This is a genomic window from Pseudomonas sp. PvP089 (assembly GCF_017875165.1).
Lineage (GTDB): Bacteria > Pseudomonadota > Gammaproteobacteria > Pseudomonadales > Pseudomonadaceae > Aquipseudomonas > Aquipseudomonas fortuita.
Map to the genome: position 1 here is coordinate 3,640,769 of NZ_JAGGME010000001.1, position 115,343 is coordinate 3,756,111.

Annotated in this window: 101 protein-coding genes and 1 pseudogene (1 of these 102 cut by a window edge); 58 read left to right on the forward strand and 44 right to left on the reverse strand. The window is 62.1% G+C overall.

The window, feature by feature from the left end:
• On the reverse strand, positions 1-442 hold the 5' portion of the coding sequence (locus J3A71_RS16650) for a lytic transglycosylase domain-containing protein (RefSeq protein ID WP_016486714.1). Its footprint begins 137 nt before the window's first position; the window shows 442 of its 579 coding nt (coding positions 1-442); its start codon is at positions 440-442; its stop codon lies beyond the left edge, outside the window.
• Positions 443-626: 184 nt separating this feature from the next.
• On the opposite strand from J3A71_RS16650, the gene gspG reads away from it, so the two are divergent.
• Both gspG and J3A71_RS16660 read left to right on the forward strand, forming a co-directional pair.
• Positions 627-1,052 (forward strand): type II secretion system major pseudopilin GspG, encoded by a 426-nt coding sequence (gspG, locus tag J3A71_RS16655; protein WP_024717645.1) that lies wholly within the window; start codon positions 627-629, stop codon positions 1,050-1,052.
• A gap of 11 nt (positions 1,053-1,063) precedes the next feature.
• The gene (locus J3A71_RS16660; protein ID WP_096426022.1) at positions 1,064-2,254 is read left to right on the forward strand and encodes a type II secretion system F family protein; all 1,191 of its coding nucleotides are present in this window, start codon (positions 1,064-1,066) and stop codon (positions 2,252-2,254) included.
• Here J3A71_RS16660 and J3A71_RS16665 read toward each other — a convergent pair.
• Together J3A71_RS16665 and J3A71_RS16670 are read right to left on the reverse strand one after the other, a co-directional pair.
• Positions 2,248-3,555: an LLM class flavin-dependent oxidoreductase gene (locus J3A71_RS16665; RefSeq protein ID WP_096426021.1), complete on the reverse strand. Its 1,308-nt coding sequence runs from the start codon at positions 3,553-3,555 to the stop codon at positions 2,248-2,250. The two genes, J3A71_RS16660 and J3A71_RS16665, sit on opposite strands and share 7 nt — an antisense overlap.
• A 139-nt stretch (positions 3,556-3,694) precedes the next feature.
• Positions 3,695-4,630, reverse strand: a complete 936-nt coding sequence (locus tag J3A71_RS16670; RefSeq protein ID WP_096426020.1) for an ABC transporter substrate-binding protein — start codon at positions 4,628-4,630, stop codon at positions 3,695-3,697.
• A 303-nt stretch (positions 4,631-4,933) separates the two neighbouring features.
• On the opposite strand from J3A71_RS16670, the gene J3A71_RS16675 reads away from it, so the two are divergent.
• The 10 genes from J3A71_RS16675 (at position 4,934) to J3A71_RS16720 (ending at position 20,326) form a co-directional block, all read left to right on the forward strand.
• Positions 4,934-5,542, forward strand: coding sequence for a cysteine dioxygenase (locus J3A71_RS16675; protein WP_016486709.1), 609 nt, complete (start codon positions 4,934-4,936; stop codon positions 5,540-5,542).
• The gene (locus tag J3A71_RS16680) at positions 5,539-7,125 is read left to right on the forward strand and encodes a rhodanese-related sulfurtransferase (RefSeq protein ID WP_060516437.1); all 1,587 of its coding nucleotides are present in this window, start codon (positions 5,539-5,541) and stop codon (positions 7,123-7,125) included. Before J3A71_RS16675 ends, J3A71_RS16680 begins: the two co-directional genes overlap by 4 nt.
• A 158-nt stretch (positions 7,126-7,283) precedes the next feature.
• A complete protein-coding gene (locus J3A71_RS16685) occupies positions 7,284-7,814 on the forward strand; it encodes a sigma-70 family RNA polymerase sigma factor (RefSeq protein ID WP_023048544.1) in 531 nt (176 codons plus the stop codon).
• Positions 7,811-8,773, forward strand: a complete 963-nt coding sequence (locus J3A71_RS16690) for a FecR domain-containing protein (RefSeq protein WP_016486706.1) — start codon at positions 7,811-7,813, stop codon at positions 8,771-8,773. The genes J3A71_RS16685 and J3A71_RS16690 overlap by 4 nt, the downstream gene beginning before the upstream one ends.
• 86 nt (positions 8,774-8,859) lie before the next feature.
• Positions 8,860-11,286, forward strand: coding sequence for a TonB-dependent receptor (locus tag J3A71_RS16695; protein ID WP_095117134.1), 2,427 nt, complete (start codon positions 8,860-8,862; stop codon positions 11,284-11,286).
• Positions 11,287-11,453: 167 nt separating this feature from the next.
• Positions 11,454-12,695 (forward strand): multidrug efflux RND transporter periplasmic adaptor subunit MexE, encoded by a 1,242-nt coding sequence (gene mexE / locus J3A71_RS16700; protein ID WP_096426019.1) that lies wholly within the window; start codon positions 11,454-11,456, stop codon positions 12,693-12,695.
• Positions 12,696-12,707: 12 nt separating this feature from the next.
• Positions 12,708-15,887 carry an efflux RND transporter permease subunit gene (locus J3A71_RS16705; protein WP_102667584.1) on the forward strand — a complete coding sequence of 1,060 codons (3,180 nt, stop codon included), beginning with the start codon at positions 12,708-12,710 and terminating at the stop codon, positions 15,885-15,887.
• Positions 15,884-17,299 (forward strand): TolC family protein, encoded by a 1,416-nt coding sequence (locus J3A71_RS16710; protein WP_016486702.1) that lies wholly within the window; start codon positions 15,884-15,886, stop codon positions 17,297-17,299. The genes J3A71_RS16705 and J3A71_RS16710 overlap by 4 nt, the downstream gene beginning before the upstream one ends.
• A 277-nt stretch (positions 17,300-17,576) precedes the next feature.
• Positions 17,577-18,632, forward strand: coding sequence for a HEAT repeat domain-containing protein (locus J3A71_RS16715; protein WP_016486701.1), 1,056 nt, complete (start codon positions 17,577-17,579; stop codon positions 18,630-18,632).
• Positions 18,633-18,712: 80 nt separating this feature from the next.
• Entirely contained in the window at positions 18,713-20,326 is a 1,614-nt protein-coding gene (locus tag J3A71_RS16720; protein ID WP_096426017.1) for a response regulator, read from the forward strand.
• 6 nt (positions 20,327-20,332) lie between these two features.
• Here the strand turns inward: J3A71_RS16720 and J3A71_RS16725 are convergent, their stop codons facing one another.
• Positions 20,333-22,396 carry an ATP-binding protein gene (locus J3A71_RS16725; RefSeq protein WP_016486699.1) on the reverse strand — a complete coding sequence of 688 codons (2,064 nt, stop codon included), beginning with the start codon at positions 22,394-22,396 and terminating at the stop codon, positions 20,333-20,335.
• 182 nt (positions 22,397-22,578) lie between these two features.
• On the opposite strand from J3A71_RS16725, the gene J3A71_RS16730 reads away from it, so the two are divergent.
• Both J3A71_RS16730 and J3A71_RS16735 read left to right on the forward strand, forming a co-directional pair.
• Positions 22,579-23,265, forward strand: a complete 687-nt coding sequence (locus tag J3A71_RS16730) for a type 1 glutamine amidotransferase domain-containing protein (RefSeq protein WP_096426016.1) — start codon at positions 22,579-22,581, stop codon at positions 23,263-23,265.
• A gap of 132 nt (positions 23,266-23,397) precedes the next feature.
• Entirely contained in the window at positions 23,398-24,204 is an 807-nt protein-coding gene (locus J3A71_RS16735; RefSeq protein ID WP_016486697.1) for a CSS-motif domain-containing protein, read from the forward strand.
• A gap of 22 nt (positions 24,205-24,226) precedes the next feature.
• On the opposite strand, the gene hppD is transcribed toward J3A71_RS16735, so the two are convergent.
• Entirely contained in the window at positions 24,227-25,303 is a 1,077-nt protein-coding gene (gene hppD, locus J3A71_RS16740) for a 4-hydroxyphenylpyruvate dioxygenase (RefSeq protein ID WP_016486696.1), read from the reverse strand.
• Between the two features lie 299 nt (positions 25,304-25,602).
• Here hppD and J3A71_RS16745 point away from each other — a divergent pair, with 299 nt between their 5' ends.
• Positions 25,603-27,189 carry an EAL domain-containing protein gene (locus J3A71_RS16745; RefSeq protein WP_016486695.1) on the forward strand — a complete coding sequence of 529 codons (1,587 nt, stop codon included), beginning with the start codon at positions 25,603-25,605 and terminating at the stop codon, positions 27,187-27,189.
• Positions 27,190-27,222: 33 nt separating this feature from the next.
• Positions 27,223-28,110 (forward strand): EamA family transporter RarD, encoded by an 888-nt coding sequence (gene rarD / locus J3A71_RS16750; protein ID WP_024717647.1) that lies wholly within the window; start codon positions 27,223-27,225, stop codon positions 28,108-28,110.
• On the opposite strand, the gene J3A71_RS16755 is transcribed toward rarD, so the two are convergent.
• On the reverse strand, positions 28,073-29,644 hold the full coding sequence (locus J3A71_RS16755) for a TerC family protein (protein ID WP_096426015.1): 1,572 nt from the start codon (positions 29,642-29,644) through the stop codon (positions 28,073-28,075). The two genes, rarD and J3A71_RS16755, sit on opposite strands and share 38 nt — an antisense overlap.
• Before the next feature lie 271 nt (positions 29,645-29,915).
• Between J3A71_RS16755 and J3A71_RS16760 the strand changes: the two genes are divergently transcribed.
• Positions 29,916-30,497, forward strand: a complete 582-nt coding sequence (locus J3A71_RS16760) for a LysE family translocator (protein ID WP_016486692.1) — start codon at positions 29,916-29,918, stop codon at positions 30,495-30,497.
• On the opposite strand, the gene J3A71_RS16765 is transcribed toward J3A71_RS16760, so the two are convergent.
• From J3A71_RS16765 to J3A71_RS16775, 3 genes are all read right to left on the reverse strand, one after another.
• Complete coding sequence (locus tag J3A71_RS16765) at positions 30,490-31,278, reverse strand: AraC family transcriptional regulator (protein ID WP_095117148.1); 789 nt, start codon at positions 31,276-31,278, stop codon at positions 30,490-30,492. The two genes, J3A71_RS16760 and J3A71_RS16765, sit on opposite strands and share 8 nt — an antisense overlap.
• Before the next feature lie 42 nt (positions 31,279-31,320).
• Positions 31,321-32,439, reverse strand: coding sequence for a glycosyltransferase family 61 protein (locus J3A71_RS16770; RefSeq protein WP_016486690.1), 1,119 nt, complete (start codon positions 32,437-32,439; stop codon positions 31,321-31,323).
• Positions 32,440-32,512: 73 nt separating this feature from the next.
• Complete coding sequence (locus J3A71_RS16775) at positions 32,513-33,667, reverse strand: hypothetical protein (RefSeq protein WP_023048164.1); 1,155 nt, start codon at positions 33,665-33,667, stop codon at positions 32,513-32,515.
• A gap of 479 nt (positions 33,668-34,146) precedes the next feature.
• On the opposite strand from J3A71_RS16775, the gene J3A71_RS16780 reads away from it, so the two are divergent.
• The 3 genes from J3A71_RS16780 (at position 34,147) to J3A71_RS16790 (ending at position 37,590) form a co-directional block, all read left to right on the forward strand.
• The gene (locus J3A71_RS16780) at positions 34,147-35,766 is read left to right on the forward strand and encodes an NADP-dependent glyceraldehyde-3-phosphate dehydrogenase (protein WP_023048165.1); all 1,620 of its coding nucleotides are present in this window, start codon (positions 34,147-34,149) and stop codon (positions 35,764-35,766) included.
• 111 nt (positions 35,767-35,877) lie between these two features.
• A complete protein-coding gene (locus J3A71_RS16785) occupies positions 35,878-36,357 on the forward strand; it encodes a VOC family protein (protein WP_016486687.1) in 480 nt (159 codons plus the stop codon).
• A 51-nt stretch (positions 36,358-36,408) separates the two neighbouring features.
• The gene (locus tag J3A71_RS16790; protein ID WP_096426014.1) at positions 36,409-37,590 is read left to right on the forward strand and encodes a hypothetical protein; all 1,182 of its coding nucleotides are present in this window, start codon (positions 36,409-36,411) and stop codon (positions 37,588-37,590) included.
• An 85-nt stretch (positions 37,591-37,675) separates the two neighbouring features.
• Here the strand turns inward: J3A71_RS16790 and J3A71_RS16795 are convergent, their stop codons facing one another.
• On the reverse strand, positions 37,676-38,035 hold the full coding sequence (locus J3A71_RS16795) for a hypothetical protein (protein WP_016486685.1): 360 nt from the start codon (positions 38,033-38,035) through the stop codon (positions 37,676-37,678).
• Positions 38,036-38,266: 231 nt separating this feature from the next.
• Between J3A71_RS16795 and J3A71_RS16800 the strand changes: the two genes are divergently transcribed.
• The 3 genes from J3A71_RS16800 to J3A71_RS16810 all read left to right on the forward strand — a co-directional run bounded on the left by J3A71_RS16800 (position 38,267) and on the right by J3A71_RS16810 (position 39,285).
• Complete coding sequence (locus tag J3A71_RS16800; protein WP_016486684.1) at positions 38,267-38,581, forward strand: hypothetical protein; 315 nt, start codon at positions 38,267-38,269, stop codon at positions 38,579-38,581.
• A gap of 114 nt (positions 38,582-38,695) precedes the next feature.
• Positions 38,696-38,896 carry a hypothetical protein gene (locus tag J3A71_RS16805; RefSeq protein WP_023048166.1) on the forward strand — a complete coding sequence of 67 codons (201 nt, stop codon included), beginning with the start codon at positions 38,696-38,698 and terminating at the stop codon, positions 38,894-38,896.
• Positions 38,897-39,054: 158 nt separating this feature from the next.
• Complete coding sequence (locus J3A71_RS16810) at positions 39,055-39,285, forward strand: hypothetical protein (RefSeq protein ID WP_096426955.1); 231 nt, start codon at positions 39,055-39,057, stop codon at positions 39,283-39,285.
• Here J3A71_RS16810 and J3A71_RS16815 read toward each other — a convergent pair.
• The 3 genes from J3A71_RS16815 to J3A71_RS16825 all read right to left on the reverse strand — a co-directional run bounded on the left by J3A71_RS16815 (position 39,272) and on the right by J3A71_RS16825 (position 40,953).
• The gene (locus J3A71_RS16815) at positions 39,272-39,580 is read right to left on the reverse strand and encodes a hypothetical protein (protein ID WP_096426013.1); all 309 of its coding nucleotides are present in this window, start codon (positions 39,578-39,580) and stop codon (positions 39,272-39,274) included. The genes J3A71_RS16810 and J3A71_RS16815 overlap by 14 nt on opposite strands.
• Before the next feature lie 194 nt (positions 39,581-39,774).
• Entirely contained in the window at positions 39,775-40,143 is a 369-nt protein-coding gene (locus J3A71_RS16820; protein ID WP_031312022.1) for a hypothetical protein, read from the reverse strand.
• A 519-nt stretch (positions 40,144-40,662) separates the two neighbouring features.
• Complete coding sequence (locus J3A71_RS16825; protein ID WP_016486678.1) at positions 40,663-40,953, reverse strand: hypothetical protein; 291 nt, start codon at positions 40,951-40,953, stop codon at positions 40,663-40,665.
• Between the two features lie 122 nt (positions 40,954-41,075).
• Between J3A71_RS16825 and J3A71_RS16830 the strand changes: the two genes are divergently transcribed.
• Complete coding sequence (locus J3A71_RS16830) at positions 41,076-41,642, forward strand: DUF1003 domain-containing protein (RefSeq protein ID WP_016486677.1); 567 nt, start codon at positions 41,076-41,078, stop codon at positions 41,640-41,642.
• A 40-nt stretch (positions 41,643-41,682) separates the two neighbouring features.
• Here the strand turns inward: J3A71_RS16830 and J3A71_RS16835 are convergent, their stop codons facing one another.
• The 3 genes from J3A71_RS16835 to trbK all read right to left on the reverse strand — a co-directional run bounded on the left by J3A71_RS16835 (position 41,683) and on the right by trbK (position 44,162).
• The gene (locus tag J3A71_RS16835; protein ID WP_023048168.1) at positions 41,683-42,996 is read right to left on the reverse strand and encodes a PAS domain-containing methyl-accepting chemotaxis protein; all 1,314 of its coding nucleotides are present in this window, start codon (positions 42,994-42,996) and stop codon (positions 41,683-41,685) included.
• A gap of 612 nt (positions 42,997-43,608) precedes the next feature.
• Positions 43,609-43,737, reverse strand: coding sequence for a hypothetical protein (locus tag J3A71_RS31695; RefSeq protein ID WP_256550102.1), 129 nt, complete (start codon positions 43,735-43,737; stop codon positions 43,609-43,611).
• Positions 43,738-43,937: 200 nt separating this feature from the next.
• Positions 43,938-44,162: an entry exclusion lipoprotein TrbK gene (gene trbK, locus J3A71_RS16845; protein ID WP_016486673.1), complete on the reverse strand. Its 225-nt coding sequence runs from the start codon at positions 44,160-44,162 to the stop codon at positions 43,938-43,940.
• Positions 44,163-44,263: 101 nt separating this feature from the next.
• Between trbK and J3A71_RS31475 the strand changes: the two are divergent.
• The 3 genes and pseudogenes from J3A71_RS31475 (at position 44,264) to J3A71_RS16855 (ending at position 47,699) form a co-directional block, all read left to right on the forward strand.
• Positions 44,264-44,613, forward strand: a pseudogene (locus tag J3A71_RS31475) (integrase).
• A 32-nt stretch (positions 44,614-44,645) separates the two neighbouring features.
• Positions 44,646-46,232 (forward strand): ABC-F family ATPase, encoded by a 1,587-nt coding sequence (locus tag J3A71_RS16850; RefSeq protein ID WP_016486587.1) that lies wholly within the window; start codon positions 44,646-44,648, stop codon positions 46,230-46,232.
• 273 nt (positions 46,233-46,505) lie between these two features.
• Positions 46,506-47,699, forward strand: coding sequence for an MFS transporter (locus J3A71_RS16855; protein WP_209953052.1), 1,194 nt, complete (start codon positions 46,506-46,508; stop codon positions 47,697-47,699).
• Here the strand turns inward: J3A71_RS16855 and J3A71_RS16860 are convergent.
• The gene (locus J3A71_RS16860) at positions 47,673-48,707 is read right to left on the reverse strand and encodes a dienelactone hydrolase (protein ID WP_016486585.1); all 1,035 of its coding nucleotides are present in this window, start codon (positions 48,705-48,707) and stop codon (positions 47,673-47,675) included. The genes J3A71_RS16855 and J3A71_RS16860 overlap by 27 nt on opposite strands.
• A gap of 200 nt (positions 48,708-48,907) precedes the next feature.
• Here J3A71_RS16860 and yghU point away from each other — a divergent pair, with 200 nt between their 5' ends.
• The 6 genes from yghU to J3A71_RS16890 all read left to right on the forward strand — a co-directional run bounded on the left by yghU (position 48,908) and on the right by J3A71_RS16890 (position 55,928).
• Complete coding sequence (gene yghU / locus J3A71_RS16865; RefSeq protein WP_209953054.1) at positions 48,908-49,747, forward strand: glutathione-dependent disulfide-bond oxidoreductase; 840 nt, start codon at positions 48,908-48,910, stop codon at positions 49,745-49,747.
• Positions 49,748-49,886: 139 nt separating this feature from the next.
• Positions 49,887-51,590, forward strand: a complete 1,704-nt coding sequence (locus J3A71_RS16870; protein ID WP_016486583.1) for an amidase — start codon at positions 49,887-49,889, stop codon at positions 51,588-51,590.
• Positions 51,591-51,776: 186 nt separating this feature from the next.
• Positions 51,777-52,451 (forward strand): PAS domain-containing protein, encoded by a 675-nt coding sequence (locus tag J3A71_RS16875; RefSeq protein ID WP_096426012.1) that lies wholly within the window; start codon positions 51,777-51,779, stop codon positions 52,449-52,451.
• On the forward strand, positions 52,448-53,365 hold the full coding sequence (locus tag J3A71_RS16880; protein ID WP_060516581.1) for a pyridoxal-phosphate dependent enzyme: 918 nt from the start codon (positions 52,448-52,450) through the stop codon (positions 53,363-53,365). Before J3A71_RS16875 ends, J3A71_RS16880 begins: the two co-directional genes overlap by 4 nt.
• 187 nt (positions 53,366-53,552) lie before the next feature.
• Complete coding sequence (locus J3A71_RS16885; RefSeq protein WP_016486580.1) at positions 53,553-54,650, forward strand: carboxynorspermidine decarboxylase; 1,098 nt, start codon at positions 53,553-53,555, stop codon at positions 54,648-54,650.
• Positions 54,651-54,683: 33 nt separating this feature from the next.
• On the forward strand, positions 54,684-55,928 hold the full coding sequence (locus J3A71_RS16890) for a saccharopine dehydrogenase family protein (RefSeq protein WP_003248123.1): 1,245 nt from the start codon (positions 54,684-54,686) through the stop codon (positions 55,926-55,928).
• A 108-nt stretch (positions 55,929-56,036) separates the two neighbouring features.
• On the opposite strand, the gene J3A71_RS16895 is transcribed toward J3A71_RS16890, so the two are convergent.
• Positions 56,037-57,083 carry a class I SAM-dependent methyltransferase gene (locus J3A71_RS16895; RefSeq protein WP_096426011.1) on the reverse strand — a complete coding sequence of 349 codons (1,047 nt, stop codon included), beginning with the start codon at positions 57,081-57,083 and terminating at the stop codon, positions 56,037-56,039.
• Positions 57,084-57,327: 244 nt separating this feature from the next.
• On the opposite strand from J3A71_RS16895, the gene J3A71_RS16900 reads away from it, so the two are divergent.
• From J3A71_RS16900 to J3A71_RS16920, 5 genes are read left to right on the forward strand one after another with little or no spacing between them, the layout of a single operon-like run.
• Complete coding sequence (locus J3A71_RS16900; RefSeq protein ID WP_209953056.1) at positions 57,328-58,662, forward strand: UDP-glucose/GDP-mannose dehydrogenase family protein; 1,335 nt, start codon at positions 57,328-57,330, stop codon at positions 58,660-58,662.
• Positions 58,650-59,624 carry an NAD-dependent epimerase/dehydratase family protein gene (locus J3A71_RS16905; protein ID WP_023048172.1) on the forward strand — a complete coding sequence of 325 codons (975 nt, stop codon included), beginning with the start codon at positions 58,650-58,652 and terminating at the stop codon, positions 59,622-59,624. The genes J3A71_RS16900 and J3A71_RS16905 overlap by 13 nt, the downstream gene beginning before the upstream one ends.
• Before the next feature lie 34 nt (positions 59,625-59,658).
• The gene (locus J3A71_RS16910) at positions 59,659-60,402 is read left to right on the forward strand and encodes a glycosyltransferase family 2 protein (RefSeq protein ID WP_016486576.1); all 744 of its coding nucleotides are present in this window, start codon (positions 59,659-59,661) and stop codon (positions 60,400-60,402) included.
• A complete protein-coding gene (locus J3A71_RS16915; protein ID WP_016486575.1) occupies positions 60,399-60,671 on the forward strand; it encodes a lipid-A-disaccharide synthase N-terminal domain-containing protein in 273 nt (90 codons plus the stop codon). Before J3A71_RS16910 ends, J3A71_RS16915 begins: the two co-directional genes overlap by 4 nt.
• Positions 60,672-60,674: 3 nt before the next feature.
• A complete protein-coding gene (locus J3A71_RS16920; RefSeq protein ID WP_096426010.1) occupies positions 60,675-62,204 on the forward strand; it encodes a glycosyltransferase family 39 protein in 1,530 nt (509 codons plus the stop codon).
• A gap of 18 nt (positions 62,205-62,222) precedes the next feature.
• Here J3A71_RS16920 and mqo read toward each other — a convergent pair whose 3' ends face one another.
• Positions 62,223-63,800, reverse strand: a complete 1,578-nt coding sequence (mqo, locus tag J3A71_RS16925) for a malate dehydrogenase (quinone) (RefSeq protein WP_023048175.1) — start codon at positions 63,798-63,800, stop codon at positions 62,223-62,225.
• 145 nt (positions 63,801-63,945) lie between these two features.
• Here mqo and J3A71_RS16930 point away from each other — a divergent pair, with 145 nt between their 5' ends.
• Together J3A71_RS16930 and J3A71_RS16935 are read left to right on the forward strand one after the other, a co-directional pair.
• A complete protein-coding gene (locus J3A71_RS16930) occupies positions 63,946-65,166 on the forward strand; it encodes a putative DNA modification/repair radical SAM protein (RefSeq protein WP_096426009.1) in 1,221 nt (406 codons plus the stop codon).
• A complete protein-coding gene (locus J3A71_RS16935) occupies positions 65,157-66,002 on the forward strand; it encodes a TIGR03915 family putative DNA repair protein (protein WP_095117170.1) in 846 nt (281 codons plus the stop codon). Before J3A71_RS16930 ends, J3A71_RS16935 begins: the two co-directional genes overlap by 10 nt.
• Before the next feature lie 206 nt (positions 66,003-66,208).
• Here J3A71_RS16935 and J3A71_RS16940 read toward each other — a convergent pair whose 3' ends face one another.
• The 9 genes from J3A71_RS16940 to J3A71_RS16980 form a co-directional block, all read right to left on the reverse strand.
• On the reverse strand, positions 66,209-66,463 hold the full coding sequence (locus tag J3A71_RS16940; protein WP_016499958.1) for a PAAR domain-containing protein: 255 nt from the start codon (positions 66,461-66,463) through the stop codon (positions 66,209-66,211).
• Positions 66,460-67,275 (reverse strand): DUF6708 domain-containing protein, encoded by an 816-nt coding sequence (locus J3A71_RS31480; RefSeq protein WP_231995329.1) that lies wholly within the window; start codon positions 67,273-67,275, stop codon positions 66,460-66,462. Before J3A71_RS31480 ends, J3A71_RS16940 begins: the two co-directional genes overlap by 4 nt.
• Positions 67,272-70,466 carry a T6SS effector BTH_I2691 family protein gene (locus tag J3A71_RS16950; protein WP_096426008.1) on the reverse strand — a complete coding sequence of 1,065 codons (3,195 nt, stop codon included), beginning with the start codon at positions 70,464-70,466 and terminating at the stop codon, positions 67,272-67,274. Before J3A71_RS16950 ends, J3A71_RS31480 begins: the two co-directional genes overlap by 4 nt.
• Complete coding sequence (locus tag J3A71_RS16955) at positions 70,463-71,386, reverse strand: hypothetical protein (protein WP_096426007.1); 924 nt, start codon at positions 71,384-71,386, stop codon at positions 70,463-70,465. The genes J3A71_RS16950 and J3A71_RS16955 overlap by 4 nt, the downstream gene beginning before the upstream one ends.
• On the reverse strand, positions 71,386-73,470 hold the full coding sequence (gene tssI, locus J3A71_RS16960; protein ID WP_209953058.1) for a type VI secretion system tip protein TssI/VgrG: 2,085 nt from the start codon (positions 73,468-73,470) through the stop codon (positions 71,386-71,388). Before tssI ends, J3A71_RS16955 begins: the two co-directional genes overlap by 1 nt.
• 13 nt (positions 73,471-73,483) lie before the next feature.
• Entirely contained in the window at positions 73,484-74,365 is an 882-nt protein-coding gene (gene icmH / locus J3A71_RS16965) for a type IVB secretion system protein IcmH/DotU (RefSeq protein WP_096426005.1), read from the reverse strand.
• Positions 74,366-74,582: 217 nt separating this feature from the next.
• Positions 74,583-75,554: a biotin-dependent carboxyltransferase family protein gene (locus J3A71_RS16970; RefSeq protein ID WP_024717963.1), complete on the reverse strand. Its 972-nt coding sequence runs from the start codon at positions 75,552-75,554 to the stop codon at positions 74,583-74,585.
• Positions 75,551-76,438, reverse strand: a complete 888-nt coding sequence (locus J3A71_RS16975; protein ID WP_023049312.1) for an allophanate hydrolase subunit 1 — start codon at positions 76,436-76,438, stop codon at positions 75,551-75,553. The genes J3A71_RS16970 and J3A71_RS16975 overlap by 4 nt, the downstream gene beginning before the upstream one ends.
• Before the next feature lie 90 nt (positions 76,439-76,528).
• The gene (locus J3A71_RS16980; RefSeq protein WP_096426004.1) at positions 76,529-77,287 is read right to left on the reverse strand and encodes a 5-oxoprolinase subunit PxpA; all 759 of its coding nucleotides are present in this window, start codon (positions 77,285-77,287) and stop codon (positions 76,529-76,531) included.
• A gap of 120 nt (positions 77,288-77,407) precedes the next feature.
• On the opposite strand from J3A71_RS16980, the gene J3A71_RS16985 reads away from it, so the two are divergent.
• From J3A71_RS16985 to J3A71_RS17000, 4 genes are all read left to right on the forward strand, one after another.
• Positions 77,408-78,325, forward strand: a complete 918-nt coding sequence (locus J3A71_RS16985) for a LysR family transcriptional regulator (protein ID WP_023049313.1) — start codon at positions 77,408-77,410, stop codon at positions 78,323-78,325.
• Positions 78,326-78,550: 225 nt separating this feature from the next.
• Positions 78,551-80,617 carry a maltose alpha-D-glucosyltransferase gene (gene treS / locus J3A71_RS16990; protein ID WP_096426003.1) on the forward strand — a complete coding sequence of 689 codons (2,067 nt, stop codon included), beginning with the start codon at positions 78,551-78,553 and terminating at the stop codon, positions 80,615-80,617.
• Between the two features lie 108 nt (positions 80,618-80,725).
• The gene (locus J3A71_RS16995) at positions 80,726-81,355 is read left to right on the forward strand and encodes a riboflavin synthase subunit alpha (protein WP_095115087.1); all 630 of its coding nucleotides are present in this window, start codon (positions 80,726-80,728) and stop codon (positions 81,353-81,355) included.
• A gap of 9 nt (positions 81,356-81,364) precedes the next feature.
• Entirely contained in the window at positions 81,365-82,066 is a 702-nt protein-coding gene (locus J3A71_RS17000; RefSeq protein ID WP_016486560.1) for a YoaK family protein, read from the forward strand.
• Here the strand turns inward: J3A71_RS17000 and proP are convergent, their stop codons facing one another.
• The 6 genes from proP to glaH form a co-directional block, all read right to left on the reverse strand.
• Positions 82,067-83,569, reverse strand: a complete 1,503-nt coding sequence (proP, locus tag J3A71_RS17005; protein ID WP_023047996.1) for a glycine betaine/L-proline transporter ProP — start codon at positions 83,567-83,569, stop codon at positions 82,067-82,069.
• 161 nt (positions 83,570-83,730) lie between these two features.
• Positions 83,731-84,705: a porphobilinogen synthase gene (gene hemB / locus J3A71_RS17010; protein ID WP_023047995.1), complete on the reverse strand. Its 975-nt coding sequence runs from the start codon at positions 84,703-84,705 to the stop codon at positions 83,731-83,733.
• 302 nt (positions 84,706-85,007) lie between these two features.
• Entirely contained in the window at positions 85,008-85,901 is an 894-nt protein-coding gene (locus tag J3A71_RS17015; RefSeq protein ID WP_023047994.1) for a PA4780 family RIO1-like protein kinase, read from the reverse strand.
• A gap of 87 nt (positions 85,902-85,988) precedes the next feature.
• Positions 85,989-87,380: a GABA permease gene (gabP, locus tag J3A71_RS17020; RefSeq protein WP_016486556.1), complete on the reverse strand. Its 1,392-nt coding sequence runs from the start codon at positions 87,378-87,380 to the stop codon at positions 85,989-85,991.
• Positions 87,381-87,526: 146 nt separating this feature from the next.
• Positions 87,527-88,777, reverse strand: coding sequence for an L-2-hydroxyglutarate oxidase (lhgO, locus tag J3A71_RS17025; protein WP_096426002.1), 1,251 nt, complete (start codon positions 88,775-88,777; stop codon positions 87,527-87,529).
• Between the two features lie 114 nt (positions 88,778-88,891).
• Positions 88,892-89,869 (reverse strand): glutarate dioxygenase GlaH, encoded by a 978-nt coding sequence (gene glaH, locus J3A71_RS17030; protein WP_023047992.1) that lies wholly within the window; start codon positions 89,867-89,869, stop codon positions 88,892-88,894.
• A 194-nt stretch (positions 89,870-90,063) separates the two neighbouring features.
• Here glaH and csiR point away from each other — a divergent pair, with 194 nt between their 5' ends.
• The 3 genes from csiR (at position 90,064) to J3A71_RS17045 (ending at position 92,947) form a co-directional block, all read left to right on the forward strand.
• Positions 90,064-90,759 carry a DNA-binding transcriptional regulator CsiR gene (gene csiR / locus J3A71_RS17035; RefSeq protein WP_016486553.1) on the forward strand — a complete coding sequence of 232 codons (696 nt, stop codon included), beginning with the start codon at positions 90,064-90,066 and terminating at the stop codon, positions 90,757-90,759.
• 138 nt (positions 90,760-90,897) lie between these two features.
• Positions 90,898-91,578, forward strand: a complete 681-nt coding sequence (locus J3A71_RS17040) for a response regulator transcription factor (RefSeq protein ID WP_016486552.1) — start codon at positions 90,898-90,900, stop codon at positions 91,576-91,578.
• Complete coding sequence (locus J3A71_RS17045) at positions 91,556-92,947, forward strand: HAMP domain-containing sensor histidine kinase (RefSeq protein ID WP_060516606.1); 1,392 nt, start codon at positions 91,556-91,558, stop codon at positions 92,945-92,947. The genes J3A71_RS17040 and J3A71_RS17045 overlap by 23 nt, the downstream gene beginning before the upstream one ends.
• On the opposite strand, the gene J3A71_RS17050 is transcribed toward J3A71_RS17045, so the two are convergent.
• Positions 92,860-93,705: a helix-turn-helix transcriptional regulator gene (locus J3A71_RS17050; protein WP_209953060.1), complete on the reverse strand. Its 846-nt coding sequence runs from the start codon at positions 93,703-93,705 to the stop codon at positions 92,860-92,862. The two genes, J3A71_RS17045 and J3A71_RS17050, sit on opposite strands and share 88 nt — an antisense overlap.
• A 112-nt stretch (positions 93,706-93,817) precedes the next feature.
• On the opposite strand from J3A71_RS17050, the gene J3A71_RS17055 reads away from it, so the two are divergent.
• Positions 93,818-94,708: an EamA family transporter gene (locus tag J3A71_RS17055; protein ID WP_096426001.1), complete on the forward strand. Its 891-nt coding sequence runs from the start codon at positions 93,818-93,820 to the stop codon at positions 94,706-94,708.
• A 44-nt stretch (positions 94,709-94,752) separates the two neighbouring features.
• Here J3A71_RS17055 and cysS read toward each other — a convergent pair whose 3' ends face one another.
• Together cysS and J3A71_RS17065 are read right to left on the reverse strand one after the other, a co-directional pair.
• A complete protein-coding gene (gene cysS / locus J3A71_RS17060; RefSeq protein ID WP_096426000.1) occupies positions 94,753-96,135 on the reverse strand; it encodes a cysteine--tRNA ligase in 1,383 nt (460 codons plus the stop codon).
• A gap of 9 nt (positions 96,136-96,144) precedes the next feature.
• Positions 96,145-97,848, reverse strand: coding sequence for a glutamine--tRNA ligase/YqeY domain fusion protein (locus J3A71_RS17065; protein ID WP_016486547.1), 1,704 nt, complete (start codon positions 97,846-97,848; stop codon positions 96,145-96,147).
• A gap of 248 nt (positions 97,849-98,096) precedes the next feature.
• Between J3A71_RS17065 and J3A71_RS17070 the strand changes: the two genes are divergently transcribed.
• Together J3A71_RS17070 and J3A71_RS17075 are read left to right on the forward strand one after the other, a co-directional pair.
• Positions 98,097-98,600, forward strand: coding sequence for a peptidylprolyl isomerase (locus J3A71_RS17070; protein ID WP_031311992.1), 504 nt, complete (start codon positions 98,097-98,099; stop codon positions 98,598-98,600).
• Complete coding sequence (locus J3A71_RS17075; protein WP_016486545.1) at positions 98,597-99,319, forward strand: UDP-2,3-diacylglucosamine diphosphatase; 723 nt, start codon at positions 98,597-98,599, stop codon at positions 99,317-99,319. Before J3A71_RS17070 ends, J3A71_RS17075 begins: the two co-directional genes overlap by 4 nt.
• Positions 99,320-99,442: 123 nt before the next feature.
• Here J3A71_RS17075 and J3A71_RS17080 read toward each other — a convergent pair whose 3' ends face one another.
• The gene (locus tag J3A71_RS17080) at positions 99,443-101,749 is read right to left on the reverse strand and encodes an acylase (protein WP_096425999.1); all 2,307 of its coding nucleotides are present in this window, start codon (positions 101,747-101,749) and stop codon (positions 99,443-99,445) included.
• 195 nt (positions 101,750-101,944) lie between these two features.
• Here J3A71_RS17080 and J3A71_RS17085 point away from each other — a divergent pair, with 195 nt between their 5' ends.
• The gene (locus J3A71_RS17085) at positions 101,945-102,319 is read left to right on the forward strand and encodes a fe2+ zn2+ uptake regulation protein (RefSeq protein WP_016486543.1); all 375 of its coding nucleotides are present in this window, start codon (positions 101,945-101,947) and stop codon (positions 102,317-102,319) included.
• Positions 102,320-102,355: 36 nt separating this feature from the next.
• Here the strand turns inward: J3A71_RS17085 and J3A71_RS17090 are convergent, their stop codons facing one another.
• Positions 102,356-102,544 (reverse strand): hypothetical protein, encoded by a 189-nt coding sequence (locus J3A71_RS17090; protein ID WP_003248064.1) that lies wholly within the window; start codon positions 102,542-102,544, stop codon positions 102,356-102,358.
• Between the two features lie 150 nt (positions 102,545-102,694).
• Here J3A71_RS17090 and J3A71_RS17095 point away from each other — a divergent pair, with 150 nt between their 5' ends.
• The 4 genes from J3A71_RS17095 to J3A71_RS17110 all read left to right on the forward strand — a co-directional run bounded on the left by J3A71_RS17095 (position 102,695) and on the right by J3A71_RS17110 (position 105,123).
• Positions 102,695-103,153, forward strand: a complete 459-nt coding sequence (locus J3A71_RS17095) for a hypothetical protein (protein WP_016486542.1) — start codon at positions 102,695-102,697, stop codon at positions 103,151-103,153.
• 250 nt (positions 103,154-103,403) lie between these two features.
• Positions 103,404-103,784 carry a Mor transcription activator family protein gene (locus J3A71_RS17100; protein WP_016486541.1) on the forward strand — a complete coding sequence of 127 codons (381 nt, stop codon included), beginning with the start codon at positions 103,404-103,406 and terminating at the stop codon, positions 103,782-103,784.
• A 63-nt stretch (positions 103,785-103,847) separates the two neighbouring features.
• Positions 103,848-104,495 (forward strand): DUF2589 domain-containing protein, encoded by a 648-nt coding sequence (locus J3A71_RS17105; protein ID WP_016486540.1) that lies wholly within the window; start codon positions 103,848-103,850, stop codon positions 104,493-104,495.
• 73 nt (positions 104,496-104,568) lie between these two features.
• A complete protein-coding gene (locus J3A71_RS17110; protein WP_016486539.1) occupies positions 104,569-105,123 on the forward strand; it encodes a DUF2589 domain-containing protein in 555 nt (184 codons plus the stop codon).
• 19 nt (positions 105,124-105,142) lie between these two features.
• On the opposite strand, the gene J3A71_RS17115 is transcribed toward J3A71_RS17110, so the two are convergent.
• The 3 genes from J3A71_RS17115 to J3A71_RS17125 are packed head-to-tail and all read right to left on the reverse strand — an operon-like array spanning position 105,143 to position 111,259.
• Positions 105,143-108,817 carry a translocation/assembly module TamB domain-containing protein gene (locus tag J3A71_RS17115; protein ID WP_096425998.1) on the reverse strand — a complete coding sequence of 1,225 codons (3,675 nt, stop codon included), beginning with the start codon at positions 108,815-108,817 and terminating at the stop codon, positions 105,143-105,145.
• Positions 108,814-110,556, reverse strand: a complete 1,743-nt coding sequence (locus J3A71_RS17120; RefSeq protein ID WP_016486537.1) for an autotransporter assembly complex family protein — start codon at positions 110,554-110,556, stop codon at positions 108,814-108,816. The genes J3A71_RS17115 and J3A71_RS17120 overlap by 4 nt, the downstream gene beginning before the upstream one ends.
• A 52-nt stretch (positions 110,557-110,608) precedes the next feature.
• Positions 110,609-111,259: a GNAT family N-acetyltransferase gene (locus J3A71_RS17125; protein ID WP_016486536.1), complete on the reverse strand. Its 651-nt coding sequence runs from the start codon at positions 111,257-111,259 to the stop codon at positions 110,609-110,611.
• Between the two features lie 162 nt (positions 111,260-111,421).
• Here J3A71_RS17125 and xthA point away from each other — a divergent pair, with 162 nt between their 5' ends.
• The gene (gene xthA, locus J3A71_RS17130) at positions 111,422-112,234 is read left to right on the forward strand and encodes an exodeoxyribonuclease III (RefSeq protein WP_095115079.1); all 813 of its coding nucleotides are present in this window, start codon (positions 111,422-111,424) and stop codon (positions 112,232-112,234) included.
• 110 nt (positions 112,235-112,344) lie between these two features.
• On the opposite strand, the gene J3A71_RS17135 is transcribed toward xthA, so the two are convergent.
• Both J3A71_RS17135 and J3A71_RS17140 read right to left on the reverse strand, forming a co-directional pair.
• A complete protein-coding gene (locus J3A71_RS17135) occupies positions 112,345-113,097 on the reverse strand; it encodes an anti-sigma factor (RefSeq protein WP_096425997.1) in 753 nt (250 codons plus the stop codon).
• Positions 113,094-113,615, reverse strand: coding sequence for a sigma-70 family RNA polymerase sigma factor (locus tag J3A71_RS17140; RefSeq protein ID WP_024717967.1), 522 nt, complete (start codon positions 113,613-113,615; stop codon positions 113,094-113,096). The genes J3A71_RS17135 and J3A71_RS17140 overlap by 4 nt, the downstream gene beginning before the upstream one ends.
• A gap of 123 nt (positions 113,616-113,738) precedes the next feature.
• Between J3A71_RS17140 and J3A71_RS17145 the strand changes: the two genes are divergently transcribed.
• The gene (locus J3A71_RS17145) at positions 113,739-114,791 is read left to right on the forward strand and encodes a catalase family peroxidase (protein WP_209953062.1); all 1,053 of its coding nucleotides are present in this window, start codon (positions 113,739-113,741) and stop codon (positions 114,789-114,791) included.
• On the forward strand, positions 114,788-115,321 hold the full coding sequence (locus J3A71_RS17150) for a cytochrome b (protein ID WP_016486531.1): 534 nt from the start codon (positions 114,788-114,790) through the stop codon (positions 115,319-115,321). Before J3A71_RS17145 ends, J3A71_RS17150 begins: the two co-directional genes overlap by 4 nt.
• Positions 115,322-115,343: the final 22 nt, after the last annotated feature.

Below are 115,343 nucleotides of genomic sequence, written 5' to 3' on the forward strand. Positions count from 1 at the left end.
TGTCGTTGTCAAACAAGGTAAGCATCTGCTTGAGGTAGCGTGCCCCGCCCTGCACGTTGTCTTCGGGGTCCAGGCGATCTTCCACACCCATTTCACGTGCTGTATCCGGCATCAACTGCATCAGCCCTACCGCGCCCGCAGACGACCGGGCCTTGGGGTTGTAGCCAGATTCGGCCTTGATCAGCGCATGCAACAGCGCTGGAGGGACGTTGTGGGCCCGCGCGGCGGCAGCGACCAGTTCAGCGTAGGGTCGGCCGGTGATCATCTGCGCATTGGCCGGGCCGGCCTGTGCCAACGGCTCGTTGATCACCTTTTCATAATGGCGCCCAGGCCGATGGACGTTGGTCAGTACGTAGCCGCCCTTGGCATCGATGGAGATGTACACATCAGCCTGGGCGACACCTGCCGCCAGCCATATCAAACCGAGGATGAGTCCACGCATGACGGTCGCCTCTTCGTCGTGGCCCCCGAAGTGGGGGAAATGCCCCGGAAACCCGAGGTCGATGACCACGACGCAAGCACTGTGCCGCTTCCGGCACCGCATGGCGCAAGGCCCCGAGGCAGACGTGCACGGCTGTTGCATGGTGCCTGTCAACCTGTGTCCCCATGCAGTGGAGGGCTTCACCATGCAGCGCAGAACCAAACCGCAACGTGGCTTCACCCTGCTCGAACTCCTGGTGGTGCTGGTGGTGCTCGGCCTGCTGGCCGGCATCGTCGCGCCCAAGTACTTCAGCCAGCTCGGTCGCTCCGAAGCCAAAGTGGCGCGGGCGCAGATTGAAGGGCTGAGCAAGGCGCTGGATTTGTATCGCCTGGAAGTCGGCCACTACCCCAACAGTGAGCAAGGCCTGCAGGCCCTGGTCATCGCCCCCAATGGTGAAGCGCGCTGGACCGGCCCGTACCTGCAGAAGGCCGTGCCGCAGGACCCCTGGGGCCGCCCATACATCTACCGGCAACCTGGCGAAAACGGCGGTGAATACGACCTGTTGTCGATGGGCAAGGACGGCCAGCCCGGGGGTGACGGGGAAAACGCCGAAATCACCAGCTGGCAGTAAGGAGAGTGGCCATGCGCTATAGCCTCAAGGCCCTGGGCAGACAGGGCGTGGTGCAGTTGCAGATCGACGCCGAGGACGCAGACCAGGCCCGCCGCCAGGCCGCGGATCAGGGCCTGCGTGTGCTCAGCCTGCGCAGCAACGGCGGTGCCCTGCGCGGCATGGCCTGGCGACGCCAAGCGGCCTTTGACCTGGTGCTGTTCAGCCAGGAATTGTCAACCCTGCTAAATGCCGGGCTGCCGCTGATCGACGCACTGGAGAGCCTGGCGGAAAAGGCGCCTGCAGCCACCACCCGCAAGGTGCTGGCCGAGCTGGTACGCCAGTTGTACGAAGGCCGATCGCTGTCCCAGGCCCTGGGCCAGCAGCCGCGGATATTTCCGCCGCTGTATGTGGCGCTGGTGCAGTCCAGCGAACGCACCGGGGCGCTGGGCGATGCCCTCACGCGCTACATCAGCTACCGCCAGCGCCTGGACCTGGTTCGGCAAAAGCTGGTGGGGGCCTCGGTCTATCCGTTGCTGCTGTTGCTGGTGGGGGGCGGCGTGGTGCTGTTCCTGCTCGGCTATGTGGTGCCGCGTTTCAGCCAGGTGTTCGAGGGCATGGGCACCGAATTGCCCTGGCTGTCACGGGTATTGATGCAGATCGGGCTGTTCCTGCACGCCCAGCAACTGCCGCTGGCGCTGGGCACGCTCAGTGGGATCACGGCACTGTGGCTGCTGCGCCGCCACCCACGGGTACGGCGCTGGGCCTCCTGCCAGTTGCGCCGCCTGCCGGCGCTGCATCAACGCTTGATGATGTACGAGCTGGCGCGCTTCTACCGCTCGTTGGGCATCCTGCTGCAAGGCGGCATTCCCATCCTGACCGCCATGGGCATGGCCCGCGGCCTGCTCGGTAGCGCAGCAGCCCAGGGCCTGGGCCAGGCCAGCCAGCGGGTGGGCGAAGGGCTGCCACTGTCCGATGCGCTGGAAGCCGGCCACCTGGTTACCCCGGTGTCGCTGCGCCTGCTGCGGGCCGGGGAGCAGTCCGGCAACCTGGGGGAAATGCTGGAACGCTGCGCCGACTTCCATGACCAGGAAATCGGCCGCTGGGTGGAATGGTTCGTGAAACTGTTCGAACCGCTGCTGATGACGTTCATCGGCCTGCTGATCGGCCTGATCGTGATCCTGATGTACATGCCGATCTTCGAACTGGCCTCGAGCATTCACTGAATGGCCAGGCCCAGGCTCTCGCGCAGTGTGCTGCCCTCGTAAGCCGTGCGGTACACCCCGCGCTCCTGCAGCAGCGGCACCACCTCCTGGGTAAACCGGCGAAACTGCCCGGGGTGGCCGATGTAGATGTTGAAGCCATCCAGCGCCCGCGCCTCGAACCACTCGGTCATTTTTGCCGCGACCGTTTCGGCCGAGCCAACGAAGGCACCTGGGCGCAGCTTACGCCCGAACTCCACCGCCTGGCGCAGGCTGAACCCCTGCTCCCGGGCCTGGTCGGCGATGCGCTTGGCATTGGTGAAAAAGCTGCTGCGCGCATGCTCCAGGCTATCCTGGGGGAACGGTGCATCGAGGTCGTACTGGCTGAAGTCGTGCCAGCCGAAGTTGCGCCCGAACTCTTTGAGCGCCAGCTCGAAGCTATGGTCCTGCTGGTGGTAGTGGCGTTCGATCTCGCGGGCGTGTTCGTCGGTGTCACCCACATAGATCTCGGCACCGGGCAATACCAGCAGTTGCTCCGGGTCACGCCCCAGCCGCGCAGCGCGGCCTTTCACATCGCGGTAGAACGCCTGGCCCTGCTCGATACTGGCAGCATGGGTGAAGATGACATCTGCCGTGGCGGCCCCAAGCTCGCGCCCTTGCTGCGAATCGCCGGCCTGGAAAATGACCGGCTGGCCCTGGGGGGAACGCTGAATATTCAATGGCCCTACGACCGAGAAGTGTTCGCCCTTGTGGTGAAGGGCATGCATCCGGCCCGGATCGAGGAATTGACCGGTAGCGCGGTTGCGCGGGAACGCCCCGTCTTCATAGGACTGCCATAGGCCCTGAACCACCGCCACGTGCTCCTGGGCACGGGCATAACGGGTGTCATAGTCGTAGTGCTCGTCACGGCCATAGTTGCCGGCGGTACCGGCGTCACCGCTGGTGACCACGTTCCAGCCAGCGCGGCCCTTGCTGATCAGGTCCAGCGAGGCCATGCGGCGGGCGACGTTGAAGGGTTCGTTGTAGGACGTGGTCAGGGTGCCGACCAGGCCGATGTTACGGGTAGTCACTGCCAGCGCCGAGAGTAGGGTCAACGGCTCCAGGCGGTTGAGATAATGCGACGGTGAGCCGGGGGTGATGTACTGGCTGTCGACGATGAAGATGAGGTCGAACAGCGCCGCTTCAGCCTGGCGGGCGATGTCGATGTACCAGTCGATGTTGACGCTGGCATCGGCGGGCAGCTCCGGGTCGAGCCACAGGTTGTGCCGGCCTGGGCCGCCGCAGCCCATGGTCAGGGCACCAAGCTTGATTTTGCGGGTGGTCATGTACAGCTCCTCATAACAGTTGTTGCCTGTACCGGCCCAATCGCCGGCAAGCCAGCTCCCACAGGTTTTCCACTGAACCCACGGCTGTGGTGATCCTGTAGCCGCTGGCTTGCGGGCGATTGGGCCACGGCAGGAAAACTCAGTGGTCGAACGTAGCCGCGAACGAGGTATCGAACAGGCTCGACGCCGGGTAGTTCTTGATCAGCCCCAGCCCGGCAAAAAAGTCTACGGTCTTCTGCGCATCCACGATCACCTGCGGGTTCAGCGGTGCCACATCGGTACGTGCGCGGGCAAACCAGGCGCGCGCAATGTCGCGATCGGCACGGGTGCGTTTTGCCCAGGCATCGGCATAAGCCTCGGTATGGGCCGGGTCGCTCAGGGTCCAGTCACGGGCCTTTTTCAGACGCTGCAGAAAATCACTGATCTGCGCCCGCTTGGCCTCCACCGCCTTGGCATTGGCCACCACGAAACTCTGCGCCGGTATCAACCCTTCGGCCGTGGCCAGCACGCGCGCCCCTTGGCGCTCCTGCTGGGTGACATAGGGCTCCCAGGTCGCGATCACATCCACTGAACCGCCATCCAGGGCATGGGAGGCGTCCAGCGCGCTGAGGTAGCGCAGCTCCAGGGCATCACGCGGCACGGCGGCCTTGTCCAGCGCGCTGAACAGCAACTGCTGGCTCCAGGAGCCCTTCCAGATCGCCGCACGTTTGCCGCGCAGGTCTTCGAGGCTGCGAATGTTCGAGTCCTTGCGCGCCAGAATCGCCACGCCATCCAGGTTCTGCCGGCTTACCGCAATCACCTTGATCGGCGCGCCCAAGGCGCCCAGGAACAACGGTGGCGCATCGCCCAACAGGCCGATGTCCAGGCTGCCCACGTTCAGCGCCTCGGCTACCGGCGAGCCGGCCGTAAACTGCTTCCACTCCAGGGTATACGGCAGGTCGTCGAGCACGCCGGCCGCTTCCATCACCGCCCGGGCATTGAAGCTCTGGTCACCGACCACCAGGGTTTGCGCGGCAGCGGTCAGGCTGAGGGAGCTGGCCAGCACACAGGCGGCCAATTGTTTTAGATATCGCACGTTCGTCTCCAGGTACCGTCGGGGTACATCAGGCCGATCCGCGCGTGCGGTCTCGTGGGGGCATGGGGCTTTCATATTCACTTTGAATATAAATAACGCAATGCTTATAAGTTATCGATTAAGCGCAGTGCCGTGAAATTCGTTTTGGGCATAACCTAATGCTTTGCCCATTGCGCACATTTCAAAACAGATCAGCCACTCTGTAAATGCGTTTTTTGCATATTAGCTTATTCATATTTTTACTTTTGAGAATATTCAGCGCATTTGCTAGGGTTAGCCCAAACCGTCAGCCGAGCCTGAATCATGAGCCAACCCCTGCGCCTTGAGCGCCTGCGCACTTTCATTGACGCGCTTGCGCAACTGGTGGACCAAGAAACCGACGAAGCCACCCTCCTCGACCACGGCCAAGGCCTGCTGCGCAGCCTGGTCGCCCATGACGACTGGTTGCCCGAGGCACTGGCGCAGCCAGACCCGGCCCGTTACCAGCAATATTTGCTGCACTGCGATTCGCGCCAGCGCTTTTCCATCGTCAGCTTCGTCTGGGGGCCAGGCCAGCAGACACCCATTCACGACCATCGGGTGTGGGGCTTGATCGGCATGCTGCGCGGCGCCGAATACTCGCAAGGCTTTGCCCGCAGCGAACACGGCGCCCTACTACCAGCAGGCGCGCCCGTGCGCCTCGAGCCCGGTCACGTAGAGGCCGTTTCGCCGCGCATCGGCGATGTGCATCAGGTCAGCAATGCGTTCGACGACCGGGTGTCGATCAGCATCCACGTCTATGGCGCCAACATCGGTGCCGTCAGCCGCGCGGTGTACTCGCCCGACGGCAGCGAAAAACCGTTCATTTCCGGCTATTCCAACAGCCTTCTGCCCAACATCTGGGACCTGTCCAAAGAGAACCCTGCCCCATGAGTACCGTTGCCACCCGCTCCTACCAAGACATTCGCCAGGCCTTGCTGGCCCATGAAGAACTGGCGCTGATCGATGTGCGCGAGGAAGACCCGTTCGCCCAGGCACACCCCCTGTTCACTGCCAACATCCCCTTGTCCAAGCTGGAACTGGAGATTTTCGCCCGCGTGCCACGGCGCGACACCCGCATTACGGTGTATGACGACGGTGAAGGCCTGGCACATCAGGCCGCCGAACGCCTGCTGGCGTTAGGGTACAGCGATGTCGCATTGCTCGAAGGCGGCCTGGCCGGCTGGCGCGCCGCCGGTGGTGAGCTGTTCCGTGACGTGAACGTGCCGAGCAAGGCCTTTGGCGAGCTGGTTGAAAGCGTGCGCCATACCCCGTCGCTGGCGGCCGAACAGGTGCAGGCGCTGCTGGACGACAACGCCGATGTGGTGGTGCTCGACGCCCGCCGCTTCGACGAATACCAGACCATGAGCATCCCGGGGGGCATCAGCGTGCCGGGTGCCGAGCTGGTACTGCGGGTTGCCGAGCTGGCGCCAAGCCCCGCTACCCAGGTCATCGTCAACTGCGCAGGGCGCACCCGCAGCATCATCGGCACCCAGTCGCTGGTCAACGCCGGCATCCCCAACCCCGTGGCTGCCCTGCGCAACGGCACCATCGGCTGGACCCTGGCCGGGCAAGCGCTGGCGCACGGCCAGGAGCGCCGCTTCGCCGAGGTGAGCGACAACACCCGCGCCAACGCCGCCCAACGCGCACGCAATGTGGCCGACCGTGCCGGTGTGCTGCGCCTGGAGCGCGAAGCCCTGGCCGCCTGGCAGGCCGATACCCAGCGCACCACCTACCTGTTCGATGTGCGCACCCCCGAGGAATATGCCCACGGCCACCTGCCGGCCAGCCGCAGTGTACCGGGCGGGCAACTGGTGCAGGAAACCGACCACGTCGCCAGCGTGCGCGGGGCGCGCATCGTGCTGGTGGATGATGACGGCGTGCGGGCCAACATGAGTGCTTCATGGCTGGCGCAAATGGGCTGGCAGGTCGCCGTGCTCGATGGCCTGTCGGCGCAAGATTTCAGCGAGACCGGCGATTGGCAGCCCCCCCAACCTCCACTGCCTGCAGTCTCCGAAATCGGGGTCGAGCAGCTGGACGACTGGCTGCAAACGCCAGGCACCGTGCTGCTGGACTTCACCACCAGTGCCAACTACGTGAAACGCCACATTCCGGGTGCCCACTGGGCAATTCGCGCGCAGTTGCCGCAGGTGCTGGAACAGCTGCCAGTAGCCGAGCGCTATGTACTGACCTGCGGCAGCAGCCTGCTGGCACGCTTTGCGGCGGTAGACTTGCAGGCGCTTACGCAGACACCGGTGTACGTACTGGAGGGCGGCACGGCGCGGTGGATTGCGGCAGGCAAGCCGCTGGAAAGTGGCGAAACGCACCTGGCGGTGGCGCGTACCGACCGTTATCGCCGGCCCTATGAAGGCACTGATAACCCGCGGGAGGCCATGCAGGGGTACCTGGACTGGGAGTTCGGGCTGATTGCCCAGCTAGAGCGGGATGGCACCCACGGGTTCAACGTATTGAGCTGAGATTGCCGGGGGCGCGTTGCGCCCCTTTTCGCAACACATCACCGCCCCTGCCTGTTCCGGGCAGCGTCTCTTCCCCCTCACCTTTGTAGCTGGGCCATTGCTGAATGTGCGTAATTGAAATAAATTGCGACTAATTCTCATTAGCGCGCAACAGCACCATGCCTGACTCCCTCCCCTCGACCGGACACAGCCTGGCCGGCCTGTACGCCAACCACCATGGCTGGCTGGTGAACTGGCTGCGTGGCCGCCTGCAGTGTTCGCAGCAGGCCGCCGACCTGGCCCAGGACACGTTCGTGCGTGTACTGCTGGCCGACCGCAGCCAGCCTTTGCTCAGTGAACTGCGCGAGCCACGCCACTTTCTGGTCACCATGGCCAGGCGCGTGATGATTGACAGCTTCCGCCGCCGGGCACTGGAGCAGGCCTACCTGCAACTGTTGGCCGAACAGCCCGAACAGTATGCGATTTCCCCCGAGGAACGCTGGATGCTGGTAGAAACCCTGCAAGCACTGGATGCGATGCTTGAAGGCCTGGGCAAGAAGGTCAAGCAGGCGTTTCTGTTATCGCAGTTGCGTGGCCTGGGCTACAAGGACATCGCCGCCCAGATGGGCGTATCAGTCAGTTCGGTCACCAAGTACATTGCCCGCGCCACCGAGCACTGCTTGCTGTTTGCCCTGGAACACGCCCAGTGAGCCCGCTGCCCCAAAGACAGGCACTGAGCGCCGCCGCGCAGTGGTTTGCCCGGCTGGGCGAGGCCCCTGCCGACCCGGACCTGCAGCAACGCTGGCAGGCCTGGCATGCGGCCGACCCGCAGCACCAGTGGGCCTGGCAACGGGTGGCCATGTTGCAGGCTCAACTGAACCAAGCACAAGGCGCACTGGGCCATGACGTGCTGGAGCGTGCTGGCCAGCAGGGCCCGGCGCTGCAGCGGCGCATGCTGCTCAAGGGGCTGTTGCTGGGCGCGGGGCTTGGCGCCCTGGGCTGGCGCGGTTATCGCGATGCGCCGGCGTGGCTGGCCGATGTGCGCACCGCCATCGGCGAACAGCGCAGGTTGACGCTGAGTGACGGCAGCCGCCTGATCCTCAACACCGGCAGTGCGGTGGACATTGCCTTCAGCAACGACACCCGCCAGCTACGGCTGCGTGCCGGGGAGATCTTTGTCGAAACTGCCGCCGATCACCGCCCGTTCATGGTCAGCACTGCCGAAGGCCACATCAGGGCGCTGGGCACCCGGTTCAGCGTCAGGCAACAGGACCACCAGACCCGCGTATGCGTTTACCAGCATGCCGTCGTCGTGAACCCGATCAACGCGGGTGGCGAGCAAACCCGCCTGGACAGTGGCCATGGCCTGTTGTTCGACAAAACCCGCATCCTGCAACGCATGCCACTGGCCAGTACCGACGCGGCCTGGACCGAAGGCCAACTGGTGGTGGACGATTGGCGCCTGGATCACCTGCTCGAAGAATTACAGCGGTACCGCAGCGGCTACCTGGGCTGCGACACGGCCGTCGGCCACTTGCGGGTTTCCGGCGCCTATTCGCTCACCGATCTTGACCTGACCCTGGCTACCGTTGCCCGCTCGCTGCCGGTAAAGCTGGTGCGCCATACCCGCTTCTGGACACGCGTGGAGCCATTGAGAGGCAATGCCTGAAAAAAATGCACAGGGCATTGTCGATTTGCCCTCGCCCATTCGCCTCCCTGGCAATACACCGAAAACCCTACGCCCAGGAAGCCCGTATGCGCCGCCTTATCTCACCACCCCGCCAAGCACTCACGTTTGCCTTGCTCGGCGCCTCGCTCGCCCTGCTTCCGCCGCTGCTACCCGGTGCAGCCGTGGCCCAGGCAGCCAACGCGCAGAAGACCTACGCCATCAGCAGCGGCCCGCTGAGCACGGTGCTCGGCCGCTTCGCCAACGCGGCCGGGATTGTGCTGTCGTTCGACAGCCAGCTCACTGCTGGCAAGCAAAGTGCCGGCCTGCAAGGCACCTACAGTGTCGAACAGGGCTTCGCCACTCTTCTGGCTGGCACCGGCCTGGGCGTTGCGCCTGCCGAGCAAGGTGCCTATGTGCTGTACCCAGCCGAAACCGGCAATGCCGTGCAGCTGGGCGCGACCAGTGTGGTGGGCGATGGCCTGGGCGAAACCACCGAGAACACCGGTGCCTACACCACCGGACGTACCCGTACCGCAACCAAGCTGGGCCTGTCACTGCGCGAAACGCCGCAGTCGGTCAGCGTGGTCACGCACCAGGTGATGAATGATCACCACCTGGCCTCGATCGACGATGTGGTGAAGTTCACACCGGGGCTTTCCAGCAACCATCGTGACAGCGAACGCTATACCTTCTACGCCCGCGGCTTCCAGATCCAGAACTTCCAGTACGACGGTATCCCTGCGCAAATCGCCAACGAGTCGCAGCAATTCACCAGTACCTTGGCCGACATGGCAATTTATGACCGAGTCGAAGTGGTACGAGGTGCCACCGGCCTGCTCAGTGGCGCAGGCACGCCGTCAGCCACGCTCAACCTGGTGCGCAAGCGGCCTACGGAGGATGCACAGGCGACGGTGGCTGGCGAAGTCGGTTCATGGGACCGCTACCGCACCGAGGCCGATGTCTCCGGGCCGCTCACCGAAGCCGGCAACATCCGTGGCCGCCTGGTCGGGGTGTACGAAACCGCCAACTCGTTCGTTGACTGGTACAAGACCGACAAGCGCGTGATGTACGGCGCCCTGGACATCGACCTGAGCGAAGACACCCTGCTGCGCCTGAGCCTCGACTACCAGAACAACAATGCCGACGGCGTCAGCTTCGGGCACATCCCTTTGTTCAACAGCGATGGCAGCGCAACAAACTTCTCGCGGTCGTTCAACCCGGCCGCACGCTGGAGCTACCTGAACAATACCCAGTACAACTTCACCGGCATGCTGGAGCACAAGCTGGCCAACGACTGGGTCGCCAAGGCCGCATACAGCCACCAGTACGCGTACCGCCGTGGCGTCACCGGCTCCGCCAGCGCCGGTACGCCCGACCCGCTTACCGGCAGCGGCGTATCGATGTATATCAACCGCCTGGACAGCTACCAGACCCAGGACAATTTCGACCTGTACGCCACCGGCCCCTTCCAGCTGGGTGGCCGCGAACATGAGCTGGTGTTGGGCAGCAACCTGGCCTACACCCACCTCAACTACCCCACCTACGAACGCGGCTTCCCTGCGGTCGACAACATCTATGAGTGGGATGGCAACCCCCATGGCAAACCGCACCTGGCCAAGACCGAAGAGAGCCTGTCACGCCTGAGCCAGTCCGGTGTCTACGCCGCCGTGCGCCTCAAGCCGTATGATCCGCTGTCGATCATCCTCGGCAGCCGGGTCAGCTGGTGGAACCAGAAGGACGACAGCAGCGATGATTTGACCGGCGAGGTCACTGGCCGCGACCGGACGAAGAAGTCCGGCGTGGTCACGCCCTACGCCGGTGTGGTGCTGGACCTGAACGACACGTATTCGGTGTACGCCAGCTGGACGCAGATTTTCCTGCCACAGACCTATTACAAGACCGCCAGCAATACCTCGCTGGACCCGCTCGAAGGCGACAACTACGAGCTTGGCATCAAGGGCGAGTTCTACGACGGCGCTTTGAACGCCAGCGCCGCACTGTTCGAAGTCAAACAGAAGAACACGCCGCAATTGGTGGATGACAGTGGCCCCCAGGAAATCTACCGGGCCATTGCCGGCACCACCACCCGCGGCATCGAGACGGAAATTTCCGGCGAGGTACTGCCAGGCTGGAATCTATTTGGCGGCTACACCTACCGCGAGTCCCACGACAAGGAGGGCAACCGCGTCGAGACCAACCAGCCGATGAACCTGTTCAAGCTGGCCACCACCTATCGCCTGCCCGGTGACTGGAACAAGCTGACAGTGGGCGGCAACATGACATGGCAAAGCGATATCTACGCGGTCAATTCAGACCTGGGCACCAAGGCGCACCAGCGTGACTATGGCGTGGTCGGGCTGCTGGCCAACTATGCCTTCGATGAACACCTGAGCTTGGGGCTGAACCTGAACAACCTGTTCGACAAGAAGTACTACGACGGCCTGGGCACGTTCAGCTCCGGCTCTTATGGTGAGCCACGCAACCTGGTGGCGAATGCCCGCTGGCGGTTCTGAGGGAATGCACGCGAACGGGGCTGCCGGGCAGCCCCATCATGCCCGCCATCGATGAATGATCTACACATATCATTCAGCGTGATATTAACCTTCGTCCCGTTCGATTCGTGCCTCACGCGCAAGACACTCACACTCCGCCCACTACTAATACATTGGCGGAGTTCTCCATGGAACAATCTCTCAAACCCTTGCGCTTTCCCCTCGCTGCCTTGGCAGTGGTGGTGATCAGCGCTTGCGGTCGAACCCCAGACGCCGTGCAGGCTCCCGCCGCGCCGAAGGTCACTGTGGCCAAGGTGATCGAGCAACCGATCAACGAATGGGACGAATTCACCGGCCGCCTCGAAGCCCCGGAAACGGTCGAAGTTCGCCCGCGGGTCGCTGGCCAGATCGATCAGGTCGCCTTCACCGAAGGCGCCCAGGTCAAAAAAGGCGACATGCTGTTCCAGATCGACCCGCGCCCGTTCCAGGCTGAAGTCCGCCGCCTCGAAGCCCAACTGCAACAAGCCAAAGCCACCGCCATTCGCAGCGCCAACGAAGCCCGCCGTGGCGAGCGCCTGCGCGACAGCAACGCCATTTCTGCCGAGCTTGCAGAATCGCGTAGCAGCGCTGCCACCGAAGCTCGCGCCGGCGTCGACGCGATCCAGGCGCAACTCGACCTGGCGCGCCTGAACCTCAGCTTTACCCGCGTCACCGCGCCTATCAGTGGCCGCGTCAGCCGCGCCCAGTTCACTGCCGGCAACATTGTCACTGCCGATGTCACCCCGCTGACCAGCGTGGTGTCCACCGACAAGGTCTACGCCTACTTCGACGCCGACGAGCGCGTGTACCTCAAGTACACCCAGCTGGCGCGCGAAGGCCAGCGTGGCCAGAGCACCCCCGTGTACCTGGGCCTGACCAACGAAACCGGCAACCCGCACCTGGGCCAGATGAACTTCGTCGACAACCAGGTGAACCCGCGCACCGGCACCATCCGCGGCCGTGCAGTCTTCGACAACCGCGACGGCCAGTTCACCCCGGGGCTGTACGCACGCCTGAAGCTGGTGGGCAGCGCGCAGTACGACGCCGTGCTGATCAATGACGAAGCTGTGGGCACCGACCTTGGCAAGAAGTTCGTGCTGGTCATGGACAAGGACAACAAGGCCGCCTACCGCGCCGTGGAACTGGGGCCAAAGCTGGAAGGCCTGCGCATCGTGCGCAGCGGCCTGGGCAAGGATGACCGCATCGTGGTCAAGGGCCTGCAGCGCGTGCGCCCAGGTTCGCCGGTCACCCCGGAAGAAACCCAGATGGCCAGCGAACAGACCCTCGCTGCCCTCGCCCAGCAGCGCCAGGCACTGGAGGCCAGCAACCCGGCGCCGAAGGTGGCGGGCAACAACGTGAAAGTCGCCAGCGCCCAGGCGCCACGCGGTTAAGGGAACCTACCGATGAACTTCTCGAAATTCTTCATTACCCGGCCGATTTTCGCCGCGGTGCTGTCGCTGGTGCTGCTGATTGCGGGTTCGATCTCGCTGTTCCAGCTGCCGATCAGTGAATACCCCGAGGTGGTGCCGCCCACCGTGGTGGTGCGTGCCAACTTCCCGGGCGCCAACCCCAAGGTCATTGGCGAAACCGTTGCCGCGCCGCTGGAGCAGGCCATTACCGGTGTGGAGAACATGCTGTACATGTCTTCCCAGTCCACCGCAGACGGCAAGCTGACGCTGACCATCACCTTCGCCCTGGGCACCGACCTGGACAACGCCCAGGTGCAGGTGCAGAACCGCGTCACCCGTACCCAGCCCAAGCTGCCAGAAGAGGTGACGCGTATCGGTATCACCGTTGACAAGGCCTCGCCCGACCTGACCATGGTCGTGCACCTGACCTCACCGGACAACCGCTACGACATGCTCTACCTGTCCAACTACGCCATCCTCAACATCAAGGACGAGCTGGCACGCCTGGGCGGCGTTGGCGATGTGCAGCTGTTCGGCATGGGCGACTACTCGCTGCGCGTGTGGCTGGACCCGAACAAGACCGCTTCGCGCAACCTCACCGCCAGCGATGTGGTCGCGGCCATCCGCGAGCAGAACCGCCAGGTGGCCGCCGGCCAGCTGGGCGCCCCGCCCGCCCCCGGTTCCACCAGCTTCCAGCTGTCGATCAACACCCAGGGCCGTCTGGTCAACGAGGAAGAGTTCGAAAACATCATCATCCGTGCCGGTGCCGATGGCGAGATCACGCGCCTGAAAGATATCGCCCGGGTCGAGCTCGGCTCCAGCCAGTACGCCTTGCGCTCGCTGCTGAACAACCAGCCAGCGGTGGCGATCCCGATTTTCCAGCGCCCAGGCTCCAACGCCATCGAGATCTCCGATGAAGTGCGGGCGAAAATGGCCGAACTGAAGAAGGACTTCCCTGAAGGGATGGACTACAGCATCGCCTATGACCCGACCATCTTCGTGCGCGGCTCCATCGAAGCAGTCGTGCACACCCTGTTTGAAGCCCTGGTGCTGGTCGTGCTGGTCGTCATCCTGTTCCTGCAGACCTGGCGTGCCTCGATCATTCCGCTGCTGGCTGTGCCGGTATCGTTGATCGGCACCTTTGCGGTGATGCACCTGTTTGGCTTCTCGCTCAACGCCTTGTCGCTATTTGGGTTGGTGTTGGCCATCGGCATCGTGGTGGACGACGCCATCGTCGTGGTGGAAAACGTCGAGCGCAACATCGGGCTGGGCCTTAAACCGCTGGAAGCCACGCAAAAAGCCATGAGCGAAGTGACCGGGCCGATCATTGCCACCGCCTTGGTGCTGTGCGCCGTGTTCGTCCCTGCGGCCTTCATTTCGGGCCTTACCGGGCAGTTCTACAAGCAGTTCGCCCTGACCATCGCCATTTCCACCGTGATCTCGGCGTTCAACTCGCTGACCCTGTCGCCGGCCCTGGCTGCCGTGCTGCTCAAGGACCACCATGCGCCCAAGGACCGTTTCTCACGGTTCCTCGACAAGCTGCTGGGCAGCTGGCTGTTCTCCCCGTTCAACCGTTTCTTCGACCGCGCCAGCCACCGCTACGTGGGTGGCGTGCGCCGTGTCATCCGCTCCAGCGGCATCGCCCTGTTCGTCTATGCCGGCCTGATGGGCCTGACCTACCTCGGCTTCTCGTCCACGCCGACCGGTTTCGTGCCGGCCCAGGACAAGCAGTACCTGGTGGCCTTTGCCCAGTTGCCTGACGCCGCCAGCCTCGACCGTACCGAGGCGGTGATCAAGCGCATGAGCGAAATTGCCCTGAAGCAACCTGGCGTGGCCGACTCGGTGGCCTTCCCTGGCCTGTCGATCAACGGTTTCACCAACAGCCCGAACAGCGGCATTGTGTTCACCCCGCTCAAGCCGTTTGATGAGCGCAAGGACCCGAGCCAGTCGGCCGCTGCCATCGCGGCTGCACTCAATGCCCAGTTCGCCGATATCCAGGACGCCTACATCGCGATCTTCCCGCCGCCGCCAGTACAGGGCCTGGGCACAATCGGCGGCTTCCGCCTGCAAATCGAAGACCGTGGCAACCTGGGTTACGAAGCGCTGTACAAAGAAACCCAGAACATCATCGCCAAAAGCCACAACGTGCCGGAGCTGGCGGGCCTGTTCACCAGCTACCAGGTCAACGTGCCGCAGGTTGATGCCGCCATCGACCGGGAAAAGGCCAAGACCCACGGCGTGGCGATCACCGACATCTTCGACACCTTGCAGGTTTACCTGGGCTCGCTGTACACCAACGACTTCAACCGCTTTGGCCGCACGTACCAGGTCAACGTCCAGGCTGAGCAGCAGTTCCGCCTCGATGCCGAGCAGATCGGCCAGTTGAAAGTGCGCAACAACCTCGGCGAGATGATTCCGCTGGCGACCTTCCTCAAGGTCAGCGACACCTCCGGGCCAGACCGCGTCATGCACTACAACGGGTTCATCACCGCAGAAATCAACGGTGCAGCAGCCCCGGGCTACAGCTCTGGCCAGGCCGAAGCTGCCATCGAGAAGCTGCTGAAAGAGGAACTGCCCAACGGCATGACCTTCGAGTGGACCGACCTGACCTACCAGCAAATCCTCTCGGGTAACACCGCGCTGCTGGTGTTCCCTCTGTGCGTGCTGCTGGCGTTCCTGGTGCTGGCCGCCCAGTACGAAAGCTGGAGTTTGCCGCTGGCGGTGATCCTGATCGTACCGATGACCCTGCTGTCGGCCATTACCGGTGTGATCGTGTCAGGTGGCGACAACAACATCTTCACCCAGATCGGACTGATCGTGCTGGTGGGCCTGGCGTGCAAGAACGCGATCCTGATCGTCGAGTTCGCCAAGGATGAGCAGGCCAAAGGGCTTGATCCGCTGGCTGCGGTACTGGAAGCCTGCCGCCTGCGCCTGCGGCCGATCCTGATGACGTCGATTGCCTTCATCATGGGTGTGGTTCCGCTGGTGTTCAGCTCCGGTGCCGGCTCGGAAATGCGCCATGCCATGGGTGTGGCGGTGTTCTCGGGGATGATTGGCGTGACCGTGTTCGGCCTGTTCCTGACCCCGGTGTTCTTCTTCCTGATCCGCCGTTTCGTCGAGCGCCGCCAGGCCCGCAAGGCCGAACACGCTCAAGTGCTGGAGAACCATGCATGAACCTGCTCAAACCCCTGACCCCAAGCCTGCTGGCACTGGCCCTGGCGGCCTGTGCGGTAGGCCCGGACTACCAGGCCCCGGCCACCGAACCTGCACAACTGAACAGTGATGTGCAGGCCAAGGCCTATGACCGTAGCCGCTTCGAAAGCCTGTGGTGGAAGCAGTTCGACGACCCGGTGCTCAACCAGCTGGTACAGGCTTCGCTGGACGGCAACCGTGACTTGCGCGTGGCCTTCGCCCGTCTGAAATCCGCCCGTTCGATCCGCGAAGACGCCGAGAACGACCAGTTCCCGGTCGTGACCAGCCGCGCCAGCAGCGACATCGGCAAAGGCCAGATCCCCGGCCAGACCACGCAGCGGGTGAACAGCGAGCGCTACGACCTGGGCCTGGACATGGCCTGGGAGCTTGACCTGTTCGGCCGCATCCAGCGTCAGATCGAAGCCAGCGAGGCCCAGGAAGCGGTAGCTGCCGCCGACCTGCAACAGTTGCAGGTCAGCCTGATCGCCGAATTGGTCGATGCCTATGGGCAGCTGCGCGGTGCGCAACTGCGCGAGAAAATCGCCCTGGCAAACCTCAAGACCCAGCAGGAGTCGCGGACCATTACCGAAACCCTGCGCGATGCCGGTGTGGGCAACGACCTCGATGTCGTGCGTGCCGATGCACGCCTGGCCGGGGTCGAAGCCACCGTGCCGCAACTGCAGGCCGAACAGGCCCGGGCGCGGCACCGCATCGCCACCCTGCTCGGCCAGCGCCCTGACGCGCTCAGCGTAGACCTGTCGCCCAAGGCCCTGCCGGCCATCGCCAAGGCATTGCCGGTGGGCGACCCGGGGGAGCTGCTACGCCGTCGTCCGGACATCCGTAGCGCCGAACGCCAGCTGGCTGCCGCCACCGCCAATGTCGGCGTGGCCACGGCAGACCTGTTCCCTCGCGTCAGCCTCAGTGGCTTCCTTGGCTTTACCGCCGCTCGCGGCTCGCAGATCGGCTCCTCGGCAGCCAATGCCTGGGCGTTGGGCCCCAGCATTACCTGGGCGGCCTTCGACCTGGGCAGCGTGCGGGCCCGCCTGCGCGGTGCCAAAGCCGATGCCGAAGGGGCTCTGGCCAACTACGAACAGCAGGTATTGCTGGCCCTGGAAGAGTCGGCCAACGCCTTCAGCGATTACGACAAGACCCAGCAGCGCCTGCTGTCGCTGATGCGCCAGAGCGACGCCAGCCGCAAGGCAGCGGAGCTGGCCTCGATTCGCTATCGCGAAGGCACGGTGGACTACCTGGTACTGCTCGACGCCGAGCGCGAGCGGCTGAGCGCTGAGGATGCGCAGGCCCAGGGGGAGGTCGATCTGTACCGCGGCATCGTCTCCATCTACAAAGCCCTGGGCGGCGGCTGGCAACCGCAGACGGTGGCCAGCGCACGCTGATACACCCGTTCAAACGACTCCTTTGGTTGGCTCCTCCCCCAACCGTTTGCCCCGCAGGCCTTGGTCGGCGGGGCTTTTTTATGTCGTTGAATTTTCAGCGCCTGCGAGATCGAGCGCCGCCCGCGCGGCGCATCGCGAGCTGCGCTCGCTCCTACGTTTGTTTCGGGCCAATCGAAACCTGCGAGATACGCGCGCGACCGCCTTGATGCCTGCACTCGGTTGCATTTACCCCCCGGCTGGCCCAAGCTCTGCCCTTCCCGCCACCACGGACCGTCCGATGCACAGACGCAACCGCTACCTGATCGCCCTGCTGCTGTTGATCCTGGTATCGGCCCTGTTCGGTTACCTGTGGCGCGATGAGCAGCCAGCCCCGCCGACCTTGCCTGCACACAGCTATGCCAAGGCGCTGCGCCAGGCCCATGACGGCCAACCCGGCGCTGCGCGCGTGCTGTACCAGCAATTGCAACGCGACGACCTGCCCCCTATCCGCCGCGCTGCACTGTATGCCGAGTTACCCAACTACCCCTCCCCCCAGGCATTGAAACTCGCCCGCCAGGACCTGGAGCATGCCGACCCGCTGGTGCGCCGTGCGGCCATTTCCGGTATCCGCCGCCTGCTGCCGGCGGCGCAGCGCAGCCTGGTGCTCGGCCCACTGCTGGACGACGACGAACAAAGCGTGCGCTTTGCTGCCGTGGATGCGCTGCTAGGCCTCGACCCCGATGCTATCGGCCTGTACTTCGGCCCGTTGCAGGCAGCCCTTGAACACTACCAGCAGGCGCTCGAGCAACAACCCGAGGATGCCGACGCCCAGGTACACCTGGCCCGCCTGTACCTGCACGAAAACGACTACGCCCAGGCAGCCGCGGCCCTGCAGCGCGCGCTGGACGTTGCACCCGGCAACCTCGACGCCTTGGCCACCCAGGTGCGTTTGCTGGAGCGTCAGGGCCAGCACGATGCCTCGCGCCAGGTCCTGGGCAAAGCCTTGGCACTCAGCCCCGACTCAGCCTTCCTGCAGTACGAGCTTGGGCTCTGGCTGATCCGCCACGAGCAACGTGAATACGCCTTGCTTGCCTTGTCCCGCGCCGTCGAACTGGACCCGGACAACGCCGATTACCGCTATACGCTGGCAGTCACTCTGCACGAACTGGAACAACTCGACGCAGCCCAAAAGCAGCTGGAAACCGTGCTCAACCGGGAGCCGGCCAACCGCCGCGCTCGAGTGCTGCTGATCCAGTACTGGAAAGAGACCGGGCAATTGCAGAACGTTCAAGTGCTATTGGCCGAGCTGGAACGGCAGAACCCGGACGACCCCGCACTGCAGCAAGGCCTATAGGCAATATCTGACTATTGTTGAACCCAGGCCGTTTACCAAGGGTCCAGTGGGTATCAGGCCACCCCTGCAGGAGAGTCGTTTTGTCCCATTCATTGGCGCTGGATGAACGTGCCTTGATCCTGGCACCCCCGCCATTAGCGGCGGATACCTCGCGCCTGCTCGCCTCAGCCGGCATCAATAGCCTGTGCACCGTTGACCTGTCCAACCTGCAGACTTGCCTGGCAGAAGGCGCAGGCCTGGCAATCATTGCCGAGCAAGTGTTCGACAACGGCCCCAGTGCGTTGCTGCAAGCATTCATCGACCAGCAACAGAGCTGGTCGGACCTGCCCATCGTGCTGCTCATGCAGGGTGCCTGGTCGGCCGCTTGTGCAGGCAACCACCCAGTGGGCAATCTTTTGCTGCTGGTCGCCCCGTTCGACAACGACCAACTGCTGCACATGACCCGATCCGCCTTGCGCAACCGACGACGGCAATACGCTGCACGCGACCAGTTGCACGACCTGCAGCAGCGCCTGAACACACTGGGAGTGCCGCCAGAGAAGGAACACAAACCCAGCGAGTTCGCCTGCTACGAGACACGCAAGATGGAAGCCATTGGCCAACTGGCCGGGGGTGTTGCTCACGACTTCAATAACCTGCTTACCAGCATTGGCGGCAGCTTCGAACTGATTGAAAGGCGCCTGCATCAAGGCCGCAGCGATGGCCTTGACAGCGTACTGCGGATGGGACGTGAGGCAGTAACACGCGCCGCTCGCGTGACCCACCGCTTGCTGGCCTTCTCCTCCCGTCAATCGCTGAACAGCCAGCGTGTCGACCTGCACGGCCTGCTCGAGGTGAAACGCCTGAAAACCTGCCTCAACCCTGCCATAACGTTACACGTGCATACCGCCAAAGACCTGTGGCCCGTAGAAGCTGATGCCAAACAGTTGCAGGAAGCCCTCGACAACCTGCTGTTCAATGCCTCAGAAGCCATGCCCAGTGGCGGCCAGCTGCGAGTCGAGGCAAGCAACCAGCATATCCCCAGCAAGCAGTTCACCAGTGGAGCTCTGTGTCCTGGTGACTACCTGCGCCTGAGCATCATCGATGACGGCCAGGGCATGGCGCAAAGCACCCTTGAGCGCGCTTTCGAGCCGTTTTTCAGTACCAAGGCGATCGGCCAGGGTATCGGCCTCGGCCTGTCGATGGTCTACGGCTTCAGCAGGCAGTCTCACGGGCATCTCGCACTGCACAGCCAGATTGGCCTGGGCACTCGGGTAGACCTGTACCTGCCGCGCCATATCGGCCAGGCAACGGCACCAAGCAAGCCGATACCTGTGCAGGAGAGCCAGGGCCGTCACGTGCTGGTGGTCGAAGACGACCCCCATGTGCGCCAATTGTTGTGCCAGGCACTGCGTGAGAGCGGCTTCCCCTGCCGCAGCGCGGCCAACGCCACCCAAGGGCTCAAGGTGTTGCGCTCCTCTCAACCCGTGGATTTGCTGGTCAGCGACATCGGCCTGCCCGGTATGAATGGCCGTCAACTGGCCGAAATTGCCCGCAGCCTGCATCCACATTTGCCCGTGCTGTTCATCACCGGCTACGCGGAAACGGCCATGGCCCGCGAGGGTTTTTTGGGCACGGGCATGCACTTGATCTGCAAACCATTCGAACTGAAAGACTTGCAGACGCAGGTCACGCAGATTCTGGGCCGCCCCTGAACCCCGTCATTGTTCGAGCATGCTTAGCGCCTGATCGGCAAGGTCCGCCAGCAAAAACGGCTTGTTCATCAATGCCGTTCCCGGCTGATCAAGCAGCTGCGCTTCAACAGGATGGTCAGCGTAGCCGGTGATGAACAGGATCTTCTGCGAAGGAAGCTGCATGCGCATGGCCTTGGCCACTTGCCGGCCACTGAAGCCGCCGGGTAAACCGATGTCGGTAATCACCAGGTCGAAGGGGCCATCAAGGCGAAAGCGCTCCAGCGCAGCATTGGCGTCACTCGCATCAGTGACCACAAAACCGCGTTCAGTCAGGTACTCGCGCATCACGGCACGCAAGTTCAGCTCGTCATCGACCAGTAACAGGCGCTCACCCTGGGCCATGCGCTGGGAACGTTGCACTGGCTTCGGCGCTTCGGGTGCCGGGTCGTGGCACCTTGGGAAAAGCATGGAAACCCTGGCCCCCTGATTCGGGCTCGACTCGATCCAGGCGTATCCCCCCGATTGACCGACAAAACCATACACCATCGATAGCCCAAGCCCGGAACCACGGCCGATGGGCTTGGTGGTGAAGAACGGCTCAAAAGCCCTGGCAATGTCGCGCGTCGAAAAGCCGTGGCCGTCGTCCTCCACATGCAAGGCAACGTAGTCGCCTGGCGGCAGCCCATTTTCATCAGGGAAGCTGGCCGTCAACCGCTCGTTGACGCTGCGTACAGTGACATTGCCACGTTCCAGGCAGGCCTCCCGGGCATTGGCGCAGAGGTTGACCAAGGCATTTTCAAGTTGGGTAACGTCAAGGCATACGGCCCACGGCGCGACATCCAGTTGCCAGTGCAAGCGCATCTCTGCGCCCAGCGTCTTCAATAGCAACGGCTCGCTTAGCCGCAACTGCCGGTTGAAGTCCAGGGGCTTGGGTGCAAGCGGTTGATGCCGAGAGAATGCCAGCAGGCGATGGGTCAGTTCCATGGCGCGTAAGACCGATTCGCGAGCGACCTCCAAATAGGCGTCAACACGCTCCAGGCGGCCATCCTGAAGGCGCCGCTGCAGCAGTTCCAGGCTGCCACCGATGCCAGACAGCAGGTTGTTCATCTCATGGCCCATGCCGCCGGCCAACTGGCCAACCACCTCCATGCGTTCGCTATTGCGCATCAGCGCTTCAGACTTACGCGCGGCCTCTTCGCGGTCTTCGGTGATATCCCGACCGACTGCCGTCAACAGGCTGCCATTGAACCGGGCACTCCAGCGGAACCAGTGATAATGGCCATCGCAGTGACGCAAGCGCGTCTCCAGTTGCTCGGTATTGCGGTATTGCAGGAACCCGGAGACTGCCACTTGTACCTCGGCGCGATCCGCCGGATGCACCAGCTCCAGCACCGGCACATCGTGAACCTGCTCCTCGGACCAGCCCAGAATGCGGTACCAGGCGGGGTTAACGGCATGCAGCTTGAGTTCAGGGGTAACCGTCATCATTGCATCCGGGGACAGTTGCCAGATCTGCTCGCGCTCGGCCACATGGCGCGCTATCTGTCGTTCATAGCCCTGCACCTGCTCACGCCAATGATGGTACGCCTCCACACTGGCCGTGGTCTCGATCACCTTGTGCAGAAACCCCGCCACGTTTCCAAATTCATCGCGCAGGGGTGCATAACCGAACGCGCACCACAGCGGCTCGTTGCCTTCGACGCAGACGAGCAGGGGCTGGTCCTCGACAAAGTTCGAACGCCCTTCAAGCGCCTTGAATACCCAGGGCCCCATTGCCTCCCAGAGGTCACTCCAGAGCGCATCGAACGCATTGCCCAGCGCATCCGGCCTGGCGGCCCGCAGCGCCCGGTAGCCATCATTGTGCACCACGCAGAGGTCTGCCCCCCAGACCACTGCGCAAGGAAACGGTGACGAGTGCATCATGTCGACGGCAATGCGCAACGAGGCCGACCAACGTGGCAACGGCCCAAGTGATGTGTGCCCCCAGTCGAACTGCGCAATTCGTTGGCTCATCAGATCGAGCGGTGCCGATACGGGCGTTTTCAAGGTGAGCTCCCGCGCAGGCTTGCGCGGCGTACCGTGTGCGGGCAATAGCGTTACTCCACCAATGCGTAGATTACCTCGGTTCCGAGGCTGCCCCGGAGGGGTTCGTTCACGTTAGCACAGCACAAGCTGCGCACGATGGCGGACTTGCGCCTGGCAGCTATGCTGATTAGGTTTTCCCCTGGGCCAGGGAGCAACGGCCCATTCAGGTTGCCGACAGGAGCATGGTCATGAGCAAGAAAATGCTGGTAGTGCTGACCAATACAGCCAAGTATCCGACCTTGAATCGGGCGACCGGGCTGTGGCTGGGTGAAGCGGTGCACTTTGTCGAAAAAGTCGAAAAGGCCGGCTACACGGTCGATTATGTAAGCCCTGAGGGTGGCTACGTCCCTGTCGACCCACACAGCCTGCAGATGGCCCCCGACCTGGACTGGCAATGGTATGACGACAAGCGTTTCATGACGCGGCTGGGCACAAGCTTGAGCCCTGGCCAGGTAAGAGCCGACGAATACAGCGTCATCTACTACACCGGCGGCCACGGTGTGATGTACGACTTCGCCGATAACCAGCCGCTGCAAGAGGTGGCACGCAGGATCTACGAGAAAGGGGGTATCGTTGCCGCGGTCTGCCACGGCGTAGTCGGCCTGCTCAATATCAAGCTCAGCGACAACAGCCTGCTGCTTAAAGACCGCAAGGTGACCGGGTTTTCTAATATTGAGGAAAAACTGGTCGAACTGGACAACATAGTGCCGTTCCTGACAGAAAACGAGCTAGGTGGCCGTGGTGGGGTATACAGCAAACATGAGGACCCGTGGAAACCCTACGTGATCGGGGATGGTCAGCTGATCACCGGGCAGAACCCTGCCTCCACTGCACTGCTCGCGGACAAAGTACTGGCAAAACTCGACGGTAGATAAAGCCTTACATCAGCCTTTTGGTTTTCCTGCCCCGCAAACTGCACGCGGACTACAGCCGGCCGATCAAATGAACGCTTAGGCTCATGGCTCAGCTGTACACCTCGAACAGCTAGGCCGGAGAGCGATTGCGCTATGTTGAAAATCATGCACGCCGGGCGTCGCCTGCGGGAGCTGCTGCTACTTGCTACGGTGGCCCTGGTGCCTGTGGTTTCAGGTTTGCTGGTGATGATTGTCCAGTTGGAAATGAAGCTTGCGGAAAACGCGACCATCTCAGTCAAGGAGGCGGTATTCAGCGTTGACCAGGCACTGAACCGCATGCATGAAGCTGCCCAGCGTACCCTGCCGCTTGCAGGCCAAGCTTGCGACAGCGTCAAAAAAATGCTGCAGGAACAGGTCATGAGCCGCTCCATGCTCAGGTCGCTTACCCTGGTCGAAAGTAACAAGGCCTATTGCAGCAGTACTTCAGATTCCCTGGAAGACCTATCGTCCTTTGCCTTGTCCGGCAAACAGGTCGAACTGTCCTACGGGCAACCCGACAAACGCCGCAAGCTGGTTGTCAACTATCACTTGCAGGGCATGAACGGTAGCGTGATCGTGACCGCCTATGCCACCCAGCTACGCAGCGAACTGGATGGTTTTCAGGATGGGCTGACACTGCTGCTGGAGTTCGACGACCGCTACATCTGGAGCCAAGGCGACAGCCGTGACGCACAGCGCCCCTCGCAGTCCGAGTTCTTTGCAAGCGCGGTGTCTTCCAGGTATGGATACAGGGTAAAAGGCGGTTACGCCGAGGGCTTCACCGCACAGGAAATCCACCAGTCGATGATGCAGATCGTTCCATCATTGACGCTGGTAGGGATCGCGACCGCCTCGATTGTCTACCTGGGTTTGTTCAGGGCACGGGCCCACAGGCGTGGGGCGGCCACCGAGCATGCATGATGGCGGCGCCCCTCCAGCAGGTTCAGTCGGTGCTCAGCACGCCACGGCGTACCTGGTCGCGCTCGATGGATTCGAACAATGCCTTGAAGTTGCCTTCGCCAAAGCCATCATCCCCTTTGCGCTGGATGAACTCGAAGAACACCGGGCCGAGCAGGGTTTCCGAGAAAATCTGCAACAATAGGCGCTTGTCTTCAGGTTGAGACGCACCATCGAGGAGGATACCGCGAGCTTGCAACTGGTCGACCGGCTCACCATGGCCAGGCAACCGCTCTTCGAGCATTTCGTAGTAAGTTTGCGGCGGCGCCGTCATGAAGCGCATGCCGAAGCCTTTCAGGGCGTCCCAGGTCTTGAGCAGGTCGTCGGTAAGGAAGGCCACGTGCTGGATACCTTCGCCGTTGAACTGCATCAGGAACTCTTCGATCTGCCCGGCGCCCTTGGACGATTCTTCGTTGAGCGGGATACGGATCATGCCATCGGGAGCCGTCATGGCCTTGGACGTCAGGCCGGTATATTCACCCTTGATATCGAAGTAGCGGATCTCGCGGAAATTGAACAGCTTCTCGTAGAAGCCAGCCCAGTAGGCCATGCGCCCGCGGTACACGTTGTGGGTGAGGTGGTCGATGATCTTCAGGCCGGCACCCACCGGGTTGCGGTCCACACCTTCGATGAAGTTGAAGTCGATGTCGTAGATCGAGCTGCCTTCGTCGAAGCGGTCGATCAGGTACAGCGGCGCACCACCGATGCCTTTGATCGCCGGCAAGCGCAGTTCCATCGGGCCGGTTTCGATTTCCACCGGCTGGGCGCCCAGTTCCAGAGCTCGGGCATAGGCCTCATGGGCATTGCGCACGCGGAACGCCATGCCGCACACCGACGGGCCGTGTTCGGCGGCAAAGTACGAGGCGATGCTCTTGGGTTCGTTGTTCAGGATCAGGTTGATGCCACCTTGGCGGTACAGGTGCACATCCTTGGAACGGTGGCTAGCCACCTTGGTGAAGCCCAGTATCTGGAACACCGGTTCGAGTACGCCAGGGGTAGGCGAAGCCAGTTCGATGAATTCGAAACCCATCAGGCCCATTGGATTTTCAAAGATATCAGCCATGTTCGTGTCCTCATCTGCAGCGAAAAATTATAGATTGCGCGGGATGTAGAACAGAAATGGCGGGGAGCAAGGGATACCACGCACGCTGCGGGCGAGGTAGTCACCTATGATCAGCTTGAACCCATGGTATGTCATATGGACCCATTCTCGGCGGGCTTGATCCTTCGGAATTGAAGGACCTTATTGTTGTATTCGTAAATGGATTCTACATTGCGTAAAAACGTTTGTCGCGTTTTAGTTGCCCCCCCGTTCCGACAAGCGGCTATTCTCTCGTTACCCTCAACACAGATTATTCCAGCATGCCCCTTACCGCTAAACGCCGCGCCCGCCTGGGCTGGCGCAACCTGCTGCCCTGGGTCGTCGGCGTGCTGCCGGTATTGTGCGGCCTTGCCGTGATGAACTGGCAGGTCGAGCGCGAGATGCAGACCAACAGCCAGGCCACCACACGCCAAGCGGTGGAGCATCTCGAACGCATCCTCGACAACCTGTCCGGCGCTGCCAATGCGCTCCTGCCCCTGACTACCCTCCCTTGCGACCAGGCCAAGCTTATGCTGCGTGCCCAGGTAACTCGCAATGCCTTCGTACGCTCGACCAACCTGTTCAGGCACAACAACCTTTATTGCACCTCGCTGTTCGGCGAATTCGACGAGCCGGTCAACGCTAGCGACTACACAGACGGCAAACTGTGGCTGATGGACGGCAACTCGGTCACCCCGGGGCATCCGCTATTGGTGTACCGCGCCAGCGACGGCGACCACGGCGCAATCACCACGGTCGATGGCGACCACCTGCTGACAGCACTGCGCCTGATCGGCCCCGATGAAGACCTGCAAATACGCGTGGGCGATGCCTGGATGGGCAAGGATGGCGTGGTACACAAAGGCGTGCCCCCTGCGGCCGCCAGCGCCAATGTGCTGTTGGGCTCGACGCGTTACCCGTTCAGCGTGCAAGGCGGCTACAGCGCCGACAAGCAAGGACAGCTGCTGCGCAGCCACTACCCTGCCCTGCTCAGCCTGCTGCTGGTGCTGGGTGCCGTGGCCGCACTGGCTTGCCGCTGGCAGATTCGCCGCGCCACCTCACCCCGCGCCGAACTGGATCGGGCCCTGCAGGCAGACGAATTCCTGCCGTACTTCCAGCCGGTGGTGCGCAAGGGCGATTACCGCTGGGCCGGTGCCGAAGTGCTGATGCGCTGGAACCACCCACGAGAAGGCCTGGTCCGCCCTGACCTGTTCATTCCCTATGCCGAGCACAGCGGGCAGATAGTCGCGATGACCCGATCGCTGATGATGCACACTGCCCAGAGCCTCGCGCCCTATGCCGGGCTGCTGGGGGACGGTTTCCACATCGGGGTCAACATTACCGCCGACCACTGCCGTGACTTGCGCCTGCTGGACGACTGCCGCACCTTCCTGCAGCACTTTCCGCCCGGCCGGGTGGTGCTGACCCTGGAGCTGACCGAGCGCAAGCTGATCGAACCCACCCCCGTGACCCTGGAACTGTTCGAGAAGCTGCATGCCATGGGGGTGATGATTGCACTTGATGATTTTGGCACCGGGCAGTCAAGCCTCAATTACCTGCGCCAGTTCAAGGTCGACTACCTGAAAATCGACCAAAGCTTCGTCGCCATGATCGGCGGCGACGCGCTGTCGCTGCACATTCTCGAAACCATCATCGAGCTGTCAGCCAAACTTGGCCTTGGCATCGTTGCCGAAGGTGTCGAAACCGACACCCAGCGCGACTACCTGGCCCGCCATGACGTGGACTTCCAGCAAGGCTACCTGTTCGCCAGGCCCATGCCGGCGGCGCAGTTCCTTGAGGCACTGACCGCACATCCGGGCGCGTCACGGTTGCCGCAAGACGCGCCCCCTGAGATCATGCGCGGCTGATCCAGCCGCTCAACTCCCCTATTCGAGGCACTCGTGTCAAAAGGCATTGTTTCATCGGTCATGGCGTCCTGTTTGTTCGCTGTGATGTACTTCTATACCTCGCTGCTCACGCCACTCGATGGCGAAGAGATCTTTGGCTGGCGCACCCTGCTGACACTGCCCTGCCTCACCTTGTTCATGCTTGTGTCGAAAGACTGGAAACGGGTAGGCGAGCTGCTGGCCCGGGTAAAACGTACGCCAGTGCTGTTGCTGGGCATGGTCGGTACGTCGTGGTTAATGGGCGTGCAGTTGTGGCTCTTCCTCTGGGCCCCCCTGCACGGGCGCAGCCTGGAAGTGTCGATGGGCTACTTTCTGCTGCCGCTGGCCATGGTCCTGACCGGGCGGCTGGTGTATGGCGAGCGCCTGTCGCGGCTGCAAAAGGTCGCCGTGGCCTGCGCCGCGCTGGGCGTAGGCCACGAGCTCTACCAAAATGGCAGTTTTGCCTGGGAGACCCTGCTGGTGACGATCGGCTACCCGATCTATTTCGTACTGCGCCGGCGTTGCCGCACTGACCACCTGGGTGGCCTGTGGTGCGACATGTGCCTGCTGCTGCCATGGGCGCTCTACTTCGTGATCCAGGGCCCGCTGTCGTCTGGCGACCTGCAGGCCCACCCAGGCCTTTATGCCTTGATCCCCGTCCTTGGGGCGATCAGCGCCTCAGCCCTGATCGCCTACGTGCTGGCCAGCCGCTTGCTGCCATTCAGCCTGTTCGGCCTGCTCAGCTACGTCGAGCCGGTGTTACTGGTGGGGGTCGCGCTGCTGCTGGGTGAAACCATCGGCCCGGATCAGTGGCTGACTTACCTGCCGATCTGGGCCGCGGTGCTGGTACTGGTGCTCGAAGGCTTCAAGCACCTGCTGCGCCAGCGTCGCCGCTCGGTATAAGCCGAACCTGGCGCACCCGCCGCTCTTCAACCGCTTCCACGGTGAGCGTCCAGCCATTCCACACCAGGCGGTCACCCACCATCGGCAGGCGATCGAGCAGGCTCATGACCAGGCCCGCGAGGGTCTGGTAATCGTCGGTGGCACGTGCGCTGAAGCCGGTACGTGCCTGTACCTGGCTCAGGTTCAGTGCACCGCTCACCACAAAGCCTTCACCCTCCTGGACAATGCCAGGGCCTTCAACTTCGCTGGCATCTGGCAGCTCACCGGCAATCGATTCAAGAATGTCGGTCATGGTCAACAGGCCGGTGAAGTCACCGAACTCGTTGATCACGAAGGCGATGTGGGTCGACTGACCACGCATCTGCTCCAGGGCGTTGAGGATGCTGAAGCTCTCCAGCAGGTTCAACGGCGCCCGTGCCATGCCTTCCAGGTCCGGATGGCTGCCCGACAACAACTCCTTGAGCAGCTCCTTTTTGTGCACGAAGCCCAGCGGTTCGTCGACACGGCCATCACGAATCAACGGCAGGCGCGAGTATGGCGAATTGGCCAAGGCCTGCGTGATGGCTTCGGCCGGCTGCGCCAGGTCGATCACATCGACTTCGGCACGTGCGGTCATCACCGTTCGGATAGGCCGCTCGGCCAGGTTAAGTACGCCACTGATCATGATCCGTTCACGGCGGTCGAACAGCACCTGTTCCTCGCCACCCTCAACCATGTCGGCGATTTCCTCGCCCACCTCGTCAGCCTCGACCCGGCGGCCGCCCAGCATGCGCAGCACGGCATGTGCGGTGCGTTCACGCAGCGGCCTGTGCTGCTGCAAGCTGCGCTTGCGACGGGCACGCGCCAACTGGTTGAACAGCTCGATCAGGATCGAGAAGCCGATCGCTGCGTACAGGTAGCCTTTCGGGATATGGAAGCCCAGGCCCTCGGCGGTAAGGCTGAAACCAATCATCATCAGGAAGCCCAGGCACAGCATGATCACCGTGGGGTGGGCGTTGACGAAGCGGGTCAGCGGCTTGCTGGCAACGATCATGATACCGATCGAGAAAATCACCGCGATCATCATCACCGACAGCTCTTCGACCATGCCCACCGCCGTGATCACCGCATCCAGCGAGAACACAGCATCCAGTACCACGATCTGAGCGACGATAGGCCAGAATGCGGCATGGCGCAGCGTGCCACTTGCCTGGGTGACATGGCCCTCCAGGCGCTCGTGCAGCTCCATGGTGGCCTTGAACAGCAGGAACACACCGCCGAACAGCATGATCAGGTCACGGCCCGAGAAGCTCTTGTCGAACACCTCGAACAGCGGCGCAGTCAGGGTGACCATCCACGAAATACTGGCCAGCAGGCCAAGGCGCATGATCAACGCCAGGCTCAGGCCGATCACCCGCGCGCGGTCTCGCTGATGGGGCGGCAGCTTGTCGGCCAGAATGGCGATAAACACCAGGTTGTCGATACCCAGCACCAGCTCGAGGACGATAAGCGTCAACAGGCCTAGCCAGGCCGTGGGGTCGGCTAGCCATTCCATTAGCGGGTACTCACGAGCGAAGCGTCACGAGGACGGAGGGGGGACGGCCTGAATGGCCAGAAACTGGGGGGCTCCGCGAAGGTGCTCATATAGACCTTGATAGCAAATTGGGACAAGAATCGTACAAGCACAGCAGGTTTATCTGATAGCGCAAAACTATTACAAAACCTTAAAGGAATTTGAGTCTGTATTTTTGTAGGTACTTTTCTTCAATACCGTCGACCGCCAGCAGCTGAAAATCATGGCTCCTTCCCACCACCGGATCTTTCTCATGAGCCTGTCCATGTCCATGGCCGCCTTCGCACTGGCGGCGTCAATTTCCCCCGGCCCGGTCAACATCATTGCCCTGAGCAGCGGCGCCAACCATGGCCTACGCGCCAGCCTGGCACATGTGGCTGGCGCCACGCTGGGTTTCTGCCTGTTGCTGGTGCTGGTCGGGCTGGGCTTGCACCAGCTGCTGGTGCGTTGGCCGCTGATGGGCCAGCTGCTGCACTGGGGCGGGGTAACGTTTCTGCTGTACATGGCGTGGAAACTTGCGCGCGATGATGGCCAACTGACCGGCATGCACTCGACACCCGCCCCCTCGGCCTGGCAAGGCGCGGCGATGCAATGGCTGAACCCCAAGGCCTGGCTGGCAGCAGTGGCCGGGGTCGGCGCTTATACCGGTGGTGAGCAGCACTTGCTGTGGTTGTTCACCTGGATCTACGGGCCGATCTGTTTCATTTCGGTGGCCAGCTGGGCATGGGCTGGCAGCGTGGTTCGCCAGTACCTGGGCAACCCACGGCACCTGCGCCTGCTCAATCGAGGGTTGGCGGTGTTGCTGGTGGGCAGTGCTGTCTACCTGGTTATCTGACGCCAGCCGCATTCCGATAATGACCCGGCGTCGCCGCCAGATGCTTTTTGAAAGCCCGCTGCAAGTGCGCTTGGTCTGCAAACCCGGCCTCCTGCGCAACCTCGGCAATCGCCCGCCCCTGACGCAACTGCGCCCTGGCCAGCTGAACACGCTGGTCGAGCAGGTAGCCATGCGGTGTCAGCCCATAATGTTGGCGGAAGGCTCGAATCAGATAGGCGCGCGACAGGCCGCACGCTGTGCAGATATCTTCAAGGCTCAGTGGATCGGTGCGATGAGCACGTATGAACGCTGCTGCCGCGCTCAGCCGCGGGTTGCCTTCGGCCCTCGCCTGGGCGTTGGCGCCGAGAAAGTCCGGCAATGCGCCAAACAGTTCTGCCAAGCGGCCTTCCCGATCAGGCACGCCCGCATCGAACAGGTCAGCGAACCCCTGCAACAACCGCTGGTACAACGCAGGCGAGCTGCTCCAGGTCTGCGTAGGCAATTTAAAGCCTTGCGCCTGTAGCCAGGACATATCGACGAACAGCATCAGGTAAGACCAGGGCTCAGCGTCGATGGGGTTGCAGGCATGCACAACACCCGGGTTCATCAGCACGGTGGTACCGGCCCCTACCTGGATGCGCAGGTCGCCGTTGAGGTAGGTACTTCGCCCACCCGTGATCACGCCGATTGAAAAGCTCTCATGGGAGTGCGCGGCGTAGCACACCTGGCGCCCGTCCCCTACCCGCCGGGCTTCGACAAAGGGCAATGCATGATCACGCCAGAACCGCGAAACCTCGATCATCCCCTTGCCCACTTGATGCTGACATTCACCGATACTACACGTTTACCGTGGAAGCAGGTCCAGCGTGCGCTCCACCTCTTCGATATCGATCCGGAAACCATCGCCATCCGGAATCCCGACCACAAAAGCGAAATGCTGATGGTCGCGATCGGTCAGGTATTTGTAGTAGCTCACAAACCGGTCAGGCGGCTGCAAGGTGAGCAGGCTACCACCGGGCTGCAGCACATTTACCCCATGCACCAATTGGCTGCCCTCCACGCCAATGACCACTTTTGCCCCGGCGCAGGCTGCAACAATACTCGGCACATCGGACTTGAGCGGGTTCACAACACGGAAACCGCGGGTGACACGCAGGTGCTCGGCGAGCTCCAGCTCATTGCGCAACAAGCGCAGGTCGCCGTCGCCGCCACGCAGCAGGAACACGCCAGGATGTGGGGCATGCGGCACGTGCGACAGCAATTTATCCCCCATGGCCCGGTAGCGGGCATGCCGGCTGCGGTTGTTGCCCTGATCATCGAACAGCACCAGCTCACGGAAAAACGCACTGCGCAGGCGCAGTGGCTTCATGCCCAGCCAGTCTTCATAGGCCGGGGCCTGGGTAAACAGCGGGTATCTGGCCGAGGGTGCGGTGGTCACCGGTATGCCCTCATTGCAGGCCAGCGCATAGGTTGGGCAATCTTCCATCAGCCAGGTGCCGAACCACGAATTGCCGTTTTGCGTGCAGTAGATGGCCGCGCGGTCTATTTCGTTGTCAACGATGATGGTCGGGAAGGTACTTGGCTTGAGCGACAGCCAGTGGCTGGCCTTGCCTTTGTACAACGCACCATCGACCAGCCACACATCCTTGATCAGGTAGCCGCGGGTTGGCCCTTGCAATGTGCTGATGCCACCCTCCATGGTGCGAGCGGGGTGCACGTAGGGGTAAAAACGCTTGCCCTCCCAGCCCGTTACCCGTTCCAGCTGGCCAGGCAGGAAAATGGCCGCCGGGGACACAGTGGTTTCGCCTGGAGCAATGTCCCAACTCCTGGTGGCGATGCTCTTGAGGTCGATGGCGGTATTCTTGCCCAGCCGCTTGCGCGCCATGTAACGATAGGCGGCCAAGGTCCAGGTGTGCTGCTTGGCCGCGGACGATGCACTGAACTGCGAGATGTCGCTCCCCATGAAGCGTCCTCCCCTGATGACGAAGTTTAAACCCTGGCGTAGAGCGCCAGATCAATGCATCCCTGGCAGTCACTCAGTTGCACGTGACTCTTTCCATGGTGGGCGGTGACTGCACGCTGGCATAACGGCTGCGCAGGGTTTCCACGAAGGGCTCACCCGCACCATTGCCACCGTAGAGATAAATCTTGTGCAGCCCCCCAAACACCATCTCGTGGTATCGGCTGGCAACCTCCTCATCGCTCGGGCCATCCGGCAACCCCAAGTGCAGCGTGAGTTTGTCGCCCTCCACTGCGAACATCGGCGTATCCCACAAGAACTTGGCTGTGCCGGTCTTTGGCAAGCGGACAAACAGATAGGCATGGTTGCCCAACGAGTCGATGTCTCCCCCGCGACGGCGCTTCCATTTCAGCAGGCCGTCGTCCGGGCGCGCGAGGCACAGCCCGATGTCGTAGTAATCGAAGCCCTGCTGCAGTGCCCACTCAAGCGCCATGAAGGTGGTGATCGAATTCACCTCACGCAACCTCTTGGCATCACTGAACACTGCCTCGCAGTAGCCGAAACGCAACGTGCTCCAGTACCGCTTGCCCCCGCGTACCACTTCACAACCCAAGTGGCAGCCGATCACTTCATCACCCAAGGTAATCAGGTCGAGCCGGCCGACGCTTTTGGCAATGCGGAACACTTCTTCCGTGGGGAACTGCGCAGCATGGATACCTTGCCTGGCGGTGGCATAGGGGCGCAGCAGCTCGCGGTCTGCCATGGCGATCTCGTCGTCCGACAGGGCTTGTCGCATCTGGTAGAGCGGGCGGTTCTTGCGGATGCTGCGCCGCAGTTCGCTGTCGTAGCGCGCCGTGATGTCCTCCAGCGAGCGGCCCAACGGTACTACAGCGCTCAGGTAATGCGGCACTGACAGCGCCCCAGACGAGGGTATTTCGCTGATGACCACTACATGGTTTGCAGCCGCCGTGGCACTTGCACTTTCTACGATCGAAGCACTGCCCTGGCCCTTGCCGCCGATCAGCAGCTTGGCCATTTCCCGCTGTTGCTTGCGGCCGATGTAAAGAATTTCGTAGGGGCTCTCCTGCTGTAGCCGAAACCTCGCTACTTCCCAGCGCCAGAAACAGGCGCGCGCCGCCATTTCTCGCACTTTGCTTGCCAACAGCCTCATTTCGTAGCGCTGGGAGGGTGACAGGAGCTTTCGCGCCACAGCCGTCAAGGTCTCTTTCATTTTTTCTTCGACGTCCTTTGAAGGGCTTTATGGTCTATCTGAAAAAGAGAAAAAATCAGCAAAAACACTTAACGCTTTGATTTTTATAGTTTGCCCTGAAACTTGCTTATCACATTCAGTAACAATTTAAGATGCCTGCAAACGCTTTGGCAAGCGGCTTCTAGCTGACTTTAGATCAAGTTTGATGGCGTCAAATTTCCTGCGTGAAAACCCAAGCCAATTGCAAGTTTGCTATAAGCGTGCCGACGCACACGGCCTTTCATTACCACTTGGCTATTGATAATTAGCATTTGATATCTTCTTTGCATAAAAGAAACGTCGACATGCCTGAACGCTTTTGCGGTGGCTGCCGGGCCATTTGGCAAGCACCCACGGCCCGATTGAGCCAGACTGGTGTTTTGCCGGCAGCCGGTGCATGCTCCATGCTGAAGCGATTCACCCTGCTTTGAACCAGCCCCGCAATGTGAGGTGCAGTACCTATGGACCGTCTGCTCGATTCACTCTTCCCCAGCGCCGAGAACATTCCGGAAACCTGGCGCCTGGGAGCCCCAATGGAACAACGCGACTACCTGGTGAACGGCGAACTCAGGCAGTGGGACGGCCCCTTGGCCACGGTGCGCAGCCCGGTATGGCTGAAGGAGGGCGCAGAGGAACGCCAGGTGGTACTGGGTAGCGCCCCGCTGCTCGACGCGGACACCGCCCTTACGGCCCTCGACGCCGCCGTGCAGGCCTACGACAAGGGCCGCGGTGCCTGGCCGAACATGCGTGTGGCCGAACGCATCCAGCATGTCGAAAACTTCCTGGCCCGTATGCGCGAGCAGCGCCAGGCCGTGGTCAAGCTGCTGATGTGGGAGATTGGCAAGAACCTCAAGGATTCAGAAAAAGAATTCGACCGCACCTGCGACTACATCGTCGACACCATCAATGCCCTCAAGGACCTCGACCGCCGCTCCAGCCGCTTCGAGCTGGAACAAGGCACCCTCGGCCAGATCCGCCGCGCGCCGCTGGGTGTGGCGTTGTGCATGGGGCCCTACAATTACCCGCTGAACGAAACCTTCACCACCCTGATCCCGGCGCTGATCATGGGCAACACCGTGGTGTTCAAGCCGGCCAAGTTCGGTGTGCTACTGATCCGCCCGTTGCTCGAAGCCTTCCGCGACAGTTTCCCGCCGGGGGTGATCAACGTGATCTATGGCCGCGGCCGGGAAACGGTGAGCGCGCTGATGGCCAGCGGCAAGGTCGATGTATTCGCCTTCATTGGCACACACAAGGCAGCCAGCGACCTGAAAAAGCTGCACCCACGCCCGCATCGCCTGCGCGCTGCGCTGGGCCTGGATGCCAAGAACCCAGGCATCGTGTTGCCGCAGGTCGACCTCGACAACGCTGTCGAAGAGGCGGTTACCGGCGCGCTGTCGTTCAACGGCCAGCGCTGCACAGCGCTGAAGATCCTGTTCGTCCACGAGCACGTGGTCGACGCCTTCCTCGACAAGTTCCAGCGCAAGCTGGCCGCGCTCAAGCCCGGCATGCCCTGGGAACCGGGCGTCGCGCTGACGCCATTGCCGGAGCCCGGCAAGGTCGACTACCTTGACGGCCTGGTCGCCGATGCCACGGCCAAGGGCGCACGCGTGCTCAACGAAGGTGGCGGGCAAAGCCGCGGCTCGTTCTTCTATCCGGCCTTGCTGTACCCGGTTAACAACGACATGCGCGTGTACCACGAAGAGCAATTCGGCCCCCTGGTACCCGTGGTGCCCTACCGCGACCTGCAAACCGTCATCGACTACGTGCTGGACTCCGATTACGGCCAGCAGTTGAGCCTGTTCGGCAACGATCCGGCGACCATCGGTAGCCTGGTCGACATCTTCGCCAACCAGGTCGGGCGCATCAACATCAACGCGCAGTGCCAGCGCGGCCCCGACACCTACCCGTTCAACGGCCGCAAGAACAGCGCCGAAGGCACTCTGTCTGTGCATGACGCCTTGCGCGTGTTCTCCATCCGCACCCTGGTCGCCACCCGCTTCCAGGAGGCCAACAAAGAACTGATCAGCGAAATCATCCGTAATCGCCAGTCGAGCTTCCTGACCACCGACTACATCTTCTGACGGCCGCGCTTTATAGAAAATCGATCTAGCGGCATTGTCGATTGTCCATCGGCGCAAACGACTCTAAGCAACAGGGCGCCATCCGGCGCCCACTGCAACGGAGAGTCGAACATGGCAGTCAAACCCATCCCCGAAGGCCAGCACAGCATCACCCCCTATCTGGCCATCAACGACGCCGCCAAGGCCATCGAGTTCTACAAGAAGGCCTTCGGTGCGGTCGAAATGTTCCGCCTTGATGCTCCTGGTGGCCGTGTGGGCCATGCCGAACTCAAGATCGGTGATTCGTCGCTGATGCTGGGCGACCCCTGCGACATGGAAGGCGGCCTTACCGCCAGCCAGAAGCTCAGCGGCGCAGGCGTGGGCCTGCACCTGTATGTCGAGGACTGCGACAAGGTCTACGCCCAAGCCCTGGCGGCTGGCGGCACGCAGTTGCACCCCTTGACCGACCAGTTCTATGGCGACCGCAGTGGCACCCTGAAAGACCCGTTCGGCAATATCTGGTTCGTCTCGACCCACAAGGAGGACCTGAGCCCTGACGAAATTCGCGCCCGCGCAGCGAAGATGTTCGGCGGTAACCCAGCGGCAAGTTGAAAGCGGCGCCACTTTGCTTGAAGCTTGAGGCTCGTAGCCTGGAGCTGCTTCATGCGAATCATCGACAAAACCGCTGCGCAGGTGCGCAGCCTGACCCCCGCTGAAGAGGATCTGCTGGTCGGTTTTGCCACCGGCAGCCTCGTCGGCCCGCGCCTGCTGCAGGCGAACCAGCTACTGATGAAGGTTCGCAACGCCAACCAATGGCTGGGCTGCGACTGCCGCAACGACGCCCTGCCGGTGCTCAATGTCACCCTTAACGGCAATACCGGCACATTGTTCCTCAAGAACAACCCGGGCACTGCCGAGCATGCCCCTGGTTGCCCGTTTACCAAAGACGAGCGGGAAGCCGCCGAACGCGAAGACGATCCCGCACCACCTGCCGCCTGGCTGCCGCCCGACACGCCGCTGCGCCTGATGGGTGACTTTCGCGCCGGTACCGCCAGTGCCGGAAGCGATGGCAACGACCGGCGCGAGCAACAGCGCCTGCTGTCGCTGCTGCTCACCTGGATCGAGACCAGCGGCCTCAACCTTTACGCCACTCATCTGAAGAAGGACCTGACCACGCAGTTTGCCGAATTGCGCAGCGTGGCCAGTCGCTACCCGCTGCTGGAGCGGATACCTGCCAGCAACTACCTGGAAACCCGGCTGGACATGAAGCACATGATGATGCTCAAGTCCCGGCTGCGTGAATCCACACTGTTCGGCAACCATCGCCGCCACGGGCTGATGCTGGACTGCGTCGACCAGATCAAAGGGCGCAAGCTGTTCAACAATCGCAGTGAAGACGGCTTCGACTTCCAGGGGCACCACCTGTACTGGGGCGGTAGCCGTACCAGCGGGCCGTTGCTGGCACTGATGATCTACTCGCCGACCAGCGCCGGTAGCCATTTCTATGAGCTGATCCATGTGGCCAGCGTGCCGGTGCTATCGCGCGCGCATCTGTTCCCGGTGTACCGCGATGAAGAGCGCGAGCCACTCAAGGCCCTGGTGTCGCTGATCGACTGGATGGCCAGCAAGAGCGTCAAGGTGCAAATGCGCCGGCCGGTGATCGGCGGCCAGGTGATGGATGAGCTGGTGATGACCTCGGACCAGGACCGGGTATTGTCAGTGTCGCTCCTCGAACAGCCGATTGGGCCCGAGCCGGACACCGAAAACTTCAAGCGCTACGCCGACTTCAAGAGCCTGGAAACCTTCCGCAAGTTTGTTGCCGGTTTCTTCATGCGCGAACGCTGAATTGCGACCGGTACATGCCCCGGGCAGGCACAGTCATGTGTCGCGACAGGGATGCAAGGCGGCCCCAGGATCCCGGGCTATTGACTCAGTCCAGGCAGTCCTTGGCAGCCTGGCGCAATTTGTCGCCAGACAGGAAGCTGCCCTTGTAGAAGGTCGCGCGGCTGCCTTCACGAGAGTCAACCACGTCCAGTACATCGTCACTTGCCACCGCACTGGATGCCGTCAGTCGATACCCGTGGGCAATCGACTTCTGCGTGGCCTGGGGTGCCAGAACCTGCCACTTGGGCAGGACACAGGCGGCGTACACCTGCGGCGTTTTTTTGGTCAGCTTGCTGGCAGTGGGTTTGCCGGGCGTCGCGCAGCCAGCAAGGCTGGCAACTAACGCAGAAGCGATGAAGATACGAAAAGTAGGCATTTGCAATTGGCCGTCAGGGATACGCTGCATTCTAACGAGGGTTGTCCAAAGTTTCTAACCAACCATGGTCTTGCTGGTGAATTTTCGCGCCATTGACACAGCAACGACGCGCCAGTGACAACACCATCACATCGCGGGTTGTTTACTGGCGCCCGGTCACTGCAATTAATTGTTTGAATCCAGGGAACGAAGTCATTCTGCCCTGCTTCTCATCAACATCAGGCAACGGCAACACCGGCCGGCTTTGTTCAGGAGAACCCCATGCTCTGGTGGCTGGAAATACTCGCCCAATATGCAACCTCCACCGGCTTGGCCGTGCTCTGTATTTTCGTGTTCTGGGCCTATGGCTTGGCATTCGGCAGCGTCTACATGAGGCTCCTCTCTGGCCTGCTGGCTGCCATGCTGCTAACGATCGCCGCATGCCCGCACGGTGTGGACTTTGCCTTGGGCAAGCACCTGGCGCTTGGTGGTCCAGGTGCTCTGCTGCTGTTTATTGCAGATGCAGCAGGCGTGATCACAGCGGTGGTGGTGGCCTCGTTTTTCTTCAGCCCCGGGCGGTTGCAGGACGAAGCCTGAGCGGGCTCACTGGTGGGCACCTGATATTTCTGCCAGTAGCATGGGTAGCCGAACGTTGAGAAAGTGAACTGCCAATGGGGCACCTCACCGCGACTCGGCCAGGAAATACACACCATGCAAAAGAACGCCAACATCACGCGCTTCTTCTACCAGAACGGCAAACTCGTCACCCTTAAAACCGGTGAACAGGGCCGTAGCATCTTTCGGTCCTCGGATGTGCCACTTGCCGAGCAACACTTAGACGGCACCCGCACCAGTGGATTGCTGGTGACCGACGACAAGGGTTCGGTGCTACAGGTGCAGGAAAGCAGCTGAGCCCCCCTCAAGCCGCACCGGCCCCACCATAAGGGTCGCACAAGCGCTCCAGCGTTCGGGCAAGGCTGCGCTTTCCACAAATCTGTTGCGTTTCACCCTGCCCTGAGGCGATGCTCATGGAACGGTTGAAGCAACAGACACGGAAGGCCTTTAGCACCATGGAAACGCTTCTCAGCATCAAGTCCGATCTGGTCAGAACAGCCGATCATCTGGAAAAGCTCAGTCAGGCCATGAGTGGCCACGCCAGGTTCATGGAGGCGCGTGCCAGTTCGCAGAGCGAGATTGATGTCACGGCGCACATCAGGTCCATCAATGTGGTAGCAGACGAGTTGCGCGCTGTCGCTGCAAAAATCGACGACATTGGAGGTGCTAGCTTCAGCTCAACCTGAGCTTCACCACTTTGCTCAGCGCCCAGCCACTGAAGACGTAGAACGCATCCAGGTAGAAACGCCCCGCGTAGTTGGGCAATGGCGCGTGATTCAACAGCACATCCGGGTCGGGCGTGGGTGGGAACAAGGCATAAAAGCCGTTGGGCAGCACCGCCAAGGCCAACAATAGCAGGTAAGTCGATGTTTGCAGCAGGGTGCTACGATTGCTGAACCTGGCGGCACCCTTCAGCCCGTAGTACGCAACCAGGCCGGCAACGGGCAACACCCAGAAATGCGTCGGGATCCCAATGAACATTTCGGCGACTGCGCTTCTTGCTTCCACCCAGTGTTCTCCATCCAAATGCGTGGATTATCGCGGGCACGGCAGGCAAATGCAAAACCAGCACTGCCCAGTTCAGGACTGCCACGTTCGAATAAGAACGGCGGCAGGGCCCACCAGCAAAAAGCCCGCTCTCGACGGCGGGCATTTTGTCTCTGGCGGTTAGATGATCATGCTTTTGAACACATCAACGCGGCATCCAGCAACCTCCCATGGTCGTACCAGGCATCACGTTGATAGGCTGTGAACTGATGCTGGCCTGCTGTGCTGCGCAACTCCACAAGGCCATCTGCCTTGCTGGGGTCGGTGCTTTCGATGAACAGTCTCACCGAGTTATCGCCATCAACCTCGTAGGTTTTCACATTCCCGGGCAGTTCACCCTTCACGCACCCCAGATACGCGGGTGGGCTCTTAGCGGTGCTGCCAGAGGTAGAGTCATGACTATCACGCACGTCGGGGTTTTGTGCGCACCCGGCCGTGAACAATGTGGCGAACGTGGAAACGAGTAATGCACCTGCTACCGATATTGAGCTCTTCACGCGACACGCCCCTGCTGCCCCCTCGAGAACTTAGGAAAGTGTTGCCAAGTAGCACGCCATTTTTTAGTTGTCGTGAGCCATATTACTGCTCAATGACAGCCATGCCATAGGTTCATTTGCTATATGGGTTCAGGCTGCATTGGCGGCGCAATAAATGTCCTCTTCTACAGCTTGTCCTGCGTCCGCCAGGTCTGCAAGTTTGGGCGCCGCGCTCCCCGCCCGCAGTTTTATCTGAGGTTCAGGACGGCTGGCGTCGCATAGGCATAAGCAACTACAAATGCCCCCAACCCCGAGTATTACCGTACCCACTCTCGGGGTCAGGCAATGGCCTTGAGAAAGACCAAGGTTGCCACCAGGTCCAGGACCAGTACAGTTGCCACAACGAAAACCATGTAATAGCGGTCATCCTGAGTCATGTCGGCGCTCTCCGCGTGATCAATGTCTCAGGAGCAAAGCAATTACCGTTCCAGCACCGATGCCCAGCCAACGGCTGCCACTGCGCTCAAACGTGGCGATCTTCTACGATGCCTTTACCTGACATACGCCGTTGGCTTTGTTCTTGCCGGTATACGATACGTCGGGCGAACCGTCGGGGTTGATCGACAATGAAACAGTCACCCCGCTGCCTTTGGCTTCGAAGTAGTTATCGTTGAACTTCTTCAGCTTCCCTTCCTTGCCATTGATATAGATCGGCCCACCTTTGTCCGCATGGACCTCAATGTTGCCGGGGCACGTTGCGTTCAGCAGTGGAATCCCGGCCTGGGCCGCGCCCGATGCCAGCATCAAGGCAGCCAGCAATAAACGTGTCATCTCACGCTCCTTAAGTGAATTGATCGTGACAAAAGCAATAGAGGGCCATCATAGCAACCCTCTGCAGTATGCGCTCGCGGGCTAGTCTAGACTGAAATGGCCATCCACCACGGAGCCAGCAGATGCAACCGTCAATCTCTGCGCAGCCTGTCCCTCATGAAGGTCTTGAAGATGTTGACCATCTCAGGTTTCACCGCGCCCATGAACATATGCACCACCCGTTTGGTAACGATGCTTTTGCCCGCAGGGCGGAAGCTTTCGCGCGCTTCTTTGGCACGCCGTTGTTTCTAGGGTCTCAGTCACTGGTGGTTCTGATATGGATGGGGATCAGCCTATCGGGGCTGTCAGCGTTCGATCCCTATCCCTTCATTCTATTGAATCTGGCGTTTAGTCTGCAGGCGGCCTACGCGGCCCCTCTGATTCTTCTGGCTCAAACCCGCCAAGCCGACCGTGACAAAGCAACAGCCGAAGCAGATGCGCGACATCGAGAGGCGATTGCCATGGCCAATCAACGACGTCAACGGGACGCGGAGATGCAAAGCAAGCAGCTTCTGCAGTTGCTGGAGCAAAACACACACCTCACAGAAGTCACAAAGCAAATGAGTGAACGGATTGAGCTCCTTACATCGCAGATGCACGCGCATTTGCTTGCGTCCTCAGTGCATGCGCCTTTGGGTAATAACGATTAATCCCTTACCCCTGCAGTTGCCTGCGGAGCGCTGTTTCGTCCTACCTCACCTCATTCGCAAAGCGGCCAACTGCCCCGACCACTTGTTTAGCGCCGCTTTGAATTTCCAGGATGACGGTGCCGGCTTCATTAGCCAATGCCAAGCCTTCCTCAGCTTTTGCCCGGCTGCTGAATATTTCGCTAACGGCTTGATCCGCAAGCGCCTGGTTTTGTTGGACCACGCTAACGATTTCCTCGGTGGCCGAACTGGTGTGACCAGCGAGTTTGCGCACCTCATCAGCAACCACAGCGAAGCCTCGACCTTGCTCACCCGCACGCGCGGCTTCGATAGCTGCATTCAGTGCTAGCAGATTCGTCTGCGAAGCAATTCCGCCAATGGTTTTAACGATAGAACTGATCAACGCAGACTGTTTGCCAAGCGCTTCGATGCTCTCGGTTGCCGCGTTCATTTGTTCAGCGATACTGCGCATGGTCTCCACCGTTCGCGTCACGACCACAGCGCCACGCTCCGCGCTCGAATCCGTTTGCCGGGATATGGCGTACGCGACACCCGCTGCATCCTTTACCTCTTGCTCGCGTGCGACCTGGTCCGTCACGACACTCGCAAACTTCACAACTTTAGACAGCTTGCCCTCAGTGTCATGTACAGGGTTATAAGTGGCCTCGAGCCAGATAACACTTCCACGGCCATCGACGCGTTTGAATCGGTCTGCAACGTACTCGCCACGGTTGAGCGTCTTCCAGAAACTTTCATACTGGGGCGATGCCGCTTCTTCGGCAGGGCAGAACAAACGATGATGTTTTCCTGCAATTTGGCCTAATGAGTAGCTCATGGCATCGAGAAACTGCTTGTTGGCTGTGATGACGGTGCCATCCAGGTTAAATTCAATGACGGCAGTGGACCGAACCAGCGCCTGGATCAGCGCTTCATTTTCCTTCGCCTGCTCCACGGTACGGGTGATTTCACTGCCGTAACCCTGGACATGGCCAAGGCTCGCGTCGTGGTCTCGAATAGGGAGCCAATAGATTTTCAACCAAGCAAGCGTGCCGTCCGCGCGGAGGTAGCGATATTCGTCATTGACGGGTTCAAAACGCGCTACAGCTTGATTGAACGCGTGAAAACAAGGCAGGTCTTTAACGTACGGCGGCACGATCTCCGCGAGCGGGCGCCCCAGCAGGCGCTCCTCAGAATACCCCAAGGTTTCCGAGAACTGTCGGTTAAATGCGCAGATACGAAACTGTGCATCCAGCCTTATGGTGAGCATGCCTCTGTCCATCTGCTCGACCTGCTGACGTAACTGATGCAGCTCCGCGCTCTGCTCTTGCAGCATTTTTTTGAGATTGCGGTTGAACATGACAGGCTCCAAGTGTGCTGGGTAAGCAATTATCGAGATGGGCCCATTGTTCTAGAGCATCCAGTCAATTTTTAATTGCAGCATGATGGGTATACGGGCGGGGTGATGAAAAATTCCAGGCCGGCAGATAAATTGCTACAGGCTTGGACGCGCGGCTGAACGCACAACATTGCAGGTGTTTAGGGACACTGCTGAAAATCACAGATTCCTCTGCGATTCTGGATCACGCGGGTAGCGAAGGCTGAGATCTCTGGCTCAAGAACTGAAGCCAGGCATCATGCGATTTCATCTGGCAGACCACGGCATCATCCCAGATAGCGCCGTGGATCTCACCCGCAGCAACCAGGTACATGAGCCTTGATGTACAGGCTTCCAGATCAAGGAGCTGCCGATGAGCCGTGAAGCGAAAATCAACGTTGCTTGGCATCTGGAGGTAAGGCCTGAAGGACTGGCTCGTGGACACGGGCCGATGTTCCTGTGTAATCAATATGACATCAAACCCCAGCGGCCGCATGCCTTATCGCAGATTCGCCCCCGTGATTGGACGACTCAAAGGACCGATGTTGGAAAACGCAGTAGCCGCCTCACCCTCTGGCGCTGCCCGCCAGCGCCTCAACGCTTGCCGCCGAGGACGGGCGGCAAGGCGGTGAAGAACCAGTAGATCCCAGTTCCTAGCACCATGGTCCACCGGCTTGCCGGGTTGAGAAACATTCCGACCACCCCAAGCGCGATCAGCGTCACGCCAGCCCACCGCCTGCGCCTCGGGTTGAACCATCGCTGGAACGCCCGAAGCCTCTCACCCAAATGCATCACCACTCTCCTTTTGGTAGGCGACGAAGCATATCAGCTGCCTGCCGCATGTACCCACACCTCGCTGCCCGCCAGCACTTCCTCAAACCAAAACGCCGCCTGATGAGGCGGCGTTGACTGAAGCACGGACGTTACCAGGTCTTCGGCTCTGACTTCTTGTAAGCGCCACTGGTCATGCACTTTTCGACCAGGTCTTCGCGCGCCTTGTTGTCTGGAAGCGTTTTCAGATAGTCGGGCTGACAGTGTTCGCCAGTCGGCTCGTAGGCTGCTGTGTCGACGGCATCTTCTTTGCAGCCCGCCAGAACCACTGCAGAGAACGCGGCGGCAGAGAAGAAAACCAATGCTTTGCGTGACATGAGCTCATTCCTTTGAAGTGGTCGGGCGTTATAGCAAACCTCGACCAGCATCGCAAAGAACGCCCCTCACCCAGGTCCAGCGAACGGGCACACTCCGGTGCATGGCGTCCAAATCCCTGCACCCGGTCAGCCCCTTTGTGTTCCAGCCGAGCAAAGTTGGGCTGTGGATCAACGAACCAAGTGTTACAATCCGCCACTTCAAATCGGCGCTCAACGCGCTGAACATCCGTGAGCGCCGCCAGTACGACACCCGCCACACCTATGCGACCCTGTGCCTGATGCCTGGTATGAACCCCGCGTTCATTGCGAACCAGCTCGCCACAGCGTCGAGATGTTGCTCTCTACTTACGCGAAATGGATCAGCTCCTCCTCGGACTGGAGGGAGCTGGAGAAGCTGCCGCCCCGAGTCGAATTGGCCCAAAATTGGCCCAAACCTGACGCGAGGGCCTAAATACACCTCTGGAACCCCCGCAGGACAAGCACTTGATTTCTACCGCTAACATCACCATGCAGTTCGGCTCCAAGCCGCTGTTTGAAAACGTTTCCGTAAAATTCAACAACGGCAACCGCTACGGTCTGATCGGCGCCAACGGTTGCGGCAAGTCGACCTTCATGAAGATCCTCGGCGGTGACCTGGAGCCTTCCGGTGGCCAGGTGATGCTGGAACCGAACACCCGCCTGGGCAAGCTGCGCCAGGACCAGTTCGCCTATGAAGAATTCACCGTGATCGACACCGTGATCATGGGCCACAGCCAGCTGTGGAAGGTCAAGGCCGAGCGCGACCGTATCTACTCGCTGCCGGAAATGACCGAAGAAGACGGCATGGCCGTCGCCGAGCTGGAAACCGAATTCGCCGAAATGGACGGCTACACTGCCGAATCGCGCGCCGGTGAACTGCTGCTGGGCCTGGGTATCCCCCTGGAACAGCACTTCGGCCCGATGAGCGAAGTGGCGCCAGGCTGGAAGCTGCGTGTCCTGCTGGCCCAGGCATTGTTCTCGGACCCGGACGTGCTGTTGCTCGACGAACCAACCAACCACCTGGATATCAACACCATCCGCTGGCTGGAAACGATCCTCACGGCGCGTAACAGCACCATGATCATCATTTCCCACGACCGCCACTTCCTCAACAGCGTCTGCACCCACATGGCCGACCTGGATTACGGCGAGCTGCGCCTGTTCCCAGGCAACTATGACGAGTACATGACGGCGGCCACCCAGTCGCGTGAGCAGTTGCTGTCGGACAACGCCAAGAAAAAGGCGCAGATCGCCGAACTGCAGACGTTCGTCAGCCGCTTCTCGGCCAACGCCTCCAAGGCCAAGCAGGCGACTTCGCGTGCCAAGCAGATCGACAAGATCCAGCTGGCCGAAGTCAAACCTTCCAGCCGTGTCAGCCCGTTCATTCGCTTTGAGCAGACCAAAAAACTGCACCGCCAGGCGGTGGTGGTCGAGAAGATGGCGAAAGCCTTCGACGACAAGGTGCTGTTCAAGAACTTCGACATTACCGTCGAGGCGGGTGAGCGCGTTGCGATCATCGGCCCCAACGGTATTGGCAAGACTACCCTGCTGCGCACTCTGGTCGGCGAAATGACCCCGGATGCAGGTTCGGTGAAATGGACCGACAGCGCAGAAGTGGGCTACTACGCCCAGGACCACGCTCACGACTTTGAAGACGATCTGAGCCTGTTCGACTGGATGGGCCAGTGGACCTCCGGCGAACAGGTGATTCGCGGCACCCTGGGGCGCATGCTGTTCTCCAACGACGAGATCCTCAAGTCGGTGAAGGTGATTTCCGGTGGTGAGCAAGGCCGCATGCTGTTCGGCAAGCTGATCCTGCAAAAGCCGAACGTGCTGGTGATGGATGAGCCAACCAACCACCTGGACATGGAGTCGATCGAGGCGCTGAACCTGGCGCTGGAAAACTACCCGGGCACCTTGCTGTTCGTCAGCCACGACCGCGAGTTCGTGTCGTCGTTGGCCACGCGCATCATCGAGCTGTCGCCCGATGGTGTGGTGGACTTCAGCGGTACCTACGACGATTACCTGCGCAGCCAAGGCGTACTGGTCTGATCGAAGTGTAAGGCCTGGCCATGTTGCATGGCTGGGCCGGCCTTTTCGCGGGCACGCCCGCTCCCAAGAGCCCAGTCAAGCAGGGGACGTGTGGGAGCGGGCTTGCCCCGCGAACACCGGCGAAGCCGGTGCCAGGCACCGCGTACTCCCATTCAGGGGACAAGTCCGCTGCCACAGCCACACCCTGGCGAATAATTCGTTAGCCTGCTTTCTTTTCCTTCGCACAACGGCCATGATGGGACCACGCCCAACCGCCCGCCCGCGAAAGAGCCCATGACCGCGCAACAACCTGCCCCCGCCAGCCATACGCTGCACATCACCCTGCAGATCCTGTCGATCGTTTTCTACACCTTCATTGCCTTCCTCTGCATCGGCCTGCCCATTGCGGTGTTACCCGGCTACGTGCACGACCAGCTGGGCTTTGGTGCGGTGATCGCCGGGGTGACCATCGGCTTGCAATATCTGGCCACCCTGCTGAGCCGCCCGTTTGCCGGGCGCGTTGCAGACACCCTCGGGGGCAAGCGAGCCATCCGCTTCGGCCTGCTGGGGATTGCCGGCTGCGGGGTATTGACGCTGTTATCGGCCTGGACCCTGACGCTGCCACTGCTGAGCCTCGCGTTGTTGCTTGGCGGCCGTTTGCTGCTCGGCATCGCCCAGGGGCTGATCGGCGTGGCTACCTTGAGTTGGGGCATCAGCCAGGTCGGCCCCGAACACACCGCCAGGGTGATCTCATGGAACGGTATCGCCTCCTACGGCGCCATCGCTATTGGCGCGCCACTGGGCGTATTGGCCGTGGATGGGCTGGACTTCAGCGTGCTGGGGCCTGCTTTGCTGGTGCTGGCAACCCTTGCCCTGCTGGTGTTGCGAAAGCGCCCCGATGTGGTGGTGGCGCGCGGCGAGCGCCTGCCATTCTGGTCGGCGTTTGCCCGGGTCGCACCGTGCGGTCTTGGCCTGACCCTGGCTTCGATCGGCTATGGCACCCTGACCACCTTCGTCACCTTGTACTACCTGGAGCGAGGTTGGGTGGGCGCAGCCTGGTGCCTCAGTGCGTTTGGGGTGTGCTTCATCATTTCGCGGCTTTTATTCGTCAATGCCGTCAACCGGTTTGGTGGCTACAACGTGGCGGTCGCCTGCATGGCCACCGAAGTGCTGGGCCTGAGCCTGCTGTGGCTGGCGCCTGCGCCGGCCTGGGCACTGGTCGGCGCGGGGCTTACCGGTTTCGGGCTGTCGCTGGTGTACCCGGCGCTGGGCGTCGAGGCAATCAGCCAGGTCCCCAGCAACAGCCGCGGCGCGGGGCTGGGGGCCTATGCGGTGTTCTTCGATATGGCCTTGGCTATCGCCGGCCCGCTGATGGGCGCAGTAGCCGTGCACCTGGGCTATGCCTCGATCTTCTGCGTGGCTGCCCTGCTCGCCCTGGCCGGGGTGGGCCTAACGCTGTTGCTATCGCGGCGCGCTCGCCGCGGCTGATCGCTCGGCCAGTTGCGGCGCGCCCAGCGCCTGGCTGAAGAACGCCGCCGTTTCACGCGCCAGCGAATGATGGATATGGCGGCGATCCACACCCTCGGCATCCTTGCACAGCGCCGGCATCCGCGCGTACTGCTCGGCGTCGCAGTGGGCCATGAACACAAAGTGGCCGGCGCCGGCCAACAGGCGATAATCGGGAGTGACCGGCAGCTTGCGGGCCAGAGCTTCGGCGTTGCGGTCCACCGCCACCAGCTGGTCGCTATCACCGCTGTAGATCAGCGCTGGCACCTGAACCCCCGCCAAGGCATGGCGCCCGAACAGCAGGCTCAACGGCGCCATCAGCATCACCGCCCCTACCCGCTGGTCGGCCTGCGGCGCCAGTTCGCTGCGGTCGGCAATCAAGATGCCGTGGGTCTTGCAGGCGTCGGCGTCGGTCGGACGCTCCAGGCAGTACTGGCGCAGGCGGTCCAGGTCCGGGCGCGCACCGGAAAGGATCAACGCGGTTTCGCCACCGGCTGAATAACCGATCACGCCCACCTTGCCTTCATCCAGGTAAGCCCCGACCAAAGCATCATCGCGGGCTGCGGTGATGGCGGCGCTGACTTGCAGCGGCCGGCCATACAGATTGCTCAGAGTACCCAGACGACTGTGGTCGTGGGCATTGTCCCCAGGGTGCACGACTGCCACCACCACAAAGCCTCGCCGCGCCAACGAAGTTGCCAGGTAATGCAGCGCCAATGGGCTGCCGGTATTGCCGTGGGACAATACCAGTAACGGGAACCGGCCCGTGGCGACGGGTGCCTCTTCAGCCACCTCGACTGGATAGCCGTCTATACGGCTGCTACGGGGTTTACCGATAGCGGGGTAGAACGCCAATGCTTGCATCGGCCGGCTATCGACCGGGTCGACCAAGGTCATGTGGTGCAGGCCGACAACCCGGGGCCCAGCCTCGGCATGGGCCAGCAGGCCGCCGATCAGGACCAGCGCCAACACGCAGCGGGGAATAGTCATCGGCCGGCGGTTCCTTGCAGGGCGAAGCGATAGCCCAGCATAAAGCCGGCCTGGCGTGCGCCGGATGAAAACTGGATGAAACCCTCGTCATGCACGTTGCGCGCGCACCCTATGCATTTGCGCATGGCGTCGAACCCGTGGCATAGATACAGGTCCACGTCTTTACGTGACCGTTTCGCGCCAATGAAGGAGATTCATGCATGAGCAAGCCCGCCTACGTGCCACCCAAGGTCTGGCGCAATGAAGCAGCGTCCGGCGGCCAGTTCGCCAGCATCAACCGCCCTGTTGCCGGCCCGACACACGACAGGGACCTGCCGCTAGGCAACCACCCTCTGCAGCTTTACTCCCTGGCCACCCCCAATGGCGTCAAGGTCACCATTGCCCTTGAAGAGCTGCTTGCCTTGGGCCATACCGCAGCCGAGTACGATGCCTGGTTGATCCGCATTGGTGAGGGCGACCAGTTTTCCAGCGGCTTCGTCCAGGTCAACCCCAATTCCAAAATCCCTGCCCTGCTCGACCGCAGCGTCGAACCGCCTGTGCGGGTATTCGAATCGGGTTCGATCCTGCTGTACCTGGCAGACAAGTTCGGCGCACTGCTGCCAAAATCGCCCGTTACACGCGCCGAGAGCCTGAACTGGCTGTTCTGGCAGATGGGCGCGGCGCCTTACCTGGGCGGTGGCTTCGGTCACTTCTACGTGTATGCCCCGGAAAAAATCGAATACGCGATCAACCGCTTTACCATGGAGGCCAAGCGTCAACTGGACGTGCTCGACCGCCGCCTGGCCGAGAGCCGCTACCTGGGCGGTGATGAGTACAGCATTGCCGATATTGCCGTGTGGCCGTGGTATGGCCAGCTGGTGCGCGGCAACCTGTATGACGCGGCAGAATTCCTGGCGGTGGATGAGTATCCCAACGTGCAGCGCTGGGCCGAGGAAATTGCCCTGCGCCCGGCGGTGCAGCGCGGAACGCGGGTAAACCGCACATGGGGTGATGAGGCCAGCCAAGTGCCCGAGCGGCATGCGGCGCAGGACCTGGATTGAGGGTTAGCCGGGGTCGCTGTGCGACCCCGACAATGCCCGCTTGCATAAAACCATTTGCCCCCGCGCAAACCTGCGTCCGCCAAGCCCTTCTTGTACACTCCTCGCATTAGCCCCCACCTGCACATTTTTTGGTGAACGCATGATCGAGGTAACCGAGGTTTCCATTGCCGAGCTGCGCGACGCGCTCGAGTCGGGCCGCACGACGGCGGTCGAGCTGGTCAAGGCCTACCTGGCGCGCATCGACGCCTACGATGGCGCCGACACCGCCACCGCCCTGAACGCTGTCGTGGTACGCAACCCCGAGGCGCTGAAAGAAGCCGAGGCCTCCGACGCCCGCCGCGCTCAAGGCCAGGTCCTGAGCCCGCTGGATGGCATTCCCTACACCGCCAAGGACAGCTACCTGGTCAAAGGTCTGACCGCCGCTTCCGGCAGCCCTGCCTTCAAGGATCTGGTCGCCCAGCGCGACGCTTTCACCATCGAGCGCCTGCGCGCCGCGGGTGCTGTGTGCCTGGGCAAAACCAACATGCCGCCCATGGCCAACGGTGGCATGCAGCGCGGCGTGTATGGCCGCGCCGAAAGCCCGTACAACGCCAACTTCCTGACTGCGCCCTTCGCCTCGGGCTCATCCAACGGTGCCGGCACCGCCACCGCCGCCAGCTTCAGTGCCTTCGGCCTGGCTGAGGAAACCTGGTCCAGTGGCCGTGGCCCGGCGTCCAACAATGGCTTGTGCGCCTACACCCCCTCGCGCGGCGTGATTTCGGTGCGTGGCAACTGGCCGCTGACCCCGACCATGGACGTGGTGGTTCCTTACGCCCGCACCATGGCCGACCTGCTGGAAATCCTCGACGTGGTGGTCGCCGATGACGCTGACAAGCGCGGCGACCTGTGGCGTCTGCAACCTTGGGTGCCAATACCGGCGGCATCCACCGTGCGCCCAGCTTCTTATCTGGACCTGGCAGTGGATGCCAGCGCACTCAAGGGCAAACGCTTTGGCGTACCGCGCATGTATATAAATGCCGATGCCGAAGCAGGCACCTGCGAAAAACCAGGCATCGGTGGCCCGACTGGCCAACGCATCAACACCCGTGCCACTGTGATTGATTTGTGGCAACAGGCACGCCAGGCTCTGGAGGCGGCCGGCGCCGAAGTGCTGGAAGTGGACTTTCCGCTGGTGTCGAACTGCGAGGGCGACCGCCCGGGCGCACCGACCGTTTACAACCGTGGCATCGTCAGCAAGGAGTTCCTGCATGACGAGCTGTGGGAGCTGTCGGGGTGGGCCTTTGACGACTTCCTGCGCGCCAACGGCGACCCGAAGCTCAACCGCCTGGCCGATGTCGATGGCCCACAGATTTTCCCCCACGACCCGGGCACCCTGCCCAACCGCGAAGACGACCTGGCCGCCGGCATGGACGAGTACGTCAACATGGCCAAGCGCGGGCTGAAGACCTGGGACCAGATCGAGACCTTGCCCGACGGCCTGCGTGGCCTGGAGCACACGCGCAAACTGGACCTGGAAGACTGGATGGACAATCTGGGCCTGGACGCTGTGCTGTTCCCGACAGTGGCCGATGTGGGCCCGGCCGATGCCGACGTCAACCCGGCATCAGCGGACATCGCCTGGAGCAACGGTATCTGGGTGGCCAACGGTAACCTGGCGATCCGTCACCTGGGTGTGCCGACCGTCACCGTGCCAATGGGGGTGATGGCCGACATCGGCATGCCGGTGGGGCTGACCTTTGCCGGGCGGGCTTACAGTGACAATGCGTTGTTGAGCTTTGGTGCAGCCTTCGAGGCGACTGGCTCGCGCCGTATGATTCCGCCGCGCACCCCGGCGCTGGGCTGACTTTTACAAGGGCCGCTTTGCGGCCCATCGCCGGCAAGCCAGCGCCCACAGGAAACTGCAAACCTCAAGGGTCGTGCAGTAACTGTGGGCGCTGCCTTGCCGGCGATGGGCCGGTACAACCACCACAGATCGCACAATTCAACTTTATGTGTAAAAATACACAAAACGTTGATATTGCGATGTGCCATGCCTATCCCCCCCAGCGAAGAACGCCACCTCACCCTCACGGTGCTCAAGGCCGCCATCCAGGCCTTGGGCAGCGTCGCCGCACGCAACATGGAAATCCTGCTGCACGACCTGGACCACCCGGAGCATTCCGTGGTGGCGATCGTCAACGGTCACCTCTCCGGCCGCAGCGTCGGCAGCCCGATCCTCGCCGCCCCAGAGCGGGATCAAGGCTTCAAGGCACTGATGCAGGCCTCGGCCGACCAGCACGGCAGCGAGCCGGTGGTACTACCCGACTACCCCACCACGCTCAAGGGCCGCACCCTGCGCAGCGCCACTGCGATCTTTCGCGACAGCACCGGCCACCCCTTCGCCAGCCTATGCGTCAACACCGACGTCACCGGCCTGGACGCCGCCATGAGCTTTCTCCAGCAGTTCCAAGCGCTGGGGGCCACGCCTGCCGTCAGCGAACCCGCCGACATGGAGCTGCTGATGAGCGAGATCATCCAGGCTTCCCTGCAACGCAGCGGCCAAGGCCGGATGAACAAACAGGCCAAGGTCGAGGCAGTGCGGGTCATGCAGGAGCGTGGCCTGTTCATCGTCAAAGGCGGCGTGGAAAAGGCGGCCAGTGCGCTCGGCGTGACCCGCTACACCATTTACAACTACCTTGAACAATTACGCGGAACCAGCCAATGACCTTGCATATCCACACCCCCCTGATCGAATCCCGCTCCCTGTCGTTGGCCGCGGGCCGAAACATCTGGCTCAAGCTCGATGCCCTGCAACCTTGCGGCTCGTTCAAGCTGCGCGGGGTGGGCCATGCCTGCGAAGTGCATCAGGCCCGTGGCGCCCGGCAGTTCATCTCGTCTTCGGGCGGCAACGCCGGCCTGGCGGTGGCCTATGCAGGGCGCAAACTGGGTGTGCCGGTGACCGTGGTAGTCCCCGAGACCACCACCGAGCGGGCCAAGGAGTTGCTGCGCCTGGAAGACGCCAACGTGGTGGTGCATGGCAGCTCCTGGCAAGAGGCCAACGCCCTGGCGCAGACCTTGGTGGGGCCGGATGATGCGTTCATCCACCCGTTTGACGATCCGCTGCTGTGGGCCGGGCATGCCAGCCTGATCGATGAAGTCGCCGAAGCAGGCGTCAAACCGGACGCCGTGGTGCTGTCGGTGGGGGGTGGCGGCTTGCTCAGCGGGGTGGTCGAGGGGCTGCAGCGCAATGGCTGGGGTGATGTACCGGTGCTGGCGGTGGAAACCCACGGCGCCGCGTCGCTGCACGCGGCCCTGCAGGCGGGGCATTCGGTCGAGCTGGAGCGCATCGCCTCGGTGGCAACATCGCTGGGGGCAAAGCGGGTAGCCGATCAGGCGCTGGCCTGCGCACAGCAACACCCGGTGCACAGCCACCTGGTCAGCGATCGCGCAGCGCTGGAAGCCTGTGAGCGGTTCCTGCTGGACCATCGCGTACTGGTCGAGCCAGCGTGTGGAGCGGCGCTGGCATTGGCGTATGCGCCAGGCGTCCTGGCGCACTACCAGAATGTGCTGGTGGTGGTTTGTGGTGGCGCTACGGCAACGCTTGAGCAGATTCACGCGTGGTTGCAGCAAGCCGATTGAGGCTGCCGCCCGTCGGTGGTGATTACGACAGTCACATGCGCCTGTTCTACTGAGCCCGCCGCAACCGGAAAAATGCCCTCGCAACGGCGTCAACCCTGACGAAATGCGTATCGCACCCTTTCGGTCTGCGGCAAGTGAAGGCACAATGCGTGTCCTTTTTTTGGCCGGCCTGGCCGGGGGCCTTTAAATGATCAAGACGCCGTATTACCTCATCGATAAAACCAAGCTGCTCAGCAACATGGAGAAGATCGCCTACGTGCGCGAACACTCCGGTGCCAAGGCGCTGCTCGCCCTCAAGTGCTTCGCCACCTGGTCGGTGTTCGACCTGATGCAGCAGTACATGGACGGCACCACCTCGTCCTCCCTCTTCGAGCTCAAGCTCGGCCGCCAGAAGTTCGCCGGCGAGACCCACGCCTACAGCGTGGCCTGGGCCGACGACGAGGTCGAGGAAATGCTCGAGAACTGCGACAAGATCATCTTCAACTCCATCGGCCAGCTGCAGCGCTTTGCCGAACAGTCCGAAGGCAAAGTGCGCGGCCTGCGCGTCAACCCGCAGGTCAGCAGCTCTGACTACCTGCTGGCCGACCCGGCACGTCCGTTCAGCCGCCTGGGCGAATGGGACCCTGCCAAGATCGAGCAGGTGATCGAACAGATCTCCGGTTTCATGTTCCACAACAACTGCGAGAACGGCGACTTCGGCCTGTTCGACAAGATGCTCACGCACATCGAAGAGCGCTTCGGTCACCTGCTGCACAAGGTCGAGTGGGTCAGCCTCGGTGGCGGCATCCATTTCACCGGTGAAGACTATGCGGTAGACGCCTTCTGCGCGCGCCTCAAAGCCTTCTCGCAAAAGTACGGCGTGCAGGTGTACCTGGAGCCGGGCGAAGCAGCCATCACCAACAGCGCCTCGCTGGAAGTGACCGTGCTCGACACCCTGTACAACGGCAAGCACCTGGCCGTGGTCGACAGCTCGATCGAAGCACACCTGCTTGACCTGCTGATCTACCGCCTCAACGCCAAGATGGCCCCCAACGACGGCGAGCACACCTACATGGTCTGCGGCAAGTCGTGCCTGGCCGGTGACATTTTCGGCGAGTACCAATTCGATCGCCCGTTGGCCATTGGCGATCGCCTGTCGTTCATCGACACGGCGGGTTACACCATGGTCAAGAAAAACTGGTTCAACGGCCTGAAGATGCCATCCATCGTGGTCAAGCAACTCGACGGCAGCGTCGAAGTCGTCCGCGAGTTCGGTTTCGAAGACTACGTTTCCAGCCTGTCGTAAGGCCGGCTTTCCAAGTAAGGAGCAAAAGGTAAATTGAAGAAGAACGTTCTTATCATTGGTGCAGGAGGTGTCGCCAAGGTGGTGGCCCACAAGTGCGCGCAGCATAACGACGAACTGGGTCGTATCGCTATCGCGTCACGGAACATCTCCAAATGCCAGGCCATCATCGACAGCGTCAAGGCCAAGGGTAGCCTCAAGGTACCCGCCGACATCCAGGCCTTCTCGCTCAATGCCCTCGATGTCGAGGCAACCAAGGCGCTGATCCGCGAGACCGAATCGCAGATCGTGATCAACGTAGGTTCCGCCTTCCTCAACATGTCGGTGCTGCGTGCCTGCATCGATACGGGTGTCGCCTATCTGGACACCGCCATCCACGAAGAGCCGGGCAAGATTTGCGAGACCCCGCCGTGGTATGGCAACTACGAGTGGAAACACCTCGAAGAGTGCCAGGCAAAGAACATTACCGCCATTCTCGGCGTCGGTTTCGACCCGGGTGTGGTGAACAGCTACGCCAAACTGGCGCAGCAGCAGTATTTCGACAGCATTGATTCGATCGACATCCTCGACGTCAATGCCGGTTCGCATGGCAAATACTTTGCCACCAACTTCGACCCGGAAATCAACTTCCGTGAGTTCACCGGGCAAGTGTGGAGCTGGCAGAACAGCCAGTGGACCAGCAACACCATGTTCGAGGTCAAGCGTACCGACGACCTGCCAGTGGTAGGCTCGCAGAACCTTTACCTGACCGGCCACGACGAAGTTCACTCGATTTCGAAGAACCTCAACGTGCCGAACGTGCGTTTCTGGATGAGCTTCGGCGAGCACTACATCAATGTGTTCACCGTGTTGAAGAACCTGGGCCTGCTCAGCGAGCAACCGGTAAAAACGGCCGAAGGCCTGGAAGTGGTACCGCTGAAAGTGGTCAAGGCCGTTCTACCAGACCCGGCCTCCCTGGCCCCTGGCTACACCGGCAAGACCTGCATCGGTGACCTGGTCAAAGGCACCAAGGATGGCCAGCCGCGCGAAGTGTTCATCTACAACGTGGCAGACCACGAAGAAGCCTACGCCGAGACCGACAGCCAGGGCATTTCCTACACCGCCGGTGTACCGCCAGTGGCTGCCGCCCTGCTGGTTGCCCGTGGCGAATGGGATGCCAAGCGCATGGTCAACGTCGAGGAGCTGCCAGCCGAGCCGTTCCTCAAGGCGCTTGACGTGATGGGCCTGCCAACCCGCGTCAAAGATGAAAAAGGCGATCGTCCTTGGGACGCTGAAGCCTAAGCAACAAACAGAAGGGGCGCCACATGGCGCCCCTTCTGCGTTTCCAGGCCCTTTAATGATCCTGTGGGAGCGGGCAAGCCCGCGAAAAGGCCCGTGCAGGACCACACCCTACTTCCGAGCTTCCAGAATCAGGTTGAACGGTGTCTGCGTCGCACGCCGGAAGCGGCCGAACCCCGCTTCCTCGAACACCGCCCGCAAGCGCGCCTCACCGGCTTGCGCACCCAACCCCAAGCCCACCTCCTGCGACAGCGAATTCGGCGTGCAGATGAAGGTAGAGGCTGCGTAGAACAAGCGCCCTACCGGCGTCAGGTTGCCGTCCAGCGAATCCTCGGCAAAAGGTTCTACCAGCATGACCGTGCCGTCAGCCTTCAACGCCCGATAGGCATGCTTGGCCGCCCCCACCGGGTCGCCCATGTCGTGCAGGCAATCGAAGAAGCACACCAGGTCATGGTCATGCCCCGGGTAATCCTTCGCACTGGCCTGCTGAAAACTCACCCGCTCGGCTAGCCCCGCCTCACGCGCACGATCGTTGGCGGTGGTGATGGAAGGCCCGTGATAGTCGTAGCCGACGAAGGTAGACGCTGGAAACGCCTGGGCCATGACCAGCGTCGAGGCGCCATGCCCGCAGCCTACATCCGCGACCTTGGCCCCCGCCTGTAGCTTGGCCACCACACCCTCGAGCGCTGGCAACCACTCAGCGACCAGAAACGTACGGTAGCCGGGTCGGAAAAACCGCTCGGTACCGCTGAACATGCAGGGGTGGTGGTCCCCCCAGGCCAGCCCGCCATCGCCTCGCATGGCCGCGACCAGCTTGTCCTTGTCATGGAACAGCGCAGCGATCACGGCGGCCCCACCGGCCATATAAGCCGGGGAGTCCTCCAGCGCCAGGGCCATGGCCTGCTCTTCGGGCAGCACAAAAGAGCCCTTGACGTGTGCCATGTAACCCGAAGCGGCCTGGGCGTTCAGCCATTCGCGCACCAGCCGCGGATGGCAGCCGGTTTTTTCCGCCAGCGCTTCGGGGGTAATTGGCTGGCTATCGGCCATCGCTCGATACAACCCCAGTTCGTCGCCCAGGATGACATTGGCCAGGGTCGCCGCTGCGCCCATGTCGCCCACCACCTTGCCCATGAAATCGTGAAGCCTTGCCTCGTCCATGACCTGCCCTCCTCTGCAAGAAGGCCATCGCCAGCGAGGGAACTCCGATCCGGGGAGGCGGTGGTCGGTTCAAGGGTTTGTGCTCGCCCTACAGCGCGTTATCGCGAGCACTGGGTAAGTCTAGATCTTCTGCCCGCACGCAACGGGATCCCGACCACATAGCGGCTCAATTCATCCATCAGGTAACAAAACCTAAACAACACTGTGACATTTTTTTTCAGCTTTCCTATCAAGGAGCTGAACGATGAAAGTCACGGTTTTCGGTACCGGCTATGTCGGCCTCACCCAGGCAGTGTGCCTGGCGCAGGTGGGGCACTCGGTGTTGTGCATGGATGTCGACGCTGAGCGGGTCGCCACCCTCAATGAAGGCCATTGCCCGATCTTCGAGCCCGGCCTTGCGCCGATGCTGGAAAAAAACCTGGCTTGTGGCCGCCTGCGCTTCACCACTGACGCCAGGGCAGCAGCCAACTACGCCAGGCTGCAGTTCATTGCAGTCGGCACACCGCCGCAAGCCGATGGCAGCGCTGACCTGAAGCAGGTGTTCGCCGTGGTCGACAGCATTCTCGAACACGCTGACGGCGCGGTGATCGTCAACAAGTCCACCGCGCCGGTCGGCACGGTGCACCGCATCAAGTCGCGCATAGCCCAGTCCGTCGCCGCCCCCGCTCGCTTCCAGGTAATCAGCAACCCGGAGTTTCTCAAGGAAGGCTCGGCCGTGGACGACTGCATGCGGCCGGACCGCATCATCATCGGCGGCGCCGAACCGGCCGAGGTGGCGTTGTTGCGCGAGCTGTACCTGCCGTTCAGCCGCAACCGCGAAAAACTCATGATCATGGATGCACGCAGCGCCGAGCTGACCAAGTATGCGGCCAACTGCATGCTGGCGACCAAGATCTCCTTCATCAACGAAATCGCCAACCTGGCCGAGCACCTGGGGGCCGACATCGAAATGGTGCGCCGCGGCATCGGCTCCGACCCGCGCATCGGTTACGACTTCATCTACGCCGGCTGCGGCTTTGGCGGCTCGTGCTTCCCCAAGGACCTGCAAGCCCTGCGCCGCAGCGCCGAGGCTGAAGGCTTCGAGGCGCAGTTGCTGCGTGCGGTGGAGTCGGTCAACGAACATCAGAAGGGTCGGCTGTTCAGCAAGATCCAGCGGCATTATCCCGATGGCCTGCGGGGCAAGGTATTCGCCCTGTGGGGCTTGTCGTTCAAGCCCAACACCAATGACATCCGCGAAGCCTCCAGCCGAACCTTGCTGGAAGCGCTGTGGGCTGCTGGCGCGCGAGTACAGGCCCACGACCCGCAGGCGATGGACGAAATCCTTCGGCATTACGGCCTGCGCGCCGATTTGCAACTGGTGCCGTGCAAGGACGATGCACTGGAAGGCGCCGATGCGCTGGTCATCGTCACCGAGTGGCAGGACTATCGTGTGCTGAATCTGGACAAGATGCAGGAGCTGTTGGCCGATCGAGTGGTGTTCGACGGCCGCAACCTGTTTGAACCCGAGCACATGACCGCCGCCGGCCTGACCTACTACGGTATCGGCCGCGGCCAGGTGCAGCCAGCATGCCCGTACTGATTACCGGTGTGGCCGGCTTTATCGGGTTCCACGTCGCGTGCCGCCTGTGCGAGGCTGGCATCGAGGTGATCGGCATCGACAACCTCAATGCCTACTACAGTGTCGAGCTGAAACGGGCGCGCCTGCAACAGCTGTCCAGCTTCGCCAATTTCCGCTTCCAGCCCCTCGACATCGCCAACAGCGTCGACCTGCAACAGCTGTTCAGCGGGCAGGCGTTCAGTGAAGTGATCCACTTGGCGGCCCAGGCCGGGGTGCGCTATTCGCTGGACAACCCCGGCGCCTATGGCCAGGCCAACCTGGTCGGTTTCCTCAATATGCTCGAAGCCTGCCGCCAGCAACCGCCGCGCCACTTGATCTACGCCTCCAGCAGCTCGGTGTACGGCGCCAACGCCAAGCTGCCGTTCAGCGTCGACGATCCGGTCGAGCAGCCGGTGTCGCTCTATGCCGCCAGCAAGCGCGCCAATGAACTGATGGCGCACAGCTATGCGCACCTGTATCGCCTACCGACCACGGGTTTGCGCTTTTTCACCGTCTACGGTCCTTGGGGCCGCCCCGACATGGCGCTGTTCAAGTTCACCCGCGCCATGCTCGAAGGACGCCCGATCGAGATCTACAACAACGGCCTGATGGGGCGCGACTTCACCTACATCGACGACATTGTCGAAAGCATCCTGCGCCTGCGCCTGAAGCCACCACAGCCTGCCCACGGGCGACCGCCCTGCCAGCTGTTCAACATCGGTCGCGGCCAGCCGGTGCGGCTGCTGCATTTCGTCGAGTGTCTGGAGGACGCCTTGGGCATCAAGGCCCAGCGCGACTACCTGCCACTGCAAGCGGGAGACGTGCTGGAGACCTGGGCCGATGTGGGCTCGCTGGCGCGCTGGGTCGACTTCACCCCGGGCACATCGCTGGAACACGGCATTAACGCTTTCGTTGGCTGGTACCGGGATTTTTACCGGGTTTGAGCCGCGCACTCACAACAAGACCACAGGTAGCCTCATGACAGATCCACTTGACCTCTCGGTACTGATCCCCGCCAGGAACGAGGTCGACAACCTGCCATCATTGTTGATGGAAATCCGCGCCGCACTGGCCGCCGAAGACTATGAAGTACTGGTGGTCGATGACGGCAGCAGCGATCGCACCCTGAGCGTACTTCAGCAACTGAAAAGCCAGGGTTACACGCAGCTGCGCATACTGCGCCACGAACGCTCGCTGGGCCAGAGCACCTCGCTTTGGCACGCCGCGCAGGCTGCCCGCGGCCACTGGCTGGCCACCCTCGACGGCGACGGCCAGAACGACCCGGCAGACATCCCTGGCATGCTCGACCTGGTGCGCGCCAACCAGGCATTGGCCGGTGGCGTGAAACTGGTCGCCGGGCACCGCGTCAACCGCCGAGACAGCGCGAGCAAGCGCTGGGCTTCGCGTGTTGCCAACGGCTTGCGCAGCCGCCTGCTCAAAGACGCCACGCCAGACACCGGCTGCGGGCTGAAGCTGATCGAGCGCGCAGCCTTCCTGCGCCTGCCTTACTTCGATCACATGCACCGCTTCATCCCGGCCCTGATCCTGCGCCACAACGGCCGCATGCTGGTGCACCCGGTCAACCACCGACCACGCCATGCCGGGGTGTCCAAGTACGGCAACCTGGACCGCGCCCTTGTCGGCATCCTCGACTTGTTCGGGGTGTGGTGGCTGATTCGCCGCACCCGCCTGGGCAGCCGCCCGCAGGAGTTTGAAGGATGACCCGCGAAACCCTGTGGCTGATCATCGGCTTCGCCGGTCAGGCGGTGTTCACCGGGCGCTTCGTGCTGCAGTGGCTGTACAGCGAGTTCAAGCGCCGCAGCGTGATCCCGGTAGGTTTCTGGTACCTGAGCATGCTCGGCAGTGCGCTGCTGCTGACCTACGCCATCTACCGCCAGGACCCGGTGTTCATCATCGGCCAGAGCTTCGGCTTTCTGGTCTACCTGCGCAACCTGCAACTGATCGCCCGCCACCAGGAACAGAAGGAATAGCCCTTGCCGAGGTTCAAGACGCTTGGGGCCGAACGCCTGGCCCTGATTGCCCTCGCCGTAGTGTTGGTGGGTGCAGGTATCGGCTGGCGACAGCCGATGAATGTGGATGAAGAGCGCTTTCTCGGCGTAGCCCTGGAAATGCTGCAAAGCGGCAACTGGTTCATCCCCCACCGGGCAGCGGAAATCTACGGCGACAAGCCGCCGCTGTTCATGTGGACCGTGGCCCTGTTCAGCCAACTGACCGGCTCGCCCAAGGTTGCCCTCTACCTGCCCGGGTTGATGTCGGCGGCAACCATCACCTGGGTGCTGCACGACCTGGGGCGGCGCCTGTGGAACCGGCGCATTGGCGTGATCGCCGCCTTGCTGTTCCTGGCCACCTACCAGAGCTACAGCATCCTGCGCACCGGACAGATCGACAGCTTCCTGTGCCTGTGGGTGGCGTTGGGTTTCTATGGCATGGTGCGCCACCTGCTATTGGGGCCGGCGTGGGGTTGGTTCTACCTGGCCTGTGCGGCCATGGGGCTGGGCATCATCAGCAAAGGCGTGGGCTTTGTCCCGGCGCTGATGCTGCTGCCCTATGCCTGGGCGGTGCGCCAAGGCGGGCACGGCGTTGTGGCCATGCCTGGCCAGGGTTGGCGCTGGAGCCTTGGGCTGCTTTGCCTGCTGGCCGGTTGCGCGGTGTGGCTTGTGCCCCTGCTGATGTCGATCGCCCAGGGCGGTGGCGCAGCGGAGCTGGCCTACCTCAAGGAAATCTTGCTGCGCCAGACCGCCAGCCGCTATACCAATGCCTGGGACCATCGCGAGCCATTCTGGTACTTCTTCGTCAAGGTCATTCCCAAGTACTGGCTGCCGCTGGTGCTGGCCCTGCCTTGGCTGGTACCGGCCTGGCGACGCCAGCTGCAAAAGCGCGACGGGCGCTTCTTGCTGCTACTCGGCTGGGTGGCGTTGGTGCTGCTGTTTTTCAGCCTCAGCAGCGGCAAGCGCAAGTTGTACATCTTCCCAGCGCTGCCGGGCCTGGTGCTGGCCATCGCCCCGCTGATACCGTGGCTGCTCAAACGCTGGTTGCTGGGCCGGCCGGCCTGGCGCAAAGCCTTTGTCGCCGTGGCCCTGCTATGGTTCGCGCTGTGGTTCGCCCGCGGCTTCGTCGAGCCGCTGAAGGAGGGCCGCAACCCGCATGAAACGCTGATGAGCGAAGCGGCACGCGCCACCGGCGGTGCCGAGCTGGTGCTGGTCAACTGGCGCGAAGGGCATTGGCTGTTTGCCCGACAGCCCATCGTGCATTTCGGCTTTACCGGACAATCCAGGGCGGATGCGGCGATCTATTGGCTGCGCCACAACCCCACCGCCTTCGCCCTGATCCCGGCCTCTGAACTGGGCCGCTGCTTCAGTGCCGACAAGGCCCGCAAGCTTGGTGAGACTTCGCGGGCTGAGTGGTATGTAGTGCGTGCCGATGCCGACAACGGCATGTGCCAAACCACTCCCCCGAGCCACGTCTACCGCTTTGCCTGGGCAGACGCGCCCGTGGCTCGTTAAAACCTGCGCCCCGCCGTGCTACGGCGCAGCGGTGCCGGCTGGCGGATCGAGTTGCAGCACCTCGTTGGTGTACGCCCACTCCTTCAATACCTGGTCGGGGTGGTCGTTCAGGCGCGTTCCGTAGGACGGGATGATCTGTTTGATCTTACCCTGCCATTGCGGCGTTGCTACCTTGTCCTTGAACACCTTGTTGAGCACATCGAGCATGATCGGTGGCGCGGTCGAGGCCCCCGGCGAGGCACCTAGCAACCCGGCGATGCTACCGTCCCTGGACATCACCACCTCAGTACCGAGCTTGAGCACGCCACCCAATGCCTCGTCCTTCTTGATGATCTGTACCCGCTGGCCCGCCTGCCACAGCCGCCAGTCTTCCTTCTTCGCCTCGGGGAAGTAGGTGCGCAGCGCTTCGAAGCGGTCATTGTCGGATTGCAGCACCTGGCCGACCAGGTACTGCACCAGGTCAAACTCGCGTACCCCTACCCGTACCATCGGCCAGGCGTTGTGCACGCTGGTACTGGCAAGCAGGTCGAGCAGCGAGCCTTGCTTGAGGAACTTGGTCGAGAAGGTGGCGAACGGCCCGAACAGGATCATGCGCTTGCCATCGAGCACCCGGGTGTCCAGGTGCGGCACCGACATGGGTGGCGCACCGGTGGCGGCAATGCCGTAGGCCTTGGCCATGTGCCGCTGGGCGATGGCCGGGTTATCAGTGACCAGGAACGAACCGCCGACCGGGAAACCCGCATAGTCCTTGGCTTCGTCGATACCCGACTTCTGCAGCAGGGGTAACGCCGCACCGCCGGCACCAATGAACAGGAATTTGGCGTCGGTGGCCGCCTTGCTGCCATCGTTGAGGTTCTTGTACTCGACATGCCAGGAACCGTCGCCGTTACGGGTGATTTCCTGTACCTCGGTGGACAGCTTGAGATCGAAGTTCGGCCGGGTCTGCAGATAGCCCACATATTGCCGGGTAATCTCGCCAAAGTTGACGTCGGTGCCAATCGGGGTCCAGGTTACCGCCAGTTTCTGGTTTGGGTCGCGCCCTTCCATCATCAACGGTACCCATTTGCGGATCTGCTCATGGTCCTCGGAGTACTGCATGGGCTTGAACAACGGGCTGGCCTGCAGCGCTTCATAGCGCTTCTTCAGGAAGCGGATGTTGTCGTCACCCCAGACGAAACTCATGTGAGGCGTGGTATTGATAAACGAATGCGGGTTCTTCAAAACCCCCTGTTTGACCTGCCAGGCCAGGAACTGGCGGGTGATCTGGAACGACTCGTTGATCTCCACCGCCTTGCTGATGTCGATCTTGCCGTCTTTTTCCGGGGTGTAGTTGAGTTCGGCCAGGGCCGAGTGGCCGGTGCCTGCGTTGTTCCAGCCGTTGGAGCTTTCTTCTGCCACCTTGTCCAGGCGCTCGACCATTTCCATTGACCAGCCCGGCTCCAGTTCGTTGAGCCAGACCGCCAGCGTGGCGCTCATGATGCCACCGCCCACCAGCATGACATCGACCTTCCTGGTTTCCGCAGCCTGGGCGTTGAGCATGCCAAAGGCCAAGGCCAGCCCGGCCAGTGCCAGCTCCGGCTTCAGGGTAATTTTCATAACCTTTTCCGCGCCTCGTTGCTATCCGAAAGTCCAGCCTCAAGCTTAGCTGACGGATTTAGTCGGGCATGGCTTACGCACAACCACTTGCAATCAGTCACGCCTCAAAATACTGTATGAATATTCAGTACGCAGAGATAGCCCCATGCAACTCATCGCCAAACTCGGCATCCTTGCCGACGCCGCCAAGTACGACGCATCCTGCGCCAGCAGCGGTGCGCCCAAGCGCAATTCGCGCGGCGGCGACGGCCTGGGCGCCACCAACGGCATGGGTATCTGTCACAGCTACACCCCCGACGGCCGTTGCGTATCGCTGCTCAAGGTATTGTTGACCAACTTCTGCCTGTACGACTGCCAGTACTGCGTGAATCGCCGTTCCAGCAACGTCCCCCGCGCGCGCTTCAGCCCTGAGGAAGTGGTAAGCCTGACTCTGGATTTCTACCGACGCAATTGCATCAGCGGCCTGTTCCTCAGCTCCGGCATCATCCGTTCGGCGGACTACACCATGGAACAGCTGATCCGCGTAGCTCGGCTGTTGCGCGAAGAGCACAACTTCCGCGGCTACATTCACCTCAAGACCATCCCCGATGCCGACCCGCTGCTGATCGAAGAGGCTGGCCGCCTAGCCGACCGCCTCAGCGTCAACATCGAACTGCCCACCGAAGCCAGCCTCAAGCGCCTGGCGCCAGAAAAACACGCGCATACCATCCGTCAGGCCATGGGCGTCATTCACCAGGGCCAGCAAGCCGTGGCCAACGAACCCAAAGCCCCGCGCTTCACCCCTGCCGGGCAAAGCACCCAGGTCATCGTCGGCGCCGACAGCACCGACGACAGCACCCTGCTGCGCAATGCCGAGTCGCTGTACCAAGGTTACGGCCTGAAGCGCGTGTATTACTCAGCCTTCAGCCCGATCCCCGACAGCCCGGGCAGCGTGCCCCTGGCTGCCCCACCGCTGCTGCGCGAGCACCGCCTTTACCAGGCCGACTTCCTGCTGCGTGGCTACGGCTACAAGGCGGGTGAGCTGCTTGGGCAAAGCGGCAACCTGGCGCTGGATATCGACCCCAAGCTGGCCTGGGCGCTGGCCAACCGTGACGTTTTTCCGCTGGATGTAAACCGCGCCGAGCCTGCGCTGCTGGCGCGCATTCCCGGTATTGGTCTGCGTAGCGTGCAACGCCTGGTCGCGCTGCGCCGGGAACGGCGAATCCGCTATGACGACCTGATCCAGTTGCGCTGCGTGCTGGACAAGGCGCGGCCGTTCATCGTCACCAGCGATTACCGCCCAGCCCAGGGGGAGCTGCGCAGCGGCTTGCTGCGGGCACGTTTGCGGGAGCCGCAGGCACCCGTGCAGATGGGGTTGTGGGGATGATGGCGCTCAACTGCGATGACCGGTTCGTCACGTGGCGGGATCAGGCCCGTGTGTTGCTCGGGCATGGCATCGACCCTTCGCAAGTCACCTGGTCACAAGGCCCGATGGCAGACCTGCTGGCAGTGCCTGCGTCGCCCCCCGAAGGCCCTGGCCCTTTTCGCGCCAAGGTGCCTGCCGCGCTGCTGAACCAGTTGGAGCAGGCTGCGCGTTACTGCGGCGAGCAACGGTGGAACCTGTTGTACGAAGTGCTCTGGCGGGTGGCCCATGGTGACCGCACGGCCATGCTGGCGGGCGACCGATTGGGCAGTGAACTGCAACGGCGCATCAAGCAAGTCAGCCGAGAGGCGCATCACCTGCATGCGTTTGTGCGCTTCGTGCCGTTGCCAGAAGCGTTGGCAGAACGGCTGCAACTTGATCTGGTCGCCTACCACGAACCGGCGCATGACATTCTGGAGAGTGCCAGCCCCCATTTTGCCGATCGCCTGGGGCGTTTGCGCTGGTTGATCGCCACACCACAGGATGGCATTCGGTTCGACGGACAGGTGTTCGATTACCAACGTCGGTGCCCCGAGCGCTGGCAGCAATGGGCGCGCAACGCTGAAGACCCAGGTGCCGAACTATGGCGCACCTATTACCGCCATACCTTCAACCCCGCCCGCCTCAACCCCGATGCCCTGCGCCTGCACATGCCCGGGCGGTTCTGGCGGCATTTGCCGGAAGGCATGCTGATACCGCAACTCGAAGGCCTGGCCCGCCAAGGCAAACAGCGGGACGGCCAAGCCCTTGAAATTGCCGCCAAACCCGGCAAACAGATCAACGCGCCAGCAGATAGCTGAAAAACTAACTGTCTCACGTTGTCTTGCATGGCGTCCTAAGGCTTGCACGATCACTGTGGGAGCGAGCGAAGCCCGGGCCATCCACCGCGTTGCCTGCTGGTACGGCGCAAGTCCAGGTCACACACCATCTTTGTGGGAGCGGCTTTAGCCGCGAACACCGGCGTAGCCGGTGCCATCCACTTCAATACCTGCTTCACAAGCCCCTCTTACAGCAGCCACCCAGCATCCCCTTCCTCAAGCACACCACCGTGATCCGTCCGGTCGCCTTTGCGGGCCACCGCCGCACCTTCGATCAGGAAATGCCCGGCCCCACTCTCTATCACCGCGCCACAGGTGGTCCGGTCACCTACCCTGGCAACCGGCCTGCCGTTAAACGTATACGTAGCGCTCCCGCTTTCGACCTGGTTTACCCCATGCAGCGGACAGTTGTGTTGGTGGCCTACAAGTACAACCGGATTCATAGGGCTTCTCCTTCAGAGGGTGCAGTACGGGATTCGCGGTCAATATCCGCCGGCCATTCAACCTTTGGCGCCAGGCAGTGCATGTGGCTCAGACCATCGTCGTCGTTCCAGTCGCGGGGTGGGTGCACGAATTTTGGCAGGGCTTCGGGGCCTTGTTGCATGAACAGCCGGGCGATGGCCCAGTAGGCCTCGCCGTGGTAAAGGTCGTGGGTGAAGAAGACGCGGTCGATGACTTCGTTGGTTTCAGGGTTGCGGACCGACAGCATGACGTTTTCTATCAGGCCGCCGTGGCCGGGGGCATAGACGCGGTAGACCTCGGCGGTTACATCGTCCCAGTTGTAGGCGACAGGTTTAACGCCCCAGTGTTTGCGGCTGAAAAGATAGATGTAGTTGAATCTAAATTGGTAGAGATAGATTTTCCGACGCAGGCGATTGAAACGAATGGGTTCGTCCCTTGGGAGCATCAGGTCCATCTTTACATGGGATGCAAGTGCCCACATGGCGATCGGCGGCAATAAAACCATGACGAGGCAAACAAACCAATCACGCGACCAATTAACATTCAACATTAGCGAATATAGATATATGGCCATTCCAAATGATATGACTAAAGTTGCCCCTCCTACCAGAGCCGCAACACCACGCAAGCTGACACTCGACCTCGGAAGCTCTAGGCACACATCATCAAGATAATTCGGCGCTGGCTTAACATCCTCAACACCAAAACGCGGGGCTGACTGCGAACTCACATCAGGCAGATCATAGCTCCAAAACAAAGCTCTATCCCAAAGAGCTCTAGGCTTGGCTTTCACTCGTTAAGCTCCTTGACGCAAATCTCAATATAAGCATCCGGCAGCGCTGTATCTGGCCAGTACATTACTAGCAGCGTCGCAGCACCTATGGTGTGCGACCCGATAGTCGGCATTAGTTCTGCAGCCCCAGTGATTTCCAGCCAAGATATTGCCAAATCCTCTGACCTCTCGGATTTACGCTTTCTATTCACTGAAATATTTTTTCTATAGTCGGGTAGTCTTGGCTGAGAAAAACCAGAAAATCTTGCCGCTTTAGTGAGAGCCTCAATCGGGAGAGCCTGATATTCATCCACAAGCACAGTTTCTCCACCAAAGAAGTCGGGAAAAGTGCCATCACCATGCCGATGCACTACGAGGACCAAGCGAAAAGCTGAGCATTCATCACTGTAACCAGGTAACACGACTTGAAATTTAAGTTTATGCTCTAACTCCAAACTGACCAACCCTCCTATCCTGGGCGCAGCCGAATTGATTGACCGATTGGACTCGAAGTTAATCGCCGCGCAAACACCCAGGGTCGCCGCATTAAGCTCTGCAAACGCAATATCCGCATATTCCGGGCTGCCCCAGAATACGGCTGGCTTCTCATCAGCTTTGCCAAAGCAGCAGCGTCGCGCCCATCGCTCCAAGGCTACAGATTCGTTTCCTTCAGCCCACTTGCTGATTGCGTACGCCGTGAGCGCCAGCATCACTGCCAACCCTAAAGGCCCTAATATAAGCGGTTTAAATACTGCATACACAAATACGCCAGTTGAAACGGTGAGCCCAAATCCCGCCCCGATATATATAGCTCCGGCTCTGTTGTCTCCTGCTGCTAGCACGCGCTTTGCTGCAGCAAATGCTTGCGCCGTATCAAATATCCCGGCTATTGCACTAATAATTGCACCAAACTTGATTAGCGAAACACCAGTTCCCGCCGCGCCCTTAGCCCCGGGTATTGACCTCAGCACGAGCCCAATCAGCTCAATTTGCCCGCCCAGCAACCCCAATTGCGAACCCTGCAACGCCAAACTGGCCTCATGCGCCTTGGACCCAATCCCCGCTTCCGCTTTTTCCTGATTTCTGGCGAGGCTGTCGGATTGCAAGTACAGCCCTCCAATCGCCAGCAGTACTTCCCAGCTTCCCGCCACACCCCGCAAGCCGCGAAACCCGGTTCGCACCAACTGCGCCGCCTGCTGGGAAGTAATACGCATGCCCTGCAACACCTTTCGCGCATTCGACTCGAGCGTCCCCGCCGCGACCGAGACCTCCACCAAGGTACGCTGCGCCAAGCTGCTTGCCTGAGTTACCTTCATGTTGGCTTCCTCAAACAACCGACCATGCACGTCCGCCGCGGTACCCTCGACCCACACCGAGACACGAATCATGGTGTTGGTAAACCGCGGGTCCAGCACGGCCAGGCTCATCAACCCGTGCTGGATGATCGGCCGCACCTTGTTCCAGGCCTTGGTCGAATGAATGTCGATGTCAGCGATGTTGCGATGCATCCGGTCCCTGGCCTCGGCAATCGAGGCATTGGCCTTGTGCTGCAATTCGCGTAAATGGGCACTCTGCAGGGCGTAGTACTCGCCCAGCTTCATCTTCACTTCCAGCTCGATGAGGTGCACGCCGTTGTACAGGAACTGGGTTGCACTGTTCAGGTGCCGCACGGCGGTCTGAATGCCAGGTGGCAAATTGGGCGACAAGCGTTGGCTGGCGGCGTTGAGCGCGCCTTGGGTTTCGGCAATGGCCTGCTTGAGGGTGTTGCGCATGCGCAAGCCGGCGTCGTCGCTCGCAATGATCTTGCTCAGCATGCCGTAGAGCTTGTCGCTGTCATTCCAGTTGGTGACGTCGGAAAAGCTGGGAAGCAGCCCGGCCAACAACGCACGGTCACGCATCAACAACGCGCGATAGGGAGGGCTATCAGGATCCTGTAGCCATTTCTGCCAGAGCGTTTCGCTGGTGCCGGCAGCGGGACTCACATCGGACGCCACCGCCTCGGTAATACCGCCACCTAGGCATAAGGCCATGGTCTTGGCATACGCCACGCCAGACTCACGATGATCACCGTCGTAATCGTACTGCTCGGCCACCTTGAACATGGGCGTGTCGAACAGCGCGGCGTAAGCACGGGCGTCCTTGTCGATGAAGCGCTGGAACTCGGCTTCCTGCTGGTCATACCCGGCCTGGAACGCCGCCCGTTGCGGTTCGTGGTAGCGCTGTTCGAGTTTATCGTCGCTGTCCTTCATCGCTTGCTCGACCATGCGCAGCCGCTCTACCGTCGGATCAACCGGTACAAACGGCCCTCTACCCGCCATCGGCTCCAGCGAAGGCACCTTCTGCGCCGCCCACTCTCGCTGCGTGGCACGAATGACTTGCAGGATCTGCGAGGTCTGCAGCTGGTAGGCACGCATGGGGTCCTCACGCCAGACCTGGCGCTTCACCACCCAGGTCAACCGCTGATGGTTGAATTCCTGAATCAGGCCAACGGTATCGTCGAGCACCACTGCCAGCACGCCGTTCTCCAGCGTGTGCCGGTTCATCGCGTTGACCAGGTATCCCTTCAAGGCAAACCTGCGCAGCTTGCGAGTGTGAAAGCCATGCGCACTGTCAAACGGCGAGCACCCATGCTGGGCGTACTCGAACACATCCTTGTCGACCTGCAGGTTATCCGGCGTCATTGCAATGCCCAGTAATTCTGGGTTGTTACGCGCCTGGGTCAGGTCAATCCCCTCGAAGCGATGTGCAGGTGCCTGGCCCTTCTTGTAGGCATTCAGCACGCTGACCGGCCAGGCATCGCTGGAGAAGGCCAGCCAGGCTGTGCCATACCGGTCGGTATCGATGTTCAGGAAGGATGAAGGAATGTCGTGGTTTTCATTCACGCACTTTTCGGGCAGCGATGCGGGCAGGCCCTCTGACGGTTCGTAGGGGTTGAAGCGGCGCAGATGGCCCTGTTCGCTGACTTCGTAGGCATGCCAGACCTGCTGGTCCAGCAGCACATACAGGTAACCCATGCGCAAGGTGCGCAGGCCCATCTTGGCTGTAACGTGCAGGCTACCGGCGACGGTGGTGACGCAACCTGGGCGCGCATCCGGCACCAAGGCGCGGCGCAGCGGCAGGATCGGCAGGCCCTGGCGCTCGCAGGACATGCACTGGTCGTGCGGCAGCCCGGTTTCGGCTGCCGCAATGGCGATACGTTGGCTGAGGGTCATAAGCGCCTCTCGGCTTCAGGTAGGGGATCGATCAGATGGCACCATTGCGCCTCGGAGTAGCGGGCGAGCATCGGGGCGAGCGGTCGGTGATCGCCGACGGCGGCGTCTACCATCCTGCGCACCGCGGCAACGGTATGGAGCCTGGGGTGGATGCACAGGTGATGGAGGGCAAACACCACAATGTCTTCCTGTGTGCTCAAGCCCAGTCTGCGAGCGTCATCGATATGGTTGGATGCACGCACGGCGGCAAATGGCGGTATCTGGCAATGGCTCGCGTCCTGCGAGCCCGCGCGCAACACTCTCCACATAGCCAGCACTTGCTCGATCAACGGCACGTCATCCTGGATGCGCCGGGCAGGCCCCGGCAAAGGATGGCGCTGCCCGCTTTGCCCTTTCAGGCTCGACAATCTGCCGCCACTGCTCAGGAACAGCCAGTTGCTGACCGGCCACCACGGGCCTTGCTCGACCCGTTCGAACGTTGCTGCAAGCAATTCCAGGCGAACAGGTTCGTAGACCGGATAGAAGCTGAACGCCCGCTCGGCATTGGGTATTCGACACAGGGCCGAGACATGGGCGGCTAGGGTGACCGGCGCAGCCTCACTGAACAGCCAGCCGCTCAGGTAGCGACGGCGCTGATGCAGCCCTCTTTGCGCTGTGCGCGCGGTCAGCTCCAGCAGCGTGCGGCTGGGCATCGCTCCGGGTGAGGCCAGGCATACCAGCACCGGGTGCAGGTGGGGTGCATGGGCCAGATCGGCCCTGTGCACTCGGGTCAACGCGGCCTCGCCCAACGCTTCGCGCAGTTGTGCAAGCAGTGCATGGTCGCTTCTACCCGCGATGGCAAGGGGGTCTATCAGTACATGACAATGCAGGTGCGCCGCATAGTGCCCTTCTATGATGTTGGCCAAGGCCTCGCTACTCATCACGACTTGGCCTCGCACTGGTTGCTGGCGTCAGGCGTAAGCTCAAGTGGCTCGCTACTGGCGTTCCCTTCGCCAGTCGCCTTGGTCTGCCCCTGCAGGTCGAGTGTCAAGCCGCTGATGGTAATGCCCTGGGCATCCAGCACGATGCTGGCGCCAGGGCTTCTGAACTCGATGCGTTCACTGGCCAGCAACTGATAGACCGTCGTGCGTTGTTGCACCCCCTGCCCGACGCTGATCGATTGAGCCCCTTTGATCACAAGCTCGCTGTTGTTGCCGATGACAACCCGCTGGTTGGCCCCCGTTGTCTGGCTGCGGTTGTTGCCCACTTGTTCGTTCAGGTCATGCTTGATGTCCACACGGCTGTTTTGCCCAATGACCTGGGTATGGTCACGGGCCGTGTCCTGGCGGAAGTTGCTGCCGATGCTCAGTTGCTCATCATTACCGACCTGCTCCACGCGATTGCGCCCAATAGTCGTGGTTTCGTCATTGCCCACCACATTGACCTGGTTCCTTTGGGCATGGATGAACACTTCCTCCTTGCCCAGTTCATCCTCGAAACGCAGCTCGTTAAAACCATCGCCCTTATGGGTCTGGCTCTTGATGGTCATCCGCGTCTTGTGCTTGGGCAGGTCATACGGCGGCAGCTGATTGCCACAGTAGGTGCGCCCGGTGATCATCGGCTGGTCCGGGTCGGCGTCGACGTACTGGATGATCACGTCCTGGCCAATGCGCGGAATGGCCATCGAACCCCAGCTGCCGCCGGCCCAGCCTTGCGACACGCGTACCCAGCAGGAACTGAACTCGTTGTCCTGGCTTTCCCGGTCCCAGGGGAAGCTGACCTTCACCCGGCCCCATGGGTCGCAGTAGATCTCCTCGCCCTTGGGCCCCACCACCGTTGCCATCTGCGGGCCGTCGATGCGCGGCTTGGGCAACGGCGCCGGGCGCCATTCGGTTCTGCCGGGCACCAGCACAGCCTCTTGGCAGTAGCGGGTACCTTGCCGGGCACCTGCAGCTTCCTCCTGAAGGCTGGTGAACTGGGTGCCTTCGTGGTGCACGCGGCTTACCCGCCAATGCCTGTTCAGGTCTTCGCGCGGGTGCCCGATCAGGGTGAAGCTCAGCCCCGGTTGCAGGCGCACATCGTCGCCTTCGACCTCGGCCAGGTGGGCGTCATGGCGCCAGGCTGTGATGCGGGTGGCGGTGAAGGGGGCGCCGACGGCCTCGCGCTTGTAGCGACCGGGGTAGTCGAAGCGCTCGTACGTGGTGGACTGGTGCCTGAGGTCGCTGCCCTCGGCACGCTGCTCCTGGCGGTAGGCCGGGTGGGTGAAGGTGTAGTCGCGCTGCACCTGGCGCGCGGTACGTACCTGCTCGCTGTAACGCAGGCGGCGCAGGCACGGCCTGGCCTGATCGCCGCCGCTGTTGGCGTGGTACAGCACCTGGTTGGGGTCGGTGTCGTCCGGCTCGAAAAAGCCTTCGTCCTCGTCATCGTCATCGGGCTTGATGGCGCCCTGGCTGAGCTGCCCCAGCCCCAGCAGCCGGTCGGTGATGAGCAGCTTGTGCAGTTTTGGCGTGTGCTCGAAGCGGTAGATGAAACCCTCTTCGGCGGCCAGGCGGGCGATGAAGTCGAGGTCGGTTTCACCGGCCTGCACGCAGAACTCGCGCACCTCGTGCTTGTCGATGCTTCTCAGCTCGTAGCCGGTGATACCCTGGCGCTTGAGCATGATCTCGAGAATCTGCGGCACGGTTTTCTGCTGGAAGATGCGCCAGTTCGAGCGCAGCCCGGCGCGGGCCAGCACGGGTTCGACCAGGGCGCGATAACGGGTGCGATGGAAGCCCGTTTCACCCTGGCTGAAGGTGCTGACCAGGCCGTGCACGTAGCGCAGCGGGCGCTCGCCGTGCCAGATCGTAAACAGCACCGGCTTGTCGAGCAACTGACCGAAGTCGACATCGTCTTCAAAACTGACCAGTTCCAGCTTCAGCTGGAAAGGCGTGCTGATGGCTTCGTCCAGCTCGAACGACACCACTTCGAATTCACTCCGGCCCACCAGCGGCTGGAAGGTAAAGCGCAAATCGGATTGGCTAGGCATGTGGCGTCCCCTGCTACTGCTGCAGAATCGCGTCGAGCGATTCCAGGACTTCGGCGGTGAGCAGGTCAAGGCGGTAGCTGTAGTAGCTGTAAGCGCAGACCATGGCGACGGCCGAGATCACCAGCGGGCTCCACCAGGGCCACTCCCAGCGTCGCGGGCGGTGGGGGCAATGAACGACGTTGGTGTAGGGGTCGCACACCTCTTGCGGCATGGGGCCACGCAGTTCGCGGATGACCGTGTGCATGCGCGAGATCAAGGCGTTGATGATGTCTTCGCACTTGGGGTCGAGGGCGTGCTTGCCCCGCAGGCCCAGGCAGAAGCAGTAGTACAGGAACTCCAGGACATCCTGGAATTCCTTGGGCGCCTGCATGACCCGTTCGAGCAGCACGAAGATCTTTTCGCCGCCCTGGGTTTCGTCGTGGAAGATGCTGAGCAGCGGCTCGTGGCTCCAGCACGAATTGTTGCCCCAGGGGCGGCTCATCACGGCCTCGTCCAGATACAGGCACAGGGCATAGGAATAGACTTCCTGGTGCACGATGGGGTAGCCGTGCTGCTGGATTTCTTCGCGGATGTTGCTGACCTGGTTTTGCACGGTCTTGTGCACATAGGCGATGTTGGGCAGGTCATCCAGCGTACGCAGGCGAATGACCAGACCGAACAGCGGGCTCGCCGCGTCGAGCATCAGGTTTTCGAAGCCGCCACGCAGCTGGAACTCCGGGTCGCCGGGGTAACCTTCAACATCCGGGTCACCTGCTCGCTGCCCCTGGTCAGCCGGATAGGGTGAATCGCTACCCTCCGGCACTTCGAGCATCGCGTAAACGCTGCGTTCTGAAGCGTCATGGGCATCGACAGCGCTGTCGGGTTTTACCGGAGGCAGATCGGATGGGCCGGGCATGAAGGGGTCCTTGTCTTCGAGAAAACTGAAGACATGAACACTATCGGGGAATCAATTCTCCAAGGAGTCTGGGGCTTCCCAAATGCTTGTAGGATCCTTCTCTGAATCTAGTTTCCAAACATTTCCCTGGCAGCATCCTGCTAGAGAATAGGGCCCTGAAAGAGCGGGTTTTCCGCTCCTGCAGGGATCGCACAACGCTTCCACAAGCGCGTTGCGCTCAGCCAAAGAGCCTGGCCAGGCAGGCCAGTTTCTTCTTGTATGATCGCCGCGCCTCCAGCGCCTGCTCCAGGCTCACCGCCAGGAACCTTGCCTGCTGGTTGGGCTGCATCTGGCCGATCAGGTCGAGGTCGGCGCTGATCACCGTGCCGATCATGGCGTAGCCGCCACCCGATACCGCATCACGGTGCAGGATGATCGGTTCCAGCCCCGCTGGCACCTGGATAGAACCGATCGGGTAGCAGCTGTCTACGATGTTGGACGGGTCCGAGCCGGCACCGAACGGTTGCTCCCGCGGCTGGAAACCCAAGGCGCTGCCGCCTTTGTAGCGATAGCCGATACGGTCCGCTTCGGAGCCGACTGTCCAGGCCTGTGTAAAGAAGCTTTGTGCTGCGTCTTCGGTCAGGCGATGAAAGTACAGCCCCGGCACCACCCGCACCACCACCTCGCCGCCCAGGGCCTGGCGCAGGGCCATGGGCAGGCTTGCGCCGGCGCGGGTCGTGCCGCTGGGCACACCAACCGGCAGCACGTCACCTGCCATCAGCTTGCGCCCCTGGAACCCGCCCAATGCCCCCAGCGCGTAGGTGGAGCGGCTACCGAGCACCTCAGGTACATCGATACCACCGGCCACGGCCAGGTAGGCACGGGCGCCCGCCGTGGGAAAGCCGAAGCGCAGCACCTGCCCGGCGCGCACCGCAAATGCCGTGTCGGGGCGCTGCTCGCGGCCCTCCAGCAAAGCGGGCATCTGTGCACCGCATACCGCCACCAGCGCATCCTGCTGGAACTCCAGCTCCGGCCCCACCAGCGCACACTCAAGGGCGGCTGCGCCCGCTGGGTTGCCCACCAGGTGGTTGGCCGCGCGCAGGGCGTACTGGTCGAGTGCACCGGACGGCGGAATGCCCAGGTGGTAGTAGCCTTCACGGCCCAGGTCCTGCACCGAGGTGGCCAGGCCGGGTTTGAGTACCTTGATCATGCCAGTACCTCCTGCAGCGACTTGGGGTAACCGACCGGGTCGGCAAGGAAGGCATCCAGGGAGAACTCGACCGGGCGAATACGCAAGTCGAAACGGCCCTCTTCCACATCTGCCACTGCCTGGTCGTAGGCCCGGCGATCAATGGGCTTGAACTGCACGATGTCACCCGGGCGGAAAAACACCATGTGCGCCTTCAGGTAGTTCAGTGTTTGCCCAGGGTCGTAGATCGGTGCCGGGGTGACGCCGAACATCTGGTAGCCCCCCGCCCCACGCACCGAGTAGATGCAACCGAAGCAACCGCCATGGCCCAGGGTAAGCTTGGGCGTGTCAGTACGCGGGCGCAGGTATTTGGGTACCTGCAGCTGCCGATCACGCTCGACCATCTGGAACATGAAGGGCAGGCCAGCCACGAAGCCGACCATCGACACAAACCACGGCGCACCACTGTGGGCGGCGATAAAAGCATCGACATCCGCCAGCCCGTTTATGCGCGCCGCGTACTCCAGGTCCGTGCTGGCCGGGTCTTGGTGGCGGTCACGGAAACGCATCAGGGTCTCATGGGTCCAGGGGTCGTTGTACAGCACCGGGATCTCGATGATCCGCGTCTGCAACGAACGCTCGGCCACAGCCTGGGCTTCGGCACCTTGCACCGCTTCAAGCAGCGCCTGCGGCGCGATACGGTCCGGGTCGAAGCGGATCTGGAACGAGGCATTGGCCAGGCACACGTCCAGCACACCATCAAGCGCCAGCCGCTCCACTGCGCGGGTGACGGCCATGCCCTTGAAGAAAGCTTCCAGCGACATGCTTTCGCTGACTTCGGCAAACAGGTGCTCGTCGGCGCCGAAGCTGTAGCGGATCGGGGTTGTAGCAAGCGGTTCGGCCATGACTGTTCCTTTTCTTGGAATCTTTATAGAAAGGCAGGCGAAAACAAAATGCACGGGCTCCGGCTTGTCTGTGCCGGATACCTCACAGGTTCAGCGTGGCGCACGCACCACAATACCGGCCGCGTCCAGCGCCCTGCGTGTGGCCTCGACCAGGTCGAGTGCACCCGGGGTATCGCTGTGCAGGCAGATGGAGTCGAATTCGATGGCCAGGTCCTGCCCTTCGACCGTACGCACCAGGCCTTGCTGGCATGCCCGCAACACGCGCTCGGCGACCGCCTTGGGCTCATGGCCCCGCACATTGCGGGTGAATACGATCGAGCCGCTCAGGTCGTACTCACGGTCGGCGTAGAACTCGCGAACCACCGGTTGACCAAGTGCTTGGGCAACACGGCAGATCACCGAGCCCGGCATGCAGTACAGCAGCAGTTCCGGCTCGATCACCCGCAGGTTTTCCACCAGCAGGCGGGCGGCTTCTTCGTCGCGCGCCAGGTGCATGTAAAGCGCGCCGTGGGGTTTGATGTGCTGCAGACTCACCCCCTGAGCACGGGAAATTTCACGCAGTGCGCCCAGCTGATAGAGCATGTCATCGACCAGTTCCTGGGCTGGCGCGTTGATATGCCGGCGGCCAAAGCCGACAAGGTCGCGAAAGCCCGGGTGCGCCCCCACCGCCACGCCGAGGGCCTTGGCCCGCTCGACGGTGCGGCGCATGGTGCCGGGGTCGCCGGCATGAAAGCCCGTGGCGATGTTGGCCGTGCTTATATAGCCCATCAGCTCGCTGTCGACACCGTCGCCAATAGTCCACGGACCAAATCCCTCACCCATGTCCGAGTTGAAATCCACCACCTGCATGACCGTCTCTCCTGGTGCTTGTGACTGCATGCAAGCCACGTTAGATTCTCCTTACCCCCTTGGGAAGATCTATAAACAGATGGGGAGTCTTCGGAAAATCAGATACCTCAGGAGCCCACTGTGTCATTGACCCTGCGTCAGGTCCGCTACTTCGTTGCCACCGCCGAGATCGGCCAGATTTCCCAGGCAGCCATCCACCTGAACATCTCTCAGTCGGCGGTGACTACGGCGATCAAGGAACTGGAAGCCATGCTTGGCGTGATGCTGTTCCAGCGCTCGGCCCAAGGCATGAGCCTGACCGAGGCCGGCCGCCACTTCCTGAACCGCGCCTACGTGATCCTGCGCAGTGTTGACGACGCGCTGAACAGCCCGCTGCCGAACGTGCGCGCCAGCGGCCTGCTGCGCCTGGCGGCAAGCTATACGGTGATCGGCTACTTCCTGCCACACCATCTGCAGCGTCTGGAACACTGGCACCCCGATGTGACCCTGGAGCTGTACGAGCAGGAGCGCAGCGCCATCGAGCAGGGTTTGCTGGAGGGACGTTTCGACATGGCGGTCGTGCTCACCGCCAACCTCACCCACCCCGACATTGTCTCGGAGACACTGTTCAACTCCGAGCGACGGCTGTGGCTGCCTGGCCACCATGCGCTGTGCGAGCGCTCGGCGGTAAGCCTGGCCGATGTCGCCTGTGAGCCGTTCATCCTGTTGACTGTCGATGAGGCCGAGCAAAGCGCCATGCGTTATTGGGAACTGGCCGGGCAGCGCCCGAGCGTGCGGGTGCGGACCAGTTCGGTGGAAGCCGTGCGCAGCATGGTTGCCAATGGCAGTGGTGTGGCGATCTTGTCAGATCTGGTGCACAGGCCTTGGTCGCTGGAGGGCAAGCGCATCGAGACGGTGACCATCAGCGACCCGGTCACACCCATGAGTGTAGGGCTGGCCTGGCACCGTGAGCGGGCATTCAGCCCGGCGATGCAGGCCGTGCGTAATTACTTCCATGATGCGTTCCTGGCGCCCCAGCAGTTGTCCGCCCGGCGCTGAGGGTGTACTGGCAGGGCCGGCCTCTTCGCGGGTAAACCCGCTCCCACAGTTACTGCACCGGCCTTGAGGACAGTGGCTAGCTGAATAAGCCACCGCCCCTGGTGCGACGCGGTCAATGTGGGAGCGGGTTTACCCGCGAAGAGGCCATCACAGGTTTCAGCCGAACGATCAGGCCACAATGCCGTCATAACCTGAGCCGGTGCCGACACGCAAAGAGGACGCGAAATGACCCAGCCCGACCCGTCATATGTCAAATGGCTCGAAGACCGCGCCATGCTCAAGGCTTCCCAGGCGCGCGCCAGCCTGTACTCAGGGCAGTCACGCCTGTGGCAGCAGCCCTACGCCGAAGCCCAGCCCCGCCGCGCCACCGAAATTGCCTCGGTCTGGTTGACCGTGTACCCCGACGCCATCATCGCCCCGCAAGACTGCTCCGTACTTGGCGCCCTGGCTCACGAAGCACTGTGGAAACGCCTGTCGGAGATCGGCATCCAGGGGGTGCACACTGGCCCGATCAAGCTGTCCGGCGGTATCCGTGGCCGCGAACTCACCCCCAGTGTGGACGGTAACTTCGACCGCATCAGCTTCGATATCGACCCGCTGTACGGCAGCGAACAAGAGCTGGTCCAGATGAGCCGCATGGCCGCCGCACACAACGCCGTTACCATCGACGACCTGATTCCCTCGCACACGGGCAAGGGCGCCGACTTCCGCTTGGCCGAGATGGCCCACGGGCCCTACCCGGGGCTGTACCACATGGTCGAAATCCGCGAGGAGGACTGGCCGCTGCTGCCTGAGGTGCCCGCCGGCCGCGATTCGGTCAACCTGCTGCCAGCCCAGTGCGACGAGCTCAAAGCCCGCCATTACATCGTCGGCCAGTTGCAACGGGTGATCTTCTTCGAGCCCGGTGTGAAGGAAACCGACTGGAGCGTCACGCCGCCCATCACCGGTGTCGACGGCAAAACCCGTCGCTGGGTTTACCTGCACTATTTCAAGGACGGCCAACCCTCACTGAACTGGCTAGACCCGACCTTCGCCGCCCAGCAAATGATCATTGGCGATGCCTTGCACGCCCTTGACTGCCTGGGCGCGCGCGGTCTGCGCCTGGACGCCAATGGCTTTCTGGGGGTGGAAACGCGGGCCAGCGGCACCGCCTGGTCAGAAAGCCACCCGCTGTCGATCGTCGGCAACCAGTTGATCGGCGGGATGATACGCAAGGCGGGTGGCTTCAGCTTCCAGGAACTGAACCTGACCCTGGACGACATCGCGCAGATGTGCAAAGGGGGGGCGGACCTGTCCTATGACTTCATCACCCGACCGGCCTATCAGCATGCGCTGCTGACCGGTGATACCGAGTTCCTGCGCCTGATGCTCAAGGAAATGCACGCCTTCGGCATCGACCCCGCCTCGCTGATCCATGCCCTGCAGAACCACGACGAGCTGACGGTGGAGCTGGTGCATTTCTGGACCCTGCACGCCCACGACATGTACCTGTACAAGGGCCAGACCTTGCCAGGGAGTATTTTGCGTGAGCATATCCGTGAAGAAATCTACGAACGCCTCTCGGGCGAGCACGCCCCCTACAACCTGCGCTTCGTCACCAATGGCATTGCCTGCACCACGGCCAGCCTGATCGCCGCAGCGTTGGGCATCCGCGACCTTGAGCAAATCGGTGCGGCCGAAATCGAGCTGATTCAGAAAGTGCATCTGCTGCTGGTCATGTACAACGCCATGCAGCCTGGGGTGGTCGCGCTGTCCGGCTGGGACCTGGTCGGCGCCCTGCCCTTGCCCGCCGAAGCGGTCGCGCAGCGGATGCTGGATGGCGATACCCGCTGGATTCATCGAGGCGGTTACGACCTGGCCGGGCTCGCCCCACAGGCGGAGGAGTCAGTGCGCGGAATGCCGCGGGCTCGGGCATTGTATGGCAGCCTCGACAGCCAGCTGGAACAGGGTGATTCGTTTGCCTGCAAAGTGAAGAAGCTGCTGGCCGTGCGGCAGGCCTATGGCATCGCCACCAGCCGCCAGGTGCTGGTGCCTGAGGTCAGTAGCCCGGGGTTGCTGGTCATGGTTCATGAACTGCCATCCGGGCGCGGTATCCAGATCAGCGCACTGAATTTTGGCCAGGAAGTTATTGCCGAGGAGTTGCAGTTGACCGGGTTCACGCCGGGGCCGGTCGTGGACATGATCAACGAAACGGTCGAAGGGGACCTGACCGAGGACGGGCGACTGCTGGTGAACCTGGACCCGTACGAGGCACTGTGCCTGCGAATCGTCAACAGCAGTGGACATGTGTAAACGGCGCCGGGCCAGGGCAGTGCAGCAGAGGGGCAGGTCGGTCTTGCAATTACAGCGCTACGGGCATAGCGTTCGGGAGATTTCTTTTCCGTGCCCAGGAGCAACTCCATGTACACCGGCATCGTTCAGGCCGTCCGCCCTCTGCTTGATGTGACCACCTACCCGGGCCACAACCAGTTCACGATCGACCTCACCCCGGAACTGCTCGACGAATTGAAGATCGGCGCCAGCGTCAGTGTCGAAGGCACCTGCCTGTCGGTCACCGAAATCGCCGGCACCCAAGTCAGGTTCGACGCCATGACCGCCACGCTCGAACGCACCAACCTACGCTTCTTCAAGGCGGGCCAGGGGGTCAACATTGAACGTTCGGCGAAAATGAACGCCGAAGTCGGTGGCCACCTGATGGCCGGCCATATCGCCACCACCGCCGAAATCGTCGAACTGTCGATCAAGGAAACCGGCGCCTTCATCAAGTTCCGCATGCCCCCGGAATGGGGCAAGTACGTGTTCCCGCGCGGTTTCATCGGGGTCAATGGCTGCAGCCTCACCGTCGCCGATGTCGACGACAACGTCATCACCATCAACCTGATCCCGGAAACCCTGCGCCAGACCACTTTTGCCAGCTACAAGGCCGGCGATCAGCTCAATATCGAGGTCGATCACCAGACCATGGTGCTGGTTGATGTGGTAGAACGCACCATCAAAGGCACCCTGGCCCGCGAAAAACTGCTGCCCTGAGGCCTGACCATGCTGCCCAACGCCCTTCCCGCGCGCACGGCCAGGCGGCTGCGCCTGCAAGTGTTGCGTGGCCGTGTCGGCCTTGGCCTGGTCGCTGGTTTGTCAGTGCTGGCTGGCATGACCGATGCCATCGGCCTGCTGGCGTTGGGCGACTTCGTGTCGTTCATGAGTGGCAATACCACACGCCTGGCCGTGGCCATCAGTGAGGCAGACCTTGCGCTGGTGCTGCGCCTGAGTGGCGCGATACTGGGCTTCGTCGCTGGCAATGCGCTGGGCGTGCTGCTGGCCCGTGGCTTGCGCCGCCGGGCCTGGCCCGTGTTGCTGATGGTTGCGGTACTGCTGGCGTTCGCAGCGGCGTGGCCGTTGGCGGCCACCTTCCCGGCATTGTTGGCCGCCACGCTGGCCATGGGCATGATCAATGCCGTGGTTGAACAGGTGAACGGCCTGCCTATCGGCCTGACTTACGTCACCGGCGCCCTGTCCCGCTTCGGCCGTGGCCTGGGCCGTTGGCTGATGGGCGAACGGCGCAACGGCTGGCGGGTGCAGCTGGTGCCCTGGGCCGGCATGCTGCTGGGGGCCGCGTTGGGCGCCTGGTTGCAGCAGCGCCTGGGCCTGCAGGCACTGGCTGGCAGTTGCGCGCTGGCCTGCGTGCTGGCCCTGGTGTCGCGGTTCATACCGCGCGGCTGGCAGCGTGGCTACATGCCGCGCTGATCAATCAATGCGCGGGTGCTGCTGTGCCAGGGTCTGGCGCTTGGCTTCCAGCTCGGCGATCTGCGCATCGATGTCTTCGATCTTTTGCTCGATGTTGTCGTGGTGCTCCTGCAACAGCTCGCGCGCTTCATCAATGTCCGATGCCGCCGGTGCCGCGCCGCGCAGCGGCTTGTTGGCGGTTTCCTTCATGGTCAACCCAGTCAGCAAGCCAATAGCTGCGATCACCATCAGGTAGTAGGCCGGCATGTACAGGTCGCCCGTGCTCTCCACCAGCCAGGCAGTGAGCGTCGGGGTGAGCCCGGCGATCAGCACCGAAATGTTGAAAGCAGCCGCCAAGGCGCTGTAGCGGATGTGCGTAGGGAACATAGCCGGCAGCGTCGAGGCCATCACACCGATGAAGAAGTTCAGCAGCACGGCAATGATCAGCAGCCCGGCAAAAATCACCCCCAGCACGCCGCTGTTGATCAGCATGAACGCCGGGATGGCCAGGGCGAACAGGCCGACACTGCCCACGATAATGAACGGCCGGCGGCCGAACTTGTCGCTGAGCAGGCCGATCACAGGCTGCACGAACAGCATGCCAACCATGATCGCAATGATGATCAGCACGCCATGGTCTTCGCTGTAATGCAGGTTGTGCGACAGATAGCTCGGCATGTAGGTCAGCAGCATGTAATAGGTGACGTTGGTGGCAATCACCACGCCGATGCAGGTCACCAGGCTGCGCCAGTGCTGTGTGGCCACTTCCTTGAACGACACCTTGGGGCCGGAGGCCAGGCCTTCGCGGTCGCCCTGCTCCAGCTTGTCGACATGCTGCTGGAACGCGGGTGTTTCTTCCAGCGCATGGCGCAGGTAAAGGCCGATGATGCCCAGCGGCAAGGCCAGGAAGAACGGCAGGCGCCATCCCCATTCAAGGAACTTTTCTTCGCCCAGTATGGTGGAAATCAGCACCACCACCCCCGCGCCCAGCACAAAGCCGGCAATCGAGCCGAAGTCCAGCCAGCTACCGAGAAAACCCCGCTTGCGGTCGGGGGCGTATTCGGCCACGAAGATCGACGCGCCTGTGTACTCGCCGCCCACCGAAAAACCCTGGGCCATCTTGGCCAGCAGCAACAGGATGGGCGCCCAGATGCCGATGCTGGCATAAGACGGTATAAGGCCGATGGCAAAGGTGCTGAGCGACATGATGACGATGGTGGCGGCGAGGATTTTCTGCCGCCCGAACTTGTCGCCCAATGCGCCGAAGAACAACCCGCCCAACGGCCGGATCAGGAACGGCACCGAGAAGGTGGCCAGCGCTGCGATCATCTGCACACTAGGGTCGGCGTTGGGGAAAAACACCTTGCCCAGGGCATAAGCCACGAAGCCGTATACGCCAAAGTCGAACCACTCCATCGCATTGCCCAGCGCGGCAGCGGTGATGGCCTTCTTCATCTTGGCGTCGTCGACGATGGTGATGTCCTTCAGCCCGATTGGCTGGACGCGTTTCTTGCGAGGTTTCATACCCGTATCCCTGTCGATGAATGCTCTAAGGGATCAGATACAACGGGACACTAAATAATTCAGCGCTTACTGATTTTTTGTGCATTTGCGCCGCATCACCAACAGCGCAGACAGAAAAGCCGCTGCAGTAGCAGCGGCTTTTTCATACCGAACCCCGGGCTTCAGATACCTTCGCGCGCCAGGTCCATGGCGAAGTAGGTCAGGATCAGGTCGGCACCGGCACGCTTGATTGCGCCGATGCTTTCACGCACCACCCGGCCTTCATCGATGGCGCCCGCGAGGCCGCCGAACTTGATCATTGCGTACTCACCACTCACCTGATACGCCGCCAACGGCAGGCGCGAGGCGGCGCGGATGTCGGCGATCACGTCAAGGTAGGCACCGGCCGGCTTGACCATCAGCACGTCCGCCCCTTCCTGTTCGTCCAGCAGCGATTCGCGCACCGCTTCGCGGCGGTTCATGGGGTTCATCTGGTAGCTCTTGCGGTCGCCCTTCAGCGCGGTGCCACCGGCTTCACGGAACGGGCCGTACAGCGACGAGGCGAACTTGGTGGAGTAGGCCATGATCGCGGTGTCATGGAACCCGGCACCATCCAGCGCGCGACGGATGGCCTGGACCTGGCCGTCCATTGCTGCCGAGGGGGCGATGAAGTCGGCACCGGCAGCGGCGGCAATGACCGCCTGCCTGCCCAGGTTGGCCAGGGTGGCATCGTTGTCCACGCCATGGTCATGCAGTACGCCGCAGTGGCCGTGGCTGGTGTATTCGCAGAAGCAGGTGTCGGACATCACCACCATTTCCGGCACGGTGTCCTTGCAGATGCGCGACATGCGCGCGACCAGGCCGTTTTCGTTCCAGGTGTCGCTGCCGGTGGCGTCCAGGTTGTGCGATACGCCAAAGGTCATCACCGACTTGATACCGGCGCGGGCATAGCGTTCGATTTCCCGGGCCAGCAGCTTCTCGGGGATGCGGTTGACCCCGGGCATGCTGGTAATCGGCACGAAGTCATCGATGCCCTCTTCGACAAAGATCGGCAGGATCAGGTCTTCCAGGCGGAATTCGGTTTCCTGGAAGATCGTGCGCAGGGACTCGTTCTGGCGCAGGCGGCGTGGACGAACGGACGGGAATTGGTTGGACATGACAGCTCCAGGGCATTTTGAACGGCGTATACCTTATGCCTGTCGCGCGTCAGTGAAAAGGCTAAATGACGAGATTGTGTCTTGCGTCAATGGCAATGGCCAGGTTTAGCCTGTGCCGGCCCCTTCGCGGGTGAACCCGCTCACGCAGAACAAACGCTGATTCACAGATTTAGCGGTGACTCTGTGGGAGCGGGCTTGTCCCGCGAACCCCGGCGCAGCCGGGGCCATGCATCGCGTTGCCCGGATGTAGCCTGACAAGATACGGGAAAAGCCTCACAAAGTTGTGAGGCGCCTGCAACGCCTCACTGCAACCAGGGCGGCGTGGGCTCTTCTGCCTTGACCACTCCATGCTCAGCCTCGTCACGCGCTGCACGGCGGCGTGCATCATCCAGCCGAGCGGCGTCGATCTCGCGCATCACCCCGGTCACGTCAGCTTCATGTTCGTCATCCTCGAACACCCCCGTCAACGGGCTGTCGGGCAGCAAATCACCGGCCTCGAACAACGCCCACATCTCCTGCGCATACCGGGTGCTTTTCAGCTCCGGGGCAAAGCGCCCGAAATAATGGGCCATGTTGTCCACATCGCGCTGCAGCATGCTGAAAGCGTGGTTGTTGGCGGCTGCATCCACCGCCTGCGGCAAGTCGATGATCACCGGCCCGTCCGGGCCGAGCAGCACGTTGAACTCGGACAGGTCGCCATGCACCAGCCCCGCACATAGCATCAGCACAATCTGGCGAATGACAAAAGCGTGGAACGTGCGCGCTTCCTCGGCGTCCAGGTGCACGTCGTTCAGGCGCGGGGCCGCGTCGCCATCGGCATCGGTCACCAGCTCCATCAACAGCACGCCGTCCTGGAAGTCGTAGGGCTTGGGCACCCTTACACCAGCACCGGCCAGGCGGAACAATGCGGCCACTTCGGCGTTCTGCCAGGCATCTTCGGCTTCTTTACGGCCGAACTTGCTGCCCTTGGCCATGGCCCGGGCCTGGCGGCTATTACGCACCTTGCGGCCTTCCTGGTATTCGGCGGCCTGGCGGAAGCTGCGCTTGTTGGCTTCTTTATAGACCTTGGCGCAGCGCACCTGGTTGCCGCAGCGCACCACGTACACGGCGGCCTCCTTGCCACTCATCAGCGGCCGCAGTACTTCGTCGACCAGGCCGTCTTCGATCAGGGGTTCGATTCTTTTGGGTGTCTTCATCAGGCTGTGTTCGGGGTCCTGGCTGTGATGGGGGACATCCTCTCACAGCCGGGTGCGACTTGCTCGTCTGTCTTCAGCCCAGGCTGATCAAACGCCCTGCCCTGCGCTGTTCATCGGCACGCCGCGCGCCCGTCGGCGCGTGACCAGCAAGCCTGAACATACCACCAGCACCGCCAGCACCATGGTCGACACCACTTCCACCCGGTGATCTGGACGCAGGAGCATCACTACCAGCACGCTGCTGATGAACACGATCACACCCCAGGTCAGCCACGGGAACAGCCACATGCGGTAACCCAGCGTCTTGCCCTGTGCGGTCAGGCGCTGGCGCAGGCGCAGCTGGGACACCGCGATGACCAGGTACACCAGCAAGGCGATGGCGCCCGAGCTGGCCATGAGGAAGCCAAATACCTTGGCCGGCACCAGGTAATTGGCGATCACTGCCAAAAACGCCGCACCGGTGGAGAGCAGCACCGCGACCACAGGCGTGCCACTGCGGCTGGTCACCTGGGCGCAGGTCGGTGCATCACCGCGACAGCTCAGCGAGTACATCATGCGCGAAGCGGTATACAGCGAAGAGTTCAGGCAACTGGTGACCGAAGTCAGCACCACAAAGTCGATGATGGCCTTGGCATTCGCCACGCCCAGGGTGTCCAGCACCGTGACATAGGACCCCTCGGTCGCCAGGCGCGGGTCAGTCCAGGGGACCAGCGCGATGACGATGAATATCGACAGGATATAGAACAAGGTGATCCGCCAGATCACCGAATTGGTGGCCTTGGAAATATGCTTGCCTGCATCAGAGGATTCAGCTGCGGCAATGGTCACCACCTCGGCGCCGAGGAACGAGAACATGGTGATCAGCATGGCGCTCAGCACCGCGCCAAAGCCATTGGGCATGAAACCGCCGGTATCCCACAGGCGCGAAACACCACTGACACCGGAACCGGGCAACAGGCCAAAAATGGCGCACACACCCAGTGCAATGAACGCGACGATGGCCACCACTTTTACCAGTGCCAGCCAGAATTCGAACTCACCGTAGTTCTTCACGCTGAACAGGTTGGTGGCCGTCAGCAACAAGGTAATCACCAACGACAAGACCCAGATCTCCATCTGCGGGACCCAGGAATTGATGATGGTGGCGGCAATATTGGCTTCGATGGGAATGATCAGTACCCAGAACCACCAGTACAACCAACCGATGGTATAGCCCGCCCACTTGCCGATGGCGAGGTCGGCATAGGTAGAAAACGAACCGGTATCCGGCGAAGCAACCGCCATTTCGGCCAGCATGCGCATCACCAGCACCACCAGGCCGCCGGCCAGGATGTAGGCCAGGATGGTGGCCGGCCCCGCTTCAGCAATGGCACGACCAGAGCCGACGAACAGGCCGGCGCCGATCACACCGGCAATGGACAGCATGGTGACATGCCGTGATTTCAATCCATGACTCAAATTGTTCTTGTGGGTTTGCATGGCACTACCTTGTTGTTTTTGTCATGCCCACGCTGGGGCCGCCGGCTGCACGGTGGCCGACGCAGGCGCGAAAAAGCCCGCCCTGCCCTGAGTGCAGGGCAGTACGGGTTGAGTAAGCGGAAACCGCAGAACGGACTGCGGTATCGTCAGCTGGCCGCCCGCTGGCGGGCCGCCGGGTCCGCCTTGGGGGCATTGCCACCTGCGCGAGTGACCTGCTCACACACCTTCTCGACGATGTAGGCGCCGATCGGGATGGCTGAAGTGGCAGCCGGCGACGGTGCGTTGCACACGTTGACGCTGCGCGCGGTGTTGACGAACAGGAAATCGTCGATCAGCTTGCCATCGCGCGACACCGCCTGGGCACGCACGCCGGCCGGGTAAGGCGTGAGGTCGGCCTTGGTGATACTCGGGCAGTACTTCTGCACCTGCTTGAGATACCCGCCCTTGAACAGCGAGTTTTTCATCTCGATCAGGCCTGGGCGGAAGTTCTTCGCCAGCACCTTGAGAATGCCGGGGGTGGTCAGGGTCTGGAACAGGTCGCCGGGGCTGACGTCGGTCTTGCGGTAGCCCTCGCGCTTCATCGCCAGTACGGCGTTGGGGCCAACCGTGACGGTGCCATCGATCATGCGGGTCAGGTGCACGCCCAAAAACGGCATCGACGGGTCGGGAATCGGGTAGATCAGGTGGTTGACGATCTGGTTGTGCTGTTTGGGCAGCAAGTAGTACTCGCCCCGGAACGGACAGATGACAAACTCGGTGCGCAGGCCCAGCATGCTGACCACGCGGTCGGCCATCAGGCCCGAGCACGTGACCAGGAAACGGCTACGGAACTCGTCGCGCTGAGTGCGCACGACCACTTCGCTGGCGTGCTCCTGCAGGCCGATCACCTCTGCGCCATAGCGAATCTCGCCGCCGGCACGCTGGAATTCTGCGCCCATTGCAGCGGTTACTTCGGCGTAATTGACGATGCCGCTGGACGGCACGAAGATGCCCCCCATCCCCACGATATTGGGCTCGCGTTCGCGCAGTTCGTCTGCCGACAGCCAATAGCGCTCCAGCCCGTTGGCCGCGGTACGCTCCCACAGCGCTTTCATGCGCTGCATTTCCAGCTCGTTGGTGGCCACCAGCAGCTTGCCGCACTCATCGAAGCGGATGCCGTGCTGGGTGCAGAAGGCCTTGGTGGCCTTGTTGCCTTCCAGGCAGAAGCGCGCCTTGAGGCTGCCGGGGGTGTAGTACACGCCAGCGTGGATAACGCCGCTGTTGTGACCGGTCTGGTGGCGGGCCGGGCCGGATTCCTTTTCCAGCAGGAGAATCTTCGCCTCCGGGTACACCTTGATCAGGTGCATGGCCGTGGACATGCCCACAATGCCACCGCCAATAATGATGAAATCGTACACAGCCTTACCTCACACGCAGGCATTGCCTGGCTCGCTCACCAAGGCCCACGCGGGGCCCGGTGGCATCATTTTGTGCAAAGACGCATGGGCGGGCGCCCGCCCTGCGTCCTGTCATTATTGCCCGCGCTGGTACAGCGGTTTGGGGAACGCGACGTAACCCCGCTGGCGCATCAGTTCACGGCGCAGGCCCTCGTGTGGGGTGAAGCGGTCGCGGCCATGCAGCCAGAACAGGTTGTTGATCAGCAGGAAGCTACCCACCGCCACCGGCACCGAAACCTTCTTCGCGCTGCCTTCCAGCGAATCGGACAGGGCGTTCAGCCAGATGCCTTCTTCGTAGTTTTCCGGCTGCACGAACTGGTCAATGTAGCGCATGGTCGGGCGGCCTTCGCCGTCGGTGTCGAATACCGAGTGGAACACATCTTCGGCGACCTTCTTGCTCGGCGGCGCGGTCCAGCGCATTTCGCGGCGGGCCATCGGGTGGCGGAAGAATTCCTCGCATTGCTCCCAGTCGTCCAGGTGCAGCAGCAGGGAGTTACCGCCTTCCATGTTCTTTTCGTCGATCTTCAGCATCAGCACGTAATCGGTGATCTGGTTCACGAAGGTGCCGTCGTTGTGCAGTTCCATGACCCGATGCGGCTGGCGCAGGTAGCTGTCGGAGTTGTCGGAGTTGACTACCACAAAGCGGGCATAGAACTGGCCGCTCATGGCGTCGTAGTTGGAGCGGCCGATCAGGTGTGCGCAAGCGGTGGTGAACTTGACCATGTCCTCGGCCTGGCTCACGTCATCCAGGCCCACCGGGGTAATCAGCATGCCGCCGGTGGCGCGATCAAGGATGGTGTTGAGCAGCACCGGGCGCAGGGTGCCCTGGCACAGCTCGTCAAGGATTTCACCCAGCCGGAAGCGCAGGAACGACTTGTACTCCAGCGCCTGAACCGGCCACTGGGCAACGGCCTCGACGAACGCTTCGACAGTTTCCCGGGCGAAAGTCAGTTCAAGCAGGCGCGGCGACTGTTTCGAAGGGGCAATCGTGTAACCACGGGGCTCGAGCGGCAGTGGCATCACAAGTTCGTCGATCTGCGTAAAAGCGTTCATGGCAGTGTCCTGGCAAAAAAGTGGAAAGCGCCGTCCGGATGTGACCTGGATCAGTGCGGGCGAGGTAAAAGTATCGCCACTAGATGAAAATGTCTACATTTTTGTATTTGAGCGACACTTATGTTTTTTATCCACTGTTTTCCGTCGGCAGACGGTTTCGGTATGATCGCCAAAACGTTTTGAGGAACAGGATCTTGGAAGCGCTCGCCCCCCGACAAAACTCAGCATTCAGCGGGTATGAGAGGCTCAAGAAGGACATCATCCGTGGCGTGTTCAAGCCCGGCGAAAAGCTGTTGATGAGCGCCCTGAAGGAGCGCTACGACCTGGGCGTGGGCCCGCTGCGCGAAGCGTTGTCGCAACTGGTGGCAGAGCACCTGGTCAATGCCATCAGCCAGAAAGGCTACCGGGTGGCGCCCATGTCGCTGGACGAGATGAACGACATCTACGATGCCCGTGCCAACCTGGAGGCGATGATCATTGCCCTGGCCATCGAGCGCGGCGACGACACCTGGGAAGCGTCAGTGCTGGCCCACTCGCATACCCTGGCCAAGGTGGTGGAAGTGAAAACCCGCGAGCAGCGCCTGGATGTGTGGGACGAGCGGCATAAGGCGTTTCATACCGCCATTGCCTCGGGCTGCGGCTCCAAGCACCTGCTGCAGGCACGCACCTACCTGTTCGACCAGGCCGAGCGCTACCGCCACCTGTGGCTGACGCAGACGGTGTTCTCCGAACAGGCCCTGGAGCTCAAGCGCCAGGAGCATGCGGCGCTGGTCGAGGTGATTCTCGCCCGCGACGCCAAGCGCGCCAGCGCCATGATGCGCTCGCACCTGATGACGCCGGTGCCGATCATTGCGCAGATCATGCATGCCGAAGGTATCGGCGCCCGCTGAAACACCACGCCGCTTGCTTCGCGGGTGAACCCGCGAAGAGGCCAGCGCAGGTAAAAGACGCTAGATGAATTTTTCTTAAATCGCCGGTTGTCTATTCTTTGGCACAATCAAATCTCCATTAGATGCCCAGGAACCAGCATGCCTCGCGTACTGACCATCGAAGACGACGCCGTCACCGGCCAGGAAATCGTCGCCGAACTTACCAGCCACGGCCTGGAGGTGGAGTGGGCCGACAATGGCCGTGAAGGCCTGGCCAAAGCCATTGCCGGGGGCTACGACCTGATCACCCTGGACCGCATGCTCCCCGAGGTCGATGGCCTGACCATCGTCACCACCCTGCGCAGCCTCAAGATCGCCACGCCGATCCTGATGATCAGCGCCCTGTCGGACGTCGACGAACGCGTACGCGGCCTGCGTGCAGGCGGTGACGACTACCTGACCAAGCCGTTTGCCTCCGACGAGATGGCCGCACGTGTCGAGGTATTGCTGCGCCGTAACAGCGTGCCCATGACCCAGACCCGCCTGCAGGTTGCGGACCTGCAACTGGACCTGATCAGCCACGAGGCGCGCCGCGGCGACAATACGCTCAACCTGCTGCCCACCGAATACAAACTGCTGGAATACCTGATGCGCCACAGCGGCCAGGTGATCACGCGGATGATGATTTTCGAAGAAGTCTGGGGCTACCACTTCGATCCCGGCACCAACCTGATCGACGTGCACATCGGCCGCCTGCGCAAGAAAATCGACGCCCCCGGCCAGTCGCCGCTGATCCGTACGGTACGGGGCTCCGGCTATGCCATTGCTGAACCCGTCTAAAGGCTGGAGCTCTTCCACCAGCCGCCTGCTGGCGCTGTACAGTTTTCTGTTCGTGGCCTGGAGCAGCATCCTCATGGGCGTGCTGTACTTCGAGGTGTCCAGCTACCTGAACAAGCTCACCCGCCATTCAATGCTGCAGCGACAGCATCTGTTCGCACACATGAGCGGCAAGCAGCTGGACGACGCCCTGATTGCCAGCCAGGCCTTCGAAGAACGCAGCTTTGATGCCTATGGCCTGTTCGACACCCAGCTCAACCCGATTGGCGGCAGTGTTCGTACCCTGCCCCCGGAGCTCAGGCTGGACGGCAAGATCCATGAGTTGAAACGCTGCCTGGATGCCGACGACCCACACCTTCCCCGCGACAGCTGCGATGCGGTGGCGATCAAAGTGCAAGATGGCCGCTGGCTTGTACTGTTCCGCGATAACGGCTCACTGTTCGTGGTTACCCGGATCATTCTCGACGCCCTGCTCTGGGGTATCTCCTTGACGCTGATCCCAGGTTTTGCCGGCTGGTACTTGTTGCGCCGCCGGCCGCTAAAGCGTATCCGCGCGATCCAGGCCCAGGCCGAGCTGATCGTTGCCGGCGACCTGACCCACCGTCTGCCCTTGTCGGCCCGGCGCGACGAGCTGGACATGTTGGCCGCCATCGTCAACGCCATGCTCGACCGCATCGAGCGGCTGATGCATGAGGTCAAGGGTGTGTGCGACAACATTGCCCATGACCTGCGTACCCCGCTTACACGCCTGCGTGCCCAGCTGTACCGCATTCGCCAGCAGAGCGACGTCGACTCCACGCAAGCCGAGGCGCTGGACCAGGCCATCGGCGAAACCGACACCCTGATGGCGCGTTTTCGCGGGTTGCTGCGCATCAGCGAACTGGAAGATCGCCAGCGCCGGGCCGGCTTCGTCCAGCTTGACCCCCATGAACTGCTGGTCGAACTGCACGACTTCTACCTGCCTTTGGCCGAGGATGGCGGCATCCACTTGGAATTGCACCAGCCCGCACAGCTGCCGGCACTGCACGGTGACCGCGAACTGCTGTTTGAGGCCCTGGCCAACCTTGTGGGCAACGGTATCAAGTTCACGCCCCAGGGTGGGCAAGTGCGGATTAGCGCAACACACGACGACACCGGTGTGCACCTGGCTATCGAGGACAGCGGGCCGGGCATCCCCGAAGAAGAGCGTACGGCCGTGCTGAAGCGGTTCTATCGCAGCGAGGAAGGTCACCGCCACGCGGGCTTCGGGCTGGGTCTGTCGATCGTTGCCGCGATCGTTGACCTTCATGGGTTTGGACTGGAGATAGGCGCCAGCGAGCTGGGTGGCGCCAGGCTGGTACTGCATTGCCCATTGATAGGGGTATCAAAGTAACGGCTGGGCGCCTCGCCCAGCAAACGCTTGAACACGATCGCAAAGGCGCTCGGGCTGCTGTAGCCAAGCGCCATCGCGACGCGCGTGACGGGCTCACCCTTTCCAAGCCGAACCACGGCATCCAGCAAGCATGCCTGCTGGCGCCATTCGATAAAGCTGATCCCGGTGTACAAGCGAAACTGGCGTGTGAACGTGCGCCGGCTCATGCATGCCCATTGCGCCATTCCATCGATACCTGTTTGCAGCGAGGGTGCCGCCAGAAACGCCTTGCATGCCTGGGCAAGGCGCGGTTCCTCGGGGATCGGCGCATTCAGCGAAAGCGCCGGCATGTCGGCAATCTCATGCAGCAGCAAGCCCATCAAGCAGGCATGACGCCCCTGTAGGGGGTGCTGGGCAGGCACTTCGATCGCCTTCTCAAGCAGTTGCTGCACCAATGGGGAAACGGCGAAGACCTGGCAATGCCGAGGTAGGCCGACCCGCTCGGCTGCCTGCGGGCAAATGTAGGCATTGAGCATGATGACCGGGCCGCGCATCTGCATTGCATGGGCCAGTCGCGCAGGCACCCAAATGGCCCGCAACGGCGGCACAGCCCAGTTGCCCGCTTCAGTTGCCACTGTGATCACGCCGCAGGCGGCAAAGGCAAACTGCCCTCGATCGTGACGGTGTTTCGGGAAAGATTCGCCGTCGGCAAAAGCCTTCCTTGTAACCACCACTTCACACAGCGTGTTGCCGTACAGCGTGTCTTCAGCGTTTGTCATGGCCTGATTTTAATCAGATTTGACCTTCAATTGAAAGCGGGCCAAACCGCTGACCGGCATATTAACGGAAGCGTCAAGGCGCACTGCCGCGACATCAGTAGATTGCCAAACCATGCACAGAAAACACATGATCCTTGCCGTCCTGGTTACAGCCCTATGGGGCCTCAACTTCCCGCTCACAAAACTGGGTTTGGCCCACATAGACCCACTCCTGCTCACAGGCTTACGCTTCGCACTGTGCGCATTGCCGTGGGTGTTTTTTGTGACGCGCCCGAAGGTCGCTGTCCATTGGCTAGCTGCATATGGCCTGATCTTTGGCGTAGCGATGTGGGCACTGATCAATCTCGGGATCGCCATGGGGGTGCCAGCCGGCAGCGCCTCGCTACTGATTCAGTTCAGTGCATTTTTTACCCTGGCGTGGGGCTGTTTACTGTTTCGCGAACGCCTGACCGGCACCCAATTGGTCGGCATCGCGCTGGCGGCAACAGGGTTGGTTGGCATTCTGGCAGTAAGCCCCGGCAAAACCACGACCACAGGTTTGCTGCTGCTCTTGATCAGCGCGCTAGCCTGGAGCATCGGCAACGTCATCATCAAGCTGTCAAAGGTGAAGGAGATATTTGCCTTCGTCATATGGGCCAGCCTTTTCGCGCCAATACCTTTGCTGTCGCTGGCCTGGTGGCTGCATGGCACAGCCGCGTTCGTGGCACTGGCAGCGCAGGCGAATGCCGTCGTGGTCTTTTGCCTGTTATTCCAGGTGTATGCCGCAACACACTTTTGCTACTGGGGATGGAATTACCTGTTGCGCGAATACCCAGTGTCCAGGGTAGCGCCGCTTTCGCTGCTGATTCCGGTTTTCGGCATCGCCAGCTCAGCCTTGATCGTGGATGAGGTGCCTAGCGGGTGGGAGTGGCTGTGTATTGCCCTGATCTTATCGGCGCTGGCGGTCGGCATGAAGCCAGGGCGAGCGGTACTGGGCAGCAAACCGGTGGCTGCTGTTCACTAGCGTGTCGCGAAAGGGCTGCATGGCAGCCCCTTCGCGCCATTGGATCAGTCAGCCAGACGCCAGGTAGTAGAGCCTTTGCTGTCTTCCAGTACCACACCCATGGCGGTCAGCTGGTCGCGAATACGATCAGACTCGGCCCAGTTCTTGTCCGCACGAGCCTGCAGCCGCGCCTGTATCAGGCCTTCCACCTCGCCAGCATCGACCTTGCCTTCGGCACCCGCACGCAGGAAGTCATCGGCTTCCAGTTGCAGCACACCCAGCACTTCACCCAGCTCGCGCAGGCGGCCAGCCAGGCCGGCAGCAGCGTCTGGGTCGCTGTCGCGCAGGCGGTTGATCTCGCGCACCAGGTCGAACAGTACGGCGCAGGCCTCGGGGGTACCGAAGTCGTCGTTCATCGCCACACTGAAACGCTCGACAAACGCCTCGCCGCCCTTGGCCGCCACCCGTGGCAAACCACGCAAGGCGTGGTAGAAGCGCTCAAGCGCGCCCTTGGCGTCGCGCAGGCTGTCTTCGGAGTAGTTGATCGCGCTGCGGTAGTGGCTGGCCACCAGCAGGTAGCGCACCACTTCTGGGTGGTACTTCTCGAGCACGTCGCGGATGGTGAAGAAGTTGTTCAACGACTTCGACATCTTCTCGCCGTTGATCCGGATCATGCCGCAGTGCATCCAGGCGTTGGCGTACTGCTTGCCAGTGGCCGCCTCGCTCTGGGCAATCTCGTTCTCGTGGTGCGGGAATTCCAGGTCGCTGCCGCCGCCGTGAATGTCGAAGCTCTCACCCAGGCAGCAGGTGGACATCACCGAGCACTCGATGTGCCAGCCCGGACGGCCCGGGCCCCATGGCGATTCCCAGCTCGGTTCGCCGGGCTTGACGCCCTTCCACAGCACGAAGTCCAGCGGGTCCTGCTTGGCTTCGTCGACCTCGATGCGTGCACCGATGCGCAGGTCTTCGATTTTCTTGCGCGACAGCTTGCCGTAGCCGACGAACTTGCCGACGCGGTAGTACACGTCGCCGTTGCCCGGGGCATAGGCGTAACCCTTGTCGATCAGGGTCTGGATCATCGCGTGCATGCCGGCGATATGGTCGGTGGCACGCGGCTCCTGGTCTGGCGGCAGGATGTTCAGGCGGCGCTCGTCTTCATGCATCGCATCGATCATACGAGCAGTCAGGGCTTCGAAGCTTTCACCGTTCTCGTTGGCGCGGTTGATGATCTTGTCATCGATATCGGTGATGTTGCGCACATAAGTCAGCTCGTAGCCGCTCTTGCGCAGCCAGCGGGTGACCAGGTCGAAGGCCACCATGCTGCGGCCATGGCCCAGGTGGCAGTAGTCGTACACGGTCATGCCGCACACGTACATGCGCACCTTGTTGCCATCCAGCGGCTTGAAGGTTTCCTTCGCTTTGCTCAGGGTGTTGTAAATGGTAAGCACGGCGTTTCCTCAGCTGCCCCAGGAGTCACGCAGGGTGACAGTGCGGTTGAATACCGGGCGGCCCGGCTGGCTGTCTTTCAGGTCGGCGCAGAAGTAGCCTTCGCGCTCGAACTGGAAACGGTCCTCAGGCTGCGCCTGGGCCAGCGAAGGCTCGGCACGGCAACCGCTGAGCACTTGCAGCGAGTCTGGGTTGATGTTGTCCAGGAAGCTGCCGCCCTCCTCGGTCTTTTCCGGGTTCGGCGAGCGGAACAGGCGGTCGTACAGGCGCACTTCGCACTCGACGCTGCCCTCGGCCGGCACCCAGTGGATCACGCCCTTGACCTTGCGGCCTTCAGGGTTCTTGCCCAGGGTGTCCGGGTCGTACGAGCAACGCAGCTCGACGATAGTGCCGTCGGCGTCCTTGATGGCCTCGTCGGCGCGGATCACGTAGCTCCCGCGCAGGCGCACTTCACCGGCCGGCTCCAGGCGCTTGTAGCCCTTCGGCGGCTCTTCCATGAAGTCATCGCGGTCGATGTACAGCTCGCGTGCGAACGGCAGCACACGCACGCCCATGTCTTCTTTAGGGTGGCGCGGCAGCTCAAGTTGCTCCACCTGGCCTTCCGGGTAGTTGGTGATGACCACTTTCAGCGGGCGCAGTACGCACATGGCGCGCGGTGCGGTGCGGTCCAGGTCGTCACGGATGCTGAATTCGAGCATCGACATGTCGACCACGCCGTCGGAGCGGTTGGTGCCGATCATTTCGCAGAAGTTGCGGATCGAAGCCGGGGTGTAGCCACGGCGACGGAAGCCGGACAGGGTCGACATGCGCGGGTCGTCCCAGGCGTCGACGTGCTTTTCGTCAACCAGCTGCTTGAGCTTGCGCTTGGACGTGATGGTGTAGTTCAGGTTCAGGCGGCTGAACTCGTACTGGCGCGGGTGCGCCGGCACGGGCAGGTTGTCGAGGAACCAGTCGTACAGCGGACGATGCCCTTCGAACTCCAGGGTGCAGATCGAGTGGGTGATGCCCTCGATGGCGTCCGACTGGCCGTGGGTGAAGTCATAGTTGGGGTAGATGCACCATTTGTCACCGGTCTGGTGATGGTGGGCATGGCGGATGCGGTACAGGATCGGGTCGCGCAGGTTCATGTTTGGCGAAGCCATGTCGATCTTCGCCCGCAGCACGCGCTCGCCGTCCTTGAACTCGCCGGCCTTCATGCGGGCGAACAGGTCGAGGTTTTCTTCCACGCTACGCTCGCGGAACGGGCTGTTCCTGCCCGGCTCCTTGAGATTGCCGCGGTATTCCTTGGCTTGATCAGGGGTCAGGTCGCAGACATAGGCCTTGCCACGCTTGATCAGCTCGAGGGCCCATTCGTGCAGCTGGTCGAAGTAGCTGGACGCATAACGCACGTCGCCGGCCCAGTCGAAGCCCAGCCATTTGACGTCGCTCTGAATGGCGTCGATGTATTCCTGGTCTTCCTTGGCCGGGTTGGTGTCATCGAAACGCAGGTGGCAGACGCCCCCGAATTCCTTGGCCAGGCCGAAGTTGACACAGATCGACTTGGCATGACCGATGTGCAGGTAGCCGTTGGGCTCCGGCGGGAAGCGGGTGACGATGCTGCTGTGCTTGCCCGAGTCCAGGTCGGCCTGGATGATCGGCCGCAGGAAGTTCGCAGGGACAGCGGGGGCGCCTTTGGCAGCGGCGTTGGGCGCGTTGTCGGCAGTGGGCTTGCTCATAGGATCCTTGAATGCACGTGTCCGGCCTGGGTAGGCCGATTGAAACAAAGGGCCTATCATAGCCGAAGCAGTCAAGCTGCTGACAGTCGGGCCCGGACAAACTGGCGTGATTTATCACGGCTTTTTGCCGCAGCCTGGCAAAATGGCCAGTGCGCGCCATGTGTCGTGATCGCCTGAACTTGCGTCAGGTGATAACCGGCGCCCTGCGCACCCTAATTCCCGATTGCCTTGAAAAAGCGAGTTTCAGCATGTCCAAAGTCAAACTGACCACCAACCACGGCGACATCGTCATTGAACTGAACGCTGAAAAAGCCCCGATTACCGTGGCCAACTTCATCGAATACGTCAACGCAGGCCACTACACCAACACCGTGTTCCACCGCGTGATCAAGGGCTTCATGATTCAGGGCGGCGGTTTCGAGCCAGGCATGAACGAAAAGCGCGACAAGCGTGCCAGCATCCAGAACGAAGCTGACAACGGCCTGAAAAACGCCAAGTACACCATCGCCATGGCTCGCACCATGGAGCCGCACTCTGCTTCGGCGCAGTTCTTCATCAATGCCTCGGACAACGACTTCCTCAACCACAGCGGCAAGAACGTACAGGGCTGGGGCTACGCGGTATTCGGTGAAGTGATTGAAGGCCGTGAAGTGGTTGATGCCATCGAGAAGGTCGCCACCGGTTCCAAGGCTGGCCACCAGGACGTACCAAAAGAAGACGTGATCATCGAGAAAGCCGAGATCATTGGGTGATACTGCTGATCTCCGATCTGCATTTGCAAGAAGAGCGCCCGGACATTTCCCGGGCGTTTCTTGATCTGCTCGACGGCCGTGCCCGCCACGCCAAGGCGTTGTACATCCTGGGCGACTTCTTCGAAGCGTGGATCGGCGACGATGCCATGACGCCCTTTCAGCAGTCGATCTGCCAAGCCATGCGCCGGCTGAGCGACAGCGGTACAGCCATCTTCCTGATGCATGGCAACCGTGACTTCCTGATCGGCCAGGCCTTCTGCGACGCTGCGGGCTGCACGTTGTTGAGCGACCCCAGTGTGATCGAGCTGGGCGGTGAACAGGTGCTGCTGATGCATGGCGACACCTTGTGCACACGCGACCTGGGTTACATGAAAATGCGCCGCTTGCTGCGCAACCCGCTGAGCTTGTGGGTCTTGCGTCACCTGCCGCTGTCAGCCCGCTACAAGCTGGCGCGCAAACTGCGCAGCGAAAGCAGCACGCAAGTGCGGATGAAGTCCACCGAAATTGTCGACGTCACACCGGAGGAAGTACCCAAGGTGATGGCGGCGCATGGCGTGCGCACGCTGGTGCATGGCCATACCCACCGGCCAGCGATTCACAAGCTGGTGGTTGATGGGGAACCGGCACGGCGCATCGTGCTGGGCGACTGGGACCGCCGCGGCTGGGCCTTGCAAGTAGATGAGCAAGGGTTTCAGCTGGCGCCGTTCGAATTTGCCTGACATTACAGGACTGGCAGTACCGGCCCTTTCGCGGGCAAGCCCGCTCCCACCGGTACACCACAAGTATGAAAATCTGTGGCGTACCTGTGGGAGCGGGCTTGCCCGCGAAGAGGCCAGAATGCCTCACTGCTGAACCACCGCCCCTTTGTCCCGCTCACTGATCACCACTTCCCGGTACTCCGGGTCTGCCTTGATCTGCGCCTCGGTAAACGGAATCACCGCCAGTTGCTTGGCCGCAAATGCCTTGGTCTGGTCACTGGCATGGGCTGAAGCCGCTTCGCTCGACTGGGAGAATGCCAATAACCCACGAGCCTCTGGCCCTTTGTCGGTGAAGCTGACCAGTTGCAGGTAGCTGGTACCGCTGACCACCAACCGCTTGCCCTGCCCGTGCGGCACACTGTACATCGCGTTGTACACGCCCAGAGCCTGCGGACCACCGGGTACCGGCGTGCCATCGAGCGACTGCTGCACCTGCCCCCAACGCGTCCCCTCCGCGACACCGCTGTCGTTCACCTGCTTGAGCGACGCCAGTGCCGCGTCATGCACCCGTTTGCGCACGGCCGCCTGCTCCACCGCCAGACCACGGGGCGTGTGCTGCGGGTCTGCCGGGTCAAAGGCCACACGCCAGCTTTCCGGGTGCTCGGCCAGGGCAGTGAACAGGTTCTGGAAATGCACCAGACCAATGCCACTGTCGAGGTCGGCCTTGCCATTCCAGGCAGCCAGGCTGCTGCACACGGCCTGTACCTCTATGGCGGCGCCCTGGCACCATTGCAGCAGGTCTGGCAGCACCAGGCTGGCCAGGTAAACCTCGTCGTCGGTCACCATGCGCTGCAAGTCATCAACGCTCAGCCTTGCCGTGCCCTGCAGGCGCTGCAGGGCGAAACGGCCGCGCATGCCCAGCGGCTGGTCACTGCGGCTGATCAAGGGTGAATAGCCGGTCAGCGGCTGCGCCGGGTTGGCCAACCAGGCCGGGTCGTTGGAGTTCTGCACGAAGTCCTCGCGTTCAAGGCTCGGCAGCAGTCGCGCCGGGAAGATTCCCGGTTGCGCAGCGTTCGCGTCGATCTTCCATTGGCAGGCGCTACGCGAGCCGTCCAGCACCACTACGGGCCCTTGCCCTTGCGGGGTGCTGCAAGCGCCGAGCAGTTGCTGATCCACATATGGCACCACCGATTGGTTCAGGTACAACGCCCGCCCCCCTGGGTCCACGGCCAGGGTGTTGACCCAAGGGATACCCTGCAACTGCTCGACCGAGCCTTTCAACGCTGCCAGGTTATCGGCACGATTGATCTGGTACCACTGTTGCAGCACCCGGGTGTTGTCGAGGTTGGCGTCACGCAAGCTGTAGGCCACATGCGCATCCCAATCCAGGCGCCCGGGCCATTGCACCACCGGGCCGAATTGCGAACTGTAGACCTGCCGCTCCACCTGACCGAGGCTGCCATCCTCAGCCTTGACGGCAACGCTGATGGTTTGCCGGGCCAATGGCAGCGACTTGCCATCCAGCAGGTAGCGGGTCGGGTCCTTGGGGTCGAGCTGCAGCCGGTACAAAGTGAAGTGTTTGGACGTGTCGACGGTATGCGTCCAGGCCAGGTGCCTGTTGAAACCAATGTTGACCACCGGCAGGCCCGGCAATGCCGCGCCCATCACATCGAGCTGGCCGGGAATGGTCAACTGCATCTGGTAGAAGCGCATGCCGCCCATCCACGGGAAATGCGGGTTGGCCAGCAACAGGCCACGGCCATTGGCCGAACGCTGTGCCCCGACCGCCACCGCATTACTACCGCGCTCCGTGGCAAAGCGCGCTTGCCACGCCAGCGCAGCGGCGAAGCCTGCCGGCGCCTGCTGGCGAGCCTGTGCAGGGGGTTGCGCGCCTGCCAGCGCCTCGACGAACTGCCCGACGCCACCCTCGGCCAACAGGCGACGGGTCAGCTTGACCAGGTCCTGGCTGGTGATCGGTCGCAACCACTCACCGTTACCGCATTCGGCGGGTAGCCCCCCGCGGCGGCGCTCGGCCAGCGCCCGGTTGTAGCCGCTGGCATAACCCGCCAGCAATGCTTGCACCTGCGCCGGCTGCGCCTGCAGGAACGTATCGACCGCCACTGGGCTGTTGAGCCAAGTGAAAAACACGTCGCTGGCCAGGTTGTCACGCTGCTCCAGGGTCTTGCCGTTGGCACCAAAATGGCGTGAGCGCTCACCACTGACGGTCAGCACCTCGTTGGCCAGCAGGCACAGGTTGTCCTGGGCATAGGCATAGCCGACGCCATAGCCCAGGCCGCGCTCATCCTTGGCCACGATATGCGGCACCCCGTAACTGGTTCGACGAATCTGCGCGCTGGCATCAGTGGCGGGCTGCGCGTGTACGGCAACGCTCACCGCCAACAGCGCAGCGGCCAGGCCTGCGCACGTCATGGGATGGGAAAGTGGAAACACGGGCACTCCTCGGGTTCGGGCTCTATCCCGATCAGACGAATGGCCAGATGAAAATTTTACGTGTTACCGGGCAATGGAACGTCTTGAAGAAGAACACCATTTTTTTTACGGGTGGGTTGCAGTTTTTGCGTTCTCATTCGTCCTAGTTAGTGAGGCAACCACATTTCGGGTTCGTCCACGAAAAGGAGCATTCACATGTACAACCCGCAACCCTCGACCCAGGCCGGGCGCGTCCCAGGCAAAGCGCCCAACGGACAGGACGTTTTTTCTGAAGAACGCATCGGCAACGAACAGATCCGCGAGCTCCTGCGTACTTTCGGTCTGCGTACCAGCCTGATCCGGCTCAAGGTGATCGATGCCCTGCACACCGCCGACCGCAATGGCCGCAGCATTGGCGTACGCGGCGTGCACGCACAACTGGAACAACTGGACATACCGCTGTCGTTCCTCAGCGTGCGTGAAGTGCTAAAGCGGCTGTGCACCGAAGGTGTCATCGAGTTGGGCAACGACAAGTGCTATAGCCTCAACGCCCAGGCGCGCGCCGTACTGGAGCAGGCATCCTCGCGTTAAGCGCATGGCCGGCCACACCTGGCCGGCCCGCAGGGGTCAGGGTTTGACCTTGCGCCGCAGGATGCCGTTGATCACCACGACCACCACAGCGATGGCGATGGCCAGCATCTGAAAGGTCTGCTCACTGATCGTGCCCTGCTTCTGCAGGTGGGACAGGCCCAGCATCAGGCCCAGTACCACCAGGATGATCAGAAGGGAATATTTAAGGCGCTGCACGTGTGTCATCGAAAGTTCCTTGCAACATCAGGGGCAAATGGCTCGCAACGAGCCGCGCCAATGATACAACGCCCACAGGGCCCGGCGCTGCATTTCCTGCTGGGTAGGGTGGCGACTGCCTGAAAGCATGGGGCTTCAAGCACCCATGCCGGAGGCACCATGTACAAACCCCTGCTGTTCGCGTCCCTGATTCTGACCCCGCTTTCCCTTCACGCGCTGGACACCCGCGAAGTAAAGGCGGCGCAACTGCTTGAGCTTGGCCGCCACCTGGAGCGCCATGCCGGCGCCAGCCAGTGGCAACAACTGTGGCAGCGCGTGCGCCAGGCCGGCTACCTGCAGGCTCAAGGCGCGCCGCTGCACTTCAGCGCCCCCATGGCCCTGTTGCCTGAACTGGCGCGGCTGACCTTGGCCCAAGCCGATCATGTGCAACCGCTGCACCAGACCCAGGCGCTGTATCGCCGCAGTTTTTCCGACACGGTGATCGGTCAGCGCGGCGGCCAGCCACTGCATGCCTTGTGCCTGGTGGTCGACTGGCGGACGCTGCCAGAAAGCATGCTCGCCTCCCCCCAGGCCTACCTGCGCAGCGCCAGCCTGCTGAGCAGTTACCCCTGCAACTGAGGGTACCCCGCCCCATCACTCGATGAGCGTAGCGCCCTTATGGGTAATCAACCGCCACAGCCACATGCTGAAGACACGTCCTACACCGCAGGATATCGCTGCCTGCAATCCCTGTTCACCGAGGCTACAAACCGCACCCCATATGTCGCCTAGCGACGCGCGGTGGCTGTCACACAGAATTTGCTCACACCGTCGACATAACGCCGCTGGTGATCGGGTCGCACATTCCCCCATCCAGAAGGAGCGCCATATGGAATTACCAGACTTGAGCCTCATCGATATCAGCCAACTGCCCCATTCGCTGCAGGCCCTGGTCGACTGTATCGGCATCGACAACGCCTACCAGTTGACCTGCGCCTACGGCGGCAGGCCCAAATACATCCCCAAGTACCGCGAACGCACCAAGCTGGCCGACGTGCTGCCAGCCGAGGCGCTCGACGCATTGATCAAACGCTTTGCCGGGGTAGCCCTGGAAATCCCCAAGGCTGACCACTTTCTGCGCCAGTTGCGTAACCAGCAGATCCAGAAGGAAAGCGCCGATGGCCTTTCACGCAGCCTGCTGGCCAACAAGTACGGTCTGAGCTTGCGTCAGATCGGCAACATCCGCCGTCAGGAGAACTACGCCCGCTGACGGCCAACCCGTTAGGCCGCCACAGGTGGCCACTTTTCCCTTCAACAACAAGAGCAATCAAGCATGTCGATAGACAACAGCCTCATCGGATCCGTGATCAACGCCTTGCCAATGGATCGCATGATCGCAGGTCCCCTGCAGGCCATGGTCCAGGCACAGGTTACTGCGAGCAAGTCATATGCCGACTTCCTGATGCAGGTGTGCGTGCAGGACGGCAAGGCCGTCGCCATCCAGTTCGACTACGACGAAACCATCGTCGACGAACAGGGTGAATACAAAGGTGTGGTCAGCAAGACCATGAAGGTGCCGCTGCTTGCGGCCATCACGCACCCGAACATTTCCATCGAGGAAGGCAATGTCGAGTTCGAACTGGTCATCAACCAGATGTCGGAAGACACTTCCAGCAAGGACATGAGTGCCGATCTGACCGGCTCTTTGGGCTGGGGGCCATTCAGGCTGAATGTGAAAGGCAGCGTCAGCCATAAGTCCACACAAACCCGCAAGACCGACACCCGCGCCCGCTACGCCTTCAATACCACGCTCAAGCGCCAGGAGCCGCCTGAAGCAATGATGAGGGTGATCGAGTTCCTGACCGATGCGGCAACCAAGCCAACGGTGGTCAGAACCGCCGAACTGAAAAGCCAGGACGAGATTTCCCAGGCCGATACCTTGAAAGGTCCTGCTGCCGATGTAACTACCGGTACTGCTTGAGACGCTCCCTGCCCCGCAAAACAGCCCCCCTGGCCAGCGCCGGGGGGCACACCTGGCCTGAGGAGTCGAACCCATGAACAAGCCCCCTGCCCCGATGACCTCCATTGACCTGCGTGAGATCACCCGTGGCCTGCAAGAAGCCGCCAGCGCCACCAACAGCCTGATTGCACAACAGTACATCAACCTGTTCGACCAGTTCTTCGAGTGCGACAGCGACGCCTTGGGCGCCCCCATGAAAGCCAAGATGGTCGAGGTGGCCATGGATGGGCAACACATCATGCGCGTCCCCCTGTTTGCCTTGGTATCGCCCAAGGGCCTGGCCCTGGAGCGAATGCAGGTCGACCTCTCGGTACGGGTTAAAGGGACCGAAGCGCAACAGGCACTGCAGACCGCAAGCGAGAACAAGACTGCAAGCTTCAAGGTCACCATCGGCGGTCAAGGCCGTCAGGGCGAAAGCCGTGACCCTGACGAAGTACAGATCCGCATGCAGTTCCAGGCCAGCGAACCGCCGGAAGCCCTGAACCGGCTGATAGACGAATACACCAACCTGATCGTCCCGGTACGTGCCCCTGATCCGCAGCCCTCACCCGATACCAATGAATTTATCGAGGCGGCCACCGTCCGTTGACGGCCGCCCCGGCACCGCTTCAGAAATCGCGCTTGTAGAAGATGTCCAGTGAGCTGGCCAGCCCGCTGGCGGCTTCCAGGTACACCTTCTTGCTCAGCTTGTAACGCAACGCGATGGTGTTGGCGGGTTCGAACACACCCACGCCGTAACGCAGGCTCAGCTTCTCGGTGATGTTGCCGCTGGCGACCACGCTGGTGGTGTTGCCCGAGCCTTCGGTGTCCAGCTGGAAGTCGTCGATGCCCAGGCTCGATGCCAGGCTGCCGGTGATGCCGGCGCTGCCAGCCAGCCCCAGGCCCAACGCTGCCTCGGCAAGCATGTTGTTGTCCTCGCCAGCGTTGCCCAGAGGCCGCCCCAGTACGAGGTACGACAGCGCCTGCTCCTGGCTCATGGCCGGTTCCGAAAACACCTTGGTTGTGGGTTGCTCGGCACTGCCGCTCAGGCGGATACCGGCAATCACGTCATCGACCGTGCGTATGGCTTCGATGTCCAGGTAGGGCTGATCGATCGGGCCGGCAAACAGCAAGCGCGCGCGGCGGATGGTCAGGCGCTGGCCGTAGGCACGGTAGCGGCCGTCGGCCAGGCTCAGCTCGCCACGGGTATCGAGGTTGTCGCCTATATGTACGTGGCCGAGCAGGTTGGCAGTGAGCCCAAAGCCGCTGAACGACAACTTGTCGCGGCCCACTTCGACATCGATGTCCATGGCCATCGCCATGGGCGGTTTGCCCTCTTCGGTCTGATGACCAACGATTACCGTGTCATCCGATACCTTCACGGTTGACGGCGGCAGTTCACGCACGGTGATCTTGCCTTTGGGTACCTGCACCTTGCCGGTAACCGCCAGTTTGTCGTCGATCAGGCGCAAGGTCAGGTCCGGGGCGACCTCCAGCGTTGCATAGGGCTCAACCGTGACTGGCAGTTGCTGGCCTTGCAGGCGCAGGTCCATGCCCAGCGCCTGGCCCCACGTGAGGTTGCCACTCAACTGGCCCCGCCCTGCATCGCCGCTGCGCCAGTTGCCATTGAGTTGCACCTGCTCGCCGGCGATCAGCGCCTGCAACGACAGGTCCTCAAGGCTGGCCGGCAACTCGGCGCCACTCACTTCACCGCCGCTGAGCATCAGGTTGCCGTTGACCTGTGGTGCCAGCAAGGTCCCTGAAAGCCGGCCACTGCCGTTGAGCTGCCCGGCCAGGCGTTCGACCATCGGCACGAACGGACGCGCCACCGACAGGTCCAGCCCGGCCAGGCGGAAATCACCTGACAACGGCTTGTTCTTGCCCAGCGGGTCGAGGCGCGTATTGACGTTGAGCTCGCCCAGGCGCTCTCCACGGAAGGCCAGGCGGGTATCGATACGCCGTGGCGCCAACGTGCTGTCGACACGCAGGGCCTGATAGGGGAAATCGACCCAACGGCCCTTGTCGCGCACACGCAGCGTGCCGCCACTGGCATCAATGACAATGTTGCCTTTGGGGCCGCTGGCCGGGATGTCCAGATTGATATCCGCATTGAGCAGGCCCTGCCAGGCGAAGTCTTTTGGCAGCCACTGTGCAAGGCTGTCCAGCGGGAACTGCTTGAGGTGGTAACGCAAGCGCGGCTCGGGCGCCAGGCGCTGGTCGTCACCACAAAGGCTGGCCTGGCCAGAGCGCCAGCAATGGGCACCGAAGTCCAGCTGGCCGCTGGCCAGGCGCTGCAGGCGTGCCGGCGATTGCAGCCGCCAATCCTGGCCACCGGCCTGGATGCGCCCACTCGCGAGGCGGCCACGCCAGTCACCCTTGCTCAACTGGCCATCCAGACCGAGGTCAAGCTTGAGCTGCGGGCCATCCAGCGCCAGGGTCAAGGCTTGCTGGCGAATGTCGCCTTTGCCGTTGGCCTGCAGCGTGCCCAATGCCGTGTCGCCCAGGTGAATGCCAGTGGCCTTTAGCTCGATCACACCGCGCTGGGCGTTGTCCAGGCGGGCATCCAGGTCCAGCTGTTGCAGCCGGTTTTCGGCCTGGGCCAAGCGCTGGCCCTGCAAGGTCAGCGTGCCTTGCGGAGCCTGCAAGGTGCCGGCAACATCCAGCCGGCCCTTGACCTGGCCCTGCAGCCTTGGCCACAGCTGGCCCAGGCGCGGCAGGTCAAGGTCGATTCGCCCGGCCAGGCGCTGCTGCAAGCTGCCACTGCCGTTGATACGGTTGTCACCCAGCTGGATCGCCAAGGCGCCGAGGGTCCAGCTCTGCCCTGCCCCCTGCGCTTCGGCCTTGAGCACAGCCGGCTGGCCGCGCAGGCGGCCTTTGAGGTCAAGTTGGGCATCAAGGGTGAGCACCTCGCCCTTCATCTCGCCTTTACTGCGCAGCGGCCCCGCCAAGGTGCCCGGCAGCTCCGCCAGCCAATACGCCGGGTCGAGCGCCGAGAGCTGCAAGTCGACATCCCAAGCCAAAGTGTCGGCAAAGCGCACGGCCACACTGCCGGCGGCCTTGCCTTGCCCGGCGGTCAGCGCCAGTTGCGGCAGTTTCACCTGGGTCAGGTCACCTTCGAACGGGCTGGCCAGGCTGAACGCCCCTGCCGGGCCGTCCAGGTCGCCTTTGAAGGTGCCCTGGTAATTGCCATCGCGATAATGCACCTGGGTACTGAAGCGCTTGAGGGTGACCTCGGGCGGCGCCTCCAGCGGGTACAGCCGCAACCACGGGAAGTCCTGCCAGTCCAGCTGCGCATCGGCGGTCAGGCCTTGCTGCCAGTCGGTCGTGGCCTGCAGTTTCACGCGCTGGGTGTCGCTGGCAGTCAGGTCAAGGGCATCGAGCCTGGCGCCCTTGCTGTCGACCAACCCGGACAGCGCCAACGCGATCGGCGACTGTTCAGCCGGCAGGTTGGCCGTTCCCGACAGTTGATATCCCTTGAGCAGATCGCCCTTGGCATCAAGCACGAGCTGATTCAACTGCAACGTATCGGGCAACGAGCCCGCCGGTTTGAACGCCTCTGAACGAATCTGCAGGGTCGCCGGCAGATGCTCGGCCAACGCTTGCAACTGCCCGCTCAGCGTGGCGTCGAGATAACCACGGCTGGTGCCGGCAAGTTTCAGGGTCTTTTGTAATTCTCCGGTTGCCGTCAGCGCCAGCTGCCAGGCTTTGCCGTCTACGGCGGGCAGTTGCAGCTGCCCCTGGAGTTGCAATGGCCAGTCACCTTCGGGCTGCAGGTCGCCCTGCAGGTCCAGTTGCAGCTCATCGCGCTGCAGGTGCAGGCTGTCGATGCGCATCCCGGTGTCGGTCCAGTGCGCCGCCAGTTGCAGGTCACCCAGCAGGTCGCTGCCATCCAGCCGCAGCTGGCCGACCTTGACTTCGCCCAGCTCGATGGCCAGCGGCAAGCGCAGCGCTGGCAACTGCAGCGGACCGCTGTCGGCCGGCTCGGCACTTGGCGCAAAGGCCATGTCAATGCGTTGTGCCTGCAACTGGTCGATGCACAGAGTGGCGCGCATCAGACAGGCAGGCGACCAGGCGAATAGCGGTGCCTGCACCTCTACTGTATTGCCACCATCGGCCCAGCGCAGCACGCTGGCCTGCCAGCTGCCCGCCAAGCGGCCTTGGAAATCAGCCACCTCAAGCCCTGGCACTTTGCCCAGCGTCCAGCGGCTGCCCGCTTCGGTACCCAGCAACAGGCCCAGCCCTACGCCCAGGCTCGCGACCACACCTAGCAGGCCCAGCAGAATGTACTTGATCACGCGTTTCACAACTCAGGCCCCATGGAAAAGTGCAGGCGAATGCCCCCTTCGTCATCCAGCGCCTTGGCCAGGTCGAGTCGCAACGGCCCGACCGGCGATACCCAGCGCACACCAAAACCGACACCGGTCTTTAGGCTGGGTAGCTCAAGGTTGTTGAACGAGTTCCCCTGATCGACAAACGTCGCGATCCGCCACTTTTCAGTCAGCGAATACTGGTACTCGACACTGCCGGCTACCAGGTAGCGCCCGCCGATGCGGTCGCCATCGCTGTTCTTCGGTGACAGGGTCTGGTAGTCATAGCCACGCACGCTCTGGTCGCCACCGGCGAAGAAGCGCAGCGACGGCGGAATGTTGTTCTTGAAGCCGTTGGTGGCACTGCCACCGAACTGCACGCGCCCCAGAAGGCGGTGGTTGTGGCCAAGCGTGGTCAAGCCCTTGAGCAGTACGTTGCCGTGCAACAGGTTGGTGTCGGAAACCAGCCCTTCCTTGGCCCCTTGTACATCGAACTGCAGGCGGTAGCCGTTGTGCGGATCGATGCGATTGTCACTGCGCAGAAACGAATAGCTCACGCCAGGCATCAGCAGGTTGCTCAGCCCGGAATCGTCACCCAGGCGATACTCCTCGCGCTGGTACTTGAGCGAAATGACCCGCTGCCAGCCGCTGGGCAGCTTGCTGTGCCACTCTGGGCCCACTGTCAGCAGTTTGCTGAGTGTATCGGTACCTGCCAGCTCCTCGTTCTGGTAACCACCGGCAAAGCGCAGCTTGTCGGTCAGTGGCGGGTCGAGGGGGATGTCATACCACAGGCCAACGTTCTGTCGGGGGGCGGACAGCTCGGTTTCCCAACCGTAACTGTGGCCCTGCGGGTTGACCCAATGGCGGGTCCAGTTGGCCTTGCCACGCGGACCGACGTCGGTCGAGAAGCCCAGACCCAGCCCCATGGTGCGTGGTTTGCGGGTTTCCAGGCGGACATCCACCGGGATTTCTTCACCCACGGCAGCAGTGGGCGCCGCATCCACCCGTACGCCTTCGAAATAGCCGCTCGATTGCAGGTCATTGTTCAGTTCGGCGATCAGTTCCGAGTCGTAGGGCGTGCCTGGCTTGAACGACACCATGCGCTGCAGCAGGTCGTCGTCCAGCGGCGTGTCGCCGCCGAAGGTGACGGCGCCCAGGTGATAGCGCGGGCCACTCTGGTAGACCAGTTCGATATCGGCCACACCGGCCTGCGGGTCGACCGCAAGGCGCTGACGGCTGAAGCGGCCGCTGAAAAAGCCGTAGCGCGACGCCTGGTTCTGGATCAGCCGCTTGGCATCTTCGTAATGGCCGTGGTTGAGCTGTTCGCCTGCGCGCAGCGCCCGGCTGTCGGGCATGCGAAAGGCCTTCATTTCGCTGGCCGGGCCTTCGATACGCACGGTCACGTTGCGCAGGCGAATCGGCTCGCCCGGGTTGATGCTGATGACCAGTTGCGGGGAATGGTCTGCATCTCTGGGCGGCTTGACCTCGCTGTCGATCTGCGCCTGGTAGTAGCCAAGTGCCTGCGCGGCTTTACGCGCCTGCTCCTCTGCCCCGCGACTGAAGCGTAACAATGCTTCTTCATCGCGGTCACCAAGGGTGCCTATATAGCCTTCGACATTGGCCTTGAGCGCCTTGTTGGCTGGTTTTACCTTCACCAGCAACTCGCTCTGGCCCCATGCTGCGAAACTGGCGGCCCAGAAAACCAGGCCCCAGGTCAATCTTCCTGAATACGTCATGCGGCAAATGCTACCAGAGCCAGGCGCTCAAGGGAGCCGCCTGGCGGGATGTTCAGGCAAAAGTGGACGTTGAAGAGACTGGATTGGGATGGAAGAACACCCGTTCCCGGATCGGTCCTACAGCGACCTCACCAATTTCTTCATAGCCCTGGCGCTGGTAAAAGGCCAGGTAATGCTCATTGCCGGTGTCGAGCACTACGCCCTGGGTGCCTGGTTGATCCGCGCACCAGTCGTGCACGGCTTGTAACAATTGCTCCCCGTAATGCTTGCCCTGAAATTGCGGATGTACCCCCAGCAGTGGCAACACATGCACCTGATCGGTGGGCAGGCAGGTGGCCAGGGCGGCCTGGTAGTCCATGTAACGCCGCGTGCAGCGCAGGCCAGTGCCGAGGATCATGCGCAGGCGCCAGGCCCAGCTGTCGGCAACGCCCAACCGGCGCACCGGCGGCACGATCAGGGCCATGGCAATCAGGCGGTCGTCCACCAGCAAGCCGATGGCAGGTAATTGCAGGTAGAAATGCTGGCGCACCCATTCGCGCACCATTACCCGCAAGCGTCGCTCATACCCCGGGCGCTGGGCTTCGAAGATATAGGCGAAGGTGGGTTCGTGGCGGTAGGCGTTGTACAGCAGCGAACGCGCTTCGCGGCTATAGCCATCATCAAGCAGGCAGACTTGAGCCGGGGCGGCAGTGGTTTCGGGCATTGCGGGCAGACCTCCTGGAATGGGCGTACATTGCCTTGGAGGTGCACCACCGCGCTTCGTTCACCCCCTACAGCACGTTAGCAGCAGGGGCCGGAGGCCGCCACGCTGGTGATGTGGGGCGATGTCGGCTAGCATCCCGCCTTTTACCGGGATTGTCTTTCCATGAAGATCGTCTGTTTCAACATCAACGGCCTGCGAGCACGCCCGCATCAGCTGGCAGCGCTCATCGAAAAGCACCAGCCGGACGTGATCGGCCTGCAGGAAACCAAGGTCAGCGACGATCAGTTTCCGCTGGCCGACGTGCAGGCGCTGGGTTACCACGTGCACTACCACGGCCAGAAAGGCCACTACGGCGTGGCTCTACTGTCGCGCCAGGCTCCATTGAGCCTGCACAAAGGCTTTGCCACCGATGAAGAAGAGGCCCAGCGCCGCTTCATCTGGGGCACCTTCGCCGATGCAGATGGCAACCCGATCACCATCATGAACGGCTATTTCCCCCAGGGCGAAAGCCGCGACCACCCCACTAAATTCCCGGCCAAGCAGCGTTTCTACAGCGACCTGCAGGCACTGCTGGAAGGCCAGTTCCGCAACGACCAGCCACTGCTGGTAATGGGTGACATGAACATCTCGCCGCAGGACTGCGATATCGGCATCGGCCCAGACAATGCCAAGCGCTGGCTGAAGACTGGCAAGTGCAGTTTCCTGCCTGAAGAGCGTGAGTGGATGGAGCGCTTGAAAGGCTGGGGCCTGGTTGACAGCTTCCGCCACCTGCACCCCGACGTGACCGACCGTTTCAGCTGGTTCGACTACCGCAGCCGGGGTTTCGAGGACGATCCCAAACGTGGCCTGCGCATCGACCTGATCATGGCCTCGCAGCACCTGGTGCCGCGCATCAAGGCAGCGGGCGTGGACTATGAACTGCGTGGCATGGAAAAGCCCTCGGACCATGCGCCGATCTGGTTGGAGTTGAGCTGATTCTGGTGTGGGCCCAAGGTGCACGCCTTGGGGCTTGTAGTGCCGGTTAGACCGAGCGCCGCGCGGGCGGCGCTCGATCGCACAGGCGCTGAAATTGTTATGGCGAGCACTCACAACCCCAACCGCAACGCCTCCCCCACCCCGGCCCCACGCGCATCGTCCGCCGCGCTGACCAAGGCGAAGTTGTAAGCCCCATGCGACCAGTACCGCGCCTCCAGCTGGCCATCAACCCGCTGCCCGTCTGGCATGCGCCGATAAAGCTCGCCCGGTGAGCGCAGGAACAGGCTGATGCGCTGGCCCTTGCCATCTTCAAACACCAGCAGTGCCGCCGGCCCCTGCTCGTTGCTGAGCAAGCGCGCCCCCACCGGTTTGAAGCCATAGCCCGCCAGGTCCGGCAATTGCCCAACGTGGCTGAAATGCCGCCCCAACCAGTCGCGCAACTGCCCTGGATCACTGGCCTGGATATCCAGCGCCTCGCTGGCGGCAAACAACCGGTGCGCCTGGACAGCATCGGCCATGGGCTGGTCGGCTCGTGCCAGGGACGCATCGCGCACCTGCCAGCCGCCCAGCCCTCCGACGCCCAATGCCAGCACGACCACCGCCGCGGTGGCCCAGCGCCGCTGCCGACGCTGGCGCAATTGCCGACGCAACTGCCCAAGGTCCAGCTGCGCCGCCCCGGGCAGTTCGCCAAACCCGGCCAGCGCCGTACGCAACCGGCGGGCATCGGCGCGCCAGCCCTCTACCCGTGCCGCAGCCTGCGGGTTGGCCGCCAGCCAGGCCTGCACTTCGGCCCGGCGCGCAGGCGCCAGGCGCTCATCGACGTAAGCGTGCAATTCGTCTTCGCTGGGGATCAGACGCGTCATTTCAGTCTCCGCAAGGCCGGGGGCTGAGGGTTGCCCTCGGTCAGTTCGCGCAAGGCACTGCGGGCGCGCGACAGGCGCGACATCACAGTGCCGATGGGGATGCCCAAGGCCTGGGCAGCTTCCTTGTAACTCAAGCCTTCGATGCTGATAAGCAGCAACAAGGCGCGCTGTTCGGCCGTCAGCCGGGCAAATGCCTGCAAGTCGGCCTGGGCCAGGACAATCGCCTCAAGGTTGGCCCCGAGCGGCTCCTCCTCGCTCTCGGCACGGCCGAACCACGACAGCCAGCGCGCATGCAGGCGGTCGCGACGCTTACCGTCAAGGAAAAGCCGATAGAGGATGGTAAACAGCCAAGCCCGCAGCGCCTCGGCATCGCGTTGCTGGTCACGTCGGCTCAGGGCCCGCTCGACCGTGGCCTGCACCAGGTCATCGGCGCTGCCCGGCTCGCGGGTCAGCCACACGGCAAAACGGCGCAGGCGGGCCAGTAGCTCGCGCCACTGGTGGTCGTCCAGATCATGCATGGCAAAGTCCCGGCCTTTGAAGTAGTCATTGTAAAGGCAGACGCCCACCAGGAAATTCTATTCCCGTCGATGGAATAAATTTTTCCCTGCCCCGTCGTACTGGCACATTCACCAAACCGGACGATGACCATGAACTCACCTTTGCACGGCCCGGCGAAAGCCTTGCGCCTGGCTGCCATCGGCGCCGTGATGCTGGCCGCAGGTGCCGGCTTTGCCTATGCCGCCGGCTGGGTTGGCGAAACCCGGCTGACACCACAGCGCATCATTGACACCTTCGAGGCCCAAGCCGGGCACTACCCAGGCTACCGCAAGAACCACGCCAAGGGCCTGTGTGTCAGTGGCTACTTCCAGGCCAGCGGGCAGGCCGCCAACCTGTCCACGGCGCGCGTATTCAGCCAGGCGCGTGTCCCGGTGATCGGCCGCTTCGCCATTGGCGGCGCCAACCCGTATGCCCCGGACACAAGCATACCCGTACGCAGCCTGGCCATTCAGCTGAGCACCGACGACGGGCAGGTCTGGCGCACCGGCATGAACACCCCGCCTGTGCTGGCGATAAGCACCCCGCAAGGGTTCTACGAGCAAGTACTGGCGAGTACGCCAGACCCGGCCACCGGCAAACCGAACCCCGCCAGCATGCAGGCGTTCTTCGCAGCCCACCCGGAAAGCGCAGCGTTTCGCCAGTGGGCGGCGGGCTACAAGCCCAGCAACAGCTTCGCCAGCACCCAATACCACAGCATCAATGCCTTTCAGCTGATAGATGCAAGCGGCGCCCGCCACCCGGTGCGCTGGCAGCTTGAGCCACAAACCGCGTTTGCCGCGCTGCCCACCCAGATTGATGACAAACAGTTTCTGCAACACGACCTGCAGCAACGCCTGGCCCAGGGCCCGTTACGCTGGACGCTTCGTCTGGTGCTGGCTGAACCCGGCGATGCTGTGGACGACCCTGCCCGGCCCTGGCCTGCCGAACGGCGCAGCGTAGACGCCGGCACCCTGGTGCTGGAACAGGTCGACGCCCCCGAACAGGGGGCATGCCGCGACCTCAACTTCGACCCGTTGATCCTCCCCCGAGGCATAGAGGCATCTGCCGATCCCATCCTCGCCGCCCGTTCGGCTGCCTACTCGGAATCGTTCAACCGCCGCAGCCGTGAATCGCTCAGCACCGGAGCCCGCCCATGAAACCCGAAGCCTTCCACCCTTTCGCCCGCCTGCTGCACTGGCTGATGGCCGTGCTGATCCTGGCCATGCTGTTCATTGGCGTGAGCATGGTTGCAGACCTGTCGCTACGCCACCCTGTACTCATCGGGCTGCACAAGGCCACCGGCCTGGCACTGCTGGTGCTGGTCGTGCTGCGTATCGGGGTGCGCCTGGCCGTGCCTCACCCACCCTTGCCGCGAGACCTGCCCACCCTGCAGCGCTGGGCCGCCGGGGCATCGCACCTGCTGCTCTATGGCTTGATGCTAGCCATGCCGCTACTGGGCTGGGCAATGCTGTCAGCGGGCGACTACCCTCGCCCGCTGGGCTTGCCGGCCATCGCCCCGCACAACTTGCAACTGTATGCCGTGCTGCGCATGGCACACGGCTGGGCCGGCTACCTGCTGTTCGCCACCGTGCTGGTGCATGTGGCGGCAGCGTTGATGCACGCATGGGTGCGCCGCGACGGTGTGTTGCGTAGCATGTGGCCTGGCCCCCTGCGCCGCAGCGAATGAATTGCAATAGCCCGGGCCGTTC

Excerpts from the sequence above, each read along its gene's own strand:
- treS (WP_096426003.1), top strand. The coding sequence starts at position 78,551 with ATGACCCAGCCCGACCCGTCATATGTCAAATGGCTCGAAGACCGCGCC.
- J3A71_RS16955 (WP_096426007.1), bottom strand. The coding sequence starts at position 71,386 with ATGAGTAGCGAGGCCTTGGCCAACATCATAGAAGGGCACTATGCGGCG.
- J3A71_RS17065 (WP_016486547.1), bottom strand. The coding sequence starts at position 97,848 with ATGAGCAAGCCCACTGCCGACAACGCGCCCAACGCCGCTGCCAAAGGC.
- J3A71_RS16900 (WP_209953056.1), top strand. The coding sequence starts at position 57,328 with ATGAAAGTCACGGTTTTCGGTACCGGCTATGTCGGCCTCACCCAGGCA.
- J3A71_RS16780 (WP_023048165.1), top strand. The coding sequence starts at position 34,147 with ATGGACCGTCTGCTCGATTCACTCTTCCCCAGCGCCGAGAACATTCCG.
- J3A71_RS17135 (WP_096425997.1), bottom strand. The coding sequence starts at position 113,097 with ATGACGCGTCTGATCCCCAGCGAAGACGAATTGCACGCTTACGTCGAT.
- J3A71_RS16770 (WP_016486690.1), bottom strand. The coding sequence starts at position 32,439 with ATGGGGAGCGACATCTCGCAGTTCAGTGCATCGTCCGCGGCCAAGCAG.
- J3A71_RS17110 (WP_016486539.1), top strand. The coding sequence starts at position 104,569 with ATGAACAAGCCCCCTGCCCCGATGACCTCCATTGACCTGCGTGAGATC.
- yghU (WP_209953054.1), top strand. The coding sequence starts at position 48,908 with ATGAGCAAGCCCGCCTACGTGCCACCCAAGGTCTGGCGCAATGAAGCA.
- J3A71_RS16810 (WP_096426955.1), top strand. The coding sequence starts at position 39,055 with ATGGAAACGCTTCTCAGCATCAAGTCCGATCTGGTCAGAACAGCCGAT.
- proP (WP_023047996.1), bottom strand. The coding sequence starts at position 83,569 with ATGAAACCTCGCAAGAAACGCGTCCAGCCAATCGGGCTGAAGGACATC.
- J3A71_RS16685 (WP_023048544.1), top strand. The coding sequence starts at position 7,284 with ATGCCTGACTCCCTCCCCTCGACCGGACACAGCCTGGCCGGCCTGTAC.
- hemB (WP_023047995.1), bottom strand. The coding sequence starts at position 84,705 with ATGTCCAACCAATTCCCGTCCGTTCGTCCACGCCGCCTGCGCCAGAAC.
- J3A71_RS16970 (WP_024717963.1), bottom strand. The coding sequence starts at position 75,554 with ATGATCAAGGTACTCAAACCCGGCCTGGCCACCTCGGTGCAGGACCTG.
- J3A71_RS16915 (WP_016486575.1), top strand. The coding sequence starts at position 60,399 with ATGACCCGCGAAACCCTGTGGCTGATCATCGGCTTCGCCGGTCAGGCG.
- J3A71_RS17090 (WP_003248064.1), bottom strand. The coding sequence starts at position 102,544 with ATGACACACGTGCAGCGCCTTAAATATTCCCTTCTGATCATCCTGGTG.
- J3A71_RS17055 (WP_096426001.1), top strand. The coding sequence starts at position 93,818 with ATGCACAGAAAACACATGATCCTTGCCGTCCTGGTTACAGCCCTATGG.
- J3A71_RS16705 (WP_102667584.1), top strand. The coding sequence starts at position 12,708 with ATGAACTTCTCGAAATTCTTCATTACCCGGCCGATTTTCGCCGCGGTG.
- J3A71_RS16895 (WP_096426011.1), bottom strand. The coding sequence starts at position 57,083 with ATGGACGAGGCAAGGCTTCACGATTTCATGGGCAAGGTGGTGGGCGAC.
- J3A71_RS16675 (WP_016486709.1), top strand. The coding sequence starts at position 4,934 with ATGAGCCAACCCCTGCGCCTTGAGCGCCTGCGCACTTTCATTGACGCG.
- J3A71_RS16975 (WP_023049312.1), bottom strand. The coding sequence starts at position 76,438 with ATGGCCGAACCGCTTGCTACAACCCCGATCCGCTACAGCTTCGGCGCC.
- J3A71_RS16775 (WP_023048164.1), bottom strand. The coding sequence starts at position 33,667 with ATGAAAGAGACCTTGACGGCTGTGGCGCGAAAGCTCCTGTCACCCTCC.
- J3A71_RS16800 (WP_016486684.1), top strand. The coding sequence starts at position 38,267 with ATGCTCTGGTGGCTGGAAATACTCGCCCAATATGCAACCTCCACCGGC.
- J3A71_RS16680 (WP_060516437.1), top strand. The coding sequence starts at position 5,539 with ATGAGTACCGTTGCCACCCGCTCCTACCAAGACATTCGCCAGGCCTTG.
- J3A71_RS16980 (WP_096426004.1), bottom strand. The coding sequence starts at position 77,287 with ATGCAGGTGGTGGATTTCAACTCGGACATGGGTGAGGGATTTGGTCCG.
- J3A71_RS16715 (WP_016486701.1), top strand. The coding sequence starts at position 17,577 with ATGCACAGACGCAACCGCTACCTGATCGCCCTGCTGCTGTTGATCCTG.
- J3A71_RS16930 (WP_096426009.1), top strand. The coding sequence starts at position 63,946 with ATGCAACTCATCGCCAAACTCGGCATCCTTGCCGACGCCGCCAAGTAC.
- J3A71_RS16830 (WP_016486677.1), top strand. The coding sequence starts at position 41,076 with ATGCAACCGTCAATCTCTGCGCAGCCTGTCCCTCATGAAGGTCTTGAA.
- J3A71_RS16735 (WP_016486697.1), top strand. The coding sequence starts at position 23,398 with ATGTTGAAAATCATGCACGCCGGGCGTCGCCTGCGGGAGCTGCTGCTA.
- J3A71_RS16745 (WP_016486695.1), top strand. The coding sequence starts at position 25,603 with ATGCCCCTTACCGCTAAACGCCGCGCCCGCCTGGGCTGGCGCAACCTG.
- mexE (WP_096426019.1), top strand. The coding sequence starts at position 11,454 with ATGGAACAATCTCTCAAACCCTTGCGCTTTCCCCTCGCTGCCTTGGCA.
- gabP (WP_016486556.1), bottom strand. The coding sequence starts at position 87,380 with ATGCAAACCCACAAGAACAATTTGAGTCATGGATTGAAATCACGGCAT.
- J3A71_RS16870 (WP_016486583.1), top strand. The coding sequence starts at position 49,887 with ATGATCGAGGTAACCGAGGTTTCCATTGCCGAGCTGCGCGACGCGCTC.
- J3A71_RS17140 (WP_024717967.1), bottom strand. The coding sequence starts at position 113,615 with ATGCATGATCTGGACGACCACCAGTGGCGCGAGCTACTGGCCCGCCTG.
- J3A71_RS16905 (WP_023048172.1), top strand. The coding sequence starts at position 58,650 with ATGCCCGTACTGATTACCGGTGTGGCCGGCTTTATCGGGTTCCACGTC.
- gspG (WP_024717645.1), top strand. The coding sequence starts at position 627 with ATGCAGCGCAGAACCAAACCGCAACGTGGCTTCACCCTGCTCGAACTC.
- J3A71_RS16785 (WP_016486687.1), top strand. The coding sequence starts at position 35,878 with ATGGCAGTCAAACCCATCCCCGAAGGCCAGCACAGCATCACCCCCTAT.
- trbK (WP_016486673.1), bottom strand. The coding sequence starts at position 44,162 with ATGTCACGCAAAGCATTGGTTTTCTTCTCTGCCGCCGCGTTCTCTGCA.
- J3A71_RS17120 (WP_016486537.1), bottom strand. The coding sequence starts at position 110,556 with ATGACGTATTCAGGAAGATTGACCTGGGGCCTGGTTTTCTGGGCCGCC.
- J3A71_RS16765 (WP_095117148.1), bottom strand. The coding sequence starts at position 31,278 with ATGATCGAGGTTTCGCGGTTCTGGCGTGATCATGCATTGCCCTTTGTC.
- tssI (WP_209953058.1), bottom strand. The coding sequence starts at position 73,470 with ATGCCTAGCCAATCCGATTTGCGCTTTACCTTCCAGCCGCTGGTGGGC.
- J3A71_RS16880 (WP_060516581.1), top strand. The coding sequence starts at position 52,448 with ATGACCTTGCATATCCACACCCCCCTGATCGAATCCCGCTCCCTGTCG.
- J3A71_RS17150 (WP_016486531.1), top strand. The coding sequence starts at position 114,788 with ATGAAACCCGAAGCCTTCCACCCTTTCGCCCGCCTGCTGCACTGGCTG.
- J3A71_RS16665 (WP_096426021.1), bottom strand. The coding sequence starts at position 3,555 with ATGACCACCCGCAAAATCAAGCTTGGTGCCCTGACCATGGGCTGCGGC.
- J3A71_RS17050 (WP_209953060.1), bottom strand. The coding sequence starts at position 93,705 with ATGACAAACGCTGAAGACACGCTGTACGGCAACACGCTGTGTGAAGTG.
- J3A71_RS16755 (WP_096426015.1), bottom strand. The coding sequence starts at position 29,644 with ATGGAATGGCTAGCCGACCCCACGGCCTGGCTAGGCCTGTTGACGCTT.
- J3A71_RS17095 (WP_016486542.1), top strand. The coding sequence starts at position 102,695 with ATGTACAAACCCCTGCTGTTCGCGTCCCTGATTCTGACCCCGCTTTCC.
- hppD (WP_016486696.1), bottom strand. The coding sequence starts at position 25,303 with ATGGCTGATATCTTTGAAAATCCAATGGGCCTGATGGGTTTCGAATTC.
- J3A71_RS16790 (WP_096426014.1), top strand. The coding sequence starts at position 36,409 with ATGCGAATCATCGACAAAACCGCTGCGCAGGTGCGCAGCCTGACCCCC.
- J3A71_RS16795 (WP_016486685.1), bottom strand. The coding sequence starts at position 38,035 with ATGCAGCGTATCCCTGACGGCCAATTGCAAATGCCTACTTTTCGTATC.
- mqo (WP_023048175.1), bottom strand. The coding sequence starts at position 63,800 with ATGAAAATTACCCTGAAGCCGGAGCTGGCACTGGCCGGGCTGGCCTTG.
- J3A71_RS17070 (WP_031311992.1), top strand. The coding sequence starts at position 98,097 with ATGTCCAAAGTCAAACTGACCACCAACCACGGCGACATCGTCATTGAA.
- J3A71_RS17040 (WP_016486552.1), top strand. The coding sequence starts at position 90,898 with ATGCCTCGCGTACTGACCATCGAAGACGACGCCGTCACCGGCCAGGAA.
- J3A71_RS16875 (WP_096426012.1), top strand. The coding sequence starts at position 51,777 with ATGCCTATCCCCCCCAGCGAAGAACGCCACCTCACCCTCACGGTGCTC.
- J3A71_RS17105 (WP_016486540.1), top strand. The coding sequence starts at position 103,848 with ATGTCGATAGACAACAGCCTCATCGGATCCGTGATCAACGCCTTGCCA.
- J3A71_RS17100 (WP_016486541.1), top strand. The coding sequence starts at position 103,404 with ATGGAATTACCAGACTTGAGCCTCATCGATATCAGCCAACTGCCCCAT.
- J3A71_RS16995 (WP_095115087.1), top strand. The coding sequence starts at position 80,726 with ATGTACACCGGCATCGTTCAGGCCGTCCGCCCTCTGCTTGATGTGACC.
- J3A71_RS17145 (WP_209953062.1), top strand. The coding sequence starts at position 113,739 with ATGACCATGAACTCACCTTTGCACGGCCCGGCGAAAGCCTTGCGCCTG.
- J3A71_RS16815 (WP_096426013.1), bottom strand. The coding sequence starts at position 39,580 with ATGTTCATTGGGATCCCGACGCATTTCTGGGTGTTGCCCGTTGCCGGC.
- J3A71_RS16825 (WP_016486678.1), bottom strand. The coding sequence starts at position 40,953 with ATGACACGTTTATTGCTGGCTGCCTTGATGCTGGCATCGGGCGCGGCC.
- J3A71_RS16855 (WP_209953052.1), top strand. The coding sequence starts at position 46,506 with ATGACCGCGCAACAACCTGCCCCCGCCAGCCATACGCTGCACATCACC.
- glaH (WP_023047992.1), bottom strand. The coding sequence starts at position 89,869 with ATGAACGCTTTTACGCAGATCGACGAACTTGTGATGCCACTGCCGCTC.
- J3A71_RS16660 (WP_096426022.1), top strand. The coding sequence starts at position 1,064 with ATGCGCTATAGCCTCAAGGCCCTGGGCAGACAGGGCGTGGTGCAGTTG.
- J3A71_RS16730 (WP_096426016.1), top strand. The coding sequence starts at position 22,579 with ATGAGCAAGAAAATGCTGGTAGTGCTGACCAATACAGCCAAGTATCCG.
- J3A71_RS16860 (WP_016486585.1), bottom strand. The coding sequence starts at position 48,707 with ATGACTATTCCCCGCTGCGTGTTGGCGCTGGTCCTGATCGGCGGCCTG.
- J3A71_RS16760 (WP_016486692.1), top strand. The coding sequence starts at position 29,916 with ATGAGCCTGTCCATGTCCATGGCCGCCTTCGCACTGGCGGCGTCAATT.
- J3A71_RS17045 (WP_060516606.1), top strand. The coding sequence starts at position 91,556 with ATGCCATTGCTGAACCCGTCTAAAGGCTGGAGCTCTTCCACCAGCCGC.
- J3A71_RS16885 (WP_016486580.1), top strand. The coding sequence starts at position 53,553 with ATGATCAAGACGCCGTATTACCTCATCGATAAAACCAAGCTGCTCAGC.
- xthA (WP_095115079.1), top strand. The coding sequence starts at position 111,422 with ATGAAGATCGTCTGTTTCAACATCAACGGCCTGCGAGCACGCCCGCAT.
- J3A71_RS16835 (WP_023048168.1), bottom strand. The coding sequence starts at position 42,996 with ATGTTCAACCGCAATCTCAAAAAAATGCTGCAAGAGCAGAGCGCGGAG.
- J3A71_RS17085 (WP_016486543.1), top strand. The coding sequence starts at position 101,945 with ATGTACAACCCGCAACCCTCGACCCAGGCCGGGCGCGTCCCAGGCAAA.
- J3A71_RS17000 (WP_016486560.1), top strand. The coding sequence starts at position 81,365 with ATGCTGCCCAACGCCCTTCCCGCGCGCACGGCCAGGCGGCTGCGCCTG.
- J3A71_RS16950 (WP_096426008.1), bottom strand. The coding sequence starts at position 70,466 with ATGACCCTCAGCCAACGTATCGCCATTGCGGCAGCCGAAACCGGGCTG.
- icmH (WP_096426005.1), bottom strand. The coding sequence starts at position 74,365 with ATGCCCGGCCCATCCGATCTGCCTCCGGTAAAACCCGACAGCGCTGTC.
- J3A71_RS17125 (WP_016486536.1), bottom strand. The coding sequence starts at position 111,259 with ATGCCCGAAACCACTGCCGCCCCGGCTCAAGTCTGCCTGCTTGATGAT.
- J3A71_RS16805 (WP_023048166.1), top strand. The coding sequence starts at position 38,696 with ATGCAAAAGAACGCCAACATCACGCGCTTCTTCTACCAGAACGGCAAA.
- J3A71_RS16710 (WP_016486702.1), top strand. The coding sequence starts at position 15,884 with ATGAACCTGCTCAAACCCCTGACCCCAAGCCTGCTGGCACTGGCCCTG.
- J3A71_RS16695 (WP_095117134.1), top strand. The coding sequence starts at position 8,860 with ATGCGCCGCCTTATCTCACCACCCCGCCAAGCACTCACGTTTGCCTTG.
- J3A71_RS16940 (WP_016499958.1), bottom strand. The coding sequence starts at position 66,463 with ATGAATCCGGTTGTACTTGTAGGCCACCAACACAACTGTCCGCTGCAT.
- J3A71_RS16910 (WP_016486576.1), top strand. The coding sequence starts at position 59,659 with ATGACAGATCCACTTGACCTCTCGGTACTGATCCCCGCCAGGAACGAG.
- J3A71_RS17015 (WP_023047994.1), bottom strand. The coding sequence starts at position 85,901 with ATGAAGACACCCAAAAGAATCGAACCCCTGATCGAAGACGGCCTGGTC.